The 115,343-nt window shown below is 32.8% G+C and carries 72 protein-coding genes (2 of these 72 only partly in view); 30 read left to right on the plus strand and 42 right to left on the minus strand.

Features of this window, described 5'->3' with window-relative positions:
* The 6 genes in view from PQF96_RS12430 to PQF96_RS12455 are tightly spaced (at most 38 nt apart) and all read right to left on the minus strand, a layout consistent with a single transcriptional unit that may run on beyond the window.
* Nucleotides 1-380 carry the start of a TRAP transporter substrate-binding protein gene (locus PQF96_RS12430; RefSeq protein WP_271766497.1) on the minus strand. It extends 610 nt beyond the left edge of the window, so the window shows 380 of its 990 coding nt (coding positions 1-380); its start codon is at nt 378-380; the stop codon falls past the left edge of the window.
* A gap of 1 nt (nt 381) precedes the next feature.
* Entirely contained in the window at nt 382-1,611 is a 1,230-nt protein-coding gene (locus PQF96_RS12435) for a DUF4861 family protein (RefSeq protein WP_271766498.1), read from the minus strand.
* 30 nt (nt 1,612-1,641) lie between these two features.
* Nucleotides 1,642-2,436, minus strand: coding sequence for a gluconate 5-dehydrogenase (locus PQF96_RS12440; RefSeq protein ID WP_271766500.1), 795 nt, complete (start codon nt 2,434-2,436; stop codon nt 1,642-1,644).
* Between the two features lie 11 nt (nt 2,437-2,447).
* Nucleotides 2,448-3,293: a 5-dehydro-4-deoxy-D-glucuronate isomerase gene (kduI, locus tag PQF96_RS12445; RefSeq protein WP_271766502.1), complete on the minus strand. Its 846-nt coding sequence runs from the start codon at nt 3,291-3,293 to the stop codon at nt 2,448-2,450.
* An 8-nt stretch (nt 3,294-3,301) separates the two neighbouring features.
* Nucleotides 3,302-6,397: a DUF2264 domain-containing protein gene (locus PQF96_RS12450; RefSeq protein ID WP_271766504.1), complete on the minus strand. Its 3,096-nt coding sequence runs from the start codon at nt 6,395-6,397 to the stop codon at nt 3,302-3,304.
* Nucleotides 6,398-6,435: 38 nt separating this feature from the next.
* On the minus strand, nt 6,436-7,581 hold the full coding sequence (locus tag PQF96_RS12455) for a glycoside hydrolase family 88/105 protein (protein ID WP_271766506.1): 1,146 nt from the start codon (nt 7,579-7,581) through the stop codon (nt 6,436-6,438).
* A gap of 278 nt (nt 7,582-7,859) precedes the next feature.
* On the opposite strand from PQF96_RS12455, the gene PQF96_RS12460 reads away from it, so the two are divergent.
* On the plus strand, nt 7,860-9,041 hold the full coding sequence (locus PQF96_RS12460; protein ID WP_109436811.1) for a helix-turn-helix domain-containing protein: 1,182 nt from the start codon (nt 7,860-7,862) through the stop codon (nt 9,039-9,041).
* A gap of 3 nt (nt 9,042-9,044) precedes the next feature.
* On the opposite strand, the gene PQF96_RS12465 is transcribed toward PQF96_RS12460, so the two are convergent.
* Nucleotides 9,045-9,953, minus strand: a complete 909-nt coding sequence (locus PQF96_RS12465; protein WP_143915399.1) for a 3-keto-disaccharide hydrolase — start codon at nt 9,951-9,953, stop codon at nt 9,045-9,047.
* A gap of 53 nt (nt 9,954-10,006) precedes the next feature.
* Nucleotides 10,007-10,876: a helix-turn-helix domain-containing protein gene (locus tag PQF96_RS12470; RefSeq protein ID WP_109436809.1), complete on the minus strand. Its 870-nt coding sequence runs from the start codon at nt 10,874-10,876 to the stop codon at nt 10,007-10,009.
* Between the two features lie 190 nt (nt 10,877-11,066).
* Here PQF96_RS12470 and PQF96_RS12475 point away from each other — a divergent pair, with 190 nt between their 5' ends.
* From PQF96_RS12475 to PQF96_RS12510, 8 genes are all read left to right on the plus strand, one after another.
* Nucleotides 11,067-14,273 carry a DUF1553 domain-containing protein gene (locus PQF96_RS12475; RefSeq protein ID WP_271766508.1) on the plus strand — a complete coding sequence of 1,069 codons (3,207 nt, stop codon included), beginning with the start codon at nt 11,067-11,069 and terminating at the stop codon, nt 14,271-14,273.
* Nucleotides 14,274-14,276: 3 nt separating this feature from the next.
* Nucleotides 14,277-15,782, plus strand: coding sequence for a DUF1501 domain-containing protein (locus PQF96_RS12480; protein ID WP_109436807.1), 1,506 nt, complete (start codon nt 14,277-14,279; stop codon nt 15,780-15,782).
* Nucleotides 15,783-15,862: 80 nt separating this feature from the next.
* Nucleotides 15,863-16,972, plus strand: coding sequence for an NHL repeat-containing protein (locus tag PQF96_RS12485; RefSeq protein ID WP_271766510.1), 1,110 nt, complete (start codon nt 15,863-15,865; stop codon nt 16,970-16,972).
* A 57-nt stretch (nt 16,973-17,029) separates the two neighbouring features.
* Nucleotides 17,030-18,415, plus strand: a complete 1,386-nt coding sequence (locus PQF96_RS12490; protein ID WP_271766512.1) for a c-type cytochrome domain-containing protein — start codon at nt 17,030-17,032, stop codon at nt 18,413-18,415.
* 202 nt (nt 18,416-18,617) lie between these two features.
* Nucleotides 18,618-21,050 (plus strand): glycoside hydrolase family 2 TIM barrel-domain containing protein, encoded by a 2,433-nt coding sequence (locus PQF96_RS12495; RefSeq protein ID WP_271766514.1) that lies wholly within the window; start codon nt 18,618-18,620, stop codon nt 21,048-21,050.
* A gap of 2 nt (nt 21,051-21,052) precedes the next feature.
* The gene (locus tag PQF96_RS12500; RefSeq protein WP_271766516.1) at nt 21,053-21,799 is read left to right on the plus strand and encodes an SGNH/GDSL hydrolase family protein; all 747 of its coding nucleotides are present in this window, start codon (nt 21,053-21,055) and stop codon (nt 21,797-21,799) included.
* A 106-nt stretch (nt 21,800-21,905) separates the two neighbouring features.
* Entirely contained in the window at nt 21,906-23,588 is a 1,683-nt protein-coding gene (locus PQF96_RS12505) for a sulfatase family protein (RefSeq protein ID WP_271766518.1), read from the plus strand.
* Between the two features lie 347 nt (nt 23,589-23,935).
* Nucleotides 23,936-25,072 carry a metallophosphoesterase gene (locus PQF96_RS12510; protein ID WP_271766519.1) on the plus strand — a complete coding sequence of 379 codons (1,137 nt, stop codon included), beginning with the start codon at nt 23,936-23,938 and terminating at the stop codon, nt 25,070-25,072.
* Nucleotides 25,073-25,181: 109 nt separating this feature from the next.
* Here PQF96_RS12510 and PQF96_RS12515 read toward each other — a convergent pair whose 3' ends face one another.
* The 11 genes from PQF96_RS12515 to PQF96_RS12565 form a co-directional block, all read right to left on the minus strand.
* Complete coding sequence (locus tag PQF96_RS12515) at nt 25,182-26,492, minus strand: right-handed parallel beta-helix repeat-containing protein (RefSeq protein ID WP_271766521.1); 1,311 nt, start codon at nt 26,490-26,492, stop codon at nt 25,182-25,184.
* Nucleotides 26,493-26,810: 318 nt separating this feature from the next.
* Nucleotides 26,811-27,152 (minus strand): L-rhamnose mutarotase, encoded by a 342-nt coding sequence (locus PQF96_RS12520; RefSeq protein ID WP_271766522.1) that lies wholly within the window; start codon nt 27,150-27,152, stop codon nt 26,811-26,813.
* Nucleotides 27,153-28,481 carry an L-fucose:H+ symporter permease gene (gene fucP / locus PQF96_RS12525; RefSeq protein ID WP_109436798.1) on the minus strand — a complete coding sequence of 443 codons (1,329 nt, stop codon included), beginning with the start codon at nt 28,479-28,481 and terminating at the stop codon, nt 27,153-27,155.
* A 112-nt stretch (nt 28,482-28,593) separates the two neighbouring features.
* A complete protein-coding gene (locus PQF96_RS12530) occupies nt 28,594-29,385 on the minus strand; it encodes an SDR family oxidoreductase (RefSeq protein ID WP_109436797.1) in 792 nt (263 codons plus the stop codon).
* Between the two features lie 21 nt (nt 29,386-29,406).
* Entirely contained in the window at nt 29,407-30,237 is an 831-nt protein-coding gene (locus PQF96_RS12535; RefSeq protein ID WP_271766523.1) for an amidohydrolase family protein, read from the minus strand.
* Nucleotides 30,234-31,706, minus strand: coding sequence for a tagaturonate reductase (locus PQF96_RS12540; RefSeq protein ID WP_271766524.1), 1,473 nt, complete (start codon nt 31,704-31,706; stop codon nt 30,234-30,236). The genes PQF96_RS12535 and PQF96_RS12540 overlap by 4 nt, the downstream gene beginning before the upstream one ends.
* A 30-nt stretch (nt 31,707-31,736) precedes the next feature.
* The gene (locus PQF96_RS12545; RefSeq protein ID WP_143915387.1) at nt 31,737-33,389 is read right to left on the minus strand and encodes a UxaA family hydrolase; all 1,653 of its coding nucleotides are present in this window, start codon (nt 33,387-33,389) and stop codon (nt 31,737-31,739) included.
* Nucleotides 33,390-33,394: 5 nt separating this feature from the next.
* The gene (locus PQF96_RS12550; RefSeq protein ID WP_109436793.1) at nt 33,395-34,063 is read right to left on the minus strand and encodes a bifunctional 4-hydroxy-2-oxoglutarate aldolase/2-dehydro-3-deoxy-phosphogluconate aldolase; all 669 of its coding nucleotides are present in this window, start codon (nt 34,061-34,063) and stop codon (nt 33,395-33,397) included.
* 27 nt (nt 34,064-34,090) lie between these two features.
* Nucleotides 34,091-35,113: a sugar kinase gene (locus PQF96_RS12555; protein WP_271766526.1), complete on the minus strand. Its 1,023-nt coding sequence runs from the start codon at nt 35,111-35,113 to the stop codon at nt 34,091-34,093.
* 12 nt (nt 35,114-35,125) lie between these two features.
* Nucleotides 35,126-36,133, minus strand: a complete 1,008-nt coding sequence (locus PQF96_RS12560; protein WP_271766528.1) for a zinc-binding alcohol dehydrogenase family protein — start codon at nt 36,131-36,133, stop codon at nt 35,126-35,128.
* A 105-nt stretch (nt 36,134-36,238) separates the two neighbouring features.
* A complete protein-coding gene (locus tag PQF96_RS12565) occupies nt 36,239-37,804 on the minus strand; it encodes an alpha-L-fucosidase (RefSeq protein WP_271766530.1) in 1,566 nt (521 codons plus the stop codon).
* Between the two features lie 373 nt (nt 37,805-38,177).
* Here PQF96_RS12565 and PQF96_RS12570 point away from each other — a divergent pair, with 373 nt between their 5' ends.
* From PQF96_RS12570 to PQF96_RS12580, 3 genes are all read left to right on the plus strand, one after another.
* Nucleotides 38,178-40,919 carry a right-handed parallel beta-helix repeat-containing protein gene (locus PQF96_RS12570; RefSeq protein ID WP_271766532.1) on the plus strand — a complete coding sequence of 914 codons (2,742 nt, stop codon included), beginning with the start codon at nt 38,178-38,180 and terminating at the stop codon, nt 40,917-40,919.
* Nucleotides 40,920-40,973: 54 nt separating this feature from the next.
* Complete coding sequence (locus tag PQF96_RS12575; RefSeq protein ID WP_271766534.1) at nt 40,974-41,702, plus strand: hypothetical protein; 729 nt, start codon at nt 40,974-40,976, stop codon at nt 41,700-41,702.
* A 152-nt stretch (nt 41,703-41,854) separates the two neighbouring features.
* Nucleotides 41,855-43,396, plus strand: a complete 1,542-nt coding sequence (locus tag PQF96_RS12580; RefSeq protein ID WP_271766535.1) for an alpha-L-fucosidase — start codon at nt 41,855-41,857, stop codon at nt 43,394-43,396.
* A 290-nt stretch (nt 43,397-43,686) separates the two neighbouring features.
* Here PQF96_RS12580 and PQF96_RS12585 read toward each other — a convergent pair whose 3' ends face one another.
* From PQF96_RS12585 to PQF96_RS12610, 6 genes are all read right to left on the minus strand, one after another.
* Nucleotides 43,687-45,513 (minus strand): beta-agarase, encoded by a 1,827-nt coding sequence (locus PQF96_RS12585; RefSeq protein WP_271766537.1) that lies wholly within the window; start codon nt 45,511-45,513, stop codon nt 43,687-43,689.
* Nucleotides 45,514-45,517: 4 nt separating this feature from the next.
* Nucleotides 45,518-46,519, minus strand: coding sequence for a hypothetical protein (locus PQF96_RS12590; protein WP_271766539.1), 1,002 nt, complete (start codon nt 46,517-46,519; stop codon nt 45,518-45,520).
* A gap of 214 nt (nt 46,520-46,733) precedes the next feature.
* Nucleotides 46,734-47,723: a hypothetical protein gene (locus PQF96_RS12595; protein WP_271766540.1), complete on the minus strand. Its 990-nt coding sequence runs from the start codon at nt 47,721-47,723 to the stop codon at nt 46,734-46,736.
* Complete coding sequence (locus tag PQF96_RS12600; protein WP_271766541.1) at nt 47,720-48,820, minus strand: SGNH/GDSL hydrolase family protein; 1,101 nt, start codon at nt 48,818-48,820, stop codon at nt 47,720-47,722. The genes PQF96_RS12595 and PQF96_RS12600 overlap by 4 nt, the downstream gene beginning before the upstream one ends.
* Before the next feature lie 35 nt (nt 48,821-48,855).
* Complete coding sequence (locus tag PQF96_RS12605) at nt 48,856-51,756, minus strand: glycoside hydrolase family 2 protein (RefSeq protein WP_271766542.1); 2,901 nt, start codon at nt 51,754-51,756, stop codon at nt 48,856-48,858.
* Entirely contained in the window at nt 51,741-52,610 is an 870-nt protein-coding gene (locus tag PQF96_RS12610; RefSeq protein WP_271766544.1) for a family 16 glycosylhydrolase, read from the minus strand. The genes PQF96_RS12605 and PQF96_RS12610 overlap by 16 nt, the downstream gene beginning before the upstream one ends.
* A 307-nt stretch (nt 52,611-52,917) precedes the next feature.
* Between PQF96_RS12610 and PQF96_RS12615 the strand changes: the two genes are divergently transcribed.
* From PQF96_RS12615 to PQF96_RS12640, 6 genes are all read left to right on the plus strand, one after another.
* Nucleotides 52,918-54,471, plus strand: coding sequence for a sulfatase-like hydrolase/transferase (locus tag PQF96_RS12615; RefSeq protein WP_271766546.1), 1,554 nt, complete (start codon nt 52,918-52,920; stop codon nt 54,469-54,471).
* Between the two features lie 83 nt (nt 54,472-54,554).
* Nucleotides 54,555-57,047, plus strand: a complete 2,493-nt coding sequence (gene galB, locus PQF96_RS12620; RefSeq protein WP_271766548.1) for a beta-galactosidase GalB — start codon at nt 54,555-54,557, stop codon at nt 57,045-57,047.
* A gap of 6 nt (nt 57,048-57,053) precedes the next feature.
* Nucleotides 57,054-58,730 carry a sulfatase-like hydrolase/transferase gene (locus tag PQF96_RS12625; RefSeq protein ID WP_271766550.1) on the plus strand — a complete coding sequence of 559 codons (1,677 nt, stop codon included), beginning with the start codon at nt 57,054-57,056 and terminating at the stop codon, nt 58,728-58,730.
* A gap of 10 nt (nt 58,731-58,740) precedes the next feature.
* Nucleotides 58,741-60,132, plus strand: coding sequence for a glycoside hydrolase family 28 protein (locus tag PQF96_RS12630; protein WP_271766552.1), 1,392 nt, complete (start codon nt 58,741-58,743; stop codon nt 60,130-60,132).
* Nucleotides 60,133-60,267: 135 nt separating this feature from the next.
* Nucleotides 60,268-61,677, plus strand: coding sequence for a glycoside hydrolase family 28 protein (locus PQF96_RS12635; RefSeq protein ID WP_271766554.1), 1,410 nt, complete (start codon nt 60,268-60,270; stop codon nt 61,675-61,677).
* 1 nt (nt 61,678) lies between these two features.
* The gene (locus PQF96_RS12640; RefSeq protein ID WP_271766556.1) at nt 61,679-63,238 is read left to right on the plus strand and encodes a sulfatase-like hydrolase/transferase; all 1,560 of its coding nucleotides are present in this window, start codon (nt 61,679-61,681) and stop codon (nt 63,236-63,238) included.
* An 86-nt stretch (nt 63,239-63,324) separates the two neighbouring features.
* On the opposite strand, the gene PQF96_RS12645 is transcribed toward PQF96_RS12640, so the two are convergent.
* The 9 genes from PQF96_RS12645 to PQF96_RS12685 all read right to left on the minus strand — a co-directional run bounded on the left by PQF96_RS12645 (nt 63,325) and on the right by PQF96_RS12685 (nt 84,150).
* Nucleotides 63,325-64,662 carry a family 43 glycosylhydrolase gene (locus tag PQF96_RS12645; RefSeq protein ID WP_271766557.1) on the minus strand — a complete coding sequence of 446 codons (1,338 nt, stop codon included), beginning with the start codon at nt 64,660-64,662 and terminating at the stop codon, nt 63,325-63,327.
* Between the two features lie 563 nt (nt 64,663-65,225).
* A complete protein-coding gene (locus PQF96_RS12650; protein WP_271766559.1) occupies nt 65,226-66,797 on the minus strand; it encodes a carbohydrate-binding protein in 1,572 nt (523 codons plus the stop codon).
* Between the two features lie 688 nt (nt 66,798-67,485).
* Nucleotides 67,486-69,729 (minus strand): glycoside hydrolase family 3 C-terminal domain-containing protein, encoded by a 2,244-nt coding sequence (locus PQF96_RS12655; protein WP_271766560.1) that lies wholly within the window; start codon nt 69,727-69,729, stop codon nt 67,486-67,488.
* A gap of 299 nt (nt 69,730-70,028) precedes the next feature.
* Nucleotides 70,029-71,591 (minus strand): hypothetical protein, encoded by a 1,563-nt coding sequence (locus tag PQF96_RS12660; protein WP_271766562.1) that lies wholly within the window; start codon nt 71,589-71,591, stop codon nt 70,029-70,031.
* Between the two features lie 340 nt (nt 71,592-71,931).
* Nucleotides 71,932-75,237, minus strand: a complete 3,306-nt coding sequence (locus PQF96_RS12665) for a VCBS repeat-containing protein (protein WP_271766564.1) — start codon at nt 75,235-75,237, stop codon at nt 71,932-71,934.
* A gap of 67 nt (nt 75,238-75,304) precedes the next feature.
* A complete protein-coding gene (locus PQF96_RS12670) occupies nt 75,305-76,837 on the minus strand; it encodes a hypothetical protein (protein ID WP_271766566.1) in 1,533 nt (510 codons plus the stop codon).
* Between the two features lie 28 nt (nt 76,838-76,865).
* Nucleotides 76,866-78,713 carry a RagB/SusD family nutrient uptake outer membrane protein gene (locus tag PQF96_RS12675; RefSeq protein WP_271766567.1) on the minus strand — a complete coding sequence of 616 codons (1,848 nt, stop codon included), beginning with the start codon at nt 78,711-78,713 and terminating at the stop codon, nt 76,866-76,868.
* 11 nt (nt 78,714-78,724) lie between these two features.
* Nucleotides 78,725-81,889 (minus strand): SusC/RagA family TonB-linked outer membrane protein, encoded by a 3,165-nt coding sequence (locus tag PQF96_RS12680; RefSeq protein WP_271766569.1) that lies wholly within the window; start codon nt 81,887-81,889, stop codon nt 78,725-78,727.
* 911 nt (nt 81,890-82,800) lie between these two features.
* Complete coding sequence (locus tag PQF96_RS12685) at nt 82,801-84,150, minus strand: family 43 glycosylhydrolase (protein WP_271766571.1); 1,350 nt, start codon at nt 84,148-84,150, stop codon at nt 82,801-82,803.
* Between the two features lie 296 nt (nt 84,151-84,446).
* Between PQF96_RS12685 and PQF96_RS12690 the strand changes: the two genes are divergently transcribed.
* Nucleotides 84,447-85,958 carry a sulfatase family protein gene (locus PQF96_RS12690; protein ID WP_271766572.1) on the plus strand — a complete coding sequence of 504 codons (1,512 nt, stop codon included), beginning with the start codon at nt 84,447-84,449 and terminating at the stop codon, nt 85,956-85,958.
* 200 nt (nt 85,959-86,158) lie between these two features.
* On the opposite strand, the gene PQF96_RS12695 is transcribed toward PQF96_RS12690, so the two are convergent.
* The gene (locus PQF96_RS12695) at nt 86,159-89,323 is read right to left on the minus strand and encodes a glycoside hydrolase family 2 TIM barrel-domain containing protein (RefSeq protein WP_271766574.1); all 3,165 of its coding nucleotides are present in this window, start codon (nt 89,321-89,323) and stop codon (nt 86,159-86,161) included.
* A gap of 83 nt (nt 89,324-89,406) precedes the next feature.
* Nucleotides 89,407-91,515 carry a glycoside hydrolase family 97 protein gene (locus tag PQF96_RS12700; RefSeq protein ID WP_271766576.1) on the minus strand — a complete coding sequence of 703 codons (2,109 nt, stop codon included), beginning with the start codon at nt 91,513-91,515 and terminating at the stop codon, nt 89,407-89,409.
* A 484-nt stretch (nt 91,516-91,999) separates the two neighbouring features.
* Here PQF96_RS12700 and PQF96_RS12705 point away from each other — a divergent pair, with 484 nt between their 5' ends.
* The 4 genes from PQF96_RS12705 to PQF96_RS12720 all read left to right on the plus strand — a co-directional run bounded on the left by PQF96_RS12705 (nt 92,000) and on the right by PQF96_RS12720 (nt 96,669).
* A complete protein-coding gene (locus PQF96_RS12705) occupies nt 92,000-93,574 on the plus strand; it encodes a solute:sodium symporter family transporter (protein WP_271766578.1) in 1,575 nt (524 codons plus the stop codon).
* A gap of 301 nt (nt 93,575-93,875) precedes the next feature.
* Nucleotides 93,876-95,033, plus strand: coding sequence for a cytochrome P450 (locus PQF96_RS12710; protein WP_271766580.1), 1,158 nt, complete (start codon nt 93,876-93,878; stop codon nt 95,031-95,033).
* Between the two features lie 53 nt (nt 95,034-95,086).
* Entirely contained in the window at nt 95,087-95,401 is a 315-nt protein-coding gene (locus tag PQF96_RS12715; protein ID WP_109436761.1) for a 2Fe-2S iron-sulfur cluster-binding protein, read from the plus strand.
* An 11-nt stretch (nt 95,402-95,412) separates the two neighbouring features.
* Nucleotides 95,413-96,669 carry an NAD(P)/FAD-dependent oxidoreductase gene (locus tag PQF96_RS12720; protein WP_271766581.1) on the plus strand — a complete coding sequence of 419 codons (1,257 nt, stop codon included), beginning with the start codon at nt 95,413-95,415 and terminating at the stop codon, nt 96,667-96,669.
* Nucleotides 96,670-96,721: 52 nt separating this feature from the next.
* Here the strand turns inward: PQF96_RS12720 and PQF96_RS12725 are convergent, their stop codons facing one another.
* Nucleotides 96,722-97,480, minus strand: a complete 759-nt coding sequence (locus PQF96_RS12725; protein ID WP_244299761.1) for an AraC family transcriptional regulator — start codon at nt 97,478-97,480, stop codon at nt 96,722-96,724.
* Nucleotides 97,481-97,751: 271 nt separating this feature from the next.
* On the opposite strand from PQF96_RS12725, the gene PQF96_RS12730 reads away from it, so the two are divergent.
* Complete coding sequence (locus tag PQF96_RS12730) at nt 97,752-100,310, plus strand: sugar-binding domain-containing protein (protein ID WP_271766582.1); 2,559 nt, start codon at nt 97,752-97,754, stop codon at nt 100,308-100,310.
* Between the two features lie 3 nt (nt 100,311-100,313).
* Nucleotides 100,314-101,771, plus strand: a complete 1,458-nt coding sequence (locus PQF96_RS12735; RefSeq protein ID WP_271766583.1) for a sulfatase family protein — start codon at nt 100,314-100,316, stop codon at nt 101,769-101,771.
* Nucleotides 101,772-101,812: 41 nt separating this feature from the next.
* On the opposite strand, the gene PQF96_RS12740 is transcribed toward PQF96_RS12735, so the two are convergent.
* The 5 genes from PQF96_RS12740 to PQF96_RS12760 form a co-directional block, all read right to left on the minus strand.
* Nucleotides 101,813-103,195, minus strand: a complete 1,383-nt coding sequence (locus tag PQF96_RS12740; RefSeq protein ID WP_271766585.1) for an SGNH/GDSL hydrolase family protein — start codon at nt 103,193-103,195, stop codon at nt 101,813-101,815.
* Between the two features lie 90 nt (nt 103,196-103,285).
* A complete protein-coding gene (locus tag PQF96_RS12745; RefSeq protein WP_271766587.1) occupies nt 103,286-104,098 on the minus strand; it encodes an alpha/beta hydrolase in 813 nt (270 codons plus the stop codon).
* Between the two features lie 8 nt (nt 104,099-104,106).
* On the minus strand, nt 104,107-105,228 hold the full coding sequence (locus PQF96_RS12750; RefSeq protein ID WP_271766589.1) for a Zn-dependent alcohol dehydrogenase: 1,122 nt from the start codon (nt 105,226-105,228) through the stop codon (nt 104,107-104,109).
* Nucleotides 105,229-105,342: 114 nt separating this feature from the next.
* Nucleotides 105,343-106,077 (minus strand): LytR/AlgR family response regulator transcription factor, encoded by a 735-nt coding sequence (locus PQF96_RS12755; protein WP_109436753.1) that lies wholly within the window; start codon nt 106,075-106,077, stop codon nt 105,343-105,345.
* The gene (locus PQF96_RS12760) at nt 106,077-107,156 is read right to left on the minus strand and encodes a sensor histidine kinase (protein ID WP_109436752.1); all 1,080 of its coding nucleotides are present in this window, start codon (nt 107,154-107,156) and stop codon (nt 106,077-106,079) included. Before PQF96_RS12760 ends, PQF96_RS12755 begins: the two co-directional genes overlap by 1 nt.
* 291 nt (nt 107,157-107,447) lie before the next feature.
* Between PQF96_RS12760 and PQF96_RS12765 the strand changes: the two genes are divergently transcribed.
* The 5 genes from PQF96_RS12765 to PQF96_RS12785 form a co-directional block, all read left to right on the plus strand.
* On the plus strand, nt 107,448-109,721 hold the full coding sequence (locus PQF96_RS12765; protein ID WP_271766591.1) for a GH92 family glycosyl hydrolase: 2,274 nt from the start codon (nt 107,448-107,450) through the stop codon (nt 109,719-109,721).
* A 10-nt stretch (nt 109,722-109,731) separates the two neighbouring features.
* Complete coding sequence (locus PQF96_RS12770) at nt 109,732-111,549, plus strand: sodium:solute symporter family protein (RefSeq protein ID WP_271766593.1); 1,818 nt, start codon at nt 109,732-109,734, stop codon at nt 111,547-111,549.
* Between the two features lie 72 nt (nt 111,550-111,621).
* Nucleotides 111,622-114,057: a T9SS type A sorting domain-containing protein gene (locus tag PQF96_RS12775; RefSeq protein WP_271766594.1), complete on the plus strand. Its 2,436-nt coding sequence runs from the start codon at nt 111,622-111,624 to the stop codon at nt 114,055-114,057.
* 80 nt (nt 114,058-114,137) lie between these two features.
* Nucleotides 114,138-115,094 carry a glycoside hydrolase family 130 protein gene (locus PQF96_RS12780; protein WP_271767079.1) on the plus strand — a complete coding sequence of 319 codons (957 nt, stop codon included), beginning with the start codon at nt 114,138-114,140 and terminating at the stop codon, nt 115,092-115,094.
* A 1-nt stretch (nt 115,095) separates the two neighbouring features.
* Nucleotides 115,096-115,343: the beginning of a carbohydrate-binding family 9-like protein gene (locus PQF96_RS12785; protein WP_271766595.1), read on the plus strand. It continues 850 nt past the right edge of the window; only the first 248 of its 1,098 coding nucleotides appear in the window; it begins with the start codon at nt 115,096-115,098; its stop codon lies off the right edge, out of view.

Raw genomic sequence — 115,343 nt, forward strand, 5'->3', positions numbered from 1 at the left:
TTACCATCTAATACAGAAAATGCATGTGACCTATCTCTAAATAAATATGGTATTCCAAAAACACGATATTCCGGAATGAAATTTTCTAACACTGCAGCTGAGACTTTGGTGATATCTAAGCTTCCTATTTGTAGCAGTTCTAAACATTCGCGTTCGCCTCCTAATTGACTACTTGGATATATTTTTAATATTAGTTTTCCGTTAGATTTTTTTGCCAGGCGTTCTCCCAAAATTTCCATGGATTTATGTACAGGGTGTTGGGTGTCCAAAATATGGGCTAATCGCAGTACTTTTACCTTTTTTGAACCATTGCAAGAGATTAGTACTACTGAGAGTATAATAAAAAAGAGCTTCTGTATTCTATATTGATATAAACTCATCTTATTTTATGATTATGGGATGGGAAAGTTGGTCTAAGGTCTCTGCTATCTTTTGTGTAAAACCTTCTGGTTTTGCGAATTCTTGACTTGATGCTTCCCAACCTGATAAGAAATAGAAAGGGATAGTAGTATTGTTTTCAGTATTAAAAACTACATAATGAGTATTTGTAATTCCATTTTCTTTTTTAGCAATAGTCTTATGAGTATGGTAAAGATCTTTATTTAATAGTAACGCCATGCCAAGGTGATCTCCGTTTTCAGATTGTTTACCATGAGAATATAGACTGAACAGGCTATTACGTTCTTTGATATATAGTTGATTTGGTTTTAAATTTACGATCCCTGCAACCAGTTTCATTTCTTGAGTTATTCCTGATAAAGAAACTTCACTTTTATAATACCATTGTCCCTTATAAATCGAAATCTTATGGTGTAACTGTATAGGAATTCCATGAATAGTATCATTGATATAATTCATTTCAAAAGAAGCTTTAATAGGACCTTCTCCTATAACTTTATACCTAGCACCATTTTTACCTGTTATTCTATACAATGAATCATTTAATTGTATGGCAATAGATCCTGCCCCGAGAGAATTACTAACTTTAAGGATATCCATTCCCCAAGTTTCTTTAGTATGATAGTCTCCATTAATTCCAACTTGAGATAAAACTAAATCCTCTGTTGTTTTACCAAAAATATCAATCCCATTTCTTGGGTCAAAATACATACGAAACCCAACTTTATCATTTTCCCAGGCTGGCCCTTCCATTTGAAAGAATTTTTTGTCTGCTGCATTTCTGGGATCTCCATTACGTTTATAATTTTCTACTTCTGTAACGTCTCTTGGGTTTGAGCCAACTCCAAAATGTATGTCTGTAGCTTTAGATACTATGGGAGTCTTTTCTCTTTCTATAACATCAAAGTATATTTTTTTAATCTCTTTTGGCTTAAAATCAGTAACAAAAATTAATTGATCCCATTTCTTATCATTATCAATATCTTCTAATTGAAATGGAATAAATTCCTTATTTTGGTTATAAATAGCAAGTATAGATTCATCTTTGATGTCTAGAATATGAGTGTCAAACTTAGCTATCGGAATACGCACTAATTCATCTATACGTTCTATGTTTAATGTGTTCTCAATAGTGATCACATTTTTTGAAGAAGGGCTGCATCCAGATATGGTGAATAAGGTGGTCAAAGAAATAAGAATATATAGTTTCATCTACAAAATTTATTTGATCGTGATTGTAAATTAATCTTCATTAGAAGGTTTACCTATGGTTGCTAAGATCCCACCATCAACATATAAAATATGGCCATTTACAAAGTCGCTTGCTTTTGAGGATAGGAAAATAGCTGCTCCTGCAAGGTCACTTGGATCACCCCATTTTGCTGCCGGAGTTCTACCTACTATGAAATCATTGAAAGGATGACCATCTACACGTATAGGAGCAGTTTGAGAGGTAGCAAAATATCCAGGACCAATACCATTAACCTGGATATTGTATTTGGCCCATTCTGTAGCCATATTTTTGGTTAACATTTTTAGTCCACCTTTTGCTGCAGCATATGCGCCAACTGTATTTCGGCCTAATTCTGTCATCATAGAACAGATATTGATAATTTTTCCTTGTTTTCTTTCTATCATTCCTCTAACTACATGTTTAGAAACAATAAAAGGGCTAACAAGATCAATATTAATGACTTGTTTAAAGTCATCTACTTCCATGTCAATTAATGGAGTTCGTTTTATAATTCCGGCATTATTAATTAAAATATCAATGTAGCCTATTTCGGTTTCAATTTTTTTAATGGCAGAGATAACTTCTTGTTCATTAGAAACATCAAATTTGTATCCAATAGCATGTATCCCTTCATTTTTATACTCAGTTACGGCGTTATCGATTTTTTCCTGGGATGAATTCCCGTTTACTATTATAGTGGCTCCGGCTTGACCTAATCCCTTTGCCATAGCCATTCCTAGTCCGTGTGTGCTTCCTGTGACTAATGCTATTTTTCCTGAAATATCAAATAATGAATTTGTCATGATAAGAGTGATTATTTTAGCTCTGTAATTTTTGCAGTATCCATATCGCTATAGTCCAGATTTTCACCTGCCATCCCCCAAATAAAGGTATAGTTACTTGTTCCGGATCCAGAATGAATAGACCATGGCGGAGAAATTACAGCCTGATGATTTTGCATCCAAATGTGTCGTGTTTCATTTACAGGTCCCATAAAGTGACAAACAGCCTGTTCTTCGGGGATTTCAAAATAAAAATAGATTTCCATTCTACGATCATGAACATGGGCAGGCATAGTATTCCATACACTACCTGGTTTAAGCTCTGTCATTCCCATTTGTAACTGGCAAGTTTCTACCACTCCGCTAAGGATCATTTGGTATACTGTTCTTGCATTAGCAGTTTCCATCGCTCCAAGTTCTAACTTTTTAGCTTGTTCCTTAGTTACGGATTTGGTAGGAAATGCATGATGTGCAGGAGCTGAGTTTAGATAAAACCTAGCCGGATTATTAGCGTCATCACTATTAAAAACTACATTTTTACTGTCCTTTCCAATATATAGTGCGTCTTTATACCCTAGTGAATAGGTAGTTCCATCTACATTTATAGATCCTGGCCCTCCTACATTGATGGCTCCAAGTTCTCTTCGATCCAGGAAATTTTTAGCTTTTAAAGGATCGATTGCTTCCAGTGTTAAGCTTTTCTTTATAGGTACGGCAGAACCAGCCATATAGCGATCATAATGAGTGTATACCCAAATAATAGTATCTGATTGCATGAGATTATGTATCAAAAACTCATCACGTAATGCTTTGGTATCATAATGCTTTACAGATGCAGGTCCGTTAGCGTATCTGGTTTCATATATTGTATTATTCATAATATTTTTTATTCGAATGAAATGATATGTTTAGAATTATCATTTTTCATGATAATTATTTGCTTATTGTTTTTTTCTGATTCTATTTTTTTGATAAAAGATAATTCTTCGATGGTAAAAGGTGTTCCCGACTTTTTCCATAGCATTATGGTGATATAGGTATTATCTTTTTGACTAGGTTTATACTTTGCTCTGGCGTTGATTACTGTGCTTTCTTTTGCTTCTGGATGTAAACCAGAAGTAGTTTTGGTAGTTACAACATCCCATCCTTTTATTGGAATTACAGCGAGCTGATATTGACCGTTATCAATAATCTGAATCTCTTTGTTTTTTATCTTTTGAACTGATTTTTTAATATATCCATTAATATGGGGTAGACTATAATGCCCTAAAATAAAATCCAAAGGTTTTTTGGCATTGATTTTATCTACTCGTAAAATTCCATTTTTCAAGGGAATATCTACCAGGTTAATCAGAACGTCCTCAATGATTTCAGATTTTAAATCTCGATAGTAAACACCATTTTTAAACTTTTTAAAAGTATATAACCTTCCAGGTTCATATGGGATAGTATCCACTTCGGTCTTAAACATATAATTCATTGATACAATACCGCTAGGATCATCAGCTTGCCATGGAAAAGCACTATTATACGCTAGTTTATTATAATTTTCGCTTCCGCGGAAAGGCTCTTTAACTCCAGTAATGGGAACATTACACCAGGCTCGGATTTCTGTAGCTCCGATATCGGGATAATTTGTTAACATAATTTCTGAAGTTTTGAAAAACTTGTTATATGCCTTTCCTTTGGTTAATTTGTTATCCCATGCACCATCGTTTTCTGTAGCATTCCAAAACTCATTATCTTTAGGTAATAGTAAACTAAGAAAGGCTTTTCCCATCCAGTATACACTTCCTCGACAACTGTAATATTGAGTAGCAGGGTCAAATTCTCCATAAAACCCTAATGTTGGGACACCATCTTTTAAAAACTTGGGATGTTGTAAAAATTGAGATAATACTCCAGAAGAAATACGTCGCATCCATCCCCAATTTATACCTTTAGTTTCTTCTGGATAGAACCCTAAAAATGGAAAAGGACTTATAGATGCGATGCGATAACTTATACTTCGTCCCCACATAATCATTTTACCATCTTTACTAAACATATAAGGATAGCTATCTTTTATATCTAGAAAATTTGTTTTGAATTTTTTAGCAATTTCTGGATAGTATTTATTGCCAAATACTTCAGACCAATAGGCTGCATACATCTGAAACGCCCACATACTATAATAATCATACGCGGGATTATCATTGTACCAGCCATCTCCGCGATAATGATTTAAACTCTTATTGAGATAGTCAACTAATAATTTTTCATTAACATCATAGCCTTGACTTTTAAAAAAACTGAGAACAAAAATGTTAAAAAATTTCCAGTTAGAAGGTACGGTTGCTCCATCCCCGTAACTAATCATTTTACGAGCTAAAATATCTTTTTGCTCTTGTGTGAGTGGCTCCCAAACGACTTCGGGGATAGTAAAAAATGAAATGGCCAATGCACCAAACTCAACTAAGGTTTGTCCTGGCCAATCTTTTTCCTTGTCTTTTATAAATGAGGGGTGGTTTTCATCAATTAGGTTTAATATGTTATGACGATAATAATCTGCAATTTTGATGTTATTAATGGTTAAGTCTGGATTTTCTTTTAATAAAGGAGCAGCAACAAAAAGTGTTCTACATAAACCTTCTAATTTTTCTACCGGTATTTGCCAATCACCTCTTGGATAAGATACATCCCCTAATTTTGGAAACTTAAGAGGATCATCGATATCGTTTACATATGAAAAAGCACCTTCTAAAATATATTGTGCCATATCTAACCAATGTTCTCTAGTCATTCCCGTTTTTGGACTTTTTATATAATCAGGATTTGAAATCTGGTATATTTGTTGTCCACCATACATGGTGTACACCTCAGAACCTGCAGCAAGAAAAGCTCCGGTACCATACACTTCAGTTTGATCTTTAAATGATTTATCGGGACCAGCTCCTATAGGTTGTACATAACCTAGCATACCCTCGGGGGTAATATGACTGTTTAATGCATTCCATGCTTTTTTAATATGCGGTTCGTAGGTTGCCCTATCCAATACACCGTGATTTACACCCCATGCAAGTCCAAATGTAAAAAATGATGTCCCGCTGGTCTCAGGAGTGGGGTAGTATTTTTGATTAAGTAAACTCATGGACCAGTGGCCTTGTGGCGTCTGAATCTGAATGAGCTTTTTTGCCATTTTCAGGTAAATTTCCTTAAAGTATTCATAGGGTTTAGAACCAGGTTCATATTCATCCATTAACAGTGTTAAACCACCAAACACCCATCCGTTGCCTCTTGACCAAAATATCTTGTTATCATGATCAAGTTTATCAATAAAGCTATTGTCTCGATAAAATAAATGATCTTCTTTGTCAAAAAGATGTTGTCTGGTAACCTCATACTCTTTAAGCATCCAATCTGTATATTTTTGTTCACCTGTGATTTTTGCGAGTTTAGCCCAAACAGGAGGTCCCATAAATAGGGCATCACACCAGGTCCATCGCTCTAGATGTTTATAGTTATCTAAAGTAATAGGTTGCTGACTTGGGTTTTGCATGATCCAGTCTAAACGTTCTTTTGTAGGGATTATCATAGTGGAATCTTTAAACTTTTTGAAGGATTCCAAAAACATTTGACCTACAACATGATCATCAGCCATATATTTTCTCCAGTGTAATTGCCATTTTTGTGTTGTGCCAATTTCTTTTAACCATTTCCAATATCGATCATCCTTAGCCATTTTGGCAAATTTGGTCATACCCACATAGAGCGCTCCATTTGTCCAATCAGCAATATGATGAGGTTTATCCCTTCCACTGTATTTCTCACGAAAATGTATGATTTGCCAATCAGCAACTCGTTGCATTTGCTTGTATACTGATGTTGGAGTTATCTCTTGTTGATGATTTGAATCTATTATTTGGGCATTACTAACAAAGCAAAAACAGATAAATAAAATGAAGGTTATTTTGAGAATTATCTTTGTTGTATTTTTTTTCATATTTGTTGTATTTACTTTCATTTCTGAGCAGAACATCATTAATATTTAGTATTGATGAGTTTATAGATTTCGGCAGCTGCAAGGAGAAAAGCTCCACTTCCATAAGATTCTGAATCATCAAAACTCACGTCTGTAGGAGAATCTCCTACTTCTTGTACATATCCAAATGCCCCATCAGTGTGTATTGCCTCAGTCAAAAAATCCCACCCCTTTTTAATTATAGGCATGAATTGATCTTTTGGTAATAATCCATTATTGACTCCCCAGGCCATTCCATGTATAAAAAATGCAGTACCACTGGATTCTTTCTGTGGGTAAAATTTAGTATCTAGAAGGCTTTGACCCCAATATCCTCCTTCGGTTTGTATTGCACTCAGACGGGTACACATTTCGATGAATTGTTGTTCGAATTTTTTACGTTCAGGATGATTTTTTGGCATATAATCCAATACTCTGGTTAATCCTCCGATAACCCATCCATTACCGCGAGACCAATATATTTTAGATCCGTTTTTTGATTTTTTATTAAAAAAACGGTCATCTCTAAAGTATAAATGCTCTTTTTTATCATATAAATAATCTGATGTGTCCCACCATCTTTCTGTCATAAAGTTCAGGTACTCAGGGTTATTTAAAACTGCTGCAGCTCTTGCATATGCTGGAGGAGCCATAAATAGAGAATCACACCAACTCCACCATTCCCACCAGTATTTATTTCCATCGAATGTGACATCATTTTCAAGTCTTCTTCTTAAAGGCATTTCTAACATAAAATTTGATCGATCAATTATATGTTTATCTTCTTTTATTTCATAAAGTTCGTAGAAGACCTGTGTAATTGCATATACATTCGCATCATATGGTCGTGCTCTTGGAGTCCAATTCACGCTATCTCCCATTTCTACAATCGCATTGAGGTATTTTTCATCTTTGCTTATTGTATATAATTGCATTAATCCAATATAAAATGGAGCATAATCCCAAGTGTTTAATCCTTTACCTGTTGGATTAGCTAGTTGCCAATCTGCTACTTTCTTCATGAGTTGAAGCACTTGGTTTTGATCTATTGAACTTCTTTTTTCTATACAATCTTTGGTGTTTGCAGATAGATGAGTAGTTGTACAAAAACTAAAAAGTAAAAGGCAGATAGTACCTGATAATGTTTTGACTAAATAGTTTTTCATGAAATTTTGATATTCGTTATAGTTTAAAATTATTGGTGTTATATTGATGTATAGAAGGAACAAAAAAGCTTTGATGATTCCTTTCATTTTTGTTGCAATTAGCTTCGGATTATACAACAATCTTATCCTTAATGGATTTCTTAATCTTTTTAGAAAAATGCTATAAGATTCTTAGCCAAATTACTTAAAAGTCATAATAATAGTTATATTTAACCTTCAATTAACGGTATTTGTAACGGTTAAATCTTACTATTTTTGGATGATAAAATTTTGTAGTGATGAAAGATCTCTTAGATGATGAGAAAAAAAGAATACTCGAATGTATTCTTAGTAGTAAGGGTTTTTCTAAGTCTCCTACAAGTACAAATTTGCTTCGTTTTCTTGTAGAAGCAACATTGTCCAAAAAACAATTGAAAGAAACAACAATCGGAATCGAAATTTTTGGGAAACAATTTCTTGAACAAAATAATTCTTCCAGTATTCGAGTGAATATCTATAACCTGAGAAAAAAATTAGAAAAGTATTATCAGACAGAAGGAAAAGATGAACCATGGAAAATAGTAATAGATAAGGGACAATATTATACTTCATTTATTCAGAACACTACATTTAAATCCGAGGAGAAAAATTACAAGAAGTATTATAAAATACTTGGATTTACTTCTATCTCATTATTTGTAACACTAGTATTTGTTGTATCTAATTTGTTATATAAAAAACCAGTTGCATTATGGAATTCATTTTTAACAAATGGAAAAGAAACCACTTTGGTTGTTGGAGATTTCTTTGGATTTATGGCAAAAACCAAAACAGGAAGAATAGGCTGGAATAGAGATTATGAAATCAATTCATTAGATGATTTTTATGAACTACAAAAAAAGAACTCTGAGTTTAGAGATAATGTATTTCCTGCAAATTACTCATATGTAACGGGTATGGGATCTATTGCTGTATATCATTTAACTAAACTTTTTGAAAGTAATGGTAGAGATTTTTCTATTCGATTTTCTACCAAATCAACCTATGATGATATTAAGGAACATAATTCTGTATATATAGGTCCTACAAAGAATAATAATAAGTTTATTCAATATTTTAACGAACAAAATGCGCATTTCTCTATTCAAGGTAGAAAACTTAAGTATAAAAATCGTATTAAAAACAGAGATACCATATTTAATCTTGACATTGAAGGATTAGCTTCTGAATATGCTATTGTCTCTCGGTTAAAAGGAGTGGATGGTACAGAACAGTTTTTGTTTTTCTCTGATCATGATATAGGGGTAATTGCAACAGTAGAACTTTTTTGTGATCCCCAAAAGGTAGAACAATTTAAAAAAGAGTATATGAAGGATTTAGATACTTTTACCGCACTTTTTAATGTAACAGGTAAAGAAAGAACAAATCTCAATTTGGAACTAATAGCTATAGATGATACTAGTTTTAATACAGAAAATTAATACCTAGTAAATGCATGCTTTTGGTTTGTTTTTTACAAAATAGCTTTTATAATTTTTTGCTTTAATATCCATGCAACCACACAAATCCAGTAATTTAATGTTTTTAAAATCTATGGGGTGACTTTCTGCTTGCAATGCGATGTAACCTTCTGTTAATATGGTACCTGCTTTTGACATCCAGTAGTCTAGATCTCTTTGGATTCCGAAATTTCCTAAATTCGTTTCAGAACTATTAGCACTGTATTTTCCACCTGTTATTTGTGGTTTTGTGAATTTTAGGACAGAATCACCATTTACCATAAATTCCATATACTCGCCACCCATAATTATTGCATCAATGTGTACCCATTGATCACCATGATAGGTTTTAGAGGTAGAGTTTATACAATGGGTATAATCAACAGTGCTGTTAATTTCTACTGCGGTTCCCGGAGTACAAACATTAGCTGTCGTGCGCTCTCCTTTATTTAACCCTCCTAAGGTTTGTAGTTCTATCGAAATAGGAAAATCTTGTTGGAGTTCATTACTTTCTGCAGATTGCGAATGTAGCATCACACCGCTGTTCCTTATATTCCAATGTACACCACCTTTTAATTGTTCTCCTGTAAACCGATAATCAAAGCTTAATTTATAATAAGAAAAAGGTGTTTTGTAATATAAATGGCCAAAAGCATCATCAAATGTTTCATAATTGTCATATCGAATTCGAATCATACTATCCTGAACTATAAAAGTTTCTTTATAATTGTCATTTAATTCGTAACCAGAAATTTTTATATCCCATCCAGAAAGATCTTTACCGTTAAAAAGAGAAATCCATTCCTCTGTATTGATATCTTTTTCTGATTTGGCAGATGTACATGAATTTAAAACAGATAGTATTAATATCGAAAGGAGTATATATTTGAACATTTTGAATGAATTATTTACATATTGGTGTTTATATATTTTTATTGATTTTGCATCTATACATTCAATTCTTCCTTGCGAAAATTTCCAGGAGTTTTTCCTGTAAAACTTTTAAAAACCCTGGAGAAATATGATAGATTTTCTAAACCAACTTTTTCGGCAATTTGCTTTAAAGAATTATCTGTAGTAAGCAATAGCAATTGAGCTCTTTCGACTCTTTTTGATTGGATATATTTATTTGGTCTCATACCAAACTTTTGTTTGAATATTCGGGAAAAATAATCTGTACTTAAATGACAGTATGAAGCTAGTTCGTTTATGGTAAGTTCTTTGTCTAGATTTTCACTGATATGACTTAATACTTGACTTAAATTATTACGAGTAGTATTTTTTATAACCAGACGATTATGATCTTTAATAAATTTTGATAGAAGAATACGCAGCAATCCATTAGTTTCAAGGTAAAAAGCAGATGATAGTTTTTCGTTTTTCTTTTTAAAGGTTTGTAAAGTAGGTCTGTTATCATAAACCTCGGGATCATCATTGACTAATGCACGATTAGGATTAATTTCTAGTAAACGTTTAAAATAGGCAATATCAGTGTCTTTAGCTTTGAGTTCATAGACGAAGGATTTTAAATTAAAAATGGATAATCCATTTTTTATCTCCTCAAAGAAACTTATATAATATTGTTCATGATATTCATCACACTTATATCTACTATAAGTAAAACTAGGTATTAAATACATATACCCCGGTTTTAAATCAAAAGTCTGATCATTGTGATATACCTTGGCAGAACCTTTAGAAATATAGTACATTCTGGTAAATGGACTTACTACATTATCATAATTCCAATGTTTGTCCAGATGTGCATAACCAACATTGAGTAAAGAAAGTTGTAAAGATTGTAAGACTTTATGCATTAAATAAATTTCATCAACCGTAATATACAGGGAAAAATAAAGAATTTTCTGATAAAAGTCGTTTTTGTTGTAAAAAAATATAGCTTTTTATATAATTATGTCGGAAATGTACATTGTATAGTCTTTTTTGAGCAAAGATTTGTTGAACTTAACTTTTAAATTTGGAAGTGTATAAAAAATTATAATTTTAATGTCGTTTTTTAAAAGTATACCCCTATTCTTATTTACTGTTGTTATTATTTCTTGTGGAGGTCCTGATTTGCCAGAATTGGTTGAGATCGAATATCAGCAACTTCCAGAAAAATTAGATTTTAATCAACATGTAAAACCTGTATTATCGGATAAGTGTTTTTTGTGTCATGGTCCGGATAAAGCAAAAATATCTGCTGGTCTGCAACTTCATAGTTCAGAAACGGCATATGCAGAACTACCAGAGACTCCAGGTAAGTTTGCTATTGATCCAGGTAATCTTAAGAACTCTGAAATGTTTAGAAGAATCATGACAGAAGATCCAAAAGAAATAATGCCAACACCAGAGTCGCATTTGAGTCTTACAGAACGAGAAAAAGCGATTTTGATTAAATGGATTGAAGATGGAGCAGAATATAAAGATCATTGGGCATTTATTCCAATTCAAAAAACGACACCTCCCAAAGTAAAAAAGAAAGGATTAATCCAAAATCCTATTGATAATTATATTCTTTCGGTTTTAGAAGATCAGAAATTAACATTTGCTCCCGAAGCAGATAAAGAAATTATATTACGTCGTTTATCATTTGACCTTACAGGAATGCCGCCAACAGTAAAAGAGATAGATGATTTTTTAGTTGATAAAAGCGAAGATGCTTATGAAAAACAAGTCGATCGTTTGCTTGCCTCAAAACGATATGGAGAACAAATGGCTCTAGAATGGATGGATGTAGCTCGTTTTGCTGATACTCATGGATATAGTGTAGATCGGTATAGAGATATGTCTCCCTGGCGTGATTGGGTAATTGATGCATTTAATAAAAATCAACCTTATGATGAATTCGTAACATGGCAGCTTGCAGGAGATTTAATGGAGAATCCTACACGTGAGATGAAGTTAGCAACAGCTTTTAATCGTATTCATCCTCAAAATATGGAAGGAGGTATTGTAAATGAAGAGTTTCTTATCGAATATGCTGGGGATAGAGCAACTACAACAGGACAGGCCTTAATGGGGCTTACTGTAGCTTGTGCAAAATGTCACGATCATAAATATGATCCTGTTTCCCAAAAAAACTATTATGAAATGACCACTTTTTTTAATAATGTAAATGAATCTGGTCAAATTTCATGGAATGATGCAATGCCAACTCCAACCATGCTATGGACTAATGAAGAAGAGGAGAAAATGTTGACTTATATGGAGAATCTGGTTAAAGAAACAGAAGTTGATATAGAAAATACAATACAAGAAATCTCGCCAGAAATTGATACGTGGATTGCCAATAAAAAATATACTTCGGTAAAGCTTTCTAAAAAAGGCTTAATAGGCTCATATAACTTAAATAATAATTCCTTGACTAATAGTATAAATCCATCACAAAAAGCTACAATGAAACGTGAGTATACTGAAGGTCAACCGGTGGATTTGGTCGCTGCTAGAAAAGGAAAAGGAGTGCAGTTTAATGGAGATACCTGGTTGGACCTAAGAGAAGTAGGTGTTTTTGGTCGTCATCAACCATTCACTGTTGGAGTTTGGGCAAAAATTCCTAAAGAAGTGACAGACGGAAATATTTTTCATAAAAGCGACGGAGCAATTCTACATGCTTGGAGAGGATATCATTTAAAAATTGTGAATAATAAGCTAGAATTATTAATGGCACATACCGGACCTGATAATGCAATTAAGGAACATACTAAAATTGATATTCCTAAAGAAGTATGGACACATTTTGCAGTGACATATGATGGATCAAGTAAAGCTGCGGGATATAAAGTTTATGTAAACGGAAAAGAACTTGAAACAGAAATTATTGATGATAACCTCTATAAAGATATTCTTTTTGGTAGAAAAAAAGAACCTGCACTTCAGTTTGGAGCACGATTACGAGGAAAAGGTATTGCCGGAGGAATCATAGATGATATCAATGTATATAACAGAGAACTATCTGGTATAGAAATGCTTCAGTTAGCAGAGAATACAGGAGTGAATACATTATTAGCAAAAGCTCCAGAAGCATTAGATGCATCTGAAAAAAAACTTTTACAGCAGCATTATATCATGCATGCTCGTCCAATAAAAGAACAATATACAAAGCTTGTTAAAGTAAGAAAAGCCTATGTTGATAGTATAGAGCCTATAAAAGAGGTTATGATTATGAAAGAATCAGAACCAGTACAGGCATATGTATTAGAAAGAGGAGTTTATGATGCACGAGCAGAAGAAGTGTATCCTAATACTCCAGAATTTTTGCCTCCAATGGTAGAGGGTGCTCCAAAAAACCGTCTTGGATTTGCACAATGGTTATTTAAAAAAGAGCACCCTTTAACTTCTCGAGTGACAGTAAATCGTATGTGGCAACATTTCTTTGGTATGGGGTTAGTGAAAACTTCAGAAGATTTTGGAAATCAAGGAGAAATGCCAAGTCATCCAGAGTTATTAGACTATTTAGCATCACATTTTATGGAAAAAGATTGGGATATGAAAGCATTTAACAAGATGATTGTTATGTCTCGCACATATCGTCAGGATTCAAGAGTTTCTGAAGAATTAAGAATGATGGATCCAGAAAATAGACTATTAGCGCGAGGACCAGCAAAACGCATGACAGGTGAAATGTTAAGAGATAATGCATTAGCAGCAAGTGGTCTGTTGAATAATGAAATAGGAGGTGAAAGTGTAAAACCATATCAACCAGAAGGTTTATGGAAAGTGAACAATGCGACATATGAAGAAGATACAGGAGAAAAATTATATCGCAGAAGCATGTATACCGTTTGGAAACGTTCTGTACCACATCCTACACTAGCCACTTTTGATGCTCCCGCAAGAGATGTATGTACAGTTAGAAGACAAGAAACAAATACTCCACTACAGGCGCTAGTGCTTTTAAATGACCCTACGTACATAGAATCGGCCAGGGTTCTGGGAAAGAAAATGACTGATTCTGCTGATGCAAAAAAAGGAATTATGAATGTTTTTAGAAGTTTGACTGGTAGGAAACCCACAAAACAAGAATTGGACCTACTACTCGAACTAAAAAATAATGAATATAAGAAGTTTGCTTCCAACGAAGCTAAAATGAAGGGGTGGTTAAACTCCGGAGAATTCCGAATAGAAGAAAATGACGATAAAGCACTAATAGCAGCTAATGCTGTGGTTGCGAGTACGATTATGAATTCGGATGCTACAATAACAAAAAGATAAGCTATGTGTGATCACCATGACAAATTAAGGTCAAATAATAAGGACCTCCAGGAAGTAGAAAAAATGTTTGATCGTAGAGAGTTTTTAACAAAAACCTCTTTAGGATTAGGGGCTATTGCTTTTGGATCATTACTCAATGCCGATAAAGCATGGAGTAATGTTAAAAATAATAGGAAACCAGACCTCGAGATGTTTAGTAGAAACAGTCTTGGTTTACCTCATCATATGCCAAAGGCTAAGCGTGCAATTTATTTGTTTCAAAGTGGAGGACCATCACAATTAGAATTGTTTGATTATAAGCCCAAATTAAAGGATATGTTTGGTAAAGATTTACCTGCTTCAATTCGAAAAGGACAACGACTTACGGGTATGAGCGCTGATCAGACGTCATTTCCGATCGCTGCTTCAACATTAGAATTCAAACAATATGGAGAATCACGTGCATGGGTAAGTGAAGCAATGCCGTATTTATCAGAGGTAGTTGATGATATTTGTTTTATTAAATCAATGCAAACAGATGCGATCAATCATGATCCGGCAATTACCTTTTTTCAAACAGGTAGTCAGCAACCAGGTAGGCCTTCAATAGGTTCCTGGTTAAGTTATGGTTTAGGTTCTGATAATGAGAATCTACCTACTTTTATTTCATTGGTCTCAAAAAATGGAGGAGGACAGCCATTATATTCTCGTTTATGGGGTAATGGTTTTTTACCAACAGAGCATCAAGGTGTACAATTCAGAAGTGGAAAAGATCCAGTATTATACTTATCAGATCCAGAAAATTATGATGGGCATGATCGTCGTCATATGCTGGATTATCTGGGTAAGCTAAATAATATTCAGAATGATTCTTATGGTGATCCAGAGATTAATGCAAGAATGTCACAATATGAAATGGCATTTCGTATGCAAACATCAGTACCAGAGGTTACAGATATGAGCGACGAACCAGAGTATATTTTTGAAATGTATGGCGAAGATAGTCGTGATCCTGGGACCTATGCAGCCAATTGTTTGTTGGGAAGAAAATTACTAGAAAAAGATGTAAAGTTTGTACAGTTATATCATCAGGGATGGGATCAGCATTTAGGATGTCCAGGAGGGGTAATGATGAATTCGAGAAAAACAGATCAGGCAAATGCGGCTTTGATAAAAGACTTAAAACAGCGCGGAATGTTTGAAGATACTCTGATCATTTGGGGAGGAGAATTTGGGAGAACAGTATATTCTCAAGGAAAATTAACCGCAACTGATTATGGTCGAGATCACCATCCAAAAGCCTTTACTATGTTTATGGCTGGAGCGGGTATAAAACCTGGATTTACATATGGAGAAACCGATGATTTTAGTTATAATGTTGTAAAAGACCCTGTGCATACACATGATTTTCAAGCAACATTAATGCACTTGTTTGGTATCGATCATGAACGTCTAATCTACAAACATCAGGGGCGTCGTTTTAGATTAACAGATGTACATGGACATGTAGTAAAAGATATTCTTTCTTAGATGAATAGAAATCTATAAAAGAACATACCATTTAAATGCTAATGATTAGCTATAAATAGTACAATAAACAAACAATATACATGAGCTCAAGAAGAAGTTTTTTAAAGAATACGATTTTAGCAGGAACAGCAATTTCTACTGTACCTTCTTTTGGATTTAATATTATAAAAGGAATTGCTCCAGACGATAGTCAGATTATTGGGCATGGTGATTATAAATATAAAATACATCGAGATTGGGCAAAGATGAGCGTTAGTCAGAATCCTATTTTCAATTGCCACGAAATGCAAATGGATTCAAAAGGCCGTCTATTAATGCTTGGAGATCATACAGCAAATAATATGTTTGTTTTTGATAAATCAGGAAAATTACTAGATGCGTGGGGAACAAGATATCCGGGTGGACACGGACTTACTTTGCATGATGAGGGAGGAGAAGATGTACTCTATATATGTGATTCTGGTTGGGGACAAGATAAAGGCGGCGTATGGTTCGAACAAGCAGGAACTGTACATAAAACTAAGATTGATGGAAAGTTGATATTTACTTTTCCAGATCCAAGGACAATAGGTGTATATACTCATGATATGAAATATATGCCAACAGAAACATGTGTTGGGCCCAATGGGGATGTTTATATAGCTGATGGGTATGGATCAAATTATGTATTACAGTTTAGTCATAAAGGTGAGTTCATTCGCAAATTCGGAGGAATGAAGAATGAAAATAAGGAGCATAATCTAAATCAGACACATGGTGTAGCGATTGATTATCGAGATAAAAACAATCCAGTTTTGGTATGTACTTCTCGCAATGAACATTCATTTAAGTGGTATACGTTAGATGGAAAATATATAAAAACGGTTCATATGCCTGGTGCTTTTGTATGTCGACCGGTATTAGATGATGACAATATCTATGCAGGAGTATGTTGGTCAACAACGCGCAAAGGAAAAAATTGGGTTCGAGATACAGGATTTGTGACCATTTTGGATGGAAATAATAAAGTAGTTTCTAACCCGGGAGGAGAAGCACCTGTATATAAAGATGGGGTTTTACAACAAATGTATCAAGCGCCAAAGCCAACTTTTAATCATGGGCATGACGTATTTGTTGATGAAGATAAAAATTTATATATCTGCCAGTGGAATGCGCATAGAACACCACCAATAAAATTAGAAAGAGTATAATAATTTAGATGTATAGGTCTTTAAAGATCTAATATGACCCAAAATATAAATTACGAAATGAACGAAGTATCAGATATCATATTATTTTTCGGTAGATTTCACCCACTAGTTGTACACTTACCCATTGGATTCCTTTTTTTTGCTTTTATTCTAGAGGTTTTTGCTCGTTGGAAGAAAAATGATAATATTACGGCTGCTGTGCCATTAGCATTATTGTTGGGAGCACTTAGCGCTTTGGTAGCCTGTATTTTGGGATATATGTTATCACTTAGTGGTGATTATGAAGAAGGAGCATTAGATACCCATTTTTGGTTTGGTGTAATCACAACTATAATCGCCTTTTTAGCTTGGTTAATTAGTGCTGGAAAACTGAAGATAAAAGCTTTAAAACAAGGAAAACCATATATGGCTACCCTTACATTGATTGTGATTTTATTAAGTGTTACCGGACATTACGGAGGTAATTTGACGCATGGATCTGATTATTTAACGGCATACATGCCTTTTGGTAAGGAAAAGAAAGAAGATCTGGTAGCAGTAACTTCACTCGAAGAAGCTGTTGTTTTTGATCATTTGGTAAATCCAATTTTGCAGAATAAATGCGCTAGTTGTCATAATGAATCAAAGAAAAAAGGGCAATTATCATTTGCTAGTAAAGAAGCTATATTAAAAGGGGGAAAGACTGGAGCGACATTTGTTGCAGGAGATGCTTCAAAGTCTGAAATGATCCGTAGAGTACTGCTAGATACTCATGATAAAGAATTTATGCCTCCGGAGGGTAAAACTCCTTTGACAAAAGAAGAAATTGCTATTGTTGAGCATTGGATTGAAGTAGCCCAAGGTGATTTTGAAACTAAATTTGGAGCTATAGAATCTAATGAAGAGATAAAAGAAAACGCAGCTATAATGTTAGGGTTGGATGCTAATTCTAAAGCTAGTGCGGCTTTGGCTAATGTCCCTGCACCGGCAGAAAAGGATGTCAAAGCTTTAATTGACGCAGGTTTTAAAGTGAGAGAACTGGTTGCAGAATCAAATTTGTTTGATGTGATTCTACCAACAGGTAAAATCAAAAAAGAAAATTTAGAAGAACTATCATCTAAATTAGCTTTGCTTCAACCTTTAAAAAATAACATTGTATGGCTTTCTGTCGGAGGGAATCATATCACAGATAATGAGTTAAAAGTGTTTAAAGGATTTGAGAATTTACAATTATTAAAATTAGAACGAAACCCTATCACAGATAAGGGAATATCATCTTTTCCAGAATTGAAAAATTTGACATCCCTTAATCTATTTGGTACTGAAATCACTAAGTCTTCATTAACACAATTAGATAAATTTCCAAAATTAAAAAAAGTGTATGTTTGGAACACAGGCATAACAAAAGAAGATGTAATGGCATATGAAGCAGCAAATGATACCGATATAACAGTGAACTTATAATAGAAAAATTGAAAGCCCGATTTTGATCTTTATATTCAATCGCTATATCGCATATTTACGAAAACCTTTTTATGATTTTAAGTAAAAAAAACTCATAATATTTGAAGTTTACAAGATATAGCCTGTTTCTTAGTATTTAATTCTTAGAAATGAAGTTTTTATAGATACATCAAAATATCGCTAAACAATTAAAATAGGGCTTATGAATTTTTATGTAAAGATGCTGAGTTACTGCTCGGTGATTTGGCTTTTTATAGGGTGTCAGGATACACAGTTTACTATAGCTAAAACTATAAAAATTAATGACAACTGGAAATTTGTTCAAGAAGATATTCCAAAAGCAAAAGAAATTGATTTTGATGATTCTAGGTGGGAGACAGTAGACTTACCACATGATTGGAGTATATCAAAACCTTTTTCTCAAGAAAACCCTTCATTTTCTCGTGGTGCTTGGCTTCCTGCGGGAATTTCATATTACAGAAAGAATATAGATTTATCTGAAATCGGGGAAAATCAAAAGGTATTTATTCATTTTGAAGGTGCTTATCGCAATGCAGAAGTATGGATTAACAATCATTATTTAGGGAAACGTCCTTCTGGATATGCAGCATTTGAGTATGAATTAACACCGTTTATTTCTAGTGAAAATGAAAATATAATCACGGTTAAATTGGATAATTCAGAGCAACCAGGGTCACGTTGGTATTCTGGTAATGGAATTTATCGTGACGTATATCTAATTACTAAAAATGATATATATATACCTACATGGGGAACTTATGTAACTACACCAAAAGTAAATTCAAATAGTGCCATAATAAACGTTGAAACGTCATTAAAAAACACAAAAGTAACGGATGAAAAAGTAACACTTAAAATTTCAATTATTGATGATGAGGGAGTAGAAGTAACCAAGAAACAAAAAGAGGTTATATTAAAACAAGAAAGTGAGCAAAAAGAAAAGATTGAATTAATATTAAATACTCCAAAACTATGGGGTGTCAATTCACCAAATTTGTATACTGTTAAGGTTGAATTATTAGAAGGTGATATAATTATTGATACCAAAACAGTAAAAGCAGGTATTCGTAGTATGGTATATACTGTTGAGGACGGTTTTGTACTTAATGATAAACCACTAAAAGTAAAAGGCGTTTGTTTACATCATGGTGCGGGTCCTTTGGGTGCGGCAGCTCGTAAAACCAGTTATGAGCGTCAAATTAGAATATTAAAAGAGATGGGAGCTAACGCTGTTCGTACGGCTCATAATCCTTTTGATATAGAATTTTTAGAGACTTGTGATGAAATGGGAATGCTGGTGATGAACGAAGCATTTGATGAATGGGAAATAGCAAAAGAACCACAAACATTTAGAGAAAAAGGAAACAAAATAAGGATTCCTGTCTCTTATTATGCCCATTTATTTAAAGAATATAGTGATAAGGATTTGACTGATTTTGTGATACGTGATCGTAATCACCCTAGTATTTTTATGTGGAGTATTGGTAATGAAATTGATCAGATGCACGATGAATCCGGGGTTGCAATAGCCAAACGATTATCAAATATTATTCATAAATATGATTACCGCCCAGCTACTTGTGGTGTAAATGGATATGGATGGGATAAATGGCCTCATGAGCCTGCTGTTGCTCAAATAGATGTACCAGGATATAATTATGCAAAAGGCAAAAATTATGATAAAGAACACGATGATTTTCCAAACCGAAAAATGATTGTAACAGAACATACTTCTGCACAAATGATAGCGAATAGAGGAGAGTACTATCCTTTTAAAAATAAAGATCAGGCATTACAATTGGATTTGCCGATAGAGCATCCAGATACTGAGAAATTCCTAAAGAGTAGAAACTTTTATGCAGGAGGTATGCAAGCTTGGCAGGATGTAAAAAATAGATCATTTGTTATGGGGGCTTTTATCTGGACAGGTTGGGATTATTTAGGAGAAACAATTCCTTATGCCTGGCCTGCACGTTCCTCTAGTTTTGGAGTGATTGATTTAGCGGGTTTCCCAAAAGATGGCTACTATTATTATCAATCAGAATGGTCAGATAAACCGATGATACATACTTTTCCACATTGGAATTGGAAAGGTCATGAAGGAGAAAAAATAAATCTAAATGTATTTTCTAATACTAAAGAAGTAGAGCTTTTTGTAAATGGTGTTTCCCAAGGGAAAAAGATTAATAATTCGGATAATGCGGATATGCTTAGTTGGGAAGTACTTTATCAGCCCGGTACAGTAAAGGCAATTGGATATACCGATGGTAGAAAGATAATTGAAGAGGAAATTAAAACTGCTGGTACTACCAATAGCTTACAACTAGAAGTAACAGATAGTAGTGAGGTTACCTATATAGAGGTAACTGCTCTTGATGTAAACGGTATTTTTGTAGCAACCGCAGAGAATTTGATCAATTTTGAGGTTGAAAACGCAAAAATTATTGGAGTAGGTAATGGAAATAATAGAAGTTTGGAGCCTTTTGTAGCAAATTATAGAAAATTATATAATGGAAAATGTGTTATCATACTTCAAAAGCAGGATAATCATTCCAAAGCATTTTTAAAAGCTACACTTTCTGAAACCAAAATAATACAAAGCATAACTTTTTGATAATGAGTAATAATACTGTAAAAGCAATTATAATAGGACTAGGAATCCTAATAACTAGTTGTGGAAAAAAAGAAGATCCAATAGTAAAAAATAATACAATAATTGCTTGTATTGGAGATAGTGTTACTTATGGGGGAGAACATGGATATGTAGAATATTTACAAAAATATATGAATGATAGTGTTCCTGAAAAAAAAGTGACGTTGTTAAACTGGGGAAAAAATAGTGAAACTATTACCCATCTTACTGAAACAGGACATCCAGGACCAAGACCTTTTTTATTTGATAGATTAGATAGTTTGCTAACATTATCACCAAAACCGGATATAGTAACTTTTTGTTATGGAATGAATTGTGGAATATATGGACTTCCTTCAGAGGAGCTTTTTATGACCTATAACAATAGATTGATATTATTTTTGGACACCATGAAAGGGCAGGAGATAGATGTAATACTAATGACACCACCACCATTGGCCCTGGATGCGGCAAATGCACATGGAAGAATTGCTTCATCAGAAGAAGATGTGTATAGTTGGAAAAACCCTTATGAACGATATGATGAGGAAGTAATTCAGAAGTTTAAAGATATTATTCTAGAAACCAATCATCCCGCTGTGATTAAAAAAATAGATATTTATACTCCATTACTAAAGCAGGCAGATAAAGCCTATGATAAAGACCCAATTCATCCTAATGCTAATGGTTATCGTATTATAGCAGATACAATATTCAAGTTTTTATTATAGATTGAAATGTAATTTCTGATCATTTGTGATACAGTATAAATCAACATTTTTAGACGATTATCATTGAATTTATAATCTTTGACATAGATATTTATAGCTCTACATTATGCAAAAAACCACTTATTTTTATATAGTCATATCATTTTTGATAATAACTTTAGCTTCTTGTAAACAAGAAACTAAAACAACTTCTAAAGCCAAGAAACCGAATATAATTTATATTATGGCAGATGATCATACTTCTCAGGCTTTTGGGATTTATGGAAGTCGACTAGCTAGCCTTAATCCAACTCCTACACTGGATAAATTAGCTAATCAAGGGATGATTTTTGATAACTGTTTTGTCAATAACGCCATCTGTGTTCCTAGTCGAGCTGCTATTATAACAGGACAACGAGCACAAACTAGTGGAGTAATAGATCTTGAGGGAATATTACCTCCAGAAAAACAGTATTTACCTAAGGAAATGAAAAAATTAGGATATCAAACTGCAATTGTTGGTAAGTGGCATTTACATGAAGAACCAGCAGCATTTGATTATTATAAAGTATTACCATCTCAAGGAAAGTATTTTGATCCAGATTTTAGAATACGTGGAGATCAACCTTGGCCACAGAATGTAGTGAAAACCAATGGACATTCTTCTGATGTGATTACAGATATTACATTAGATTGGTTGAAAAATAAAAGAGATCCTAATACCCCGTTTTTCTTAATGCACCATTTTAAAGCACCACATGATGATTTTGAAAATGCCCCTAGGTATGATGAATATCTTAAAGATACTTTTATTCCAGAACCAGCAAGTTTATATGATAATGGTAATAACGGATCAATAGCGACTAGAGGTAAGAATGATTCCCTAACACGTATTATTGCTTCTTCAGTTTCACATCGAAATGTAGTTAGAAATCAGGCAATGAATATCTATCCAGGAACCGATGTCTATAAGAAATATAAAACGGCACAAGAAATCCCGGTTAGTGAACATCAAAAATTTGAGAATACTGCAGAAGAAAAAGAATATACGAGTAGTGTATATCAAGACTACCTTAAAAAATATTTACGTTGTGTGAAAGGAGTAGATGATAATGTAAAACGTTTATTAGATTATTTAGAATCAGAGGGGTTACTAGAGAATACGATTATTGTATATACAGGTGATCAGGGATTTATGCTAGGAGAACATGATTACATAGATAAACGATGGATGTATGAAGAATCATTGCGAATGCCTTTTTTTATACGATATCCTAAATCGATTAAAGAAGGTAGCCGAACAGATGCTATAATTAATAATACAGATTTTGCACCTACACTTATAGAAATGGCGGGAGGAGATAGACCGGGTTATATGCAAGGAAAAAGCTTTAAAACTATTTTAGAGACTGGAAAAGAGCCAGAAGATTGGCAAAAAGCCACATATTATAGGTATTGGATGCATATGGCACACCGCCATGCTAATCCAGCACATTTTGGGATTAGAACCAAAGCGTATAAATTAATCTTTTATTATGGTAAATATTGGGTAGATACTGATGACCCTAAAGCAGAATGGAATAAAGAAAGTTGGGGGAACGATTTTATCCGACATACCCCTGTGGCTTGGGAGTTTTATGATCTGAAAAAAGATCCTAAAGAAATGAACAATGTCTATAAAGACTCTCAATATGATTCTGTGATTACTGATTTAAAAGAACAATTAATTAGGATGAGAAAAGAGCTAAATGAAACAGATGTAAACTATCCTCATATCCAAAAAGTAATTGATAAGCATTGGGATGATTAGTATTATGAATTATTTTGATTCCGTTTTCATCATCATATTTAAACAAAAAGTGATTACCAGTAAGGTAAGCCGAAAACAAACTCTTAGGTTGAATTAACATTACTACACTTAAACAGAAAAACATCCTATTTGTTTTTTAGTTAGATTTGTTTCAAGGAAATTAAAGAAAATTAGTAATAGAGGATATTCGAAAAGGGAATCGTAAGGTGTTTCAATGTTTTTTTAATAAGAATTATATTGACTTTGTTATCTATCAACGAATATCTTTTTGGCCAACAAATTAATAGTAAAATCCAATATAAAATTTATGTCTGGTCTAATAATTCAATTTAGAGAGTTGAGATAATATGAAAAAAAGAACTTTTAAAAAAGAACTTTTGTTTGGCTGTAAGTGGTTATCATTTATAGTATTATTTAATATGAATATTATGTTAAGTAATGCTCAAAGTTCAAAAGAAATACTTAAAACAGAGCATATAAATGATTGCCCTTATATTTTTTATGAAGACAATAATACTGTAGAAGTAAAATGGATAGTCAATGGAGAATTAAAGAAGAAAACATTTTCTAACAACGGTTTTAAAAAACTAAAAATTAAAACTTGTGAGGAATTTAAATCAAAATATATAAAGATTAAACCATCAATTCACATAGATAATGACCAAAAATTTAATGGAGTTTCTAAAATTGCTGTTTTAAGTGATATACATGGGCAACATGATTTATTCATTGAATTGTTAAGGTCGAACAATGTTATCAACAATAAAGGAGAATGGTCTTTTGGAAAAGGTCATTTTGTAGTTGTAGGAGATGTTTTTGACAGAGGAGATAAGGTAACAGAAACACTATGGTTCTTGTATAATTTAGAACAACAAGCGAAGAAAACAGGAGGCAAAGTGCATTACCTTTTAGGGAATCATGAAGTTATGATTTTAGAAGGAAACGATAAGTATGTACATGATAAATATAAATGGGTTTCTCAACAAATGGGGATACCGCATAAAGAATTGTTTGGAAAAGAAACACTTCTTGGTGAGTGGATCAGAACAAAACCTGTTGCCATATCAATTAATAATATTGCTTTTGTACATGCTGGATTTTCGCCAGAATTTACTGAAGGTAAATATGATATTTCTACTGTAAACCAATTATTTCATCATGATATTATAGATCATGATAAGGAAACAGTATTAGAGAATGATGACTTAAAATTTATGCTGAAGAAAAAGGGACCTATCTGGTATAGAGGTTACTTTCGAGATAAGGATTTTACTAAAGAAAAAGCTCAAAAAATTTTGGATGAAATGGGTATGAAACATATTGTTGTGGGGCATACTTCTATGAAAAGAGTATTGTCACATTTTGATGGATTAATATATAGTGTTGATTCTAGCATGAAAAAAGGAAAATATGCAGAGCTTTTGATTTGGGAAGATGATCAATTTTTTAGAGGTATTTTGACTGGTGAGTTAACAAAAATTTGATTTAATAGTACATGAATACATAAATGAAAACCCTCTATAAATAACATATTTATAGAGGGTTTTTAAGAGTAGATACTGTATTTACTGTTGTCACTAAAATATAGTTTTATTAGTTTACGATACTCGCAGTATTATCAACTCCATTACTCCAATGCCAGATGTTACTGCTTTGGACATAAAAATTAATACCTCTAATAGTTGGTCTCGGATTTGAAAATGTATTGTTGTTTATTGTGATTCGTTGGGCATATTCTCCTGCTATTCCGGATTTACAATCACCTCTAAATTCATTTCTTCTAATAGTAATATCTCTACAACCATTCTCTAATAAAGGTGAGTTCCCATAATCTCTAAATGTTAGTATTGAGATATAACTATGATTTTGGTTGGATAAACCTTCATTGTAAATTTTATTATCCTCTATAATTATATTATGTGTTTCATGTTCTAAGTTAATTGCTTCTCCATATAGAATATTACCTGTATTTCCTTTTAAAGTATTATTAAATATTTTAATATTCCAGGCTTTTGCAATTGCAATATTATATTTACTAGCTTTTTCGAATGTTGAGTTTTTTATTTCCATTCCATCCATATTAGTAACCGTGACAGTAGCTTCAGCAGCACCAGGTAATCCTCTACGAAATACAACACCATCTATTCCATCATTACCACAATCAATACTTACTCCTGCTGCTTGAGTACCACCAAACCAACATGCACTAATCGTTACTTTTTTAACCCATGGGGCAGGGGTTTGACTATATTGTCTGTTAAAATTAATTCCATGATCACAATTATAAAAAGAACAAGCAATCGCAGTTAGACCTGCTGGGGTCAGTCCTTTACCATTATCTGAAGTTCCAGTGCCAATTGATGCATTTACTAAACCTACATTATATAAATAGATATCTGATTTACCGTTGGTGTTAATGGCACAAGCTCCATATTGCATTTTGTTTTGTGCATCAACTAATAACTCAGTAAATGCCGTTCCATTTGCATTAATGTTAATAAAACCTGGAGTTGGTCCTGGGTTTTTAGTCAAAAATATTTTAGTCTCGAATTTACCTCTACCTTTAATAGTTGTTTTAATACCCGCAGGTAGTGTAATTGTACGATCAGAATAATAGTTGCCGGCTTCTAATTGAACAGTACCACCATTGCCAGCTTGTCTAACTGCATTGATTAGTGAATTAGCAAATGTACTTGGATTTCTATCAGTAACTCCCACTGTGGTATTTTTTGAAAGACTTATAGTTTCTGACTCAGCATATATAGATTTCATCACAAGTTCATGATTAAGAGCAGAAGGTGCTAATTCTATATTTTCTACATCTAATGATTCATTTTGACAAGAAAATAATGAGAATGCTAATGTTGAAACCACAAATAGTGATTTGAATAATTGTTTGTTCATGTGACTTTGTGTTTTAGAATAGTTAAAAGCAAACCTAAAATAAATTAAAAACACATCGCACTACGATTTTATCATTTAATTACACAGTATTGTCTGATAATCATAAAAAATTAATAGTTATATTATTATATTCTAAAAAAAAGTAATTGAATTAAAGTTTTTATAAGCGCAGATATACAATTAGAAATCTCTATATCTCCTTAAAAACATATAAAATAACTTATATTTTTTTGTTTGCTGATGAATAGGTATCAAAATAAATAGGGACAATGTGTTAAGAAATTACATTGTCCCTATTTTATTTTACCAGTTTATTACTTATAATTTAAAAACCTGTTCCATCATAATCCATTTTTCTCCGTCTTTTGCCCATGGTAACCCTTGTTGGTATTTCCACATAAGTTGTTCCCATTCTTGTACTTTAGGATTATCAGCGTCCATTGCTGCTTTTTTTTCAAGATCAAATGTTTCATCAACTTCCATAATCATAAACATACGATTACCAGTCAGGTAAATTTGCATGTCTATAATTCCGGCATCTTTAATACTTTTAGTAATTTCTGGCCAGGCATTTCCTTCTGCATGATAGTTTTTATATTCTGCAATAAGTTTAGGATCATCTTTAAGATCACAAGACAAACAAAATCTTTGTGTTTTCATTTAATCGTTTTTTTGAATTTTAGATACAAAAAGACCATATAAACCTACCACTGCGACACATAATAGCGGTACTATGAATGAAAATTTAACTTCTGGTACTCCAGCAATTAGGGTGTCATCTAATTTATCTCCACCTATATCAATAATTGAAGCCTGAATTAACGGGAAAAAAGCTCCTCCCACAATAGCCATAACCAAAAAAGCAGAACCTACTTTGGCTTCATCTCCCATATCTTTTAATGCAATACCATAAATTGTTGGGAACATAATAGACATAAATAAGGAAATGCATACCAGTAAGATTAAACCAGGCATGCCCGGAATTAAAATGGCTCCAGTACAACATATTATCGCAAATAAGGCAAATAAAGATAATAGTCTTGGGGCTTTTAATTTACTTAACAAAATTGTCCCTAAAAAACGACCTCCTAAGAAAATCCCCATAGCAATCATATTCCAATATGTAGCATTGAGTTCTTCTCCCGGAGCCCTTCCTTGGTTGATATATTGTACGTATTGAAAAATTGCAGTCCAACACATGATCTGTGCACCAACATAAAACATTTGAGCAATTACACCAGGAAAGAATGCCTTTTTAGCAAATATTTTCCTGACTGATTCCCAAAACCCTAAAGAGACATGCTCTTGAACGTTTGGTATTTTTGTTCTTAATATTATGATCAGGATAACAAGTACTACGACTCCTACACCCAGGTAAGGATAACTAATTATACTAAGATCCTCTGTTTTTATAGCAGCTTTGGTCACTTGATCCAATGTAGCATATGCTTCATCGTCATATTTTGCAGATTGTATTTGTCCTAGCACTACAAATTGTGCTACCATCATCCCGGATAGAGACCCTATAGGATTAAATGATTGTGCAAGATTTAAACGTTGCGTAGCAGTTTCTTTGGCCCCTAAAGAAAGAATTAATGGATTAGAAGTAGTCTCTAATAATGCTAATCCACAAGTGATTATGTATAAAGAGAATAAAAAGAAACCATAGCTTTCTAATGAAGAAGCTGGATAAAACATAAAGGCACCAGCCGCATAGAGTATTAAACCTAAAACAATTCCAGACTTATACCCCTTCCAACGCAAAAATAATGCAGCAGGAATGGCCATACAGCCATAACCAAAATAAAAAGCAAATTGCACTAAGTAGGCTTGGAACCAACTTAATTCGGGCATTACTTTTTTAAAAGCGGTTACCATTGGATTAGTTACATCATTGGCAAAACCCCATAGTGCAAAAAGTGAAGTGATGATGATAAATGGAAAAATCAATTCTTTACGAACTATAGGAATTTTTTTCTTTATGTCCATGATTTCAAGTTTAGTTATTCAATTATTTGTTTAGTGTTCGAAACTGATGTTATCAAATAGAAATACAGTTTCTTTTTTAATGTCTCAACATCTTAAACATGTTAAGGACTATTTATTCTGTTAAAAGAGATCTGTCAAGATGAACATAACCCCCATCGATAGTAATAAACTGTCCTGTAGTATGTGAGGACTTTTCTGAAATTGTGAATAGACAAGCATCTGCTATCTCTTCTGGAGTTGTCATACGATTACCTAGCGGTATTTTTTTAACAATAGATTGTAATTTTTCTTCTCCATTTTCTAAGGTTTTTATCCAGTTGTCATAGGCAGGAGTCCAGCTTTCTGCAATAATGATAGCATTAGACCTAATTCCATCTTTGATCAAATCTACAGCCCATTCTCTTGTTAACCCTAATACTCCACCTTTGGAAGCTGCATATCCAGAGGTTCCTCCTTGACCTGTTAAAGCTACCTTAGATCCTATATTAAGGATATTTCCTTTTACCTTTTTGATATAAGGCAAAGAGAATTTGGTCATGGCAAAAAAGCTTACCATATTCAATTTTAAAGAATACATAAAATCATCGATAGAAGCATCTAAACCTGCACCGTCATTTACTCCAACATTATTAATTAAAGCATCTATTCGACCATATTTTTCTCCTATTTTCTTTACCGCAGCTTCAATCTGATTGGCATCAGAAAGGTCTGTTTTTACAAACAAAGAATCGATACCTTTTTCCTGTAGTTCTTTTTCATATCCAAATCCACGATCATTACGACATACAATCACAGGAATAGCTCCTTCATTAGCCAAAGACTGTATAATCGTCTCTCCAATACTTCCTTTTATACCGGCAGCTCCAGTAACGACTACTACTTTATCTTTTAGTTTTAAATCCATATTCTTTTTTTTATAATGAGGTTAGGAAATTTTATAAAAATGAATTGCATTCCCACCCATGATTTTTTGTTTTTCTTCTTTACTAAAATCACTTATATATTGATCAATGATACCTTTAACGGCAAAATAGTTACCACCTAATAAGCACACAGGCCAATCAGAACCATACATGATTCTATCATTACCAAATGCTTTAAAAATGATATCTAGATAGGGTACGAAATCTTCATACTTCCAACCAGACCAATCCGCTTCTGTAACCATTCCAGAAACCTTACAATACACATTTTTGTGAGTGGCAATAGCTTGCATAATTCTTTGCCAATCATCTATTAATCTGTCTTTTATTTTGGGTTTTGCAATGTGATCGATAACAAAACGATGTTCAGGAAATTCCTCTATCAATTTTAATGAGGCTTCTAATTGATGCGGAAAAATTAAAATATCATAAGCAAAACCATATTGGTTTAATAATGCAATTCCTTTTTTAAATTGATCTCCGATAATAAATTCTGGATCTGGTTCATCTTGAACTACATGCCTGAATCCTTTTATAATTTTATGATTAGAATAATATTTTAAACGATCTTCTAAAGTGTCTGATCGTAAATCTACCCATCCAACTATTCCTTTTATAAACGTATTCTTTTTAGCCAGGTCTAATAAAAATTCAGTTTCTTTTTCAGATTGATCAGCCTGGACAGTAATGCATCCATCAATGTTAGCCTCTTTATAAAGTTTTTTTAAATTTGAAGGTAAATAATCTTGTTGTAGTACAGACATTTCGTCATTAATCCAACTGTGTTTTACCGGATCATATTTCCAAAAGTGTTGATGTGAATCTATAGTCATACTAAAAATTTGTGATCTGTAATTTGTTTAATAACACTTCTTACCCCGTGTTGTTCTATGGCTCTCAAGTTTTCTGTTACCGCTTCGGATAAACCATTAATTGCATCCAGGTTTTCGCCCCAGATAGCTATATCTCTTAATAAAAAAGATACCATTTGTTGGTAAGTAATAGTTTCTGTTAAATGTAGTTTCCACTGTTTTTTAAAAGAAGCTAATGCAACTGGGTCATCATTTAAAGGAATAGTTTCACCATCATAAACTCCCTGATAAAACCTAAATACGCAAGACAGCGCAAAAACAATACGTTTTGGTAATTCATTATAAGTGACAGTATATTCTTTTAATGCTGGTAATAATCGAGAGACAAACTTAGATGTACTGTTAAGCGAAATACTTATCAGGAAATGCTTTAATGTCGGATTTCGAAATCGATCAAGCGTAGTATTTACAAAATCATTAAGCTCAGAAGTTGAAAAGTCTTGAAGTGTTTTTGTGATTTCTTCTGACAAGATTTCACTAACAAATTGATTTGTTAAAGGATCATCCATTACTTCCTTGACAGTACGTAATCCTGATAGATATCCAACAGGTACCATTGAAGTATGCGCACCATTAAGAATTCTAACCTTCATCTCACGATATGTTTTTATATCATCAACAAATTTTACGTTTAATGAGGTATGTTCAAAAGGCAGTTCTTTTTGTATAATTTGATTTCCTTGAATTACCCAACTGTGATAATCTTCTCCTGCTACCAAAAGACTATCCTCGTATCCTATTTTTTTCAAAATAGTTTTAGAACGCTCTTTTGGATACCCAGAAACGATACGATCTACTAGAGTATTATAGAAATAATTAGACTCTTTAATCCAAGATGTAAATTTAGTTCCCAAATTCCAATGAGCAGCATATTGAAGAACAGTAGCTCTAAGAGTATCTCCATTTTGTTCAATAAGTTCACATGGGAGTATAATGCAACCTTTATCTATAGCACCTTCAAAATGTTGAAATCTATGATATAACCATATTGTTAATTTGGCAGGAAACTCTTTTGGAGGAGCATCTTGAAATGTATCAGATTCAGAAAATTTTATACCAGCTTCTGTTGTGTTAGAAATAATAAAACGCATCTCCGGATCTTCTGCAAGACTTAGATATTCATTCCAATGTGTATATGGTTGTATAACACGACTTATACTTTTGACTAAAGTAACTTCTGAAACTAAAGTATCTTTTCTTACGCCATCAATAGCAACGTGAAATAAACCGTCTTGTTCTTTTAATGTGGTGTAGTCTCCTTTTTCTGTAGGTTTTATGATAACAATACTTCCATTAAAATCTGTTTCTTTATTTAACACATCAATAATCCAATCGGCAAATGCTCTTAAAAAGTTTCCTCCACCAAATTGCATAATTCGCTCAGGAGCTTTTAAGGTAGTACTTGATGTAGTTCTATTTAGTGGTTTCATTTAAAAACTATTTCTTTTTAAGATTTTGATTTATAATGATATCCCTCGTTTCCAGGGGATAAAATCATTTTGCCCTTTCAATTCTGCTTTTGCGTCTATTTCACCATTTGCTACCTGAATAATATATTCTAACACTTTTTCTCCCATGGTTTCAATGGTATCTTCACCACTAATTACTGTTCCGGCATTGATATCAATAAGATCATTCATCTTTTCTGAAAGCGTAGTATTACTTGACATTTTTAAAACTGGTGCAATTGGATTTCCTGTTGGGGTGCCCAAACCAGTAGTAAAGACAATAATGTTACATCCGCTACCCGCAAGACCTGTCGTGCTTTCTACATCGTTTCCTGGTGTACATAGTAAATTCAGCCCAGCCTTAGTTACTTTTTCGGTGTAATCTAATACATCAGTTACAGGAGAAGTTCCTCCTTTTTTTGCTGCTCCAGCTGATTTCATTGCATCTGTGATTAATCCATCTTTTATATTACCAGGAGAAGGATTGTTCTCAAATCCAGAACCCACAGCAACTGCTTTAGCAGCGTATGTTTTCATAATTGAAGCAAACTTTTCTGCATCTTCTTTTTGTTCACACCTATTAACAAGTTCTTGCTCAACACCATTAAGCTCAGGGAACTCGGATAATACCGGAGAACCTCCTAAAGCAGTAAGTAAGTCTGAAGCATATCCTAATGCAGGATTTGCAGAAATACCAGAAAAACCATCTGATCCTCCACATTCGAGACCTAAAATAAGTTTGCTAATTGGTGCCGGTTTTCTCTCAATAGTATTGACTTGGGTCAATCCAATAAAAGTATGTTTTACAGCTTCCTCGATAAGATGGCGTTCACTTTGACTTTGTTGTTGTTCTAGATAATGTATTGGTTTAGCAAAATTAGGATCGCGATCTTCTATTGCTTTTTGAAGCATTTCTATTTGCGCATTTTGACAACCAAGACTAAAAATAGTTGCTCCTGCAACATTAGCGTTAGTAATATACCCAGCTAAGAGATGACACAGTGTTTCAGAATCCTGTCGAATACCTCCACAACCTCCATCATGTTTCAAAAATTTAATACCATCAACATTTGGAAATAATCGATTTTTATGAATCTCTTCCTGGGTAGCTACAATATCAGTATTAAAAAGTTCTTCCGGAGAAGCACCAGCTTTATACTTGTCTATAAGAATTTGAGTGTTTACCGCAAAATCTTTTTTAGTTTGATATCCAAGTACATCTAATAAAGCACCTTCTAATACATCAAGGTTTCTGTTTTCACAAAATGTAAGAGGAATAACCAACCAATAATTACGTGTTCCTACACTACCGTCTGCTCTATGAAATCCATTAAACGTTCTGTTTTTAAATTTTGAAACATCAGGAGCAGTCCAATTAAATTTTTCTTGATTTGCATTAAATGAAGCTGAGGCGTGTTTTAAATTTTCTGTGGTAATTGCAGCACCTTGTTTGATTGATTGTATTGCTGTACCTACAAGTACTCCATACATGAACACTTCATCTCCAGTATTAAAATCTTGTAAGGCAAATTTATGTTTCTGCTGAATATCTTCTGCAAGGGTAAATGTCTTACCTGCAATATCGATAAACGTATTTTTTGGTAGCGAATCTATCGCTACAATAATATTATCCTTAGGATCTATTTGGACATAATTGTGTACCATACGATCTATGCTCTAATTTTTTTAATGGTTAGCATTACTTCACTCACTTTGGATTCAAGTTTTTTGTAGTCTTTATTTGCAAGAATTTCTTTACTGATTAATTGAGATCCCATACCAACACAAGTAACACCAGAATCAAACCAATCTTTAAGATTGCTTTCTTCTGTAGTAACACCACCTGTCGGCATAATATTGGTCCATGGCTGAGGTCCTTTAATTCCTTTTACGAATTTTGGACCATAGATATTACCTGGAAAAAGCTTTACTATTTCACAACCTAATTCTTCTGCTTTTGAAATTTCAGTTAACGTTCCACAACCTGGTGACCAAAGAACTTTTCTTCGATTACAAACTATAGCTATATCTTCTCTTAACACAGGAGTGATTATAAAATTAGCTCCTAACGCCATGTATAAAGAAGCAGAAGCAGCATCAGTAATTGATCCAACACCTATTACCATTCCCGGTAACTCTGCAATTGCATATTTTATTAAAGCTGAAAAAACTTCATGAGCAAAATCTCCTCTGGCTGTAAATTCTAATAACCTCGCACCACCATCATAACAAGCTTTTAGAACGTTTTTTCCCAATTCTATATCTTGATGATAGAATAAAGGAACCATCCCTGTTTCTTTCATTATTGTTGCTACCTCTATTCTGGTATATTGTGCCATCTTTTAATTTCTTATTTAAACTAATAATTATCGATCTACTTTTGCCGACCCGTTAGTACTGATAAAGTTGAGTATTTCTTCTTTGGTTACTCTGTTTATATCTCCAAAAATAGAATGCTTAAGTACGCAAGCTCCTGTTGCAAAAGAGACAACTTTTTGCATATCATCAGGAAATTTTAATAACCCATATAATAGTCCGCTCATAAATGCATCTCCAGACCCAACACGATCTAAAACTGGAGTTACTTCATGCTGTTTTGCTCGATATAATTTATTGTCTTTATAAAGTAGTCCTCCTATTTTATAATGAGAAGCAGTGATAACATTTCTTACCGTCATTGCTATAGTATGAATTTTTGGAAGCATTTCTATAATATGACTAAAGCTATCTCTTATTATAGTTTCATTCTGATAATTAGGATCTATTTTTTCCTTTCCTAGCATGAACCTTGCAGTGTCAATGTCAGTCAAAATAACATTACTATAAGATAGTAATTTTGGCATTACTTCGTTTGGCTGTTTGCCATATTTCCAAAGTTTACTGCGATAATTAAGATCAGTAGATATTGTAAGTCCCATTTTACTTGCAGTTTGAATAGCTTCTAAGCAAGCTTCAGCTGCATTTTCTGACAAAGCAGGGGTAATACCACTCCAATGAAACCAATTAGCATCTTTAAAGACATACCTCCAATCTATATCTCCTTTTTTAACTTGAGAAATGGAAGAATTAGCACGATCATAAACCACCTTACTATTTCGATTAGCAATTCCATTTTCTAAAAAATAAATTCCTATTCGATCTCCTTTTCTCAATATGTTTTTATACCCGACATCATAACTTTTGATTGTTTTGATGGCACATTCTGCAATAGGATTTTGAGGTAAAATAGTTGCGAAATCAGTATTAATACCATAATTAGCAAGAGAAGCAGCTACATTAAATTCTCCTCCTCCATAGGTAACATCAAAACCTGATGTTTGATTAAACATAAGGTTATTAGGAGGAGACATCCGCATTAATATTTCACCGAATGTAACTACTTTATCCATACGTCGTATAGTTTAGAAATCTATAGTGGCCTTAATTACTCCTGTTTCGGGTTTAGTCCAACTATCAAAATTATTTATCATTTCGGTAAAACCAACATTGTGTGTAATAAATGAAGTTGTTGGAAACTGATGTAATACGTCAATTACATGTTCAAAATCTTCAAGAGTTGCATTACGACTACACATGATGGTAGTTTCTTTTGCATGTATTTTTGGATGTGTAAAAACTAATTCTCCTTTAGAAAGCCCAACTAGCACATATCTACCGCCATGTGCCATATAATCTGGGCCTGTTTCTAATGCTCCTTTATGACCAGTTGCATCAAAAACTGCGGTAGCCATATCTCCATTAGTAATTTCAGAAATTTTTTCTACCGGATTATCGAGAACATTAAGTACATAATCTGCACCAATTTCATTTTTGGTGTACTCAAGCCGATTATTATTTGTGTCAAGAGCAATAACTTTAGCACCTGCAATTTGTGCTAGTTTTACAATTCCAATTCCAATAGGTCCACATCCAACGACTACTACAATTTCATTGGGTTGTATATTCGCTCTGCGAATTGCATGAGCCCCAATGGCTAAGGGTTCTACAATAGCCATTTCATCATGAGATAGTTGATTTGCAGGTAATAATAAATCTGTTCTTACCGTAATTTCTTCTTGCATTCCTCCATCTGTATGTACTCCTAGCACTTCAATATTAGTACAACAATTAGTTTTTCCATTACGGCAAGCAATACATTGACCGCAACTTATATATGGCATAATAACAACTTTGTCACCTGCTTTAATTCCTCTTTGGTTATCTCCTATTTCTAATACTTCTGTCGCCAATTCATGCCCTAGGATTCTGGGATATTTGAAAAAAGCCTGATTACCAGAGTATGCATGTAGGTCGGTGCCGCATACTCCGACTTTTTTGACTTTTAGTAAAGCTTCATTATTCTTACGAATAGGAGCAGGTTTTTCTTTTAAAAGAAATTCACCGGGTTTTTCACAAACAATATATTTCATTGATTATATATGTTTTCTTCAATTCATTTATACAATTCTTTTACTATTAAAATTTTAATAGTAAAAGAATAATTTATAGTATTGCTCAGATACATTTACTTATTATTAGATACCTATTTCTAGTACATGAGCATGATTTCCTGTTTTTTGATTAGGTAATTGTACTTCTAAGGATTCTCCTTCTTGAGCCCAAGTTAATTTTGAATCATCACTACCTAATAATTTTATATTCTTAATATTTATACCTTTAGCATGTTCAGAGTTTTTGGCTAAAGATTTGATCTGAACTATATTATTTTCTGGCCAAGCCATAAGTATCGCATAAAGTTTATCTCCTTTTTGGGTAAATCTGATATCTTGTCCTGTAAATTCTTTATTGTTCTTTTCTGAATGATGACCTTCTTCAACTCCAGTAGGTCCTTCACCAAATGTTTTCCAATATTTGGTATCATATATTGCCTCTCCGTTAATGTCCAGCCATTCTCCGATTTCTAATAGAATTTGCTTCTGATCATTAGGAATTGTACCATCTGATTTTGGACCAACATTTAATAATAAGTTACCATTTTTGCTTACAATATCAACTAAGTCATCAATAAGTTGATTTGCAGTTTTAGATTCCCAATTAGATACATGACTCCATGAGTTTTTACCGATAGAAGTATCGGTTTGCCAAGGTAGTTTTCGAATACCAGGTAATTTTCCTCTTTCTAAATCATAAATTACAGTTCCTTCTGGAAAGGCTTCATGACTAAAGTTTTTATCTTGAAGAACTACTTTTTTTCCCCATTCTATACCTTTGTTATAATAATATGCGGCTAACTTTGGTCTATACTCTTTAAAATCAGGGATATCTACATAGAAATCTAACCAAAGAATATCAGGTTGGTAATTATCAATAATATCTTTTATTCTTAACCACCATCTCTTTTTGAACTCTTCTGAAACTGGTTGTTTTAAATCTTTACCTTTAGAACTGTATAGGTCTGCAAATTCTGGGTCTATAGTATCAAAGTGATCTTTTTTGTTATAAAAAGACCAGTTGAAAGCAAAATGAGAAGAAGTACCCATAATCATTCCCTGATCTCGTCCTTGTTTAAACAACTCTCCTAGAACATCTGTTTTTGGACCCATGTCTACGGCATTCCACCTTGTAGTATTTGATTTATACATGGCGAAGCCATCATGGTGATCAGCTACTGGAATTACGTATTTTGCTCCAGCTTTTTTAAACAAACTTATCCATTCTTTGGCGTCAAAGTTTTCTCCTTTAAACATTGGGATAAAATCTTTATATCCAAATTTTTTATGATCTCCCCATTTTTCTTTATGATGTTTAAATTCTTTCGTAGAACCTTTACTATAGTGTTCTAAACTAGCACTAAAATTAGCAGTATCCATGTACATTTGTCTTGGGTACCACTCAGAACCAAATGCAGGGACACTGTATGCGCCCCAATGCACAAAAATTCCAAATTTTTGATTATTAAACCATTCGGGATCTTTATAGTTTGCTTTAATTGATTCCCAATTAGGTTCGTATTTGGTGCTAACAGTATCTGTTGTTTTTTGGTCTGTATCTTGAGCTAATTTCTTATCTTTTTCGGGGCCACATGATGCCAGGAAGACTAGTGTCAGCAGTAAAATAAATATAGGTTTTCTAAATATCATTTCTAAGTGTATTATAATATGAAAAAATAATGGGGTGTTTTTTGATTGGCTAAATTGATATTTTTAAGAAGTATGTGAAATGACGAATGTCTTAAAAACTGCAACAAATGGTTATTTTAAAGAAGGAGGTTGAAATTGCCGCAATTACGCATTGTTGTGGAGGGAAAGAAAGGATGAATTCTATGTGTTTTTTTTGGAAACTTCTGTTTTTTATTAATGATTATAAGAGGTTCTAAAAATATTATTCGAATTTGGGGAATAGGCTTGGATGTTGCTTGTATGGTATGTAATTAGACATATGTTCTCTCTTTAAGAACATAAGTTGTAAGATTCTTAGGGTTTGCTTTCTATTTTTGTTAAAAAAATATTAAATATGATAGCCCCACGAAAAATTTTACTATTCGCTTTATTTAATTTAATATCATTTCTTTCTTTTTCCAGAGATATTTATGTGGCAAAAGGAGGTAACGATTTAACAAATACAGGAGCAATTGATAGCCCATATGCTACTATTACAAAAGCTGCAGACGAAGCTGTAGCAGGAGACATAGTATATATAAGAGAAGGAACCTACGAAGAAACATTGCGTCCTGCAAATTCTGGAACTGCTGGAAATCCTATCGTTTTTACATCATTTCCAGGAGAAAAAGTGATTATTTCTGCAATGCAATCATTAAATGGTTGGACAAATGATTCTGGATCAATTTATAAAACCACAATACCTTTTGCTTCATTAGGACAAGAGAATTTTGTGATGAACGAGAATACAGCTATGGATTTAGCACGTTGGCCAAACAATGAAGATGGTTTACCATTTACCCTTAATTCGAGACGTAACTCAGGAGGTAGTGACGGATCTGATGCAACTTTTAATGGACGAGTTGGATTTTTGACCTCTGGTGATATTCCTAATATTGATTGGACAGGTGGTTCACTTTTCTTTTATGGAGATAGACCAGGATCAGGATGGTTAGCATGGAAAGAGTTCATTACTAGTAGTAGTTCTGGGCGAGTTAATTTTAACATTACTAAAAACTCTGGAATAAAGTGGATTTATACTTTTCATCCCCCAGCAGATAAAGGAGATTTCTATTTAGAAGGAGTAAAAGGAGCTCTTGATTATCAAAATGAATGGTGGTTCGATACAGTAACAAGTGAATTATTTATTCAGTTACCAGGGGGAGCTGTTCCTCAAGATGGTTTGGTAAGAATGAGGCGAAGAAGACAAACAATTAACCTTAATAGTAGGAATTATATAGAAATTAGAAACCTGGCAGTGTTTGGAGGTACGATTGAATTGAAAACGAATTCTAATAATAACAAACTATATGGTGTTTCTTCTTTTTATGGAAATCATACTCAAGGAATTTTTACAGGTTTTAATGCTGGTAAACCTAGTGTAGAAGTTAATGGGACCAGAAATATTATTGAAAAATGTGAGATTGCATTTAGTGCAGCTACTGGTATGAGAATGGCAGGTAGTTTTAATGAGTTAAAAAATAATTATATCCATGACTTTAATTATCTGGGGTCTTATGATGCTCCTTTAGTTGCAAGAGGAGGCAATGATAATAAAATTATGAGAAATACCATTTTTAATGGTGGAAGAGATGGAATAAATTATAATGGACAACGATGTGAGATCGCATATAATGATGTTTCATATAGTAACCTTATAGCCGATGATTGCGCTTTATTTTATACAGTAGGAAGACAACCTAATACAGAGATACATCACAATTGGTTTCATGATGCAGCTTCTAGTGGAACAAAAACAAAAGCCGCTGGGATTTATTTAGATAATGACGCCGAAAGTTTTTCTGTTCATCATAATGTTGTCTGGAATACCGAATGGACCGCAGTACAGATCAATTGGGATGGTAAGGATATAGATATTTTTAATAATACGTTTTGGAATAATTCTGGAGAAATGGGAGCATGGCATTTGGCAGGTACTGCTTTTTCAAATGTAAACGTATGGAATAATCTAGGAGATAAGGGAGAATGGGAGCCACAATCTGATAAACAAAACAATTTAGTAGTGACTTCAGATGCGTTTGGGAATGCTTCTAATTCGAGCTTTATTTTAAAATCTAATTCAGAGGCTGTGGATGCAGGAAGAGTAATTGATGGTATAACAGACGGATTTAGTGGAGATAACCCAGATGTAGGTGCGTATGAATCCGGAGGAGATAATTGGGTCGCAGGAATTGACTGGAATACTAAATTAGGACCGGCAGGATTAGGATGTTATGGTTTACCAGGAGAAGATTGTATTGCTTTACCAGAAAATGATGATGATAAAGATGGAGTGGACAATGCTAATGATGTTTGTCCTAATACTCCTGTAAATGATACGGTAGATAGCAACGGATGTACCATATTTACACTACCACCTACTAATTTTAGTATTTTGAGTGCAGGACAGAGTTGTGTTAATGGTGCTAACGGTAGTATAACAATTACAGCTAACGAAAACCATAATTATACTGCAGAAATTAAAGAAAACAGTGCTACCAAAGCCTTTGTTGCTAATACAGCAACTGTATTTGATGGTTTAAGTGGTGGGACATATACAGTATGTATTAAAGTTGACGGACAAGCTAGTTATGAACAATGCTTTTCTGTAGTTGTTAATGCACCAACAGATCTAAAAGTAGCTTCCAAAGTAGACACTTCTCTAAAAGAAATTTCGCTTAATCTAGAAGGAGGGAAATTATATAGAGTCGAATTGAATAATGAAGTTATCGTAACTGATAAAAATCAAATAACACTTGCATTAAAAAATGGAAAAAATACTCTTTTAGTAAAAACGGATAAAGACTGTCAGGGAATACATAAAGAAAGTATAAATGTTGGAGGCAATGGAGGTGTATATACGTTCCCTAATCCGGTAAAAGATATACTAAATATTGTTGTTGCCGAAAATGGACTCGGGGGAGATAGTGTAACGTGGGAGCTTTTCTCTTTTCAAGGGAAACGTATTCTGTATGGTCAACAACATGATATTAATGCAAATATGACAATCGATATGTCTGTGCTTGCCAATGGAAGTTATATCCTTAAAGTTTCTAGTTCTGATATGGTAATGCATGAGCAAATAATAAAAAATTAAAACACTCATTCGCGTCAATAAAATTTAATGTGAATAGTTTAAAAAATATTACATATGAAAAATAATATAAAATTAATTCTGGCAATTTTTGTTTTAGCCATGCTAGCAAGTTGTGGAGGTAGTGATGATGGACCAGATGGAGAGCCAGATGGTGGTGATGGAGAAGGAGCGGTGAATATTCCAACAGCAGCAGCTTTGATTTTTCCTTTAAAAGATGCAGAATGTAATGCAGGAAAGATTGTCTCTAATAGGGAGAGTACAGTCATTTTTGAATGGAATGCTTCAGATTTTACTACAAAGTATACATTACAGCTTACAAACCTTAATACACAGGAAGTCGAAACTTTTGAAACAATAAATACAGAGTTAGAAATTACATTATTATTAGGAACACCGTATTCATGGAAAATAACATCTTCTTCAAGTGCTACTGCAAGTACAGCAGAAAGTGAAGTGTGGAAACTTTTTAATGCAGGGCCGGGAATAGAAAACTATGCGCCATTCCCTGCAGAACTAGTTAGCCCACCAATGGGGCTAACGATTACTAACCCTACGACTGTAGATTTGTTATGGAAAGGTAGTGATGTAGATGGTGACATTAGTGAGTATGAGGTGTATATGGATAATAATAATCCACCAGTAACCTTAATTAATACTGTTACAAAGTCGGAAATCAAAGATGTGACTTTACAAGCAAATAAAATATATTATTGGCAAGTTGTCACTAAAGATTTACATAATAATTTAACTAAATCATCCGTATTTGAGTTTAGAACCAAATAGGAATAATTTTACAGATTAATTATTAGTTAGTTAGCCAAATGAAGAGGCTGTTTGAAATATAATAATGAAATTTAAGATTGATATCAATTTTTCATTATTTTAAACAGCCTCTTTTTATAGAATAAATTTATTTTAATAAAACTTAAAAAATTGTGAAGCAGTATTTTATTTATTTCCATTTTGGATTGCTTACTATTTTTAATCTTCTTTCATTAGAAGCACAGGAGAGTAAAAAATATGAACCCACTTGGGAATCTTTAAGTCAATATAAATCTCCAAAATGGTTTCAAGATGCGAAACTTGGTATATTCATTCATTGGGGAGTATATGCAGTTCCAGAATATGGTAATGAATGGTATGGATATCAAATGTATCGTAAAAAGAAAACCAATCATAATACAGGAAAAACTTACCAAGAGGATAATCCTACATATCAATACCATGTTAAGACCTATGGAGAACCAGGCGAGTTTGGATATAAAGATTTTATCCCAATGTTTAAAGGAGAAAACTTTGACGCCAAAGAATGGATAAGTTTGTTTAAAAAAGCTGGAGCAAAGTATGTTGTTCCAGTAGGAGAGCATTGTGATGGTTTTGCAATGTATAATTCTTCTCATACAAGATGGAATGCCGTAGACATGGGGCCAAAAAGAGATGTTCTAGGTGAATTAGCTGTCGAAGCACGCAATGAACACCTTAAAGTAGGAAGTTCATCTCATCTGGCATTTGGATATAAGTGGTGGGCATATGATAAAAATTTTGATACAACAAATCCCGAATTTCAAGATTTTTATCTTAAACCTCATGGATATCTTGATCCTCCTACACCCGAGTTTTTGGATCTTTTTTACAAAAGGAGTATGGATATGATTGAAAAGTACAAATTGGATTTAATGTGGTTTGATTTTGGATTTTGTGCACCAGAATATGAAGAAAACAGGTTAAAGATTCTATCAGATTATTATAATCTGGCAACCCAATGGAATAAAGAAGTTGTACTTAATTATAAAAAAATAGGATGGGAACCCATTCCTGATGGAGCCGCAGTTTTAGATCTTGAACGAGGAAAATTAGATAGAATTAGAGAATTGCCTTGGCAAACCGATACTTCTATTGGGCGTAATTCCTGGTCTTATGTAAAAGATTGGCAAACTAAACCTGCAGGCGAACTTATAGATGATTTTGTTGATATTGTAAGCAAAAATGGTAACTTATTATTAAATGTTGGACCTAAGGCAGATGGTACAATCCCTAATGATCAGAAACAAGTATTATTAGAAATAGGAGAGTGGTTACAAATAAATGGCGAAGCCATTTATGAAACACGCCCTTGGATTATGTATGGGGAAGGAAAAACGCGCTCAAAAATGGGAGATCATACAGAATATGAAGTACATACGATGACTGAAAACGATATTAGATTTACTGTTAAAGGAAATACTATTTATGCTTTTGTAATGGATTGGCCAACAGCTGATATATTAATTACATCGTTTTCTACTCGATTGACTAGCCTTGCAGATCCCATTAAAAATATTAGTTTTTTAGGATCAAACGAAAAAATCAGTTGGGAAAGAAATGAGAATGGACTAAAAATACATAAGCCACAAACAAAAGTAGGTAAACATGCTTTTGCTTTTAAAATAGAATTAGAAAAAGCATTTGATGGTATTTATAGAGGTAATAAAAACTAAGATTAGTCTTTTTAAAAAAAACTAGTATTGCTAAAATAAATTTGTATTGATAGCATTTCCTTTCATCCTTATTATAGGAATAAATTTTGCATTAACTTCAAAAGTGTTAAACTAACTTCACAAATCATCTTAGGAATTAGAGAAATACTTGGAGATAATATGTGATTTTGGTAAAAAGAAAAGCCCCTTACAAACTTTGAAGAGGGGCCATTCGTATTATAATGTTACGTATATAGATTGTTAGTTAAAAGGTTTAATAGAAAGAAATATCTACAATAAATCTTTGATATTTAATTTTTGCTCATCCTCTCCACATTTAAAATAACAGAACTTACATGTCCTCCAGTATCCGGAAAAGTGACTTCAATCTTATTTGTACCAGAAGATGTATGTTCTATATCAATAGGAATATTAATTACTCCAAAAAATTGATCTCTACTTGCTTGGTCATAACCTGCCCAATTACTTGGGATTTTGGCAATATGGCCATTGATCGTTATTTTTGGACTTTTACTTAATTCATGTGCTCTCCCTATTCCCATTTTTATAAATGCTCTCCCTTTTTTAGCTGTTTCTACATTATCAATATCAAAGCTTATTGTTTTATTAGCTTCAATTTTTTGTAAGTAAGTTTTAGAATAGGAGTTGTTCTCGATTATAGAGTTAGAAAACTGAATTGTATCAATATCACATTCTAGTATTACAGTCTCTCCTGGTTTAAGATCGATATTTTTCATGACTGTAAGGTCAGTGAAATAGATTAATTTAGGGATGCCAGAAGTATTAGTGTATAATCTTCTTAATGTAATATTTTTTATATGATCAGCACTTTTGTTAAGGAAATCTAATGCTATTGATTGTTCTTTGTCGTGCAGATTATTTAACGCAACGTAAGCTTTTTCTGGTTTTAGAAAAGCATTAACCTGTATATCTGGATTATTGGAAGTAATATCGATTCTTTTTCCGGATACATTTTTCCATAATTCATAGAATTTTTTAAGATCTGTGAATTTTTTAACTCCATCTTTGTTTTTTCTTAAGATTACCCATGGGTACGGATGACCATCAGGATTATTTTTTTTATCTTGATAAAACCAATTACCATCTCCAACTATAAAAGGAATTGATTTTAATAGTCGATCTGGTTTGTCTAGAAGGGACATTAAGATATTATTGTAAGAGGTTAAACAAGTACCACTTAATTCAGGAGAATAAGGTTTTCCTAGTAATCCTTTAGATGTATACCCATACTCTGATATTAAATGGGGTTTTACAACTCCCCATTTCTTATAACTATATGATTCAATTAAATCTAAAATTGCTTCAGAATTACTTCCTGACCTATAGTTAAAGTCACCCGCAACATTCCTCCCGTCATATAGATGTGTGGCAAAGAATTTCATACTTTCTCCAGCAGTATCCATGAATAACTTCATTCTTGTATTCCAATGATCAAAATCTTTTCTATCGACCTCTGGCCATGCAGAAGAATACCCACCTACCATTATATCAGGAATTTCTGCATGTATTTTATCTGCAACTACTTTATGTAGCTTAGACATTTCTAGAATAACACCACCTGTTTCTGCCCAGGTTTTAACATAATCTTTGGCATGTACAAAAGGTTCATTCATTACTTCATAATACTTAGGCATAACTGGGAATGCATTCTTTATATATTCAACATTATATGCTGCTATTTTATCATAATCAGTATTAAGCTGAAATGCACTTCTGGGATGATCAGTAATGATAAGATCATTGGTTTTGTATTTATTGAATAAAGGAGCATTTTTCCAATGTTTTACAGTATTGGCTCCATTTGTTTTAGCTACACTTGGACTGGGGATTTCGGTTTTAGATTTACGAAAAGGTGCAGGTCCGCCAAAAGTTCTACCAAATTTTATATCCAATTGATCAAAAAGATAATCAGCTTCAGAGGCTAAACCCCAATTTGAAAAAGAACTATGAATATTAAAATATTTTTCTCTTTTCAATTCACTTTCTGAGCCAATGTATTTTTGTGTTGTAAAGTCAATTGATACTTTAGCATTTTGAGAAAAAGAGGTAATTGAAATTAGTAGAGAAATTGATATAATTTTTATCTTGATATTCATTACTTTAAAATTTTACAAATTGATAATAGTCATTCTCACTAGTGATGGCAACATAATTACCTTTTGGTAAATCTGACACCTCTATAGAATTTGAATTTTTAGCTTCTTTTGCCAGTTGACCTTGTGATGTAATAATCTGAATAAGTGTATAACTTGATTTTCCTGGCAGCGTTAAAATATTTGATTCCTTATTAAGAGAAAGGGTAATACTCTTTTCTCCTGAATCTTTTATATTAATTGTTTCCTGTGGTTTTGGAGTTGGCTTTATTGGAGGTTTTGAGGTTGTTTCTACTTTTTTTACTCTTTTCGTAGTCCGAATATCTGTTATTGTTTTACTAATTATATATTTATTAGGAAAGCCCTCCTCGGATCCATAATAAAGAGTAAATTTATATTTGTTCCCCTTTGGAGGAGAAGACATTTTAACCTGTATTTCTTTTGTTCCAATTCCTTTTTGAACAGAAATTGTTTCACTTGTACCAATACCCAATCCGTTGTTATGAACTGTAACTACAATTTTTCTTTCTTGACTTGCCTTATATTTAATTTTAAAATCTACAGTTTCTTGGTTAGAAACAATAATAGGACTTAGATGAGAAAAGGAGGCATCATCTATAATTTCTTCAGAGCGTTTTGTGATCTGAATATTATTTATAGATGTTGCAGCTGTAGTAGTTTTTCTATTTCCACCTCGTTTTCTAATGGCTGCAGAAATAGTATATCTATTTCCAGGTTTGGGCGACTCATTCATATAGATTTCGATCTTTTTATGTCCTTTGCCTTTTTTTACAGGCACTGTTTTTCCTCCCCAAAAATTATTTGGTCCGCCATAAAAATCTATTGCAATATCGCAATCTTTGGTGGCTTCATATCTAACGTAAAATGTATACAGAGAAGAACTTTGTAATTTAATAGGTACTTCTTTGATAAAAACTATTTCATCTTTTTGAGAAAAAGAAATAAGAGTGAATAGTAGGAGTGCGGTTGTTGTTAAGATTGATTTCATTTATCAATTATTTTGGGTTTAAATATTAGCAAAAGTTTTTAGTTATGGTTTTGTTTTTTTTCTCGAGCTTATTTTTAGGTTGTGATAAAGCTAATTACCACCTTCTTTAATAGTCGTTTTGAGTTGATAGGTTTTTATTAAGTAAAACCATCAATACTTTGGTGTTTTGAGAAAAGGGTTCATTGAAATAGTTTGTATAATGGAATTCACTTTTTTAAAATTTTATAAATTTATAAGAATCGTTTTTGTTTGTGATCGCAAAATATCCTCCTTTTGGCAGATCTGAAACGTGAATAGAATTAGTGTTTTGACTTTCTTTTATTATAGAGCCATTCATGGCGATAATTTTAATGAAGCTGTATGGTGCGTCTCCTGGTATAGTCAAAATATCAGAATTCTTATTAATAGAGAGCGGTATACTTTGTTCCCTTAGATCAGATAGTTTGACCGTTTTTTGAGGTATTGCAGTTTGTGCTGTAGTTGTTTCTACTTTTTTCCCTGCTTTTGTAATCTTAATATCTGTAATTTCTTTACTGATTATATATTTATCAGGGAAACCTTCTCCAGACCCATAATAAAGGGTAAACTTGTATTTATCTCCTTCTGGTGGAGGAGACATTTTAACCTGTATTTTTTTTGTGCCACTTCCTTTCTGTACTAGAATTGCTTTACTAGCACCCATCCATTGCCCTTTATTATGAATTGCAACTACAATTTTTCTTTCTTGACTGGCTTTATATTTGATTTCAAAGTCAAATGTTTCTCTACTAGAAACAATATTAGGAGTTAAAGGTGAAAAAGATGCATCATCCAAAATTTCCTCAGAACGTTTTGTAATTTCAATATTACTAATGGATGTAGCTGCTGTTGTAGTTTCCCAATTTCCACCTCTTTTTCTAATGGCTAGAGAAATTTTATATCCATTTCCAGGACTTGGGGAGTTTTTCATATCGACTTCAATATGCGTGAGCCCTTTACCTTTTTTTACAGGAATTGTTTTACCTGCCCAAAATTTATTAGGTCCACCAGAGAAATCTATGGCAATATCGCAATCTTTTATGGCCTCATAACCGATATGAAATGAATACCTTGATGCGCTTTTTAATTTAATAGGTACTTCTTTAATGAAGATCACTTTATCTTTCTGAGCAAAAGAAATAACAGTAAATAATAGGAATACTGTGGTTACGACGATTGATTTCATTTGTCAATTATTTTAGTTTTAATTATTTGCAAAAGCTTTTCAGCTACAATTTGATGTTCTTCTACCTTTGGATGACCTGGAGTATTTTTGTATGGAACATAACAAGTATATATATCTTTATCACCCATAGTTTTTACTGCATTCGACACATAACCAGGCCAAGGTGAGTTTTCCTTTGTGATATCCATATTACCTAATAAACAGACAATGCTAGTGTCTGGATAATGTTTTCTAATTTTTTTTAAGAATGATTGATACTTATTAATAATTATATCTTCTGTGGGTTTTTTGTTTCCAAATCGCCTTTTAAATTCAACGTGATTAGGTTGATTTACAATCCAGGAATCATTTTGAAAAAGATTGACAACAACAATATCAGGTTTTTTTTCGTCAAAATTCCATTTACTATTGGGGTCATTAGGGTTTAATCGATCATACATTTCTGGCATAATCATATTGAACCAACTAACCATAATGCCAATACCACCTCTAGCAATACACGAATATTCTGCGTTTAATTCTTTTGCAGTTATTGCAGCATAAGTAGCGTAATTATTAGTGACATCTCCATCTGCTTTATCTTCTCCTGTATAATCTTCATTTCCATGACCCGTTGTAATAGAGTCTCCATAAAATTCTATGAATAAAGATTTATCTTTTGCGACTTCTAAAATTTTGGTGCCTGTTATTTCGAACCCATAAAATAAAGTAGTGCCGAACGTCCATTCGTTTCTTTTTGTTAGTTCTATAGAATGTTTACCATAAGTCAATTTTTCTGTAAGCGAATAGGTATGTTTTCCTTTTTTTAATTTTAATACATCAGTTTTTTTTCCATCAATAATAATATTAAAATAATTCGTACCATTTTGGTCTTCTAAAGTAGTTTTTACCATAGTTCCTTCAAAAACTATTTTAATTGATGAGCCTGACCAATATATTTCTGAGGCTCTCTTTGTTTTATTTTCTCCTATTCTTCCTTCATATGATATATGGTTGTCGTTATAATTGACATTAATGATATCTATATCCTTTGCAGAATTCTTACAACTTATAAAGATAAATAAGGATAGAAAATATAAAGTAGCTCTTGAATTCATTATGTTTTTTAAAATTAATTATTTGATAAGAAGAATTAATTAGACCTTTGTTTTAATACAAGTCCATTTAGCCATAAATCTCCATCTTTTTTTAAATTTTTAAATTCCAGATTAATTGGTGTCTTTCCATCAGAAGATATATTAGATCTAATAAAAAGAGGTTTGCGTTCTCCTGTGGTTTCATTATTGTAATACGCTACGATATGATCATCCGCTTTTTTTATGATTTTACCATTAGCATCTGTAATAACTACTTCAATTTCGTTTGTAATTTTTGTATCCTTTTTAGCAGCATGATGATACGTTTCAATACAATAGTTTCCTTTTTTTAGGTTTGATATTTCTAAAATGAGTTTTCCATCTTTAGTATACAAACCATCTGATGCTATAAATCCAAGTTCACCAGAAACTGAACTGTTTCCATGCCATTTTATACTATCATTTGAGTTTACTTTTATTTCTAATTCTCCATAAAGTTTACTCTTAAATATAAGATCTTTATCTGATTTACCTGTCCAGGGAAGCCATTCATGCTGTACTAATTGTTTTTCTCCTCCTATGTCAGTCTTTACGATGGGATAATCAAAAATTGGTTTGGCATTTTTCTGTATTTCATTGGGATTAAATTTTGAAGTAGAAATTGTTGCACTTCCATTTTGTAATCCTTTTGATTTAGCGGTTACTGTAATACTTCCGGGAGTGTCATTTGCTTTTATATATATAGAAGCTACTCCATTATACAAACGTGCTGGATTTGCATTAATCTTTCCATTATCAATAATATTACCATCTCCAGAAATAGTGAATTGAATATTGTGAGTTGCAGAAGTAACGACTTCACCATTTTTATCAACTACATATGCATGTGCCAACCGTATATCAGAACCACCTCCATAAAAAGGTTGATCATTAATATTATAATTTACTTCGATATGATGAGGTTTACCTTCTTTTTTACGAATATGTTCTGTGATTTTTTGTCCGTTGTTTAGCCCTTCAGCTCTTAGATTGCCTTCTTTCCAGTTAAAAAGAAATGTGTATGAAGGGTGATCTAAATTTACTTTGGTAATATCATTATCGGGTTTTTGTATCCCAATTAATTTTCCATTATGATATAGAGCTACTTCTTGGCAATTGCTATAGACTCTAACTTTTCCATTTTTTGAAGCAGTTTCATCTGCAATATGTACTATTGGGCTTTTAATCAGCTCTGATTGGTACCAATAATATACAGGTTTAGGAACTCTATAAGAACTTAAAACCGCATAGTTAGTCATATAATCACGAGTCCATCGATCATCATTTGGTAATAAGTGATTATAATCAGCACCTAACCATGCAATAGCGGCAATATTTTGTTTGCTTCCTTTATAACGGGAGATATGAAACTGATTTACTTCGGCATTTGGAGAACTACCATGTTCCATAACCATTTCAAAATCACTTTCTGTAAATTCTGTTCTTCTATAATCCATTGTGGCATATACATCTGTAATTCCGGCATTAAGAATGCCATTCCAAGGGCTTGATGCTGAGGCGGTAAGTCTAAATGGGTCTTCTTCTTTAGCGACATACTGCATTCTGGGTACAGGTCCTCTATGATTAATACCGGCTCCCCAAAATATAATTGATGGATGGTTTCTATGATTCCTAATCATCGTTCTGGTTGCTGATTCTAATTTTGAAAACCAGACATCGTCTCCCCATTCGATCCATGTCGGAGGTTCTTCATATACTAACATCCCTAATTCGTCACAAGCTTTTATAAAAGCATCATCTTGAGTATAATGTGATAATCTTATAATATTCATTCCTGCTTTCTTGTATTGTAAAGCTTCATTGTAATGAAATGAATTAGGCACGGCATCGCCTATATTTGGATAATTTTGATGCCGATTTACTCCAATAAGAAAAATAGGTTCGCCATTTAAAACAAATCCTTTTCCTTTTACAAGTTTAAATGTTCTGAATCCAAAGCTGTTTTCTACAAAATCAACAGCCTTTTCCTCATCGTAAATCACAGAATTTACTCTGTATAGATAAGGTGTATCTGGAGACCATAGACGAAAATCTTCATCTTCTAACCCAGAGGTTTGTCTAAATGTATAATCAGAATTAGGAGCTATATTTATACTTTGAGTTATTTTTTTTAGAACATATCCCTTTGCATTGATAATACGGGTTTCTATTTTACATTTTTTGGGGGTAGAATTTTCATTAGTAACCGTAGTTTTAATTGATACAGTACCATTTCTTTTATTTACTGTGGGTGTAGTAATATGTACACCAGCATCAAATTTTTCCCAATTATATGATACATGCAGTTTATTTGTAGTAACTAGGTATACATCTCGATATAAGCCTCCAAATTTTACATAATCGCTTCTGTGTGGATCTGGAGAAATTGTTTCATTAAATCGATTGTCTGCTTTTACTACAATAAGGTTTGCCTGATTAAATTTTACATAATTGGATATATCAAAATGAAAAGGGATATACCCATTAATTTCATGAGTACCTACTTTCTTGCCATTTACCCAAAGTTCGGTTACATTATGGACTCCTTCAAATTCAAGAAATACTTTTTCTGAAGGTTTTGCTTTTACAACAATCGTTTTTCTATACCAACCAAAATCCCTTAAATACTTTTTTTGAACCCAACTTTCTCCGATACTATCCATTTCATATGATACCAACTGCAGGGTGTGTGGGACAGAAACTTTTTCCCATTTAGAATCGTCAAAATCTATAGCTTCTGGTGTTCCGGATACTTCTCCTAAGTGAAATTTCCATCCAATATTCAAATTTGTTTTAGTTCTGTTTGTGATCGGATACCCTTCTGGTAACTCATTATTTTGAGCAATGGCAGAGGTCACTGATATAGACAAAAAGAGTACAAAGGTTTTTAAAATATGGATACTTATTTTCTTTTCCATGTTCTAAAATATTTTACATGAAATTCACCATCGAGTCGGTTGTCATCTGGTAAAGCTCCAAACCATTTATTGGATTCACAGTTAAAATTAACTTCCAGAGGTTGATGCCAATGTGTGTTTTTTGCTTCTCTAAACAAGATACCATCAATATAGAATCGTATATAATCTTTGGTCCATTCTAGTCCCCATACGTGATAGTCATTTTGTAGCTCTTTTGGGAAGTAAAATTTCTTGGTTCTCGAAAAATGTTTTTTTACATCACCTTTATCTTTTGGAGATTTAAAAACATGAATATTAGAATTTAAATCATGTCGGTTATATTCAAGGCCAGGTGCATTTTCGCAAATATCTATTTCGGTCCACCAGTCTTTACCTACATTAGTCATCCAAAAGCCAGATACCCACGGAGCATCCATTAATTTACATTCGGCCTCGAAGTATCCATATAAAAACTTGTTTTTACTTTTAATAAAACCTGTACTATGCGTATATCCTTCAGGTAATTTTTCATCTTTATGTTTATTGACACGAATAACCAGTTCTTCATTTTCTAGAGAAACATTTGAACCATGAAAATATGTCGGTTGGCGTCCTTTCCAACCTGGGTTATTAGGGTACCAAATTTTTTCATTTAGTTTAGATTGATCAAACTCATCAGAATACTTTTTTTGTAACCTCCAGTTTTTAGTATTTACCTGATCTGAAAGGGGGTAGTTATTGTTTAAGCGTTCTACTGCGTTTTCTATTTTTACAGAATCTACATAGTTTTTTGGAGGAATTGTCAAATCCTGAGCGAATGATATTGTTGTAGTACATATCATCAAAAAAGAGAAATAAAAGGCGTTTAGTTTCATTTGTGAGTACTATTTATTTTAGAAATCAATTTATAAAAATGAATGCCTCTCTTTAACTACTATTGTCTTATAGTATAGTACATATGTTTTTATTTTAAGAGTAGAGCCTCTATGGTGAGATATCATGTAGTATGTAAAAGTGTTGTTGCAGGAAGACAAAAATGTAAAGAGCTTTATGATGTATTAATTAAAGTCAATAAACCATTTATTATCTTGTTTTAACCAATAGGTGTAGATTGAAATTTAGGATTCTGACTGATATTTTGAATATTTGTAATTACTAATAATATCTCTTTATAAATATATTATGAGGCATAAAACCAAACTGTTTTTTTTAGGAATATGTGCAATGTTGTTTTCTTGTAATTCAAATGAAACAAAAGCAAAAAAGATCCAGGAAAAACCATCAAAGCCTAATATTGTTGTTTTTTATGTAGATGATCTGGGATATGGCGATTTAGGATCTTATGGCGCCGTCGGTGTAGAAACTCCAAATGTTGATAGATTAGCACATGAAGGAATTAAATTTACTGATGCTCATAGTAGTTCTGCAACTTGTACACCTTCACGATATTCTTTATTAACCGGGAATTATGCATTTAGAAATAATGCAGCTGTTTTAAAAGGAGATGCTCCACTAATTATTGATAAGAATATAGAAACATTGCCTGATATGCTTAAAAAAGGAGGGTATAAAACAGGTGTTGTTGGTAAGTGGCATTTAGGACTGGGAGATGGTAATGTAGATTGGAATAAGGAAATTAAACCAGGCCCTTTAGAAATAGGTTTTGATTATAGTTTTTTAATTCCGTCTACAGGAGATAGAGTGCCTTCGGTATATGTAGAGAATCACAAAGTGGTTAATAATTCGGATGAGAATGACCCGATAAAAGTTAGTTACGTCTCTAAGTTTGGAGATATGCCAGATGGTATCAATAATCCAGAATTATTGAGACAAAAAGCCGATGTGCAGCATAGTGGTACAATTGTAAATGGAATAAGTAGAATTGGTTTTATGGATGGAGGAACACCAGCATTGTGGACAGATGAGGATTTTCCTGATGTATTAACGGATAAAGCAATTAGTTTTATAGAAGGAGCTAAATCAGATCCTTTCTTTTTATTCTTTTCTTTTCATGATATTCACGTACCAAGGTTACCCAATAAAAAATTTCAGGGTAAGAGTACTATGGGACCTAGAGGAGATGCAATTGTACAAATGGACTGGATGACAGGAGAAGTAATGAATGCACTGGAAAAATTAAATCTGCTGGAAAATACTCTAGTGATATTTACTAGTGACAATGGTCCGGTCTTAAATGATGGATATGAAGATTTGGCAGAAGAAAAACTTGGGAATCATAAACCTTCTGGGATTTATAGAGGAGGTAAATATAGTGCTTATGAAGCAGGAACAAGAATGCCAACCCTTGCGTTTTGGAAAGGAAAAATTATGCCGGGAATAAGTAATGCACTATGGAGTCAGGTTGATCTATATGCATCTTTAGCAGATTTGATTAAACAACCTATTACTGATAACGCAGCAATAGATAGCCAAAATATACTCCCTGTTTTATTATCATCTCAAGAAAAAGAAGGAAGAGAGTATTTGTTAGAAGAGTCATACACTTTATCCCTAAGAAAAGGCAATTGGAAGTATATTGATCCGTTTCCCGAAGAAAAAACAATACCAGACTTTATAGAAAAAGTTAAAAACATTGAAGGAGGGCATATGTATTCACCTCAGTTATATAACCTTGAAGAAGATCCTTCAGAAAAAAACAATCTAGCTACTCAATATCCAGAAAAAGTAGCAGAACTTAAAAGTGAATTAGAAAAAATAAAGAATAAAAAAAGTTAGTTTTTATTTTTTTAAGTTATTGAATACTAGGGATAATGAAGTTTTGATTTCCTACAATTTATAATAAGATTAAAATGTTACCTATGAATACTTTTAAATCATCGATGTTAATTATAATTCTTACTATAGGATTTTTATTTGCATCTTGTACCAAAGATAAAACGTCAAAAGAACTGTCAGTTTCAGATCAAAACTTTAACTCAGATTGGCTTTTTTTAAAGGATACGGTTGATAATGGACAAAACGTTTCTTTAGACGATTCTAGTTGGAGAAAATTGAATTTACCTCATGATTGGGCAATAGAAGGACCATTTAAAAAAGGAAGTGATTTGAGAACAGGAGGTTTACCTGTATATGGAGAAGCTTGGTACAGAAAACATTTTACAGTTGATAAGAAATATAGTAGCAAACAAATATCTATAGAGTTTGATGGTGCTATGAACAATGCTAAAGTATGGCTTAATGGAACTTATATAGGAGAAAGACCTTATGGCTATATTGGATTCGAATTTGATTTAACTCCACATATCAAATTTGGTGAAGATAATGTTATCGCAGTACAATTATCACCAGAAGACTTGGCTGCACGATGGTATCCAGGCGCAGGGATCTATAGAAATGTACGTTTAAAAATAAATAGTTTAGTACATATTCCGCAGTGGGGGACGTATATAACAACTCCAGAAGTTACTGATGAACAAGCTACAGTTAGCATCAAAACAACGATTAAGAATGCAAATATGTCTTCATCAGATATTGTTCTGGAAACTATTCTTAAAGATGAAAAAGGAACAGTGGTGGGTTCAAATTCATCATCTGTAGTAATCCAAAAATCTGCTGAAAAAGATATAACTCAAACTATTAAGATTACTAAACCTAAAAGATGGGATATTAAAACTCCTGTTTTATATACAGCAAGTAGTAATGTACTTATCGACGGAAATATAGTGGATACTTATGATAGCGAATTTGGAGTTAGAACGATAGATTTTGATGCTAATAAAGGATTTATCCTAAATGGAAAACAAGTAGAGCTTAATGGTGTCTGTATGCATCATGATCAAGGAGCTTTAGGGACAGCTATTAATTATAGAGCCAAAGAAAGACAGATGCAAATTATGCAAAGCATGGGAGTGAATGCATTAAGAACAAGTCATAACCCACCTTCGCCTGAATTATTACAGGTTTGTGATCGATTAGGAATTGTTGTAATTGTAGAAGCTTTTGATGAGTGGAAAATGGGTAAAGTGCCTAATGGATACAATAAATATTTTGACCAATGGCATGAGAAAGATTTACGAGATATGATACAAAGAGATCGTAATCATCCTTCTGTCATTATGTGGAGTATTGGAAATGAAATATTAGAGCAGAGTAAAGAGGATGGATGGAAATTAACAAAACACCTCAATGACATTTGTCATGATGAAGATAATACAAGGCCTACGACTATCGGATTCAATTATTATCCTGCGCCTTTTGTTAATAAACTAGCATATCAGGTTGATATTGTTGGGATGAATTATTGGCCTTTAAGCTATACTGAAATAAAAGAACAAAATCCAAATATGATTCTGTATGGTTCTGAAACGTCTTCGCAGACAAGTAGCAGAGGAGTGTATCATTTTCCAATCGAAGCTGCAGTACAAAAAGAAACAAACCATGTATCTAGTTATGATGGAGTTGTAGGGCCGCCATGGGCATATCTTCCTGATGCAGAATTTGATGCTCAGGAGAAAAATCCATTCTCTTTGGGAGAGTTCATTTGGACAGGTTTTGATTATATAGGAGAGCCAACGCCATATGCAGGAAAAGATAATAGTACGAATGGACGTTGGACACTGGATTGGCCTTCACGATCTTCTTATTTTGCTCCTGTGGATTTATGTGGTTTCCCAAAAGATAGATACTTCTTATATCAAAGTCAATGGACTACAGAACCTATGGTGCATGTTCTGCCACACTGGAATTGGGAAGGTAAAGAAGGAGATGTTATACCAGTATATGCTTATACCAACTGTGACGAAGTTGAATTAATTGTAAATGGAAAATCGTTAGGTAAGAAAGTAAAAGGGGTGGATACAACAAAAGTTCCTGCAGAGTTTCATGATTTTGAAAAAGGAATGTATACCTCAAAATATCGCCTTTCCTGGGATGTACCTTATCAGCCAGGAAGTATAAAAGTAATAGGGTATAAAAATGGAAAAGCAGTTGCTGAAAAAGAGATTAAAACAGCAGAATCACCTGCAAAAATACATTTAATAGCAGATAGAACAGAGATTAAAGCAGATGGAAACGATCTATCTTTTATTACAGTAAAGATAGAAGATGTATCAGGAAATTTATGCCCAATAGCAGCAAATGATGTGAATTTTGAAGTTACAGGAGAGGGAACCCTTGCAGCTGTAGATAACGGTGATCAAACTGCAATAACTTCATTTCAAGCAAATCATAGAAAAGCCTTTAATGGATTATGTTTGTTGGTTGTAAAGTCAAAAAATGATGCTGGAGAAATTAAAATTACAGCCTCTTCAGAAGGTTTAAAATCAGAAACGATAATTGTGAAAACAAAATAGTAAAAGATGCGGCAGCTAAGTGTAAAACTAAAATCAGCAATTTTTGGGTTAATTTATGTTATCACGTTTGGTTATAGCATTGCTCAGGAAAAGCCCAATTTTATTTTTATTCTTACAGATGATCAGCCTTATGGCTATATGGGGTGCACAGGTAACACCATAGTGAAAACCCCTAATTTAGACAAATTAGCTAAAGAAGGGGTGTTATTTGAGAATGCACATATTACCAGTGCTATCTGTACACCAAGTAGAGTTTCTATTTTATTAAGTCAATTTGAACGTAAACATGCTGTAAATTTTAATTCAGGGACTAGTGTTTCTAATAAGGCTTGGGAAAAATCATATCCAGTAATTATGAGAAATTCGGGATATTATACAGGTTGGATAGGAAAAAACCATGCACCGATCGGAAAAGGAGGGTATGAAAGTGGTTTAATGGAAAAAAGTTTTGATTACTGGTATGCAGGTCACGGTCACTTATCATTTTATCCAAAAGATCGACATGAAATTTTTAATGATGCAGTTAGTGATACCCAAATAGAAATTATTAATGAAGGCGTTGAAGATTTTTTGGATACTAATGAGCAAAGATTAAAAGGAGCTGTTCATTTTTTGAAAAACAGACCAAAAAATAAGCCGTTTTTGCTTTCCGTTAATTTTAATCTACCTCATGGGGCAAGTACTAGTACAATGAAATTGAAGGCAACTGATAATGAAATGTATAAAACTTTATATAGAGATTTAACCATTCCTTTACCTAAGAATTACATAGCAAAAAGTGATATAAAAACTCCGAAGCTACCCTCAGATTTATTTAAGGTAGAAAACAGACAGATAGGATATAATTATGTAGAAACTCCAGAGGGAGTAAAAGAGAGATACATACGTCAATTACAAGCAATGACAGGGATTGACAATCTTATTGGGGATTTAAGAAAAAAACTTAAAGATCTAAAATTAGATAAAAATACAGTACTTATTTTTACTTCAGATCATGGATTGTTTATGGGAGAATATGGTATAGGAGGAAAAGCATTATGTTATGAAAAAACAACACATGTTCCATTAATTATCATGCATCCTTTTTATCATAAAAAAACTAGAGGAATTATAAGTAATGCATTGGTTCAAAGTATTGATATAGCTCCAACAATGTTAAAAATGGCAGGAATTAAGATTCCTGAAACATTTCAAGGTAAAGATATTTTACCATTGATTAATGGTGGGAATGATAGTGTAAGATCATATGTTTTTACAGAAAACTTATGGTCAACTCAATTTGGTAACCCTCGCTGTGAGGCTGTACAAAATAAAGAATGGAAATATATTCGATATTATGAGAATACTAATTTCTCAGCATTGAAAAAGATAGAAACAGCTAATCAACTAGGAATCAATGTTAATAAAATGTTGTACTCAGTGCATGATAGTGATATAGCTATGTATCAAAGTTTTATTGAGTCACCCCTTCAAGGAGAAGAACCTGTTTATGAAGAATTATACCATCTTAAAAATGACCCTGAAGAACTTCATAATTTAATCGATCAAGATAAATATGCTTCCGTTTTACAAGAGTTAAAATTAGCCTGGAAGACTGAAATTACAAAAGCTCGGGGAACTGGAATTCCTAACGTTTTAAGATATACAGAAGATAGTAAATTGGAGGCTAAAAAACCTCATTAAAAAGTATAGAATGAAACTAATTATAACTTTTTTATTATTAAGTTTTTGTTTACAAATCAATGCAAAAGAATATAATGTATTAGATTTTGGAGCAAAAGGAGATGGTATACAAAAAGATACTCAAGCGGTACAATCAGCAATAGATGCAGCAACAAAAAATGGAGGAGGTAAAGTTGTAATTCCGGCAGGCAAAACAGTAGTTATAGGAACTATTTTTCTAAAAGATTTTGTTACCCTTTATGTTGAAAATGGAGCAGTGTTATTGGGAAGCCCGGATATAGAGGATTATTCTGATAAAACACATAAGAATATGTATAAGAACGAACCTCACATGGATCGTTGTTTGATTTTTGCTAATGAAGCAAAATCTATTGCCATTGAAGGGTACGGAACCATTGATGGTAATGGTTATCCAAAAAACTTTACAAATAAAACCGGAAGGCCGATGCTTATTAGGTTTATGAATAGTAATGATATTCATGTAAGAGATATAACAATTATTAATCCAGCTGCATGGACTTCTGCATTTTTGTATTGTAATGAAATCACTGTAGATGGTATCAGGATTCATAGCCGTGTTAACCATAATGGAGATGGACTTGATTTTGATGGATGTTCTAACGTTCGTGTTGTTAATAGTTCTTTTAATACTAGTGATGACTCTATTTGTTTACAAGCCTCTCAACCCAACATTCCTTGTAAAAATATAGTGGTTACTAACTGTACATTCGAAAGTAAGTGGGCAGGTATGCGAATAGGCCTTCTTTCTAGGGGAGATTTTGAGTCTGTGACGGTAAGCAATTGTACATTTAGTAATATAGATGATTCAGGATTAAAGATTCAGATGAATGAAGGTGGAGAAATGAAAAATATGGTATTCTCTAACTTAGTCATGAAAAATGTCCCACGCCCCATTTTTATGACTTTTGCGCAACAAAAAGCATGTGTAGATGCACCAGAAGAAATGTACCCTATGAAATCTATGCATGATTTTATATTTAGAGGTATGGTAGTGGATAATACCGAATTAGATAAGAATTCTGCGATATTTATTACTGGTATAACAGGACATTATATTGAAAATGTTCTATTAGAAGATATACAAATGACAATTGCTGGAGGAGGCACGCTTCAAGATGCTCAAAAAGCAAATATCAAAGAGTATACTTTGGATGTTCTTGATGGTTGGTGGCCAGAGTTTCATTTAGTAGGGACATTACCATCATATGGTATTTATGCAAGACATATCAAAGGACTACATATTGATAATGTTCATTTAAAAATAAAGGATAATGATAAAAGACCTCCAATTGTTTTTGATGATGTTGTTAATGGTGAAATTAGTAATGTATTTACTGATGGGAAACCTATTTCAGAAAAACAAATTGTAAAGAAGAAATAATAGAACTCAAAGTATAGAACTAAAACGATAGAATACCATATAAATTGAAAAATGGTATTACTGATTTTATATACTTGTTTATGATATAATTCTGAAGGAATTAATAGAATACTATTCTAAAAATAAAATAAATTGATGAATAAAAAGATCATTTTTTTAGTATTTATAGTAGCTTTTGCAATGATATCTTGCTCTACAAAATCTGGTCAATTTGATGTTACTGATTATGGAGCAAAAGGGGATAGTCTACACATAAATACATTGGAAATTCAAAAGGCTATTGATGATTGCAGTCAAAAAGGAGGAGGGATTGTAATATTTAAAAAAGGTATTTACATAAGTGGAACAATTTTGCTAAAAGATAACGTAACACTTCATATTAGTGAAGATGCTAAACTAGTTGGTAGCTCTAATCCATATGATTATCAAAGTATAGACACATTCGTTGATGCAACAGGACAAGAACGAGGAAACTGTCTTATTGGCAGTATAGAGGCTTCTAATATTGGGATTGTGGGTAAAGGGATTATAGATGGAAATGGAACTGCTTTTACATATGAGAACATTTTAGCAAAAAAGAAAATTTTGGGCATTACTTCTAACAATAAAAAATTTGGCACCAATCGTCCTTTCTTATTGCGATTTGTTAAATCATCAAATATCAAAATTAAAGACATAGAATTACGACAGCCTGCTGCCTGGACATGTCATTTTTATCAATCTAACGCAATAGATGTTGATAATATAAGTATTTATAGTCATGCAAATCATAACAATGATGGTATAGATTTGGATTCCAGCTTTAATGCGGTTATTAAAAACTGTAGAATTGACACAGGAGATGATGCTATTTGTTTTAAGACAACCAGTCCGCTACCAACATATGATATCAAAGTACAAAACTGTACTTTAAAAAGTGAATGGGGTGCTTTAAAATTTGGAACAGAATCAATGGGGGATTTTTATGATATTCATATTTCAGATTGTAAAATAGAAGATACAAGAGGAGGGGGTATAAAAATGTTAAGTGTTGATGGAGGTAATATATATAATATTGAAATTGAAAACATAACAATGAATCAGGTGGATATGCCAATTTTTATTCGCTTGGGGGAACGTTTACGAACCTATAGAGATGCAGAAAAACAAAAAGTAGGTTCTATTGATAATATTAATATTAAAAATATAATAGCAACAACCAGAGATATAGAAAAATCAAGAGTGTCTCCTCCTAGTGGTATTTTTATGACGGGAACTCCTAATCATAGAATAGGAAAAATAAAACTTCAAAATGTTGATATTACACTTCCTGGAAAAGGGAAAATTTCAGAATTGAAAGAGGTAAGTGAGCAAATTGATAAATATCCAGAATTCAGTTTTTTTGAGGCATTACCTGCATATGGTCTTTTTGGTCGACATATAAAGAATATCCAAATGTCTGGCATGAATTTTAATTTAGAAAATACAGATGAAAGAGCATCTATAATTTTTGATGATGTGATATATAGCATAAATGATGGCGTAGAAAATGTGAAAAAGCAGTAAAATGAACTTACAATATAAAATTACAGATTTAGTAATAATGATTTTTTTATTATTATCGTTCCCATCTGTAAAAGCACAAAAAAGTAATACTAACCAGCCTAATGTTTTAGTCATTTATACAGATGATCATCGATACACAGGAATCCATGCTTTAGGTAATCAGCAAGTAGAAACTCCTCATATGGATAATCTTGTAAATGAAGGTGTTTCATTTTCCAATACCTATTTAATGGGAGCATTTTCTGGTGCAACTTGTATACCTAGTAGAGCTATGTTATTATCAGGAAGAAATTTGTTTGATTTAGAAGGGCAGGGGCATGTTATTCCAAAAGAACACATTACCATCGGAGAAACATTTAAAAAAGCAGGGTATTATACACATATTGTGGGAAAATGGCATCAGGATAACAAGTCCCTAAGTCGATCATTTGATTCTGGAGATAGAATTATGGGGAGAGGAGTTTATCTTACAGATCATTTTAGAATGCCGTTATGGGATTGGGATAAAATGGGAGAATATAAAAAAGATGATGCTTATTTATTAACTTATAATAATAAAGGTAAATTAGTTCGCAGAGCCCTAAATACAAAAGATAAAAGAGGTCCTATAGGAAAAGAGAATAATGGGCCTCATACATCCGAAATTTTTGCAGAAAGTGCTTCAGAATTTATTACCAATTATGATAAAAAACAACCTTTTTTTATGTATCTGGCTTTTCATGCTCCTCATGATCCTCGTCAAGCACCAGAAGTGTATAGAAATAAGTATCAAACAGAAAATATAAAGTTACCGCCATCATATATGATGCAACATCCGTTTGACAATGGTCATATGGTGTTACGGGATGAGGAATTAGCTCCATGGCCTAGAACTAAAATAGTAGCACAGCAGCATCTTGCAGATTATTATGCGATAATCACCCATTTAGATACTCAGATTGGGAAAGTGATTGAAGCCTTAAAGGAAAGCGGTGATTATAAAAATACACTTATTGTTTTAGCTGGAGATAGCGGTTTAGCTGTGGGAAATCATGGTTTGATAGGAAAGCAGAATATTTATGATGAGGATGGAGTACATGTCCCTTTTATTTTAGCTGGTGGAATAATAAAAAATAAAGGAAAAAAAATAGAAACATATAACTATATTCATGATATTTTTCCTACTATTTGTGAAATTACAAATGTAGCCATACCTAATTCTGTAACTGGCAAGAGTTTATTACCAGTTATAAAACAGGAAACGACAGAGCATAGAAAAACTACTTATCACGCTTATAAACAATTTCAAAGAGCATATAGAAAAGGAGAATATAAATTGATTGAATATGTTCGCGCAAAAGATTTTAATAAGAGAAAAGGAGAATTTGAATCTGGTTCTAGAGTGACACAACTTTTTAATGTAAAAAAAGATCCTTGGGAGACTATAGATTTATCATTTCAGCCTAAGCATAAGGAGTTACTTAATCAAATGAAGAGAGAAATGAAAGATAAAGCGATCGAATTAGGAGATAAAAAAGAAAACATTTACGGAGAGAAATACGATTTTTGGGACTATTATTAGAGTTACCTGAAAATTGTAAACAAAAAAATCCTGAAGACTGATTCAGGATTTTTTTGTTTATATAAATCATTAAATAAGATGTTTGTTTAATCTTTTAAAATTAACCAATTAAGATTTGCAATTTTATCAGCTCCCCATAATGATTTAAAGACAACGACAATGTTATGAACTCCTGTCACTTTTTCTTTGATTTGAGCTTCCATGGTTTCCCAGGTATTCCATCCACCTGTAAAATGTAGAGGGAAATCGGCAATAAGTTTACCTTTTGGATTGTCTAATCTAACCTCAAAACTACCATTTCTTTGTCCACACGAAAAGCGTGCAGCAATACTTTTGGCTGTACCTTTGCCAAAGTCGACATCATTAAATTTTACATACCCCATCATTCTTGTATCACAAACCATCCAACCTTTAGGTTCATTGCCACCTACAAAGGCAGTTTTGGCTTCTCTGATTTCATTATATCGATCAATCTGAATAGTATCTCCTACAGTTGGTTTTGCAATTCCTCTTAAGGTCGGTTTTACTTTTTTGATAGTCCCATCTTCTTTAAATTCCATATAATCCGCTCGCATAGAACGAAGCCTACTATATCCACTAATTTCCCACCAGTGATAGAATAAAATCCATTTTCCTTTATATTTTACTATGGAGTGATGATTTGTTCCGTTTCCTATGTTATCCATTATTTTTCCTTTATAAGTAAAAGGGCCCAATGGACTATCACTAGTTGCATAACCAATGGTATATCCTTCTTCAGGAAAAACATGGGCAAATGTATAGTAATAAACCCCATTATGTTTAAAAGGAAATGATCCTTCTTTGTAACTAGAAGGTAAACCTTCTACTTTAATAGGTTTTCCTGTTATTTCTTTCATATTATCTTTTAGTTGAACGACATAGATATCATCTCCGCCACCATAATATAAATAAGCTTTACCATTATCGTCCAAAAGTAAACCAGGATCAATACCCTTAACACCAGCAATATAGTTTTCTTCCCATTTAAATGGTCCTGTAGGACTTTTTGAAGTACCTACTCCAATTCGTCTAAAAAAAGATCCATCTTCGGGAGGAGCAGGATAATAGTAGTAATAAGTGTCTCCCTTTTTTATACAATCAGGAGCCCACATCCCATATGCATCTTTTTTACCCCAAGGTACTTCGTTTTGATCAAGTATTCTACCGTGGTCTTTCCAGGTAGATCCGTTTTCAAGAGAGAAAATATGATAATCAGGCATACAAAACTTTGGAGCCTTTCCTCCAGGTTTTGGCACGATATCATGAGATGGATATATATATAGTTTGTCATCGAATACACGGGCAGTAGGGTCTGCCGTATACATATGTGTAACAAGAGGATTTTGGCCAAATGTATATATACAGATAAAGCAAAAATAAAATAAGAAAGTATATTTCTTCATAACAGTAAAGATTTCTAGGCTATTTGTTTAAAGATATAAGTTCTATACTTACATTCTTTTTTTGCTAAATTCTGATTTAGATAGAAACTCCCGGGTGACAGATGTTTGCATTTATATAACATATGTATTTGAGATGTGAATAAAATATAGAATTTTAAAGCTAAAATAACCTCCACTTCATTTTTGTATATAAAAAACACCTCTGTATGGGGTATACATTTACAAAGGTGTTTTGCAGTGGTTGGGGAAACCGAATTTGATTATTCTTTAACGAGTTTTAATTGTTCGTTAATTCTTTTTCCTTTATGGTTGAGTATATAAACACCTTTAGGTAAACCTTGAATGTTTGAGCTCTGTTATTTTTCAATTGTTGGTCATTGTTTAAGTTAGTTACTTTATTGCTTTAATATCCTTTTCAATATTTGTTATTTATTGATGATATGTCTATTCTAATACAGCTACCAATTCGGGTCTGTTTTTAATACTATTATTGAAAAAACACCCCTTGAATCTAATAATTCAGGGATGTTTTTTTAGTATATAAATCATTAATGAGATCGCTTTTATTCGATCACTAGTTTGTCCTGTAAGTTTATATCTTTTCCTTGCAAATTAAGTATATACATACCACGTGGTAATTCTTGTATATTTATAGATTGACTTGTTGTATTTTCTAAGACTTCTCGATATACAATTCTTCCACTAACATCCGTTAATATTGCAGTGACATTACTAATTTTTTGGTTAAAATCAATGTTGAAATTTCCTTTTGATGGATTTGGATAAATTTCTATTTGATTAACCGTTGGTTCTTTTAACGGACCAATAAATGCACTTCTGCTCGAAGAAGTATTCCTGAATACAAATCCGTCGATATTAAATAAATATGGACCAGCACCTTTGTAAACAAGGCGAACTGTTTTTATTCCTGCATTAATAAAAATATTTCCTGTTGAAACTTTTTTGTAGTCATTCCAGTTATTGGTTTTTGGAACATCTAATTTTCCTAATGCATTTCCATTAATAGTAAAATCTATAGTGCCTCCGCTACCCCCAGAAGATGCATATACGTCTATAGCATAGGTTCCTGGAGCTGGGACATCAATATAGTGCTCGGACCATGAATTATTTTTAATATATCCAAGCGCTTTTTTATTATTTGGAATATTTACCACTCTTACTCCAGTAGATAAAGTTTTGTAATTTTCACCTTCAAGTGTTCCCGGAATTTTAACAATAGTTCCATTACCTCCACCATTATTTCCTCCACCACTACTGCCAGGATTACCACCTTGCCAAACTCTTACTGACCTAACTTGAAAAGAAGGAAGAATGTCAGATACTTTTGGTGCAAATCTGGGCGGAGTATCAGGATGAGTTACCACGTGTGGACTTGAAGAAAAAATCAATTTTAAAGGTACAGTTTCTTGAGCTGCATCTGCTGGACGATCCGAAGAGCCAAAAGGTACGCCATCGTAGTACCATGTAATTTTAGTAGGAGTCCAAAGTAAACCCCACCTGTGCCAATTAAATTCATCTCTTGGTGAATTTTTGTCGGTAATAGCGAATTTTTTAGCACCACCAGGTCCAATAGCAGCTTTGTTTCTGTAGTGATGTGAGCTGGTTGCATTACCATTTGCTTTAAAATTGGTCCATCTACTATATTCCATGATATCAAACTCGGTAGGTATATAATTGCTTTGTCCACCTTCCCAAAGCCACCATGTTGGCCAGATTTTTCCGCCTATCCAGTTAAAATTAATACCTTGGCGATTTATTCTTATATCAGCTTCAAAATATCCATATTTCGGAAAAGCCCCACCGTTTCCAAACTTTATTTTGGAATCTACCCATCCTCCTCTTCTTCCAGCTGTTCCTTCGCCGACAAGGTCGTTTTTAATAGTCAAAATACCATTAGCTACACTTACCATATTGGCTTTAAACTGTCCTTCGCCTGTTCCATTACCGCCGTTGTTTTTTACTCTCCACTTGCTTGAGTTTAAAGAATTTCCGTTAAAATCATCTTGAAATACGGGGTTGCCCCAGCCACTGCCGGGTGGTTGCGCAAATGTTAATAAAGGAGATATTAAGAAAAATAGAATTCCAATAAGTGTTTTTGTGTTTAGTTGTTTCATTTTGTTTGTGTTTAAATTATAGTTTAGTTAAGGCATAATGATATTATGTTTTGATTGTAATGCTTCAAAACATAATTTTAAATTGATATGCATTTTTATAATTCATTACTATGTTGATTAATTAAGACAAATGCTTCTTAACGAAAACGTTTTCGTATAAAGCAATAAATCTTCTGTTAACACAAATAAATTGTGAAAACTATTAAAAATTTGGTTTAAAAAATTAATTATCGCTTCTATGCATCAGAAGCTTTTTTTGATCTGCAGATTTTAAAATAAATTGTATTTAACTTATGTTTTAATACTTACAATATAACAAAAATTTATCGGTTAAGTATTTGTTAAATAGAATATTACATTGGTTTGGGTGTATTATTATAATAAATGTAATAAATACATTAATTCGTTAAATATTTTTCAAACATTTCGTTTAGCATAAGATGTCTTTTCTCTCATTTTTATTGAAAAAAAAGAGAAATAGAGTGTCATTCAAAAAATAAAATAAATTATCTATTTCAGAATAATCATTTATTCATAATATCCCTTGTAAATTTCTTATTGATTAAAAAGATTATTTATTAATATAACATTTAATACTTAATGCTTACGTCTGATTTTATTTCGGAATTTTAATTTTTAATTTCCAGGTTTAAAATTAACTTTAGCTATAAAACATACCTCCAGTCAGCTATTTTTTAACATTTATTTCTTTTGTAATTACAGGTGTAGCACCTAGATCCTGACTTCGTTGAGAAGGTAGCGTTCCACCAACATAGATTGTATAATTTCCATCTCTTAAAATTTCCTTGCCATTTTCATCAAATTGATTGAAATTATCTTTATTTAGTTTAAAAGTTATTTTTTTTGTTTCACCAGGTTTAAGTTTTTCTCTTTTAAATGACTTTAGGTCATAAATGGGATCTCCTTTACCAGCAAGAGGAGAGCTTATGTATAATTGAACGACTTCTTCGGCTTCGATATTTCCTGTATTGCTTATTTGTGCTGATACATTAAATTGATCATCTATAGCTAAATTCTTATATTGAAATTGAGTATATGATAATCCAAAACCAAATGGATACAATGGCTCTTGAATCATGTATTTATAAGTTCTACCTTTCATATCATAATTTTCATATGGAGGCAATTGATCTACTGATTTAGGAAAAGTAATTGGAAGTTTTCCTGAAGGAACAACATCACCGAATAAGACATCTGCAACAGCATTACCACCTTCTTCACCAGGATACCAAACAAAAAGAATAGCATCTGCTAAATCATGAATTTCTGGAATTGCAATGGGACTACCTCCAGTTAAAACCAGAATTAATGGATTGTCACTATCCTTTTTTAATTTTTTGATATAATCGATTTGATTTTGAGGTAATTTTAAGCTAGTTCTGTCACCTTTTTCAGAAGAGGCCAAAGCTTCACCTTCTTCGCCTTCTAATAGAGCAGATATTCCCATAACAGCAATACAAACATCAGCCTTTTTTGCTTCCCCAGTAGACCAGTCAATAGGGTTTACATTATCTCTAAATGGTAAAACACCAGATTTATAGTTGATACTTGTTCCCGGACTAACTTTTCCTACGATACCATCCAAGATAGTTTGTGTACTACTTGTTACACCATAATAATTACCAAGTAGTACTTCTTCATTAGAGGCATTAGGACCAACTATATACGCTGTTCGAATATCTTTTTTTATAGGAAGTACATTGTTTTTATTCTTAAGTAAAACAATAGATTTCTGAGCAGTTTCAAGTGCTATTTTTCTGTGCTTATCAGAATCAATAACATCTGCTTTTATAGTATCGTAGAGGTTTGAACCAATGGGATCAAAGAGCCCAAGTTTAAAACGAGTTAATAAATTTTCTTTGAGTCTTTGATTTAATAATTCTTCAGTAATTAACCCTTGATTTAAAGTACTTTTTATATTAGAATATACGTTTCCGCAGTTTATATTAGTACCACTTTTAAGCGCAAGTGCGGTTGATTCTTCTGGGGTATTGGTTACTTTATGATAGGTATGAAAATCGGCTATTGCCCAACAATCAGATACTATATATCCATTAAAACCCCAGTCTTTTCTCAATATATCTTGTAACAGGTAAGGGCTACCAGAACATGGTTCTCCATTTGTTCTATTATAAGCGCCCATCACACCTTCGACCTTTGCTTCTTGAACCAGTGCCTTAAACGCTGGTAAATATGTTTCAAAAAGATCTTTTTTTGAAACTACTGCATCAAATTCATGTCTTAATTCTTCTGGGCCAGAATGAACTGCGTAGTGTTTGGCGCAAGCTGCTGCTTTTATGTATTTTGGATGATCCCCTTGTAGACCTTTTACAAAAGAGACACCTATTCGACTTGTTAAGAAAGGGTCTTCTCCATAGGTTTCTTGTCCACGTCCCCATCTTGGATCTCTAAAAATATTAACATTAGGAGACCAAAATGTTAACCCAGCATATCTACTTCGGTTTCCAATTTTAATAGCTTCATTATATTTTGCTCTCGCTTCATCAGAGATAGCATTTCCCACTCGTTGTATTAAATTTTCATCAAATGTAGCTCCAAACGCAATTGCTTGAGGAAAAACGGTAGCTCTACCATTTCGAGCCACACCATGTAAAGCTTCATTCCACCAATTGTATTCCGGAATATCTAAACGCTCAATAGCAGGGCAAACGTCTAACATCTGAGAAGCTTTTTCTTCTAAAGTAAGTTCGCTAATTAATGCATCCGCACGTTCTTCATTTGATAACGTAATATCTTGCCATTTATATTTTGGTGGTGTAGACGATTCTTTACTAGGTGCTTTTTCTATTTGTATTGGTTTTTCTTTGGTATCAGTATTACAGTTATAAAAAACTAAAGAGATGGTTACAAATAAAATAGTTTTAAAAAGAGTAGGTAGGTTTGATCTCATAAGATGTGCGTAGTCAGTTTTTAATTATATCATAAATCTGCAATTATTTTAAGAATTTCTAAATTACAGATGTTTGTTTTTGTAGAACAAATGTTTTTTACTTGGTTGAGGTTTTTCTTTATCAATGGAAGAAATAAAATATGGACTGTTTAATTAGGAAAGTAATGTGGTAATTATGGAATAGGTAAATTTTCCCAAACTAGTGGAGAAACTGGTATTTGTAGTAATGAATTTTATATAAAAAGCTGTAGCAAAATATGCTACAGCTTTTAAATTATTGCGAATTTTAAACTATTTGTTTATTCTTCTTTCTCAAAGACTTCAATATTATCAATAGTAACTACGCTTGCACCAGTGACACCATCTACAAAAATTATTGGATAAGCAAGTCCTGCTTGTGCTATTGTATTTGCATTGGGAGTAAACTCAGCTCTTACTTTTACAAATTCTCCTTCTACAAATCCAGAAGTTACAGGAGCACGAACAATACCACCACCATTAAAAGGGAAACTAGTTACAGAAAATCTAAATCTACCAGGTGCAGAACCAGTGTATCTTACCATTGCTGTCATAATGTAAGTCTTAAGTTCTAATGGTTCAATTCTTTGCACAACCCTTCCCATTGGATCAGGATTCATACCATCACCAAATGCACTTCTACTATCTCCAGCAACTGCATCAGGAGTAAAAGTGAATACCATTGCTGAAGAACCATTAATACCAGTGCCAGGTGTGATGGCAATGCTTATATGATTACTTGCATCTAAGCCTTCAAAAAAACTATTTGTCCCATAGAACCTTCCAGGAACACTACTATCAATATCTTCAAACACACCGTTTGCAAATAAATTTATTCTAAAAATATCTATATCAGTTTGAGGAATAGAAGGTGCCGGAGCGGCATCTGCAGATGCTAAATTTACTGCATTATATGCTATTGTTGCGGTTTGTGAATTTTTGATGTTCACAGTGGGAATTACGAGGAGGTTTGAGGGAGTATCAGGATCTACCAACACCGAAGCAATTGATGCAGGAGTACCATCTACTAATAAAGTGAAATTAGAAGGACTGTCCACAGATGCTGGGTCCAAATCACGTGAATATGCTATGACAAGTTGTCCATTTTCTCTTTCTATCACTTCAGTCCCAACCGTAACAGGCTGTGTTGATGGCACTACATTTACATTTACAGTTTTGAAACCCTGAGAAAATGGTTCATCATCAAATGCTCTCAATCTAACTGTATAAGAACCCAAAGCTTTAAATTGGAATGATAAATCAATAGTTTCTGTAGAGTCTGCTACTTTTGTGGTATTGTTTACAATCAACCATTCAGCCATATCCATCTCACTACTTGTATTAGTGAAATTGCCTGTTTCTCCAGCTTCAATTTCTAATCCACCATTAACTACAGGAATATCTGTAGTGAAATCTGCAATAATATTTGGAAGAATTCTTACAAAAGCAGTATCTGTTGCCGCTTCAGGAGGAACAGGCCCATTAAAGACAGGTTGCAAAAGAACTTCAATTGAACGAGGAGTATTATCTTCGTTCCCTTTAAAGACAACAGAAAATTCCTTTTTATCCGTTGTAATGTCATTACTACTTCCTAAAATATCAACTGCTCCTTCGGGAAAGGTCCATAATCTATCTTCAGAGAAGATAGAGAGGTCATTATATTTTGAAGTATCTCCAACTCTTACCTCAATTTCTCCTGGTCTTAAACCATCATTAATACTGCTAACAAGTAAGGCGTTACCACCTCCATCGTTAGGGATCTCATATTCATTTGTTGTACACGAGATAGCAAATCCCATGATTAAACAAATAAATGAGATAATTTTTAATGTATTCTTTTTCATAAGTTAACAATTTTTGTTTTAGCTCTTGAATTGTTAGTATTTAAAGAAAACTATTATTTTACTTAGAATTATGAATGTTTATGGTGTAGAATTTATAAACAAATAATAGCTATTTAAAAGAAGTTTTCTTGATATAAAAACAGGTGTATTCCAAAAAGCATTAATTTTTATGATCAAGTTAATCTTTTCTTAAAAAAAAGGATAACATGAATATATATTTCTGTATAACAAATGTTTTTGTTGTACAACTTTTTTTTCTGATACTATTAGAATTTGTTAAAAGTGAATGTTATACTCAATAAAATTCAAAAACAATTAAACACATGTAACTTTCTTATAATTAGTTGTTTGTGTATATTTTTAATTTCTCGTTATTGGAGGCGATTAAGAATCCATTTTTACGATTTGAAAGTTTTATTGTTTTTATATCTTTTACATTATTTTTTATGAAAAGCCCACTTTCTAAGTAAGATAAAGTTTTAAAATCCCCTTTTTCATCCCCTAAAAGTACAAGTCCAATAGAAGCATCTGACCTCGTAGTTTCGATTTCGACTTCAAAACGATTTCCTCCAAGTAATATATCCTTTATACCATCCTCATTCAAATCATCAATAACAATCCCGTTTATAACAGAGAATTGAGCTTGTGTTGGTAATTCTCTAATTATGAATTTACCATTGTCGTTTATCAGCAGAATACTTGCAAATATTTCTGCTTGATATTTTAATGCAGAATCTTGATTTTTACCTATAATATCAAATAATTCTGCGTTTGCAAATTCTTTATAGGATTGAAACTTTTTTTCTAAGCCAGGAAGTTGTTCTGTAGAACATTGTTTTCCTCTAATAGGTACTAGTTTATCATCTAGTTTTTTGGCAAGGAAAACATCTTGAGTTCCATTTTGATCATAATCATTGGCAAATATATAGAAAGGTTTTTCTGGTGAAGCTTTGAATTTGTAATTTAAGCCTAAATTGCCGACTACAAAATCCATATCCCCATCATTATCAATATCATTTGCCTCTATACGATTCCACCATCCATGTGTTTTTGAAAGACCTAAATTATCTGTGATATCATTATATTTACCATTTACCCACTTAAAAACGTGTATTTTCATCCATTCTCCAACAATCAATAATTCTCTATCCTTATCATTATCAATATTTGTATTAACTGCAGAAGTCACCATACCTAAATCTCTTAATTCAGGAGCAATTTTATTGGTTACGTCAATAAATTCTCCGTTTCTGTTTTCTAATATAAAACTTGATGGAGGCTTGGGGTACTTTCTTGGAGTGTGTCGACTCCCTACAAATAAATCAAGATCTCCATCATTATCAAAATCAATAGGAACTACACAAGAGCCACTAGTATTTATTTGGGGTAATCCAGATGATTTTGAAAAATTACCTGAACCATTATTTATGTATAATCGATCGTTATAGAATTTGTTTTCAGACTCAAATTCATTACCGCCACTCACTACATATAAATCCAGATCTTGATCATTATCAACGTCAAAAAAGGATGCAAAAACATCTTCTTGTTCCTGGTCGACCATTAATACAGGTTGCTCTTTTATTATAAACTTGTTATCCTCTGTTTGAAGATAGATTTGGGAAGAATGACCTTTACTTCCTCCAAGGAAAAAATCTTCTAGTCCATCATTATTGATGTCTCCTACTGCTAACGCTGGTCCTAGAGTAGACAGTTTATGAGGTAACAAAATTTGATTTTTATAATCATCATATTCATTTTCGATATGTAACAATGGTGTTTGGAAAATTTTATCTGTTACTTCTGTTAATAACTGAAGTGTTTTTGTCTTTTGTTTAGTATGATCAATAGAGTTTTTATATGCGATCGTTATTTGTTGATTTGGGGTGATATTTTTTAAAGTATTTTGTTTGCCATCTGTCCAAACTACCAATAAAGAGTCAATGGTTTTTATTTGACCCAGTCCAAAATGTAATATTGGAGATACAGATGACAGGTATCCTTTTACGGTTTTGAAATCTTTATATTGAATGCTATCTTGTTGGAAAATAGTTATTTTTGCTCCCAGTCCTTGGGAGTTTAGCTTAGGGCCATCCAATTTGATTTTAAGAAAATTATTTTGTGTTAAACTTTCTGATGTATTTTGATAAACAAATGCTATATCATCTATGTTATTAATGACTAAATCCAAATCCCCATCATTATCAAGATCTCCGTAAGCAGCACCATTAGAAAAACTTAAATCTTTTAACCCCCATTCTATTGCTCTGTTTGTAAATGATAAATCCCCTTTGTTTTCAAATATGTAATTTCTAAGCTTAACTGAAGGATATAAACTAACTACTTCTTTGATAATTTGATTAGGACTTTTACTTCTGTCGATTGGTTTAGAAGTGTATTCTTGGCGTTTATTATTGGCATCTCGATCCCATAAATCTCTTTTGTATCCATTAGAAACAAAAATGTCATTATCACCATCGTTATCAAAATCAGCTCCTAAGCATGCCCAACTCCAGTCTGTACTGCTAACGCCCGCCAGTTGACTTACATCGCTAAAAAAACCATTTCCATTATTGATATTTAATACGTTGTGCATGTATTGATTATAGAACCCTTTTTCGAGTTGTGAATTATACAATTCTACATTCATTGGAGCCATCGTTGTCTTTGCACGTACATAATCACTGGGATACATATCTAATGAAAAAAGATCTTCAAACCCATCATTGTTTATATCTATGGCATCTACACCCATGGTATAATAAGAAACATGATTTGAAAACTTATTAACTTGTTCATTGAAAATCCCTGAACCTTTATTCTTAAAGTAATAATCGTTTTCAAAAAAATCATTACCTACATAAATATCTGTGTATCCGTCTTTATCAAGGTCACTGGTGATTACCCCCAAACCGTAACCAAAAGTATTGGTTATGCCATTAGTAAGGCTAACATCGATAAATTTTCCATTGTCATTTTTATATAGTTTGTCTCTAGAGTAATCAGGTGATTCTTTTTTACCTCTGACAATAGATTCTGAATCCAAAAAGAATTGATTAGGTCTGTTGGTGACATATAGATCCAAATCATTATCATTATCCATATCAAAAAAAGAAGCCATCAAAGAGAATCCATGATCTGCAATACCATAAGATTGCGCTTCTTCTTTAAATGTAGCATTACCTTGATTTATATACAGTAGGTTTTTTCGATTTTGTTTGGTTTCATTCCATCCGCCAACAGTGATATAGATATCCAAAAGATTATCTCCATTAACATCTGCCATAACGACTCCGTTATGCCATGCTTTTTTTTGTTTAATACCAGACTTGATTGTAATATCTTCGAAAGTAAAATCACCTTTATTTAGATATAGTTTATCCTCAACTTGATTTCCTACAAAATAAATATCAGATAATCCATCATTATTAATATCCCCAATGGCAACTCCTGCACCATTATATGCATAGTTGAATACTCCAAAGAAATTATAGTAGTCCTCAGTAACATTATTATTGAAAGTTATATTTGTTTTACTCTGATCAAGTAGTGAAAATAAAGTAGAGGAGGGGGCAGGGGTATTTTCTGTTTTTGACTTAGAGCAACTTACAATAAAAATAGATAATATAAATATGTATCGTAACATAAGTTTTTGATAAAAAAAATAGGGCTGTTGTAGAAACAGCCCTTTAATATACTTAAAATTAAAATAATTACAATTCAACATGTTCAATTCTAAAATTGTCTAATAAAATTTCTGGATTAGCTCCACCAGAAGGATCTGCGATTATTTGCATAAAAATACTTCCAGAGAAGTCTGAAGGAACAGTCGTTGGTCCATTACTTCCATCACCTAATATTACAGTCCGAGTTTGCCATGTGCCATCAGCTACTAGACCACAACATCCTACATTAGTAAAGTTTCGATATAAGTCTGAAAAACCAGGAAATTCATATATCCTAAAAGTAAAATTGGTATTGCCAGGAAATCCTGGTGGTAATTTGTAATCAAAAGTTAATCTAATTTGATTACCAGCTTTTACTTCAAATGCATCCGTAATAGCTATTTGAAAATTATTTCCTACATCAACCCCCTGAATACTCATAGCAAAATTACTATTGTTTCCTGGCGATACACGTGTTCTGAAAACACCAGTTGTATTATTGCCAAAAGGATTACCCCATTGAATATCTCCTTCTTCAAATGTTGGGTCTTTTGTAAATAAATTAGGGTTAAAAGCTTCAATAGCAGTTGTTGCTAAAGATGGTGCTGGAGCTGCATCTGAAGATTGTAAATTAGTTACCATATAGGCAAGTGTAGCAGTTTGTGTGTTTTTAATATTTACTGCTGGGGTAACAACTAGATTAGCAGGATTATCGGGATCTACCATAACAGAACTAATTGTAGCTGGAGCAGCATCTACCATAAGTGTAAAATTCGATATCGGATCTAATGATGATGGATCTAAATCTCTAGAATATCTTAATGTAATTTCTCCATCTCCATCCTCTCTTATTTCAGGTTCTAATATAAGAGGTTCTGAAGAAGGAATTACTTCGAAATTTAGTGATACAAAATCTTGAGAAAAAGGCATATCATCAAAAGCTCTTAGTCTTACTGTATAGGATCCTAAAGAAGTAAACCTTTCATTTTCAACATTAATAGTTTTTATAGTATCTCCTTTAATAGTATTAGTAGTGTTATTAAAAATAACCCACTCAGCACTTTCCAATTCGCTACTGGTATTAGTAAATGTGGCTACATTTCCTGCCTCTAATTTTAATGCACCGTCAACTTCTGGAATATCATTAGTAAAACTAGCCGTAATATGAGGGAGTATCCTTACAAAAGCAGTATCTGTTGCTGCTTCGGGAGGGACAGGTCCATTAAAGACAGGTTGTAAAAGAACTTCAATTGTACGGGGAGTATTATCTTCGTTCCCTTTAAATACAACAGTAAATTCTTTCTTATCTGTTGTAATGTCATTACTACTTCCTAAAATATCAACTGCTCCTTCAGGAAAAGTCCATAATCTATCCTCAGAGAAGATAGAGAGGTCATTATATTTTGAAGAATCTCCAACTCTTACCTCAATTTCTCCTGGTCTTAATCCATCGTTAATACTACTAACAAGTAAGGCGTTACCACCTCCATCGTTAGGGATCTCATATTCATTTGTTGTACACGAGATAACGAATCCCATGATTAAACAAATATATGTTATGTTTTTAAATATATTTTTCATAGTATTTAAATATGTTTTAAAAATTCCATTAGTTATTTAATAATGGGTTTTGTATTATTTCTTGTGATGGTAACGGATAATATAAATCTTCCGGACCAAAATTAACTTTTCTTAACATAAAGTCCTGAAGGCTATTTTCTACAAACTCAGGCAATTCTTCAAACGCTTGTACATCAAGAGTAGTAGACGTATAACGAACATTTCCAAGTTCTACAAATCGTGCCGCCGGACCACCAGGTCTTCTTCTTAAATCTTGCCAAGAAATACCTCTTCCTTCCCATGCAAACTCGGCAGGTCGTTCTTTATTAAATAAATGAAGAACTATATTATCAGCAGTTAGTGCTTGTGGTTCGATTTTAAGTGTAGGATCCAATCCATCATTTATAGCAGTGATTTGATCTATTTTTGCTTGAGCCTCAGGAGCGGTATCCCCTGCGTCAGGTCTAAGATCAGAGAAAGTATTTAAAATGATAGGAGAGGTAGGTACACCGGCAAATAGCGTTTCTAATGTAACTAATCCAGATCTTTGTCTTACTTGATTAATATAAGTTAATGCTTCTGTTACTCCTGCATCACCTTGTCCTCGTAATAAGGCTTCTGCATACATTAAAAGTACATCTGCATAACGAATTACTTGCTCATTTATTCCTGAATTTCTTGGTTCTGTTTCTAAAGTGTGGTTATGAAATTTTCTAACCTGACCTCTAGATAACATTCTTACAAAATTTTCTCTGGTTGATGTTGTGTAAAATATAGAACCATCATCTTCATACGCCATCGAAGCTTCACTTCTAAGAGACCTGATTCTTGGTGTAATAGTCTCTTCCAACTCGCTGTTTTCATCATAAACTTCTTGTGGTCTACTTGTATTTATAGGTAAAGCAGGATCCACTACTTCGTTACGATATAATGAAGATGTGAAGTGAGTAACAAACATAAAACCAAATCCACCATTTCTTGTCCAAGAAGTAGGTCTTAATGTAGATTCATTTGGATTATCACCTTCTCCATCACCAAAATTTCCACCACTAATAGGATCACTAACAAAAAATTGAACTTCAAAAATTGACTCTGCATTAAATTCCCCTGCTTCGCTAAAATTTTCAGCGATATCATCGACAAGCTGATATTCACCTGAATCAATTACTTTTTTCAATTCTTCTGCTGCTCTTGTGAAATTCTCTTCGTATAAATATACTTTTCCTAAGATAGAGGTAGCAGCTCCCCAGGTAGCTCTTCCTTCCTGACCTTCACTTGTCCAGTTTAATCTCTCAGCAAGATTGGTTTGAGCCATAGTTAAATCTTCTATAATTTGACTATATACAACATCTCTATCTTCTAAAGAAAACCTTGTTTCTTCTAGACTTTCTGGCAGTACAATTGGATAAGGTACTGATCCACCATTAAAACCGTTAGCTATCCAAAACATGGCTAAACCACGAAGAAAGTATGCTTCACCTAAGATTTCTCTTTTCACGGTTTCATCCATTTCGATATTAGGAACATTGGCTAATACAGCGTTTGCTCTAAAGACCACTTTATATAAATCTTCCCATTGCCCAAAAACGTCGCCGTTCGTAGAATTTACTAATGCATTATCAAATTCAAGACTATTTGGTCGTCTACCAATATTACCAACTCTTCCATGTTCGGATTGCAGTGCAGCTGCAAGAACGGCAGTAGACCCTAAAACACCATTAAATTGTAATGAGCTGTAGACTGAATAAATTCCTGCTTCAGCATCCCTTTGGGTTTTCCAAAAATTTTGGGCGCTTAATTGATTTCTATTTTCTGCTTCCAAAAGATCATCCTGACTACAACCAAAGAATGTAGTGCCTAAAATGATGAAAGATAAAATTATTACTATTTTTTTCATTGCTTTGTTTTTTAAAATCCAACTTCTACTCCGATTCGACCTGATGCAGTGATAGGAGTTAATCCTCTATCTATACCTCTGGAAAATAATCCATCACCACCTACTTCTGGGTCATAACCTGTATAATCGGTTATCGTGAGTAGGTTCGATGCACCTAGGTATACTCTTAATTTAGAAACACCTATTTTGGATAAAACATCTTTAGGAAGGCTATATCCTAATTGAACATTTCTTAATCTAATATAATCTCCATCTTCTAAGAAAATATCGGTAATAGGAGAGTAACTTACGTCATTTGCTCCCTCTCTATTGATAGGAATATTTGAAGTAGGATTATTTGGAGTATATGCAAATAATAAATCTCTATGATTTTGTTGATTATAGGCTAGAGCTTTAGGACCATTCAATATTTTACTTCCATAAGAACCGAACCAACTCATATTAAAATCGAAGTTTTTATAATCTAAATTAAAATTCAAGCCAACTTCAAAATCAGGAGTATTATTTCCCTGAAAGACACGATCATTATCAAAATCTATAGACCCATCTCCGTTTGCATCTACAAGTCGAGCATCACCAATTTGAGCACCTTGAGGAATTGTTCCTCCCAGTAATTGGTATTCATCTAATTCTTCCTGACTTCTTATGATACCATCTGTCGGTACTAAGAAAAATGCTCCAGCCTGAAATCCTTCTCTGGCAAAGTTAACCGGTAAAGTAGTAAAATTACCTGCTCCAGGAGTAATTTGACCTCCATCAATTTGAGAAGTAGAACCATTTAGTTTGGTAACTTCATTTCTATTTGTAGTAAATATACCGTTGATACCCCATTTAAGTGCGTGATCACGATTTTTATACCCTATACTTACTTCGAATCCTTCATTGGTTAATTCTCCAATGTTAGTTGCTACTGTAGGTGGTTGATTGTTTTCACCTTCAGCCCCTGCACTAGCAGGTAATACAACATTAAAAAGTAAATCTTCTTTTCTAACGGTATAATATTCTCCAGTAAACGTAAATTTATTATTAAATAAACTAAGATCAACACCAAAGTTATCAGAAATACTAGTTTCCCATCGTAAATCTCTATTAAAAATTCTAGTTTGATTCAAACCATTTGCAATTCCATCACCAATTGGAACATTTAGATTATTAGTAATTAAAGGTACAGTTTGAAAATCTCCAATATTTTGATTTCCTACTTCACCATGACTGGCTCTCAGTTTTAAGTCATTAATAAAAGAAAAAGCAGAAATATTTTTAAAGAATTCTTCTCTGGCTACAGACCATGCAACGGATACTCCCCAGAATGGTTCGAATCTGTTTTCTGGTTCGAATTTACTAGATCCATCAGAACGAATATTTCCTCTTATCAAATATTTCCCTTTGTAGTCATATCCTACAGTACCTAATATACCAATAATAGAGGAAGGAGTATCCTGCCCACTAACTGTTATGTTTTCTCTATCAATAGCTTGATCAATAGTTGGTAATTCATTTGTAATAAATTCATTAACTCTTGTTCGGGTTGTTGCCCATAACCTGTTCTCAAGAGTATATCCTGCAAGTAATGATAAGTTATGATCGCCAAAACGTTTTTTATAATCTAAAATACCTTCAACAGAGGTTTGTTGAAATGTAGTTGTGGTTTCTTGTAAACTGGAAATTGCTTCTAAAGCCCTATTTGGGATTAATTCTCCGGTATCTTCATCTACAAATCTGAAGGCAGGCTCAAAGAATATTGCTCTAGTTGTAGTTCTGTTACCACTAAGGTTAAATCTGGCATTAAGGCCATCTGCTAATTCATAACTAAATTGTAATGTTCCTCCAGCAGCATTACTTTCATTTGTACTGGTTTCTTGAAGCTTTTGAAGGATATTTCCAAAAATATTGAATTGATCAGCATTTCCTGTTAATGAATTCCCTTCAGCTAAGCTTTCAGGTCCTGCTTCTGTTGCTGGTGCTCTAATTGCATCATATAATATGGCCCAAGGTTCTCTATTCGAATCTGATCTGCTCAAGAAAAAACTAGAAAACAATTTAAATCTTCCTTTCTTGAAATTACTATTCATTCTTAAGTTTGTACGTCTAAAATCAGATTTTTTATATACACCGTCTTGATTAAGGTGATCTGCAACTAAACTGAAGTTTGCTACATCACTACCTCCAGATAATCTAACATTGAAGTTTCTAGTTACAGCGTTGTCATTAAGAATTTCCTCTTGCCAATCTGTGTTATTTTCCAGTGCATTTGGGTTTACTGCTAAAACACCAACTACTTCAAATGGTAACCCTGAGTTTTGAGTAAATTGCCTGTTTAAAGCAATAAACTCAGATCCCGTAAGGGTAGGAAGACTTGATGTGATTCTATTTATTGAGGTCCAGGTTGAAAAATTAACATTCAAATTACCTGGTTTAGCCTTTTTTGTGGTTATGATGATTACCCCACCCGATGCTCTAGAACCATAGATTGCAGCGGTTGCAGCATCTTTAAGAACTTCAATCGACTCTATCTCATTTGGACTGATATTCGGATTATCGGAAAAAGGAACGCCATCAATTATATATAGTGGACCTAATGAATTATTTCCGGGATTTGCTATCCCTCCATTAGGATCTAAATCAGAAGTTCCATTACTAGATAATGAGTTAGCACCACGAATTTGAATATTTACCCTAGATCCTGGAGCACCACTTTGTGCCTGCACGTTTACTCCGGCCAATTGCCCTTGTAATGCCTCAGCAAAGTTTCCTACTGCTTGTCTTTCAAGTACTTCACTTTTGACAGAACTAATAGAACCAGAAATTTCTCTTTTGGATTGCGCCTGATATCCTACTACAATTACTTCATCTAATTCAGAAACATTTGCCGTTAAGGAGACATCAATTGTGGACTCATTTCCAATCGTTACTTCTTTACTATTAAAACCAACAGATGAAAAAACCAAAATCTCACCAACATTAGCTGTTACTTCATATAATCCATCAAAATCCGTAACAGTACCATTTTGAGTACCTTTGACTATGACGTTAACTCCCAACAAAGGATTCCCTCCTTCTGTTACTGTACCACTTACAGTAATCGATTGCGCTTGCATTACACCAAAGCTCATTGCTAATAAAAATAAAACAGTATAGCTTTTATGCTTGCAGTTAGCAAGTAAATTGAATTTCATACTTTATAATTTTTGTGTTTAAATTTTTAGACTTTCCAATTATCCTAACAAAAATTCATATAAATTGATATAATGCGAGTAACATATGTCTTAATTCGTAAGACATATGTTTAATTTCTTAAAATAAGTTAAATTATTGAAGTTTTTATATATATCTGGTTAAAAAAATCATGAATTACTAACTGTTTTTGTGCATTATTAATGCTTTGGTAACCCTGTTTTTTAAGTAGTAAATGCCTGATTTTCAATGTCTAATAAAAGCGTGTGAAGAGTGTTTTATTATATTGTTAAAAAATACTATTACTTACAAGCAAACGATTTTGTTTTAACATAAAGAGTGTGTAAATAATTACTGTATATGAAATTATTTATTAAACATATGGTGTATTTTTATATGTATTTATGTTTTATAGTCGAAAATTACAATTAAAAATTACAATTAAAAATTACACGGTAACGATATTGTGAAAATTATATGCTTATAAATAGTATTGAATACATATTCATATCATAATGAAAGAAAACATTTATTATTATATAATATGTCTTCTTCGACAATACTTTATAATGACGAGAAAAATATATAAGTGTTTCATTAAATAAATAGAAAAGTAAAGATTTTTATTGGATTAAACTTTACTAATTCAAATAGACAGCGATAGAATATATTAAAATAAAAAAATCGTAAATATTATAATGATGAAACCACTATATAATTACTATGTGTTTAATGATTTGTAAAAGATAGGGTTAATAGCCTGATTTGCGTTAAGAAAAAGAAAAACCTATCCGTTTTTGTGTTAATTTAATATGAATTTACCTAATGGAGTGAACTATTGTTTTTAATTCGTAGTTTTTTAGTATTTGATTCGTTGAGAATAAAAAATACTAATAGTGGTTATATTTAATGTCTATTCGAACTTAATCCAATCTATATTATATAAATATCCTTTAGAACCTTTAAAAGTGACAAATATATTTTTCACACCTTTGGTTTGATTTACAAAAGGTACAGTAATTTCCTTCCAAGAATCCCATCCGCCAGTATTTTCAACTTGTACTTTTGCTAGTAAAAGACCTCTTGGGTTATCAACTCGTATTTCCATAATTCCTCCTTTAGAACCACTAGCGACCCGAGCCGTCAGTTTATTTTGCTTTCCTTTTTCAAAAAGAACATTGTCAAATTGTACCCAACCATATTCTTTAATATAATCTATTTGCCAACCTTTTGTGGGTTGATCTTTTAATAAGCTGATTTTAGCATTAACCAGATCGTTGTAGCGATCTAATTGAATAAGGTCACCCGCTTTTGGTGTTCCAATTCCGCGTAAAGTGGCAACTTTTGGAACAATACTTCCGTTTTTGTTAAATACAATTTCATCTGCTCTCATTGATCTTAATCTATTGTGATTGCTTAATGACCAATAATGATAAAATAGATACCATTTTCCCTTGTATTCAACTATAGAGTGATGATTTGTTCCATTATCTATATTTGGCATAATTACCCCTTGAAACTTGAAAGGACCCATAGGATTATTGCTAGTAGCATATTCTATTTCATAATTATTTTGATTTACACGACCCCAAGAGAAATAGTAGATCCCTGCTCTTTTAAACATAAATGAGGCTTCTCTATATCCCTCTTCAGGAATTCCTATAATATTTTCTGGTTGACCTTGTATTTCGGTCATATTATCTTTTAGTCGAGCTACTTTTAAAGCTCCTGTACCTTTTCCTCCTCCATAATAGATATATGCTTTTCCATCATCGTCTACAAATGGATTTGGATCAATACCTTGAATTCCTTTTATATAATTTTTTTCCCAACTAAAAGGTCCTGTAGGGTTATCAGAAACACCAACGCCGATACGTCTAAATGCACTTTTGTCTGCAGGTATTCCTGGGTAATAATAGTAATATTTACTTCCTTTTTTAATACAATCTGGAGCCCACATTCCAAACGTATCTTTAGCTCCCCAGGGAACATCATTTTGATCTAAAGCGACACCATGATCTTTATAGTTTATCATATCTGTTGTAGAAAAAATATGATAATCTGGCATACAGAAACCATTGGATCCTTGATCTTCTGTACAACCTTCGACATCATGAGACGGATAAATATAAAGTATATCATCAAAAACACGAGCTGTAGGGTCTGCAGTATATATATGTGTTACCAAAGGGTTTTGAGCCATTAAACTAGTAGTGGTAAACAAGATTAAAAATGCAGTACAAATTGTTTTAACAAAAGTCATTCACTATTTCTTAGTAATTAATTTTGCTAAAATCTTAATAGATTCGAAATGTAGGTATAACAAATGAGTAAAACCTTATGTTGTATGATTCTGGTTTACATTAAAAAGTTTTTTAAATAAAGAATTTTTATAAGTTCTACTTTTAAAATGAACATAGAGTAGTAGTTGACTTTAATTTCTTAATGAGTATTGATTAATGTTCTCTTTATTTGATAAAAGAACAACAGAAAAACACATTACTCATAACCTTATCTGCTTTTTTGAATTAATTTGTTGATTAAAATATATTATAGATCATGAAAAGTAGATTTTTTATTAGCGTATTAATTGTCTTATCTTCTGTGGAAGCTTTTTCTCAGGTTAAACCAAAGAAACCAAATGTAATTGTGATTTTGGCTGATGATATTGGTTTAGGAGATATATCTGGTTATAGAAGAATACATTCAAAAAAAATTATAGTAGAAACTCCACAAATAGATCAATTAATGCAAGAAGGAATGGCATTTACAGATGCGCATTCTCCTACTGCGCTGTGCGCACCTTCTCGTTATAGTATAATGACAGGAAATAATACATACCATAGCTATGCACCTTGGGGTGTTTGGGGGTCTTATGAAAAGTCACCTATTAAAGAGACTGATTTAACTATGGGGAAATTAATGAAACAAGCAGATTATAATACTGCTTTTTTTGGAAAATGGCATATGGGAGGTGATTGGTACCGTAAAGGAAGTACAACAGAAATTTATAGAGGACCTCGTTGGAAAACTCAAACAGATGTTAATGTAACCCAAATAATAAGTTCGGGTCCAAAACAAAATGGATTTGATTATAGCTTCATGTATCCTGCAGGAATACAAGATGTTCCTTATACAGTTTATGAAAATGAAAAATGGTTTCCTTTAAATAAAAATTCTAAGATTGGTTTAATTACTCAGAAAAAGATGGATAAATTAAAAGTAAAACTTGATAAGGATGAAGGTTTGGGAGACACCGAGTGGAATCCCTTTGATATGGGGCCTCTTTTAATTAATAAAGCAGTTGATTATATTAATAGAGCAAGTACAGAAAAACCTTTCTTTATGTATTACTGTACGCAAGCAGTCCATAAGCCACATACACCTTCTGAGTCACTTAATGGTAAAAAAATTAAGGGTACTACTCCTGTATATCATCTTGATATGATTGCAGAACTGGATGCTCAAATGGCAATGCTTGTAGATGCATTGAAGAAAAAAGGTGTTTATGAAAATACAGTAATCATTTTTACATCGGATAATGGGGGTTTGCCTTTTAAAGAAACGTTGGCAACAGGACACAGACCTAGTGATATTTACCGTGGTGGAAAAAATCAAATTTATGAAGGAGGACATCGGGTTCCTTTTATTGTTGTTTGGCCGGATAAGATAAAACCAAATTCAAAATCAAGTGCATTAGTATCGGGCACAGATATTATGGCAACAATAGCTGCTATATCAAATAAAAAATTGTCTAAGAATCAGGCTATGGATTCTGCAAATTTGTTACCTGTGTTTCTAGAAAATTCAGAAAAAAGCTCAAGAAAAGTATTATTAATTCAAGGAGGGACTGCCAAAAACGTAGCGTATAGAGAAGGGGAGTGGAAATTAATAGTTAAATATAAAAAGGAAGAAATAAAACCCATAGCACTCTTTAATCTAAATACATCCCCTGGCGAAAAAGAAGCAGATAACTTGATTAATTTACCTAAATATAAAGAGAGAATTAACAGAATGTTTTTGAGTTATACCAAAATTAGAGATACAAAGACACCGAGTAGAAACTTATAACTACAATTAAAGGTTGATAGTGCCATTTTAATGTGAGGGATTTTAGTATCCTCTAAAAATAAAATTCATTCTTAGAAGCTAATATCAGGTTAAAGGGATATTTATTAAACATTCCTTTAACCTGATCTTGAATTAATATTTCAGTACTGTTAAAAGCAGAATGACGTTTGAGATAATTGGATTTTCCAATTACAAAAGAATTATTGTACAGAAAACAAAAATGAATAATCATATTCGTTTTTGTTTAGTCTATACTCGGGTTGTGCTATCGCTTTTTGACTCCAACTATCATCTCCACCAACACCCAATTGTCTATAATCGATATTTAATGTAAAAAAATCCTCAATTTTTAGATCATAGGTATGTGTGGCTTCTTCTAAGTTTTGTTGTGAATATGGCCAAATAGAAAAATCAATGGTTGGAAACCCTTTTATTCGTAAAACTTGCTGCTGCTCGCTGATAAAATCTACATACCGTACATCGCTTCTATTTCCATTTTCTTGTGGATAAATATAATCAAAGGCTAATTTGTCAGTTTCACAAGTATGTAACTCCAATTTCCCACTTTCTTTTCTATCCCAATAATTTTCATATGGACCTTTGCCATAATAACTGGTATTTTTGAATTGTTTTGGAATTGTAGTCTGCATTCCTAAACGAATGAATAGCGGTGCGGTATCTGGTTTGTTTATTTTGAAACTGACTTTGACTCCGTTTTCTAGGAAACGGTAAGTAAATTCAAATTTTGAATCAAAAGTAGAAGTACCTTCAACTATAATTGATTTTTGGCTTTTTTGAGTGCTAATCTTTTTAATAGAAAGGTCTTCTGAGAATGATTTCCATTGTTGTGCGTCTTTCACAATCTTATTTCCACGAGCTCTATCATTATCTGTAGATGCACGAACTAAATTGGGCTGTAAAGGGGACAAAATCATAGACTTCTTATTAGACTCATATGAAGTGATAAAACCTGTTTTTTTATCGACTTTGATTTCATATTTGGCTGTAGTAGCTACAATATATTCTTCGTTTTCTACAAATGTTACGTTGCTAGGTGTTTCTTTTATTTCTGAAGTTAATTTTGATAATACAAAATCTTCCCATGCGATTTCATACCCAGCATCTGCAAACATAGTTCTGTCTTTTAAAACAGCATTAATACGAATACTATATTCAATATTGGCTTCTTTAGTAAAGTTATCTACCGGAATCTTAATTATTTTTTCGGATGTAGGTTCAATATTTAGTTCTGATAATTTACCTGCTTGTATTGTTTTTCCGTTGGCTTTTAATGACCAGTTAAACTGATACTCTTTTAGGTTTGTAAAGTGATGCCAGTTCTTAACTTTTATGCTAAATTCGTTATTAGGTACTGCAGAAAACTCGATAGGTTGAAACACTTTTTTACATTCGTATAATGCTGGTTTTGGACTTTTATCAGGATTAATAATTCCGTTAATCAAAAAATTAAAACGACGAGGATCAAACCCAAAGTTTTCATTGGGGTCATTTCCATATCCCCAATACGATTCTCCTTTCTTATTTTTTAATAGAATACCTTGATCTATATAATCCCAAATTGCACCTCCAATAATTCTGGGATTACTACGAGCGTCATCCAAATATTCTTTAAGACTTCCTAACGAATTTCCCATGGAGTGCATAAATTCACAGTTTATAATTGGGCGATTATCATTAGGGTCTTTGGCAAATTTTCTTAGAGTTTTTGCAGGAGCATACATTCTACTAATAACATCTACATATGATCTGTCTCTTGGGTTTAGAATATTGGTCAAATTATCCATATCTCCTTGCTTAATATATTTTGGATCGGTTGGATCTCCCTGAGCACCTTCAGAATGAACCAAACGGGTAGGATCGTAATTTTTAACCCATCCAGACATTGCAGCGTGATTTGGACCAGTGCCAGATTCATTTCCTAAGGACCAAAATATAATCGATGGATGGTTTTTATCTCGCTCTACCATTTTTATTGCTCTATCTAAAAATGAGTATGACCATTCTGGTCGGTTAGATAGTTCCCCACGCAATCCATGTGATTCTAGATTGGCCTCATCCATAACATAGATACCCAATTCGTCGCAAAGGTCATAAAGGTATGGATCATTAGGATAGTGACAAGTACGTATCAGGTTCATGTTATTTTGTTTCAGGATAGTAATATCTTCAAGCATTTCTTCGCGGCTTACAGTTTTACCACCTGTTGGGCTATGATCATGTCTGTTGACTCCATACATGATTATGCGTTTTCCATTTACAAGTAATACTCCATCTTTAACATCTATTTGTCTAAAGCCAATTTTTGTACTAGTTGCTTGAACTACTTTTCCTTCCTTTTCTAAAGTCAATATTAATGTATACCTATTAGGGTTTTCTGCACTCCATTTTTTTGGATTAGTAACCTCTGTTTCCAATAAAGCAAAATATACATTGTCTGTTTGCGGATACCATTCGTCAACTATCTTTTTTGCTGAAATTTCTAAAGGCTTTTCTAACACTGCTTTTTCACCATCTAATAAAGTTGCTTTTACGGTATAGCCATCTATTTTTACATCGGGAGCAATATTTAATTTGGGTCTGAGTTTGAGTTTAGCATTTTTATAATTTTCATCTAATGGCGTTTGTACAAACACATCGGAAATCGCAATTTTGGGCCAGGCCTGTAGGAATACTTCTCTAAAAATACCACTCATTCGCCAATTGTCCTGATCTTCTAAATATGCACCGTCACTCCAGCGATATACTTTTACAGCAATAGTGTTCTTTCCTTTTTTGATGTATTTGGTGATGTCAAATTCTGAAGTCGTATAACTCCCTTGATTATATCCTACTTCTTGCCCATTGACATACAAATAATAAGCATTTAATACTCCTCCGAAATTTATAAGTATCGTTTTATCTTCCCAATCATTGGGTATAGTAATTGTGCGTTTATATGAACCTACTGGATTATGATTATGATCTATATAAGGTTGGTTGTTAGGAAATGGATATCCCGAATTTACATAAGTCATCTTTCCATACCCTTTCATCTCCCAACAGGACGGTACATTGATATCATCCCATTTAGACACATCATAGTCTTCTTTATAAAAATCATTAGGAGCATCTGCAGGTTTATGTACCCAGTTAAATTTCCATATTCCATTTAGTGACTTGTACCAGGGAGAATTCTCTCTGTCCAAAGTTTTGGCTTGCTCAATAGTAGGGTAGGAGTACAGGGTAGCCCTTGATGGGGCTCTGTTTTTCTGAACAACCAATGGGTTTTCCCAGTCATTGGCGTATTGTGCTTGGATATTTAGAGTAATAAAAAATAAGAGAACTATTATTGATAATGATTTCATTGTTGAATACTTGATATGTGATGTAATTATCTTGGTCTTTTATGATGTATTAAAAGACCGAGATTAGATTACTATAATATTTGTTATTTTATTTCTATAAATGCGATGGCTTGTCCTCCTCCGGGAGCCAGTTTTAAAGTCATTTTATTTTTAGAGGTAACTTGCTTTTTGGTAATTTCAAAGATTTCTGGATTTTCTAACCAGTGTGCATCTTCTGCATCGGCATAAATGGTAGCTTCATAGGTTTTGTCTTTAGATAGAAAAGATAAATCAATATCTAGATTACGACCATTTTCATCACTAATACTTCCTAAATACCAATTATCAGTTCCTTTTTCTTGTCTTACTACGGTATAATAATCTCCAATCTTCCCATTTAAAACTTTAGAATTTGACCAATCTGTAGGAACGTCCTTGATAAATTGAAAAGCAGCATTACCTTCATAGTTTTCTGGCAAATCCGCTGCCATGGGCATTGGGCTATACATAGTTAGGTAATATGCTAACTGTTTACAAATTGTTGTTTTTACTCTAAATGGTACTTCGCTCCAATCTCTCTTGCCTAAGAACATCTTAAAAACTCCCGGAGTATAATCAATAGGACCTCCTAATATTCGGGTAAAAGGTAATACAACACCATGTTCTGGTTGATTTCCTTTGCTCCAGGCATTATATTCTTGTCCTCGAACACCTTCTCGAGCCATAAGATTTGGATACGTTCTTTGTTCTCCTGTAAACTTAATGGGTTCATGATTTACAATCATGAGTTTGTATTCTGCCGCTTTCTGAACCATTTTTTTGTAGTGGCGAACCATATATTGTCCATGGTGATGCTGTTTATATGTCTTTTTCTCTGTATCATAGTTAACATCACCGGTATATCCTACTTTGATTGTTTTAATGCCAAGATCACTACACATTTTGTACAATTCATCCATAGCGGGTTCATAATGATCAATATCAGATATTGTTTCATGGTACATCATCATACGTACTCCTTTTTCTTTGGCATAGCGGCACACTTCTTCAATATCAAAGTCATCTGTAGATGTTTTCCAATCAAATATGCCATATCCTGTCCATGATCCTTCCATATCATCCCAACCTTTATCCCATCCTTCAATTAGAACATCTGGAATTCCGTGTTTAGCAGCAAAGTCAATATGATATTTTGCATTTTTGGTATTGGCACCATGTGGCTTTGTAATGGGTCTGCCAAATTGAGTTTTTTCTGCCCACGCGGTTTTTCCAATGTGTAGTTCCCACCAAATACCAATATATTTATACGTTTCTATCCAACTGGTGTCTTCATATGCATTGGGAGGATTTAGATTCATAATCATATCAGACTCCACCAGTCCTCCGGCATTTTCTGAAATCTGAATGGTTCTCCATGGAGATTGAAAAGGCGTTTTTGCTCTTACTAAATCTCCGTTTAACCAAGGAGTAAGATGGGCTTTTAGTTTAGAGTTATCTAATGTGTTTAGTAAGTTCATTCCCGCATAGTCGGTTAGGTCGGCTTCATGAATACTAATAACCAGATTGTCGTTAACCTCAATGGTGGTTGGAGTATTAGCCATATTAGCTCGTTCTTCTTTACCTGGTCTTCTCCAAAACTGAATACTATCTCCAATTTTACTAATAGGAGAGTTGTAGTACTCTTTTTCATAATTATCATAATCCGCAAAATTCCACCATGCTTTATAATCATCTACAAAATCAAATTCTGTAAGTTCATCCATTATGATAAAATCTTTTAAATTTTCTTGTTTTGGAAATACGTATCTAAAAGCAATACCATCATTATATGCTCTTACAACTACATCTAATAATAGGTTTGTTTCTTTTTGTTTTAGATGTAAAGTAAGTTCATTATAATAATCTCTTACTGTTTCTCTTTGTCCCCAGACTGTTTTCCATTGCGTATCATGAGTGGATTCTTCAGAAGAAAGAATTTTAAAATTATTTTTTAAAGAATGTTTCTGTAATTCAAAACCTAAAGCTGATTTTTTTATAAACTCTACATCATTATGCTGGACATTATAGAATAGAACCCCACTGCTATCTACAACAAAAGAAAATTTGTTTTGTTGATCAGGAGACTGCAGATTGGTAATAATCCTTTTTTCTGTTTTTGATGTACAGCTAATAAAAATAATTAGTATGGAGATTATAGAGATATATTTAGTCATCAATAATTTGTTTTTAAATAGCTTTAGTAATTGTACTTATACTTTCAATTAGAATGTATTAACCTAAAAAACGCACTACTTGGATTTATTAGATTGAGACAGAAATGACTTTACCCTTCATAAAAGTATTATCTAAAAATATATTCATAACCTGTAATAATGCATTATTAGATAAAATTACCTTTGTGTGGTTATAAATAGTATTACAGATGGAGTAAATCATACAACATATGTTGTGTTAATGTTTTTTAAAGATGAAAAATGGAATTTTTGGTATAAAGAAATAGTATCATTGTAGCTTTAGTAACGCTTTGATAAATGTTTGGCTACAGATTTTTTGTTTAAATACCACAATATTCCTATTAAAATAAGTAGTGATTAAGAAAAAATTATAGGTAAAAAGACATATGTTCTACAGATGTAAATAATGCATTGATATATTCGTTGCTATTACAAAATAAAAAATTAACAGAATTAAAATATTATGGGAGTTATTTCATTTATAGGATTTACATTATTAGTAGCAGTGATATCATACTTGGCCACAAGGAAAACAAATGAGAATACCTCAGAGGGATATTTTTTGGGAGGAAGAAGCCTTACCGCGACAGTGATTGCTGGTTCTTTGTTGTTGACAAATCTTTCTACAGAACAAATTGTAGGACTAAATGGAGATGCATACACAGATGGTATTTTGGTAATGGCCTGGGAAACATTAGCAGCTATTGCGATGGTTATTACAGCGATATTTTTATTACCCAAATATCTAAAGGGTGGAATCTCAACTCTTCCTACTTTCTTAGAAAGACGTTTTAATAGTACTACCAAAGCACTAACATCTGGATTATTCCTTACAGGGTATGCCGTTGTATTATTACCAATGGTACTTTTTACAGGGTCAAAGGCAATTAGTGGAATGTTTGGAATCCCAGAAATGCTTGGAGTAAGTGATTGGGCTGCTGTTTGGATTTGTGTATGGGGAATAGGTATTATTGGTTCTGTCTATGCAATTTTTGGTGGTTTAAAAGCAGTTGCTGTGTCTGATACGATAAATGCAGTTGGTTTGCTGATAGGAGGTCTTTTAATCCCTGTTTTTGGATTGTTAGCTATCAGTGATGATGGTAGCGTTTTTGGAGGATTGACTAAATTAGCAACTGATCACCCTGAGAAATTTAATGCAGTTGGAGGTCCAGATTCATCTATTCCATTTGCAACTATTTTCACTGGTATGATGCTAGTACAGTTATTCTATTGGGGTAGTAATCAGCAAATTATTCAACGTGCACTTGGAGCAAAAAACTTAGCAGAAGGTCAGAAAGGTTTAACACTAGCAGCTTTTATCAAAATATTAGGTCCTATCATTGTAGTTTTACCAGGGATTATCGCTTTTCATAAATATGGTCCAAATTTAAATACCAGTGATGTATATCCAAAATTGGTTGCCGATGTATTACCTGATGTATGGGTTGGATTTTTTGCAGCAGTATTATTTGGCGCAATTTTAAGTTCATTCAACTCTGCATTAAATAGTTGTGTAACTTTATATGGTGTTGATATTTATAAGCAATTTATAAATAAAGAAGCAGGAGATAAGAAGATCGTAAAAGTTGGTAAGCGTTTTGGGGTTATTTTGGCTTTCTTCTCTATGTTGATTGCTCCGTTCTTAGTGTATGCCGATAGTATTTTTGGATATTTACAAACGGTAAATGGAGCATATAGTATCCCAATTTTAACAGTTATTGTAATTGGTTTCTTGACAAAACGAGTACCTGCATTGGCTGCTAATGTGGGAATAATATTTGCTTTTACTGTTTATGTTGGTTATATAATTTTAGCTAACGGATTTGAAGCAACAGATCTACATATGTTACATATGCAAGCGATTACGTTTGTGCTAACGGTAATTATTATGTTGGTAATCGGAAAACTAAAACCAAGAGAAGATGAATATGTACAAACATATACTAAAGAAGTAGATGTAACACCTTGGAAATATGTTAAGATAGTAGGTGTGCTTATATGCTTGGTTGTATTATCCACTTATGTGATTTTTAGATAATATTAAATAATACGTTAGATACTAATATTTTCTATCTAATATGAAACAAAACCCTTTACTTTTCTAAGTAAAGGGTTTTGTTTTGATTGACATTTCTCAATATAAAATGAATCAGTGTATATAAATTAATGACAATATAGTTTAAGTATAGGTTAAAATAGAATAATATTGATGAGGCTAATCTAACGTTCTTTGTATGATATAGAGTGAGGTATATTGTAATTCGAGGTAATTATATTACATATATTACTTAAATTTTGATAGGAATTGATGTTGAAATAGAAAAAGAAGATTTAATAAGATGGAAAAAAGTAAACTTTCAGACCCTTTTGAAGAAGCCCGTATAAACAAAGGTTATGGTAAAATGAATGACCAGGATGATCCTGTCACTATGATTTTACGCCTAAAAGATGTTCGTAAATGTGCGCATAATTGGAAAGTTTTTCAATCAGAGGCTGAGCCAGGACGTATTGTTGTTCCTTCTGAAGTAAATATACGAGATACACGCCAAATTCCATTTGAAGTAGATCCACCATTGCATAAGAGTTATCGATCATTAATAGAACCTTGGTTTAAAAGACCGTTACAGCCCGAGTATCAGGAAAAACTAACGGCACAAATCGAAGAGATTATTGATGAAGTTATAGTTAAAGATTCGGTTGAGGTAATAGAAGATTTTTCATTAAAATTACAGTCTCGTGCCTTGACACTATTACTTAATATTCCTTTTGAAGAATCTGAAATATGGATTTCATGGGGAACACATGTTTTTCGTAGTGAAGGTGAAGCATTAGATGGGGATAAAGCCAATATACTTTATGATTATATTGATAAACAAATTTATAAAGCAATTGAGAATCCTGGAGATGATTTGTATTCGATGTTATTAACGTCAGAAGTAAATGGAAAAAAGTTAACTCATGAAGAAATAAAAGGTATTATAATTTTAACTTTTGCAGGAGGAAGGGATACGGTTATTAATGCAGTCACTAATTCGATTGCTTATTTAGCAGAACATCCAGAATCGTTAGAAAGTTTACGTAGTAATCCAGATATGATTAGTAAAGCTGTTGAAGAATTTATTCGGTACTTTTCTCCATTAACACAAATGGGACGAGTGGTAACCGAGGATACTCAAGTATGTGAACATGCTGTGAAAGCAGATTCTAAAATTTCATTGTGCTGGGCCTCTGCAAATCGTGATGCTTCAGTATTTGAAAACCCAAATGAAATTGTATTAGATCGTAAAATTAATCCACATGTTGGTTTTGGTTTTAGTCATCATAATTGTCTCGGAGCTACACATGCTCGTCAGATTATGAATATTCTATTAACTAGTTTGGCGAAGAAAATCAAATCAATTGATATTATTGATTACAAAGAAAATATAGAAGATTTAGATCAATTCAAGCGCAAAGTAGGTTATGATAGCATTTCTGTAAATTTTAATGCACTTTAACTCTATTTTCTTCAACGTTTAAAAATATAAGATAAATTAAATAAAGAAATTTTATGGCTAAGATCACTTTTGTAACAACCGATAATGAGTCAATTATATTAGAAGGAGCTTCGGGCTCTATAATGCAACTTGCAGTGGATAATGGCGTATCAGGAATCGATGGAGATTGTGGTGGTGTGTGTTCATGCGCAACTTGTCATGTACATGTAGCTCCAGAACATGTTGAAAAAACAGGAGAAGCGAGCGAAATTGAAACGGATATGCTTGAGCTTAATGATCACGCAAATGAATATAGCCGATTGTGTTGTCAAATAGAAATTACTGATGCATTGGATGGATTGGTATTACAAGTAGCTGAAAGCGAATAAAATTAGTTTTGATGTCTGAAAATCTTTCAAATGATAGGACTTGTGTTGTTATAGGAGCAAGTCATGGAGGGGTAAATTTTGCTTTTTCTTTAAGGAAAGCAGGATGGGAGGGAAATATTATACTTTTTGATAAAGATCCTGTTCTTCCGTATCATCGTCCACCACTTTCAAAAGGATATTTGGCAAACAAAGATGCTATTGAAAAAAACTTTTTAAAATCAGTAGAAAGTTATGAAAAAGAGAATATTGTATTAAAACTAGGAGTTACAGTTACTTCAATTAATCGTTCAGAAAATAGCGTTATATTAAAAGATGGTTCTGTACAAGTGTATGACAAATTGATTTTAGCTACAGGTGCACGCCCAATTATTCCTTCAATTAAGGGTATTGAAACCATAAGTAATTTATATTCATTACGTACAGCAGAAGATGTAGAAAATATACGCAATGCATTAACCATAAGTCAACACAAAAGTGTTGTAGTAATTGGAGGGGGATATATTGGTTTAGAGGTAGCTGCTTCTCTTCAAAAAATGGGTGCTTCCGTAACTGTTTTAGAACGCGAAAAACGTATTTTAGCTCGGGTTACAGCCCCAGAAATGTCAACGTTTTTTAAGGAGCTACATGCTAAGAATGGTGTTGATGTACAGACTGATAAAAATGTGATTTCCTTTAATGCTAAAGCAGGAGTGAATACTGTAATATGCTCAGATGGCTCAAGTTTTGAAGCCGATATCGTAATAGTAGGGGTTGGTATTCACGTTAACCTGGAACTGGCAAAAAATGCCGGACTCGAAATCGAAAATGGTATACGAGTTGATGCAACAGCCCAGACTAATGATAAAGATATTTATGCTATAGGTGATTGTACTTTTCATCATAATCCTCATTATGATCGTTTTATTAGGTTAGAATCTGTACAAAATGCAGTTGATCAAGCTAAAGTGGCAGCTGCAGCTATTTGCGGTAAGCCTTTGGTTTATGACACTTTACCTTGGTTTTGGTCAGATCAATATGATATCAAATTACAAATGGTAGGTTTATCCACAGGATATAATAAGGTACTGATACGAAACGAGGAAAGCGAAAACCCAAAATTTTCAATTTGGTATTTTAAAGATGATACATTACTGGCAGTTGATGCGGTTAACAATGCCAAAGCATACGTTTTAGGTACAAAATTTATCAAAGGAAATAAGAAAATAGATCAATCAAAACTAATTGACTCAACAATAGATTTTAAACCTGCTAATTTATTAATAGAGTAGATTAAATAACGATATATTTTTTACCTCTTATTTTAAAATGAACAAATCTATTTTAGTTTTGTTCATTTTTATTCAATGATTTTCTATAGGTAAATGGAGAGATATGTACTATTTTTTTAAATTGTTTATTGAAATAGGGTACCGAGTTGTAACCACATTCAAAACCAATCTCTTTGATTGGTAAATCGGTATTAGCTAGTAGTTTTTTTGAAAAATCAATACGTACCTTGTTGAGATAGTTGGTGAAGGTATAGCCAGTTTCCTTTTTAAAGTACCTGCAGAAAGAAGAAACCGTCATGTTAACCATTTCAGAACAAACTTCAACCGAAATTTCTTTTTGATAGTTTTCCATAATGTATTCATGTACTTTAAGAATACGATTGGATTTAAAAAAGAAACTCTTTTTTAGATAGCCTTCAGATGCTAAAGATTGAAAACCAGATAAGTTGATTAAATCTAATATCTTGAGAAGTTTTAATAATTGATCAAAAGGAGAGTGTTCAGGAATCTCTTTCAGTAACTGTATAATAGTTTCTTTGTGTTTCCCTGTAATCTTTAATCCACGTTCTGAAGCAAGCAATATCTTTCTAACTCCTTTTAATTCAGGGATGTCAACAAAGTAAGAACCAAAAATATCTTTTTTAAACTGAACATAAATCGATTCACAATATGCTATAGAATCCGGTAGTAAATATTTATCATCAGGAATCCAGGCATGCGGTAAAAATCCTCCCAATAATACTAAGTCTCCTTCTTTAAAGTTTTCTCCGTGGTCTCCAACTAATCTTTTCCCGCTTCCGTTAGTTATCAATAATAATTCATATTCTGGATGATAATGCCACGCTCCACTAAAATATGGCTGACTGTAGACTCCCGTATGAAAAGATGAATGTAAAGGTGTTTCTATCTTTTCAAGAGATACGGCAATTTTATTATTTGTAATAACTCGTTTCAGATGAGAATAATGTTAAAGATATTGCAAATATAGTATAAATTATAACTATTAGAATGTTATAGTTTTGTTTAAGGACATAGACTTATGGTCTATGAGGGATTTAAAGGATATAAAAACAAATTGAGTTATGAGGTTATTTTATTTATTACTAAGCATATTATCTGTTTTTTCATCATGTACCAATAACAATGAAGGAATTTCTCGTGTCATTGAGGATTTTAATTATGACTGGAGATTTTATTTAGGCGATGAACCAGAAGCTTCTAAATTATCATTTAATGATACGAATTGGACAGTATTAAATGTGCCTCATGATTGGAGTATCGAAGAAGGGTATCAAAAAGAAGGTGAAACAGCTGCTAGTAGTGGTTTTGTTCCTGGAGGTATTGGTTGGTATAGAAAATCCTTTCTTTTAACAGAAGCGGATAAAAACAAGCAAATCAGTATTCAATTTGATGGGGTTTATAACAACTCGACAGTTTGGATTAATGGAAAATTATTAGGTACACGTCCAAATGGATATATTTCTTTTATATATGACCTTACTCCTCATCTAAAATATGATGGAACACCAAATACGATTGCAGTAAAGGTTGATCATTCTGCCTATGTAGATTCTCGATGGTATACAGGTTCTGGAATTTATCGCAATGTAAAATTAATTAAAACAGGACTCTTACACATAGATCATTGGGGAGTACAAATAACAACGCCAAAAGTATCTAAAGAACTTGCAGAAATTAATATAAAAACTATTTTAAAAAATGCAGGAGAAATTAATGATAAAGAAATAACATTAGATTATTTTATTGTAGATGAAAATAATGTGGCTGTTGCTCGGCAAAGAGAAACAATTGATAACAAATCGTTCTCTGATGAAGTAACAATCCAAATGAATACTCCCAAATTATGGTCCATAGAGACGCCAAATCTATATACTTTAAAAGTAGAGGTTTATCAGGATGATGTGTTAGTAGATGATGTTTCTGAAACTTTCGGAATAAGAACCTTCAAATTTGATGCAAATACTGGTTTTTCGTTAAACGGAAAGCATATGAAAATCAAAGGAGTGAACTTACATCATGATGCAGGAGCAGTAGGTGCTGCCGTGCCTAAGTCTATTTGGGAATATCGTATGAAGAAACTAAAATCTATAGGTACTAATGCCATACGTTTTGCTCACAATCCACATTCGCCAGAATTGTTAGAGGTGTGTGATGAATTAGGACTTCTGGTCATGAACGAAGCTTTTGATGAGTGGAGCGAGCCTAAAGCTAAAAGTAAAGTGTATCTGGGTGATAATGCGGCATCCAAAGAAGCTTCAAAAGCTTATCCTGAAGTTTTTAACGAATGGGCAGAACGTGATTTAAAAGATTTGATTCGTCGCGATTTTAATCACCCATCGGTATTTATGTGGAGTATTGGTAACGAAATCGAATGGACATATCCACATTATTCAGAAACATTTAATGAGGTAAATCCTAATTCTAGTGCAGCTGGTTATCAATACGTACCAGTTTATGATGCTAAAAAGATAGCTCCTGTCTTTGAAAAGAATATAGATTCAATTGATCCACTTGTAACTATCGCTAAGAAATTGGTGAAATGGGTAAAAGAAGAAGATGATACACGACCTACAGTTTGTGGAAGTGTCTTACCTTCTATTGGAATGGTAAGTGGTTATGGAACAGCGATGGATGTATATGGTTTCAACTACCGTCAAGCAGATTATGATATAGCACATCAAACTTATCCTGATTTGAAAATCTTAGGTTCAGAAAATTGGGGAACATATTCTGAGTGGAAAGAAGTTATTGATCGAGATTTTGTAGCTGGTATATTTGCATGGACAGGGTTCGCATATATGGGTGAAGCAGGACCTTGGCCGCGTAAAGGATTAAATATTTCTTTCTTTGATTTTGCAGGGTTTAAAACTCCAAGAGGACATTTCTTTGAAACGCTATGGAAAAAAGAACCAAAAGTGTATATGGTAACCACTCCGAATAGTGAATCAGAGTTTTCGTATACCGAAAAAGACGGTTGGAAATTTGAGATGCAACTAACACCTCCACCGGTATGGAATATGTTACGCCTTTGGGAATGGTATAAGGTATACCCGAAATGGAATTATAAAAATGATGAAGCTATCATAGTACAAGCGTATACGAATTGTGAAGAGGCTGAATTATTCTTAAATGGAACCTCTTTAGGAAAACAGAAATTAGCAGATGTTGTGGAAGATGATCATATCTTAAAATGGTTAGTACCCTATACTGATGGCGAATTAAAGATTATAGGTTATAATAATGGGATAAAAGCAGATGAATATAGTTTAACATCGCAAAAGGAAATTTCTAAAATAGAAATAACCACTAATAAAACGACTATTGATGCTGATGGATATGATGTCGCTGTGATTGAAGTAAAACTTTTAGATCAAAAAGGAACTTTAATAACTGATAATGATACCAAAATAACATTTTCTATAGAAGGTGAAGGGAAAAACATCGGAGTTGATAATGGCTGGGAAATGAATACACAACCACATAAAACAAATGAAATAATTACTCATAACGGTAAAGCAGTTTTATATGTTCAATCAACAAAAAATAATGGGAATATCAATATAAAAGCATTAGTTTACGATAAAAATATTGAGAACGAAGTAACTGTCGTTTCTAATTAAAACATGAAGAAAATTTATATTAAGTTCATAGTTTTTTTTTGTTTATACCTTTTGATAGCTGGTTGTAAGCAGACTGAACTCTCGCAGGTATCTGTAGAAAAAAAGAGAGAAAGGCCAAATATTTTAATTATATTATCAGATGATCAAGGGTGGGGGGATGTTGGTTTTAATGGAGGAACAGATATCCCTACTCCAAATCTGGATCAATTGGCTAAAGAGGGTATAAGTTTTGAAGCAGGTTATGCTTCACACCCTTATTGCAGCCCAAGCAGAGCTGGTCTACTTTCTGGACGTTATCAACAACGTTTTGGTCATGAGAATAACACTCCGTATGATCACGCTGATCCTGACGCAGGGCTACCACTAAACGAATTAATACTTTCAGAAATACTACAACAAAATGGATATCAAACTTGCGCTATAGGAAAATGGCATTTAGGTGATGATAAAAAGTTTTGGCCAAATCAACGTGGATTTGATGATTGGTTCGGTTTTTACGGTGGTGGATTAAACTATTGGGGAAATGCGGGTAAAGATATTGAACAAAAGATGAAAGGTATTTTAAAAGATGGAGTTCCCGTGCCACAAAATGAGTTAACTTATCTTACAGACGATTTTACAAATGAAGCAATAAGTTATATAGATAAATATTCTAAAAACACAGCACCTTTTTTTATGTATTTGGCTTACAATGCTCCACATGCGCCCATACAAGCTACGGATAATTACCTCAAAGCTATGGAGCATATGGAATATGGAGATAGAGCTGCTTATGGGGCTATGGTGGTAGGAATGGATACGGGTATCGGAAAAGTAATAGAAAAGTTGAAAGAAACAGGAGAGTATGAAAATACGTTGATTTTCTTTTACAGTGATAATGGAGGACACATTCACAGTGCCAGTAGTGCTCCTTTTAGAGGCCATAAAGGCATGCTGTTTGAAGGTGGAATTCGTGTACCTTTTTTGGTTTCGTGGCCCAAGCATTTTTATGGAGGAAAACGATATCAAAAACCTATTTCCGCTTTAGATATTTATCCAACAGTGTTATCTGCTTCGCGAGTTAAACATCCAAAACCTGAAAGTCTGGATGGCGTAGATTTAACGCCATACTTAAAAAATCAAAAAAATGAAAACCCCCATGATATCTTATATTGGAGGTATTCTAATGGAGCTGGATTTGCAATGCGAAAAGGAAACTTTAAAATGGTATATTCTGGTTATAAACAAAAGTTTCACCTCTTTGATTTGGTTAATGATCCCTACGAGCATCATAATTTAGTTTCTGTTATGCCTGAAAAATTAGAAGAGTTAAAAAAAGAATATACATCATGGACAAAAGGAACTATTGCTCCAAAATGGTCAGATCCTCATGCAGAAAATGTATTGAAAGAAGAAAAAAAGAGACAATGGTATATTGATAAGGCTAAAGATGGAGAGAAAGAGAAAATTTATAAGGATTAAATAGTAGTATTTTAAGAGTTTTGAGAGAAATATAAATATTTCTAAATTTTAATCAATTTATAGATGTGTATAACAGGTTTGTTACTAGTATAGATTTTATCTCTAATAGTATCCAAAGCTTTCCATAGTGAATCTTGTTTAGGGAGTACTTCAAAATATTCTTTTGCTTTTTTCTTTTCATAAAAATACCAGCTTTTTCCTTTGGATTTTTCGTTTTTAGCTTCTAAAAATGCTTTTTTGGCTTCATAGGTATTAGGCCCTTTAAATTCTTTTAGAGTTCTAAACTCAGTTGCTGCTATAGTTCGTAATTTATCATTGGTGTTTTTATATTGAAAACATAAATCAGATACTTTTTCAGCTTGTTTATATTGTGGTGTTAAACTGTTTCTGGATAAATCAATTCCGGATTTTAACTCTTTATGAGAATATATTCCTACCTCGATATCATCAATTAATAATTTGTATTTGCCTTTGTTTAAATGCAGAACAGAAAAATTTTCTCTAGTAATATTTTCCGTTCCCAAGATTAGCTTTTCAGTTGATCTCAAGCTTTCTTTAACCGGAAATGGCAATGCATTTTGCATAACAGAAAATTTATGAATCCCATCTTTTATATCTACTTTACAATTGGTGGTTGTAATAATCATATTAGTTTTGGCATCAATTTCAATATTAGAAGTAAATACAACAGGGATTACCGTTTTGATGATTTCATATACCATAACCAAATGTCCCTCATCACCAGGATGTATTCTATCATGCCCTACAATGGTAGCTGTTTTGTCCTTGGCCTGGATTTTTTTATTTACGGCCAACATAGAGGTGTTAAAATCTACTATTGGCGCATCGTATTTTTCTGCGATGCTTCTTACGGCCTTTCCAAAATCAATTAATCCATCATTAATCCCAAAGTTATTCTTTCTTTCAATGTCCGCAGTTTGATCATATATAGAAGGTGTTGTAAAAATAAGTTGTACTCCACGTTCAACCAAAAGGGCACTTAATTTTTGCATATTTTTAGTGTATGCCTTTAAAATGTCTTCACGTTTTTTTAATGTTTCTGCATCTACTTTTTTACTACCGGGGTATAACCAACGTCCAACATCATTCATTCCAAGCATAATTATGGCATGATTTGGCTTATGGATTAAAATATCTTTTTCTAATCGATCTATAGTTCCTGGCGTATTATCTCCTGCAACACCACCATTGAAATAACAAACTTTTTGATTCGGAAATTGAGTGGCATTAAAAATCTGAAGAAAAGTATGGAAAGATCCTCCATGTGTTATACTATCACCAATTAGAGCCACAACATCACCATCCTTAAATAATGGTAATTCTTGCGCACGAATTGGACATAGTAGCACTATGGTTAAAAATAGTACACTAGATATCCTTTTAATTTTACTTTTTAGTATCATGAAATATATATAATAGCTTAAAAATAAAAGATTTCACTGCCTGGAAAAAGGCATTTGTTAAAAAGTTACGTAAACAAATTCTTTTTTTCGTTACCTGTTTTTAGGATTAATTATATCATCAAAAAAATGAATAGTGTCTTTGATATGCTCTTCCCAATATGGCCATTCATGACCGCCGGGATATTCTCTATAGATGTGCGAAATACCTTGCTCCTCAAGTTGGTGATGTAGTTTTCTATTTCCTTCTAATAAAGAATCTGATGTTCCACAATCAAAACGAAACTTTGGCAAATGTTTCTTATGTTTCATAATGGTTTCAAAAACAGATTCATTTTCAATAATATCTTGTTTTAGAAGAGACAAATCTTCTTCTATGAATTTCTTCATTTCATTTAACCGAGTTATTGAAGACAGCCCCGAAACTCCAGAAAACTTATATCCATACTTGGTTCCTATTCTTAAGGCACCAAAACCACCCATAGAGAGACCGGTAATAAACAATAAAGAAGTTTTACTCGCTTGTGGGATTAATTCTATAGTAGCATCTATAACATCTTCTGCAATCCATTGTTCAAAATCAGAATGATTATGAGGCAAGTATCCGCTTCCATCTCCCCATAGACCATCTGAAGGCATCACAAGAATCATAGGAGAAACATGTTTGTTTTCTATCCAGGATTTCATTTTAAGATGAATTCCTGTTTTTTGAGACCAAATCCAATGGCTACCATATACTCCATGTAAAAGTAGTACAATGGGTAGGTTTTTATGATCTTCCCCAGGAGGAACAAATACGCTAATATCCCCTCGATGCTTAAGATTCTTACTTTTAATAGTAATATGTCTTAAGTTATTGGCTTCGAAACGAGGGTCCGAAATTTCTACAGTTCTAAATTTTGACATAAAAAAAATTAATCAAAAACAATAACACCTTTGGCATTTTTACCTGCCAGCATATCATCAAATGCTTGAGATAAATTTTCAAATTTGTATGTTGTGGTTACCATTTCATCTAATAATAAATCTCCTTTTTTATAAAGGTTAAGTAAAATGGGGAAATCGATTTGTGGTCTGCATTTTCCGTATAAAGGATTGATATAAATCTTGTCCCATTCAAACAAACTCATGTCAATAGTTACTTCTTCTTCAATACCACTAACTTGTACGGCAGTACCCGCATTGCGAACCATTCCTAGTGGTGCAGCGCCTAAAGCAGGAATAGCGGTACATTCAAATGCATAATCTGCGCCACCATTACTCGTAATTTCTTTTACAAGTTGAGTAGCGTTTTGTAAATTTTTATCACCCTTATCTACTTGAATAGTATGAGTCGCCCCAAATTGTTTTGCCATTTCTAATCGAGTAGGATTGAGGTCTATTGCAATAATTTTAGTTGCTCCAGAAATTCGAGCACCCTGAATTACATTTAGCCCAACACCACCATTACCAATGACAGCTACAGATGATCCAGGTTTGATCTTTGCAGTATTTACAGCAGAACCATAACCTGTCATAACACCACAACTGATTATAGATGCAGAACTATAAGGAATGTGAGTATCATATTTTACAACAGCTTGTTCCTTAACTACAGTATGTGTAGATAGTGTTCCTATATTAAAAGAACGTTCAATTGGTTGTCCATTGTATAATGTTCTTTCTAATTCAGCATGTCCTGTTGAAACTTCACCATCTGGTAATTTATCTCCAGCAACTACAGGAGAATTATTTTCACAGATATGTTGATTCATCTCTTGACATTGAAAACATCTACCGCATGGAATGGCCCAATTAAGTATTACTTTATCGCCTGGTTTTACTGTAGTTACTTCATCTCCTATGGCTTCGACTATACCAGCGCCTTCATGACCTAGTATGATGGGTCTACCCCAATGTAAAGAATCATGATCTGTATGGCACAATCCTGCTGCCTGAATTTTTACGAGTACTTCGTCTCCTTGTGGAGGGTGAACTTCAATTTCTTCTAAAGTAAATAATCCTTTTCCGTCTGCTATTGCTGCTTTTGCTAACATTTTAATATATTTAATGCTTCACAATATAAAATTTAGAAAATCCTGTTTCTTAACCTATATTGATATATTGTTAGCCTGTATTAACCGATTAATGATAAAATGAATTTAAAATCATTAAGAGAGTAAATTGGTGTCATTTTCATTAAAAATTACACTTTTAACTTCATTGATATAACTTCTACCAATTGGATATCGTATGTCAGCTATTTCAATACTATTTCCTTCAACGGTTTCTACTTTATCGATAGATATAGTGTATGATCTATGAATTCGTATAAATTTATCAGAAGGTAAATCTTCTGTGAAACTACTCAGGGTTTGATGAATAATATATTTATTGGATATTGTATTTATTCTAATATAATCCCGAAGACTTTCTATTGATAATATTTCATCGAGATATACTTTTTTTATCTTTTTTTTGTCAATTTTAATAAAAATGTATGATCTTTCATTAGAAGTAGTGATATCATCTTTTTGTTGATATCCTTTAATTTTGAAGGCCTTGTTTACTGCCATAATAAATCTTTGAAATGAAATTGGTTTAACAAGGTAATCCAATACTTCAAGTTCATAGCTTTCTACAGCGAATTCTTCATGTGCAGTAGTAATTATAGTTAATGGCTTATAATTTAGACTTTTTAAAAGATTTAACCCATCTAGTAGGGGCATATTGATATCTAGAAATAACACATCGATTTCATTACTTTTTCCTACAATATAATCGATACTTTCTACAGCATTATTAAATGAGTTTAAAAGTTCTAACCCTTTCGTTTGGGAAATATAGTTCTTGATGACATTAACCGCTAATGGTTCATCATCTATTATTACGCATTTTAAATTCATTATACTTTAATTTTTAGATCAACCACGTATTGATCATTATCCGTAGTGATATCAAGATGGTACTCATCTTTCTGATATCCCAATTCCAATCTTTTTTTTACATTCCCGATTCCTATACCGCCAGGATAGGTCATAATTTCATTATTATTTGTTTTGGTAGGAATGGGGTTTGAGACCCTAAAGTAAAGAAAATCATCTAATACATTAAAATCTATGTTTATTTCTATGTCTCCTATATTTTTATTTGCGCCATGTTTAAAAGAATTTTCTATAAAGGAAAGAAGTAACATAGGAGCAATTTCTTTCTCTTCAATTTCTCCAGAAATATTGATATTAATTTTTAATAAGTCTCCATACCTTATTCGTTCTAAATCCAAGTAGTTTTGAAGACACATAATCTCTTTGGTAAGGCTTTGTCTTTTTTGATTTGTTTCATGTAAGAGGTACCTCATGAATTCAGAAAGTTTTAATATTGTCTTTGGAGTTTTATCTGACTTTTCTACCGAAAGTGAATAAATATTGTTCAAAGTATTAAAAAAGAAATGTGGAGAAATCTGGGTCCTTAAGAATCTCAACTCAGTTTCTAATTGTAGTTTTTCTACATCAATTAATTTTTTATGCTCTCTTAACCAATCTAGTGTTACTTTAATTGCAGCTACGAATGCCATCACATAAAGCTCACCAAGCATCATTTCTATAGCATAATTAAGAGTTAACTCATTAGTAACCTCTGGGCCTTCTGGCCAAACATTATGACTCACCATAAAGTAAGTCAAATAAAATTTTGCTAAAAGCATCACAAAAAGAGAAGCTATTACTGATATGATATAGATAAAGTATTTCCGTTTATGAATAAATTTTGGCATTAAGTAGTATATGTTGAAATAACTTAACGTCATATGAATCACAAAACCTAATGCAGTAGTTTTAAAAGAGTATATGTAATCGTTAAAATAGCTACCCCATCTAAAAGTGGTAAAAACAAAATAAATAAACCAAAATATAATATGATGTTTTAAAGTCACCGAATAGTTATTGTCGGGAGTTATATTTATAATATTTCTAATTTTCTGAAGCATATTTTTCCTTTTTTTTAAGACGTTTAACCGAGTTGCTTTGTTATTGGTCTAAAATTATTCGTTTACAATTAAGATTTGTAAATATTTATGATGTCGTTGTTTTCCCGAAATAACAATCATAGATGAGATAAATATAAACAGATGAAAGGAACATTGAAAAAAAATATAGTTTTTTCATCAAATGTGAGAACTAAAAGTGTAGGAAGAGAATGTAGTATGATGTAATAGTTATATTTATAGACACCTGTTTTTAAAGGTATCACTTTCAGTTAATCACAAAATTTTAGATGTATGAAAATATTTTACAATATTAAATTGCTGGTAATAGTATCGATAGTAATTTTTTCATGTAATACAAAAGAGCAGAATAATAAAGATAAGGACGTTGAAAAAGAAATAGATGTAACCAAATTCGTTGACCCTTTTATAGGCACAGGAGGTCACGGTCATACGTATCCGGGAGCTACAATGCCATTTGGGATGATTCAAGTAAGCCCGGATAATGGTATTTCTGGATGGGATTGGTGTTCGGGATATCATTATTCTGATTCAACTACCATTGGTTTTAGTCATTTACATCTTAGTGGAACAGGTATTGGTGATCTAAATGATATAAGAATAATGCCAATCAATAAAAAGGTTGATTTATCTACTGCTGTTAAAACAAGAGATGAATTACCATATACATCTAAGTATTCTCATGATCGCGAGACAGCAACCCCTGGATATTATAGTGTCTTTTTAGAAGATTATAATATCACTGCCGAATTGACTGCGGATACAAGAACCGCTTTTCATCGCTATTCCTACAATGATGGAGATGAACAATCATTAATTTTAGATTTAGGGTTTGCCATGAATTGGGATGAAACTGTTGAATCAAATATAAATATAGAAGATAAGTTTACTGTATCGGGATATCGCTATAGTACAGGGTGGGCCAAAAATCAAAAAGTATATTTTGTTATACAATTTTCAAAATCCATTAATGAGTATGATCTCTATAGTGATAATAATAGTATTGATAAAACTAATCTTGTTAATGGAAAAAATACCTCGGCACAATTATTTTTCAATAAAGGGTCTAAAAATCAGCTTGAAGTAAAAGTTGGAGTTTCTTCTGTTAGCATAGCAAATGCTAAAGAAAATATTTCAGAGTATAAAAATAATTTTGAATTTGATGCTGTTAAAACAAAAGCAGATATTTCCTGGAAACAGAGACTGTCAAAAATTAAGGTTGAAACAAAAAGAGATTCTTTAAAAACTATTTTTTATACTGCAATGTACCACTCACAGTTGGCTCCTGTTACCTATAGTGATATAGATGGTGCATTTAGAAAAGAAAATGATAGTATCGTTTTTGCAAAAGAATACACTGCCTATTCAACGCTATCGCTTTGGGATACCTTTAGATCAGAGCATCCTTTACTTATTTTTTTAACTCCAGATAAGGTCACAGATATTATTAATTCAATGTTGGAGTATTATGAGGATAAAAAAGTCTTGCCTGTTTGGACTTTGTATGCTAACGAAACAAATACAATGACTGGTTATCACTCGGTTTCTGTAATTGCAGAAGCATATATAAAAGGGATAAGAGGTTTTGATGTCCAAAAAGCATATGAAGCAATGAAAGAGACTATGATGCAAAACGATAGAGGACTAGAGTTTTATAAAAAATATAAATATATCCCTTATGAGCTGTTAGATGAGTCAGTTACTATAACCTTAGAATATGCATATAATGATTGGTGTGTGGCCCAATTGGCTAAAGATTTGGGAAAAAAAGAGGATTATGAATATTTTTTAAAACGTTCTCAGGCATACTCTTATCTGTTTGATGCAGATACAGGTTTTATGAGAGGGAAATCTAAAAATGGAAATGATTGGCATGAACCTTTTGATCCTAAGTTTTCTGCCCATAGAGTACATGCAGATTATACAGAAGGAAATGCTTGGCAACATAGTTGGTTTGTACCACATGATGTAGAAGGATTGATTAAACTTTTTGGAGGAGATACTGTTTTTGTAAAAAAGTTAGAACAGCTGTTTACAGAAGATTCTGAGATTACTGGAGATAACGTTTCAGCAGATATTTCAGGTTTAATAGGGCAGTATGCACATGGTAATGAACCAAGTCATCACATTGCCTATATGTTTAATAAAGCTAATGCCCCATGGAAAACTCAATATTGGGTAAGTGAAATATTAAAAACTCAGTATAACACAACACCTAATGGATTAAGTGGTAATGAAGATTGTGGACAAATGTCGGCTTGGTATGTGTTCAGTTCACTTGGAATTTATCCAATGAATCCTGCATCTGGAGAATATCAAATAGGAAGCCCGATATTCGAAAAATCTACATTACAATTGTCAGAAAACACCAATTTTATAATTGAAGCTGAACATGTTTCTGATACCAATATATATATTCAATCAGCTACACTCAACGGAAAAGAATTTAACCGATCATACATTACACATCAAGAGATAATCCAAGGAGGAACATTGCATTTTGTGATGGGAGCATCTCCTAATAAAAATTGGGGTGTAAAGAACTAATATACTTTGAATGAACCTAGCAACCATCGATATTATAATAATTTTATGTTATATATGCATTACACTTCTTTTTGGATTTTATGTTTCTAAGAAAGCATCAAAAGACATGAAATCTTACTTCTTGGGAGGAAACGAAATCCCCTGGTATTATTTGGGATTGTCTAATGCTTCTGGAATGTTTGATATTTCTGGAACGATGTGGGCAGTTACAGCGATGTTTGTGTATGGACTTAAAAGTGCTTGGTTACCTTGGATATGGCCGGTATGGAATCAAGTTTTTATTATGGTTTTTCTGGCAGCCTGGTTAAGAAGATCTAATGTAATGACAGGGGCTCAATGGATAACATATAGATTCGGAACAGATTTAGGAGCACGTCTGTCACATATTATTGTGACTGTGTTTGCCATCATAAGTACTTTAGGATTTATAGCGTATTTTTTTGAGGGAATAGGAAAATTTGCAACCATATTTTTTCCATGGGATCTATCATTTAATATTGGATCAATCCTGATTTCTTCAGAGCAGGCATACGCTCTTATTATTATTGTGATTACTACACTTTATACTTTAAAAGGAGGTATGTATAGTGTGGTAGGCACAGAAGTAATTCAGTTTGTTATCATGACTATTTCTTGTTTGGTTATAGGATATATTGCTTTTACTTCTGTAACTGCAGAGCAAATAACAACTGCTGTTCCAGAAAACTGGAAAGACTTATTTTTTGGAATGGACTTGGATTTGGATTGGACAGGGTATATCGATAGCGTTAATTCTAAGATTGAAGAAGATGGTTTTTCTCTTTTTGGATTTTTATTTATGATGATGATTTTCAAAGGAATTTTTGCAAGTCTTGCTGGTCCAGTACCAAGTTATGATATGCAGCGAATTTTGTCTACAAAAAACGAAGCGGAAGCTTCAAAAATGAGTGGATTAACAATAGTGGTACTTTCCATTCCGCGATATCTAATGATTACAGGTTTTGCAATTTTAGGATTAGTGTACCTAGGTCCAGAATTACAAGAAGGAACTGGGATTGATTTTGAAACAATATTACCATTGGCCATTCAACGTTTTGTGCCTGTCGGTTTAAAAGGATTGTTACTTGCAGGGTTATTAGCCGCGTTTATGGGAACATTTGCAGCTTTTATAAATGCTGCACCAGCATATTTGGTCAATGATATTTACAAAAAATATATAAAACCAGATGCTACTAGCAAAACCTATATAAGATTCAGTTATCTATCTTCTATTTTAATAGTAATTATAGGTTTGATATTTGGTTTTTTTGCATCATCAATTAATACACTTACAATATGGTTAACTTCTGCTTTATATGGAGGTTATGCGGCAGCAAATATGCTGAAATGGATTTGGTGGCGCTTTAATTCTTATGGGTATTTTGGAGGAATGTTGGCAGGTCTTATTGCTGCTTCTATTGTTCCTGGTTTTTTTCCTGAAACATCAGATATTTATCTATTCCCAATAGTATTGTTTATTTCTTTTGTAGGATGTTTTTTGGGAGTATTTATAGGTAAGCCTGATGACATGGACGTATTAAAAAATTTCTATAAAACAACAAAACCATGGGGGTTCTGGAAACCGGTTTATAAGGAATTAAAAAAAGAAGATTCAACATTTAAAGCAAATAATGATTTTTGGAAAGATACTTTTAACTGTGTGATAGGAATTGTTTGGCAAATGACCTTTGTGCTGATTCCAATATATCTTCTAATCAAAGAATATTATCAGTTAAGTATAGTAGTTGTCTTAATGATTATAACGACTGTAATTTTAAAACAAACATGGTATAATAAGATAAAAAAATAAGGGAGTAAGGTTAAAATCTGGATGTAAAATTTAGTAAGAGATTTTTTAAATCAATTAACCAAATAATATATTATGAAAACACACAAACGTATTTTTCAATATCTATTATCACTGTTATTATTAGTGATTGTAAGTACTACCCAGCTTATTGGACAAGAGTCTGCGATATATGCGGGAGGGCCAATTTATAACAATAGAAATTCTTCAATTAGTGAATTACGAAATTCTGGATTTACAACGGTAATTGTATGGACAATTCATATAGAATCCAATGGAGACCTTGGATTTAATGGAGAGTTTCCATTAGTTCAAAATGGAGTATATGTAGGAAATCAGTCCTATCCTAATTTTCCTGCAGATATAGCATTATTAAAAACAGCACCAACATCTATCAATCGAGTAGAATTTGGACTTGCAGCAGCGGGTTCAGGAACTTTTGAAGCAGTTCAGAATTTTCATAATTCAGAGGGTTTTGGACCGGGAACAACTCTCTATAAAAATTTTGAAGCTTTAAAAGCTGCGATTCCTGGGATAGATGCTTTTAACAATGATGATGAAGTTACATATCATGCACCATCCGCTGTAGCATTTACAAAAATGTTAGCAGGGTTGGGATATAAAAATGCAATAGTTCCTTATCGTAATAGTACCTTTTGGAGTACTTTAGTAAGTGAAGTAAATGCGGCATATCCAGGTAATATTGATAGAAATTATTTACAATGTTATGCAGGAGGTAGCGGAAATAATCCTTGCTCATCGACTTGGGATTTTGGAATACCTGTTTTTCCTGGTTTATGGGGAGGATCCGGACAATCTAGTGTGTCTACTGTAGAAAGTAGAATGAATTCCTGGCAAAATAACTGTGGTATTACAGGAGGCTTTATGTGGATCTATGATGATTTTGATAGTAGTCCATCTGTTGCCGCTTATGCAGGAGCGATTAATAATGCACTTTCTCCGGGGAGTGTTCCAGGAGTAGCCAATTCACCTAATCCTTCTAATGGAACATCAAATATTAGTACAAATAGCTCTCTTGGATGGTCTGCTGGTGCTGGAGCTAATTCTCATGATGTTTATTTTGGAACAAGCTCTTCGTTAGGATCAGGAGATTTTAAAGGAAATCAATCAAATACATCGTATACCCCAGGAACATTAAATACTGCTACTACTTATTATTGGAGAATAGATGAAGTAAACTCATTAGGAACAACTACCGGTGCAACTTGGAGTTTTACCACAGGAACATCAACTACCGTAGATCATACAGATCCAGTAGGAACAGGTATAATAACCGCCAGGGCACAAATTAACACTGCAGAAAGTGCAGACAAAGCATTTGATAATTTGTTTATAAATGGTACACAGAATATCAATTGGAGTAAATGGCTGGATAATGGAGGCGTTCCTAGTACTTCGAACCCAAGTTGGATTCAAATTCAATTACCAGCAGCAGTTGTTGTAAATAAAATTACCCTAACCAGTGCAAATGATGTACCCGATAGAGATCCTAATAATTTTGATATACAAGGGTCAAATAATGGAACGAATTGGACAACATTAAATAGTTGGTCAGGACAGACTTGGGTAAACCGTTTTGAACGTAAAGAATTTAGCTTTACAAATACTACAGCATATACCTATTACCGAATAAATATAACTAAGAATAAAGCTAATATTAGTATGACTCAGGTATGTGAGATAGAACTTCTTGGTCCAGCAGGAACGTCTAATCCTCCTACAGGATGTACTGATTGTATAGATTTCAATACAATTACATTAGTTTCATATTCGAATCAGGATGCAGACGGAACCAGTTTTGTTGAAGATAATGGAGATACTGCTCGTTTGGTAAATAATACGTGGAAACGTTCTACAAATACGTACTCGATAACGTCCAATACGGTTATTGAGTTTCAATTTAAAAGCACCATAGAAGGTGAAATTCATGGAATTGGGTTTGATGAAGATAATTCATTAAGTAGCAATAGAATTTTTAAGGTACATGGAACTCAAAATTGGGGTATCCAAGATTATGATAACTATACAGGTTCTGAGTTTAAAACTTATACAATTCCGATAGGAAATTTTTATACAGGGAATGCAATGAGTTTGATACTAGTCAATGATAATGATGGCGGAAGTGGTAATAATAGTTCTTTTAAGAATATTAGAGTATATGAAAATTCCAGTGCAAGAATAGCTGTAAGTTCCTCTGCTAAGACAATTATAAATGAATTAGATGATGAACCAACTAAAAACCCAAATAATAATTTGAATGTTTATCCAAATCCGTTTACCGATCAACTGAAGTTAAAATTACCTAAAAACCATGATTTTACGAGTGTGAAAATCTATAGTATTTCTGGACAATTACTTGCAGAAAAAAGTATAGATTCAAAAAAGAATATTTCCGAATTTACTGCACTCGAAAAATTAGAAAAAGGCTTATTTATAATGAAACTTGAAAGTGATAAAGAAATAATTTTATATAAATTAATTAAAAATTAAACCTATTGTACTACTGTTGTTTGAAATGTATCTTAAACAACGGTAGTACTAACTATAAAAACAAAAGTGTGAAAAATCAAATGCCCTGGCAGGATAGACCTATAGGAAGTAATGATGTTATTTGGAGATATACCAAAAACCCAATAATACAAAGAGATGCAATACCTGTATCCAATAGTGTTTTTAATAGCGCTGTTGTTCCTTTTAATAATGGATTTGCTGGAGTTTTTAGATGTGATAATAAGGCGGTGCAGATGAATATTTTTGCAGGATTTAGTAAAAACGGAATCGATTGGGAAATAAACCATGATCCTATTATTATGGAAGAAGGAAATACCAAAATGATTGATTCTGATTATAAGTATGATCCTCGTGTGACTTTTATAGAAGATAGATATTGGATTACATGGTGTAATGGATATTATGGACCAACTATAGGGATCGCATATACCTTTGATTTTAAGGAATTTTTTCAATGTGAAAATGCATTTTTACCATTTAATCGAAATGGAGTATTATTTCCTAAGAAAATTAATAACAAATATGCAATGTTAAGCCGCCCAAGTGATAATGGACACACGCCTTTTGGAGATATTTTTATTAGCTACAGCCCAGATATGAAATATTGGGGAGAACATAGAAATGTGATGCAGGCAACTCCTTTTGAAGATAGTGCGTGGCAATGTACAAAGATAGGAGCAGGATCTGTACCTTTTTTAACAGAAGAAGGATGGTTAATGTTTTATCATGGTGTTATTAATACGTGTAATGGGTTTAGATATGCTATGGGAGCAGCTATTTTGGATGAAGACAATCCTGATATCGTAAAATATAGAACAAAACCATACCTTTTAACTCCCTCTGTTTCTTATGAACAGGTAGGAGATGTTCCTAATGTAATATTCCCTTGTGCCACAATACAAGATATAGAACAAGATAAAGTAGCAATTTATTACGGTGCGGCAGATACAGTTGTAGCATTAGCATTTGGAAGAATAAGTGAAATTATTAAGTTTACTAAAGAAAATACATTATAAAGTGATTAAGAACGGTGATCAGTATTTTATATTAGGGGTAATGCATAAAGGATTGAGCATTTTATTGATCTTTTTTATTGCAATTGTCGGCAGTGCTCAAACATTACCAAAGACATATACTGCATACCATATAACAGAATCAATGATTATTGATGGAGTAGCGTCAGAAGAATCATGGAAAAAAGTAAAGCCAACAGACCTATTTATCGATATAGAAGGAAATAAGGTGCCTAAATACAATACATCAGT

Origin of the sequence: Aquimarina algiphila (assembly GCF_947494415.1) — a bacterium.
Taxonomy (GTDB): domain Bacteria; phylum Bacteroidota; class Bacteroidia; order Flavobacteriales; family Flavobacteriaceae; genus Aquimarina; species Aquimarina algiphila.

Excerpts from the sequence above, each read along its gene's own strand:
- PQF96_RS12675 (WP_271766567.1), bottom strand. The coding sequence starts at position 78,713 with ATGAAAAAAATAGTAATAATTTTATCTTTCATCATTTTAGGCACTACA.
- PQF96_RS12680 (WP_271766569.1), bottom strand. The coding sequence starts at position 81,889 with ATGAAATTCAATTTACTTGCTAACTGCAAGCATAAAAGCTATACTGTT.
- PQF96_RS12635 (WP_271766554.1), top strand. The coding sequence starts at position 60,268 with ATGAATAAAAAGATCATTTTTTTAGTATTTATAGTAGCTTTTGCAATG.
- PQF96_RS12435 (WP_271766498.1), bottom strand. The coding sequence starts at position 1,611 with ATGAAACTATATATTCTTATTTCTTTGACCACCTTATTCACCATATCT.
- PQF96_RS12735 (WP_271766583.1), top strand. The coding sequence starts at position 100,314 with ATGAAGAAAATTTATATTAAGTTCATAGTTTTTTTTTGTTTATACCTT.
- PQF96_RS12625 (WP_271766550.1), top strand. The coding sequence starts at position 57,054 with ATGCGGCAGCTAAGTGTAAAACTAAAATCAGCAATTTTTGGGTTAATT.
- PQF96_RS12440 (WP_271766500.1), bottom strand. The coding sequence starts at position 2,436 with ATGACAAATTCATTATTTGATATTTCAGGAAAAATAGCATTAGTCACA.
- PQF96_RS12530 (WP_109436797.1), bottom strand. The coding sequence starts at position 29,385 with ATGGATTTAAAACTAAAAGATAAAGTAGTAGTCGTTACTGGAGCTGCC.
- PQF96_RS12665 (WP_271766564.1), bottom strand. The coding sequence starts at position 75,237 with ATGTTACGATACATATTTATATTATCTATTTTTATTGTAAGTTGCTCT.
- PQF96_RS12780 (WP_271767079.1), top strand. The coding sequence starts at position 114,138 with ATGCCCTGGCAGGATAGACCTATAGGAAGTAATGATGTTATTTGGAGA.
- PQF96_RS12740 (WP_271766585.1), bottom strand. The coding sequence starts at position 103,195 with ATGATACTAAAAAGTAAAATTAAAAGGATATCTAGTGTACTATTTTTA.
- PQF96_RS12540 (WP_271766524.1), bottom strand. The coding sequence starts at position 31,706 with ATGAAACCACTAAATAGAACTACATCAAGTACTACCTTAAAAGCTCCT.
- PQF96_RS12555 (WP_271766526.1), bottom strand. The coding sequence starts at position 35,113 with ATGGATAAAGTAGTTACATTCGGTGAAATATTAATGCGGATGTCTCCT.
- PQF96_RS12510 (WP_271766519.1), top strand. The coding sequence starts at position 23,936 with ATGAAAAAAAGAACTTTTAAAAAAGAACTTTTGTTTGGCTGTAAGTGG.
- PQF96_RS12480 (WP_109436807.1), top strand. The coding sequence starts at position 14,277 with ATGTGTGATCACCATGACAAATTAAGGTCAAATAATAAGGACCTCCAG.
- PQF96_RS12505 (WP_271766518.1), top strand. The coding sequence starts at position 21,906 with ATGCAAAAAACCACTTATTTTTATATAGTCATATCATTTTTGATAATA.
- PQF96_RS12570 (WP_271766532.1), top strand. The coding sequence starts at position 38,178 with ATGATAGCCCCACGAAAAATTTTACTATTCGCTTTATTTAATTTAATA.
- PQF96_RS12720 (WP_271766581.1), top strand. The coding sequence starts at position 95,413 with ATGTCTGAAAATCTTTCAAATGATAGGACTTGTGTTGTTATAGGAGCA.
- PQF96_RS12520 (WP_271766522.1), bottom strand. The coding sequence starts at position 27,152 with ATGAAAACACAAAGATTTTGTTTGTCTTGTGATCTTAAAGATGATCCT.
- PQF96_RS12765 (WP_271766591.1), top strand. The coding sequence starts at position 107,448 with ATGAAAATATTTTACAATATTAAATTGCTGGTAATAGTATCGATAGTA.
- PQF96_RS12475 (WP_271766508.1), top strand. The coding sequence starts at position 11,067 with ATGTCGTTTTTTAAAAGTATACCCCTATTCTTATTTACTGTTGTTATT.
- PQF96_RS12535 (WP_271766523.1), bottom strand. The coding sequence starts at position 30,237 with ATGACTATAGATTCACATCAACACTTTTGGAAATATGATCCGGTAAAA.
- PQF96_RS12460 (WP_109436811.1), top strand. The coding sequence starts at position 7,860 with ATGAAAGATCTCTTAGATGATGAGAAAAAAAGAATACTCGAATGTATT.
- PQF96_RS12645 (WP_271766557.1), bottom strand. The coding sequence starts at position 64,662 with ATGAAGAAATATACTTTCTTATTTTATTTTTGCTTTATCTGTATATAT.
- PQF96_RS12600 (WP_271766541.1), bottom strand. The coding sequence starts at position 48,820 with ATGAATTCAAGAGCTACTTTATATTTTCTATCCTTATTTATCTTTATA.
- PQF96_RS12685 (WP_271766571.1), bottom strand. The coding sequence starts at position 84,150 with ATGACTTTTGTTAAAACAATTTGTACTGCATTTTTAATCTTGTTTACC.
- PQF96_RS12560 (WP_271766528.1), bottom strand. The coding sequence starts at position 36,133 with ATGAAATATATTGTTTGTGAAAAACCCGGTGAATTTCTTTTAAAAGAA.
- PQF96_RS12750 (WP_271766589.1), bottom strand. The coding sequence starts at position 105,228 with ATGTTAGCAAAAGCAGCAATAGCAGACGGAAAAGGATTATTTACTTTA.
- galB (WP_271766548.1), top strand. The coding sequence starts at position 54,555 with ATGAATACTTTTAAATCATCGATGTTAATTATAATTCTTACTATAGGA.
- PQF96_RS12655 (WP_271766560.1), bottom strand. The coding sequence starts at position 69,729 with ATGAGATCAAACCTACCTACTCTTTTTAAAACTATTTTATTTGTAACC.
- PQF96_RS12610 (WP_271766544.1), bottom strand. The coding sequence starts at position 52,610 with ATGAAACTAAACGCCTTTTATTTCTCTTTTTTGATGATATGTACTACA.
- PQF96_RS12700 (WP_271766576.1), bottom strand. The coding sequence starts at position 91,515 with ATGACTAAATATATCTCTATAATCTCCATACTAATTATTTTTATTAGC.
- PQF96_RS12670 (WP_271766566.1), bottom strand. The coding sequence starts at position 76,837 with ATGAAAAATATATTTAAAAACATAACATATATTTGTTTAATCATGGGA.
- PQF96_RS12590 (WP_271766539.1), bottom strand. The coding sequence starts at position 46,519 with ATGAAATCAATCTTAACAACAACCGCACTCCTACTATTCACTCTTATT.
- PQF96_RS12485 (WP_271766510.1), top strand. The coding sequence starts at position 15,863 with ATGAGCTCAAGAAGAAGTTTTTTAAAGAATACGATTTTAGCAGGAACA.
- PQF96_RS12770 (WP_271766593.1), top strand. The coding sequence starts at position 109,732 with ATGAACCTAGCAACCATCGATATTATAATAATTTTATGTTATATATGC.
- PQF96_RS12490 (WP_271766512.1), top strand. The coding sequence starts at position 17,030 with ATGAACGAAGTATCAGATATCATATTATTTTTCGGTAGATTTCACCCA.
- PQF96_RS12775 (WP_271766594.1), top strand. The coding sequence starts at position 111,622 with ATGAAAACACACAAACGTATTTTTCAATATCTATTATCACTGTTATTA.
- PQF96_RS12745 (WP_271766587.1), bottom strand. The coding sequence starts at position 104,098 with ATGTCAAAATTTAGAACTGTAGAAATTTCGGACCCTCGTTTCGAAGCC.
- PQF96_RS12605 (WP_271766542.1), bottom strand. The coding sequence starts at position 51,756 with ATGGAAAAGAAAATAAGTATCCATATTTTAAAAACCTTTGTACTCTTT.
- PQF96_RS12515 (WP_271766521.1), bottom strand. The coding sequence starts at position 26,492 with ATGAACAAACAATTATTCAAATCACTATTTGTGGTTTCAACATTAGCA.
- PQF96_RS12710 (WP_271766580.1), top strand. The coding sequence starts at position 93,876 with ATGGAAAAAAGTAAACTTTCAGACCCTTTTGAAGAAGCCCGTATAAAC.
- PQF96_RS12715 (WP_109436761.1), top strand. The coding sequence starts at position 95,087 with ATGGCTAAGATCACTTTTGTAACAACCGATAATGAGTCAATTATATTA.
- PQF96_RS12660 (WP_271766562.1), bottom strand. The coding sequence starts at position 71,591 with ATGAAAAAGAATACATTAAAAATTATCTCATTTATTTGTTTAATCATG.
- PQF96_RS12640 (WP_271766556.1), top strand. The coding sequence starts at position 61,679 with ATGAACTTACAATATAAAATTACAGATTTAGTAATAATGATTTTTTTA.
- PQF96_RS12650 (WP_271766559.1), bottom strand. The coding sequence starts at position 66,797 with ATGAAACAACTAAACACAAAAACACTTATTGGAATTCTATTTTTCTTA.
- PQF96_RS12585 (WP_271766537.1), bottom strand. The coding sequence starts at position 45,513 with ATGAATATCAAGATAAAAATTATATCAATTTCTCTACTAATTTCAATT.
- PQF96_RS12595 (WP_271766540.1), bottom strand. The coding sequence starts at position 47,723 with ATGAAATCAATCGTCGTAACCACAGTATTCCTATTATTTACTGTTATT.
- PQF96_RS12565 (WP_271766530.1), bottom strand. The coding sequence starts at position 37,804 with ATGATATTTAGAAAACCTATATTTATTTTACTGCTGACACTAGTCTTC.
- PQF96_RS12455 (WP_271766506.1), bottom strand. The coding sequence starts at position 7,581 with ATGAAAAACTATTTAGTCAAAACATTATCAGGTACTATCTGCCTTTTA.
- PQF96_RS12695 (WP_271766574.1), bottom strand. The coding sequence starts at position 89,323 with ATGAAATCATTATCAATAATAGTTCTCTTATTTTTTATTACTCTAAAT.
- PQF96_RS12495 (WP_271766514.1), top strand. The coding sequence starts at position 18,618 with ATGAATTTTTATGTAAAGATGCTGAGTTACTGCTCGGTGATTTGGCTT.
- PQF96_RS12465 (WP_143915399.1), bottom strand. The coding sequence starts at position 9,953 with ATGTTCAAATATATACTCCTTTCGATATTAATACTATCTGTTTTAAAT.
- PQF96_RS12470 (WP_109436809.1), bottom strand. The coding sequence starts at position 10,876 with ATGCATAAAGTCTTACAATCTTTACAACTTTCTTTACTCAATGTTGGT.
- PQF96_RS12545 (WP_143915387.1), bottom strand. The coding sequence starts at position 33,389 with ATGGTACACAATTATGTCCAAATAGATCCTAAGGATAATATTATTGTA.
- PQF96_RS12550 (WP_109436793.1), bottom strand. The coding sequence starts at position 34,063 with ATGGCACAATATACCAGAATAGAGGTAGCAACAATAATGAAAGAAACA.
- PQF96_RS12575 (WP_271766534.1), top strand. The coding sequence starts at position 40,974 with ATGAAAAATAATATAAAATTAATTCTGGCAATTTTTGTTTTAGCCATG.
- PQF96_RS12755 (WP_109436753.1), bottom strand. The coding sequence starts at position 106,077 with ATGAATTTAAAATGCGTAATAATAGATGATGAACCATTAGCGGTTAAT.
- PQF96_RS12690 (WP_271766572.1), top strand. The coding sequence starts at position 84,447 with ATGAAAAGTAGATTTTTTATTAGCGTATTAATTGTCTTATCTTCTGTG.
- PQF96_RS12630 (WP_271766552.1), top strand. The coding sequence starts at position 58,741 with ATGAAACTAATTATAACTTTTTTATTATTAAGTTTTTGTTTACAAATC.
- kduI (WP_271766502.1), bottom strand. The coding sequence starts at position 3,293 with ATGAATAATACAATATATGAAACCAGATACGCTAACGGACCTGCATCT.
- PQF96_RS12760 (WP_109436752.1), bottom strand. The coding sequence starts at position 107,156 with ATGCTTCAGAAAATTAGAAATATTATAAATATAACTCCCGACAATAAC.
- PQF96_RS12730 (WP_271766582.1), top strand. The coding sequence starts at position 97,752 with ATGAGGTTATTTTATTTATTACTAAGCATATTATCTGTTTTTTCATCA.
- fucP (WP_109436798.1), bottom strand. The coding sequence starts at position 28,481 with ATGGACATAAAGAAAAAAATTCCTATAGTTCGTAAAGAATTGATTTTT.
- PQF96_RS12615 (WP_271766546.1), top strand. The coding sequence starts at position 52,918 with ATGAGGCATAAAACCAAACTGTTTTTTTTAGGAATATGTGCAATGTTG.
- PQF96_RS12705 (WP_271766578.1), top strand. The coding sequence starts at position 92,000 with ATGGGAGTTATTTCATTTATAGGATTTACATTATTAGTAGCAGTGATA.
- PQF96_RS12500 (WP_271766516.1), top strand. The coding sequence starts at position 21,053 with ATGAGTAATAATACTGTAAAAGCAATTATAATAGGACTAGGAATCCTA.
- PQF96_RS12450 (WP_271766504.1), bottom strand. The coding sequence starts at position 6,397 with ATGAAAAAAAATACAACAAAGATAATTCTCAAAATAACCTTCATTTTA.